Source organism: Croceicoccus gelatinilyticus (assembly GCF_018398395.1).
GTDB lineage: Bacteria > Pseudomonadota > Alphaproteobacteria > Sphingomonadales > Sphingomonadaceae > Croceicoccus > Croceicoccus gelatinilyticus.
Genome location: NZ_JAHCBF010000008.1, coordinates 1 through 91,626 on the forward strand (window position 1 = coordinate 1; position 91,626 = coordinate 91,626).

Annotated in this window: 74 protein-coding genes; 30 read left to right on the forward strand and 44 right to left on the reverse strand. The window is 61.0% G+C overall.

Features of this window, described 5'->3' with window-relative positions:
* Positions 1 to 407 precede the first annotated feature (407 nt).
* The 3 genes from KIH45_RS15605 to KIH45_RS15615 all read left to right on the forward strand — a co-directional run bounded on the left by KIH45_RS15605 (position 408) and on the right by KIH45_RS15615 (position 1,344).
* Positions 408 to 644, forward strand: coding sequence for a hypothetical protein (locus KIH45_RS15605; RefSeq protein ID WP_213176936.1), 237 nt, complete (start codon positions 408 to 410; stop codon positions 642 to 644).
* Positions 645 to 695: 51 nt separating this feature from the next.
* Positions 696 to 983, forward strand: coding sequence for a hypothetical protein (locus tag KIH45_RS15610; protein ID WP_213176937.1), 288 nt, complete (start codon positions 696 to 698; stop codon positions 981 to 983).
* Between the two features lie 151 nt (positions 984 to 1,134).
* A complete protein-coding gene (locus KIH45_RS15615; protein WP_213176938.1) occupies positions 1,135 to 1,344 on the forward strand; it encodes a hypothetical protein in 210 nt (69 codons plus the stop codon).
* Positions 1,345 to 1,572: 228 nt separating this feature from the next.
* On the opposite strand, the gene KIH45_RS15620 is transcribed toward KIH45_RS15615, so the two are convergent.
* The gene (locus KIH45_RS15620) at positions 1,573 to 2,913 is read right to left on the reverse strand and encodes an MFS transporter (protein ID WP_213176939.1); all 1,341 of its coding nucleotides are present in this window, start codon (positions 2,911 to 2,913) and stop codon (positions 1,573 to 1,575) included.
* 176 nt (positions 2,914 to 3,089) lie between these two features.
* Positions 3,090 to 5,261, reverse strand: coding sequence for a beta-glucosidase family protein (locus tag KIH45_RS15625; RefSeq protein ID WP_337925498.1), 2,172 nt, complete (start codon positions 5,259 to 5,261; stop codon positions 3,090 to 3,092).
* A 241-nt stretch (positions 5,262 to 5,502) separates the two neighbouring features.
* Between KIH45_RS15625 and KIH45_RS15630 the strand changes: the two genes are divergently transcribed.
* Positions 5,503 to 6,129 (forward strand): TetR/AcrR family transcriptional regulator, encoded by a 627-nt coding sequence (locus tag KIH45_RS15630; RefSeq protein ID WP_213176941.1) that lies wholly within the window; start codon positions 5,503 to 5,505, stop codon positions 6,127 to 6,129.
* A 453-nt stretch (positions 6,130 to 6,582) separates the two neighbouring features.
* Here the strand turns inward: KIH45_RS15630 and KIH45_RS15635 are convergent, their stop codons facing one another.
* The 5 genes from KIH45_RS15635 to KIH45_RS15655 all read right to left on the reverse strand — a co-directional run bounded on the left by KIH45_RS15635 (position 6,583) and on the right by KIH45_RS15655 (position 13,767).
* Complete coding sequence (locus KIH45_RS15635) at positions 6,583 to 8,691, reverse strand: TonB-dependent receptor (protein WP_213176942.1); 2,109 nt, start codon at positions 8,689 to 8,691, stop codon at positions 6,583 to 6,585.
* Between the two features lie 115 nt (positions 8,692 to 8,806).
* Positions 8,807 to 10,258: a hypothetical protein gene (locus KIH45_RS15640; protein WP_213176943.1), complete on the reverse strand. Its 1,452-nt coding sequence runs from the start codon at positions 10,256 to 10,258 to the stop codon at positions 8,807 to 8,809.
* Between the two features lie 77 nt (positions 10,259 to 10,335).
* Entirely contained in the window at positions 10,336 to 11,595 is a 1,260-nt protein-coding gene (locus KIH45_RS15645) for an FG-GAP repeat domain-containing protein (protein ID WP_213176944.1), read from the reverse strand.
* Positions 11,592 to 12,764 (reverse strand): hypothetical protein, encoded by a 1,173-nt coding sequence (locus KIH45_RS15650; protein WP_213176945.1) that lies wholly within the window; start codon positions 12,762 to 12,764, stop codon positions 11,592 to 11,594. Before KIH45_RS15650 ends, KIH45_RS15645 begins: the two co-directional genes overlap by 4 nt.
* 31 nt (positions 12,765 to 12,795) lie before the next feature.
* On the reverse strand, positions 12,796 to 13,767 hold the full coding sequence (locus KIH45_RS15655) for a sugar phosphate isomerase/epimerase family protein (RefSeq protein WP_213176946.1): 972 nt from the start codon (positions 13,765 to 13,767) through the stop codon (positions 12,796 to 12,798).
* 113 nt (positions 13,768 to 13,880) lie between these two features.
* Between KIH45_RS15655 and KIH45_RS15660 the strand changes: the two genes are divergently transcribed.
* Complete coding sequence (locus KIH45_RS15660) at positions 13,881 to 14,519, forward strand: TetR/AcrR family transcriptional regulator (RefSeq protein WP_213176947.1); 639 nt, start codon at positions 13,881 to 13,883, stop codon at positions 14,517 to 14,519.
* 15 nt (positions 14,520 to 14,534) lie between these two features.
* On the opposite strand, the gene KIH45_RS15665 is transcribed toward KIH45_RS15660, so the two are convergent.
* The gene (locus KIH45_RS15665; protein ID WP_213176948.1) at positions 14,535 to 14,900 is read right to left on the reverse strand and encodes a UrcA family protein; all 366 of its coding nucleotides are present in this window, start codon (positions 14,898 to 14,900) and stop codon (positions 14,535 to 14,537) included.
* A 238-nt stretch (positions 14,901 to 15,138) separates the two neighbouring features.
* Here KIH45_RS15665 and KIH45_RS15670 point away from each other — a divergent pair, with 238 nt between their 5' ends.
* The gene (locus KIH45_RS15670; RefSeq protein ID WP_213176949.1) at positions 15,139 to 16,650 is read left to right on the forward strand and encodes a winged helix-turn-helix domain-containing protein; all 1,512 of its coding nucleotides are present in this window, start codon (positions 15,139 to 15,141) and stop codon (positions 16,648 to 16,650) included.
* Between the two features lie 14 nt (positions 16,651 to 16,664).
* Here the strand turns inward: KIH45_RS15670 and KIH45_RS15675 are convergent, their stop codons facing one another.
* The 5 genes from KIH45_RS15675 to KIH45_RS15695 all read right to left on the reverse strand — a co-directional run bounded on the left by KIH45_RS15675 (position 16,665) and on the right by KIH45_RS15695 (position 23,084).
* Positions 16,665 to 17,879 carry a DUF2279 domain-containing protein gene (locus tag KIH45_RS15675; RefSeq protein ID WP_213176950.1) on the reverse strand — a complete coding sequence of 405 codons (1,215 nt, stop codon included), beginning with the start codon at positions 17,877 to 17,879 and terminating at the stop codon, positions 16,665 to 16,667.
* A 142-nt stretch (positions 17,880 to 18,021) separates the two neighbouring features.
* Positions 18,022 to 19,260, reverse strand: a complete 1,239-nt coding sequence (locus tag KIH45_RS15680; RefSeq protein ID WP_213176951.1) for a DUF6716 putative glycosyltransferase — start codon at positions 19,258 to 19,260, stop codon at positions 18,022 to 18,024.
* Between the two features lie 40 nt (positions 19,261 to 19,300).
* Positions 19,301 to 20,467, reverse strand: coding sequence for a cytidylyltransferase domain-containing protein (locus KIH45_RS15685; RefSeq protein WP_213176952.1), 1,167 nt, complete (start codon positions 20,465 to 20,467; stop codon positions 19,301 to 19,303).
* A 36-nt stretch (positions 20,468 to 20,503) separates the two neighbouring features.
* Positions 20,504 to 21,436, reverse strand: coding sequence for an N-acetylneuraminate synthase family protein (locus KIH45_RS15690; RefSeq protein WP_213176953.1), 933 nt, complete (start codon positions 21,434 to 21,436; stop codon positions 20,504 to 20,506).
* A 187-nt stretch (positions 21,437 to 21,623) separates the two neighbouring features.
* Positions 21,624 to 23,084 (reverse strand): capsular biosynthesis protein, encoded by a 1,461-nt coding sequence (locus tag KIH45_RS15695; protein WP_213176954.1) that lies wholly within the window; start codon positions 23,082 to 23,084, stop codon positions 21,624 to 21,626.
* A gap of 133 nt (positions 23,085 to 23,217) precedes the next feature.
* On the opposite strand from KIH45_RS15695, the gene KIH45_RS15700 reads away from it, so the two are divergent.
* The 5 genes from KIH45_RS15700 (at position 23,218) to KIH45_RS15720 (ending at position 30,898) form a co-directional block, all read left to right on the forward strand.
* The gene (locus KIH45_RS15700; protein WP_225899982.1) at positions 23,218 to 24,402 is read left to right on the forward strand and encodes a glycosyltransferase; all 1,185 of its coding nucleotides are present in this window, start codon (positions 23,218 to 23,220) and stop codon (positions 24,400 to 24,402) included.
* 1 nt (position 24,403) lies between these two features.
* A complete protein-coding gene (locus tag KIH45_RS15705) occupies positions 24,404 to 26,512 on the forward strand; it encodes a hypothetical protein (RefSeq protein ID WP_213176956.1) in 2,109 nt (702 codons plus the stop codon).
* Between the two features lie 105 nt (positions 26,513 to 26,617).
* Complete coding sequence (locus KIH45_RS15710; protein WP_213176957.1) at positions 26,618 to 28,420, forward strand: motility associated factor glycosyltransferase family protein; 1,803 nt, start codon at positions 26,618 to 26,620, stop codon at positions 28,418 to 28,420.
* Positions 28,420 to 29,382: a glycosyltransferase family 8 protein gene (locus KIH45_RS15715; RefSeq protein ID WP_213176958.1), complete on the forward strand. Its 963-nt coding sequence runs from the start codon at positions 28,420 to 28,422 to the stop codon at positions 29,380 to 29,382. The genes KIH45_RS15710 and KIH45_RS15715 overlap by 1 nt, the downstream gene beginning before the upstream one ends.
* 103 nt (positions 29,383 to 29,485) lie before the next feature.
* The gene (locus KIH45_RS15720; RefSeq protein ID WP_213176959.1) at positions 29,486 to 30,898 is read left to right on the forward strand and encodes an FkbM family methyltransferase; all 1,413 of its coding nucleotides are present in this window, start codon (positions 29,486 to 29,488) and stop codon (positions 30,896 to 30,898) included.
* Positions 30,899 to 30,908: 10 nt separating this feature from the next.
* Here KIH45_RS15720 and KIH45_RS15725 read toward each other — a convergent pair whose 3' ends face one another.
* Both KIH45_RS15725 and KIH45_RS15730 read right to left on the reverse strand, forming a co-directional pair.
* Positions 30,909 to 31,976: a hypothetical protein gene (locus KIH45_RS15725; protein ID WP_213176960.1), complete on the reverse strand. Its 1,068-nt coding sequence runs from the start codon at positions 31,974 to 31,976 to the stop codon at positions 30,909 to 30,911.
* A 33-nt stretch (positions 31,977 to 32,009) separates the two neighbouring features.
* Positions 32,010 to 32,720 carry a sulfotransferase domain-containing protein gene (locus KIH45_RS15730; protein WP_213176961.1) on the reverse strand — a complete coding sequence of 237 codons (711 nt, stop codon included), beginning with the start codon at positions 32,718 to 32,720 and terminating at the stop codon, positions 32,010 to 32,012.
* A 238-nt stretch (positions 32,721 to 32,958) separates the two neighbouring features.
* Here KIH45_RS15730 and KIH45_RS15735 point away from each other — a divergent pair, with 238 nt between their 5' ends.
* The gene (locus tag KIH45_RS15735; protein WP_213176962.1) at positions 32,959 to 35,025 is read left to right on the forward strand and encodes a capsular polysaccharide biosynthesis protein; all 2,067 of its coding nucleotides are present in this window, start codon (positions 32,959 to 32,961) and stop codon (positions 35,023 to 35,025) included.
* Positions 35,026 to 35,037: 12 nt separating this feature from the next.
* Here KIH45_RS15735 and KIH45_RS15740 read toward each other — a convergent pair whose 3' ends face one another.
* From KIH45_RS15740 to KIH45_RS15760, 5 genes are read right to left on the reverse strand one after another with little or no spacing between them, the layout of a single operon-like run.
* On the reverse strand, positions 35,038 to 36,825 hold the full coding sequence (locus tag KIH45_RS15740) for a polysaccharide biosynthesis/export family protein (RefSeq protein ID WP_213176963.1): 1,788 nt from the start codon (positions 36,823 to 36,825) through the stop codon (positions 35,038 to 35,040).
* Between the two features lie 4 nt (positions 36,826 to 36,829).
* A complete protein-coding gene (locus tag KIH45_RS15745; RefSeq protein ID WP_213176964.1) occupies positions 36,830 to 38,032 on the reverse strand; it encodes a KpsE/RkpR family capsule polysaccharide export protein in 1,203 nt (400 codons plus the stop codon).
* The gene (locus KIH45_RS15750; RefSeq protein WP_213176965.1) at positions 38,029 to 38,724 is read right to left on the reverse strand and encodes an ABC transporter ATP-binding protein; all 696 of its coding nucleotides are present in this window, start codon (positions 38,722 to 38,724) and stop codon (positions 38,029 to 38,031) included. Before KIH45_RS15750 ends, KIH45_RS15745 begins: the two co-directional genes overlap by 4 nt.
* Positions 38,721 to 39,506 carry an ABC transporter permease gene (locus tag KIH45_RS15755; RefSeq protein ID WP_213176966.1) on the reverse strand — a complete coding sequence of 262 codons (786 nt, stop codon included), beginning with the start codon at positions 39,504 to 39,506 and terminating at the stop codon, positions 38,721 to 38,723. The genes KIH45_RS15750 and KIH45_RS15755 overlap by 4 nt, the downstream gene beginning before the upstream one ends.
* Positions 39,506 to 40,591, reverse strand: coding sequence for a hypothetical protein (locus KIH45_RS15760; RefSeq protein ID WP_213176967.1), 1,086 nt, complete (start codon positions 40,589 to 40,591; stop codon positions 39,506 to 39,508). The genes KIH45_RS15755 and KIH45_RS15760 overlap by 1 nt, the downstream gene beginning before the upstream one ends.
* A 192-nt stretch (positions 40,592 to 40,783) precedes the next feature.
* Here KIH45_RS15760 and KIH45_RS15765 point away from each other — a divergent pair, with 192 nt between their 5' ends.
* Genes KIH45_RS15765 through KIH45_RS15785 form a run of 5 tightly spaced genes read left to right on the forward strand, consistent with a single transcriptional unit; the run spans position 40,784 to position 45,693 of the window.
* Positions 40,784 to 41,758 carry a KpsF/GutQ family sugar-phosphate isomerase gene (locus KIH45_RS15765; RefSeq protein WP_213176968.1) on the forward strand — a complete coding sequence of 325 codons (975 nt, stop codon included), beginning with the start codon at positions 40,784 to 40,786 and terminating at the stop codon, positions 41,756 to 41,758.
* A 13-nt stretch (positions 41,759 to 41,771) separates the two neighbouring features.
* Positions 41,772 to 42,566: a 3-deoxy-manno-octulosonate cytidylyltransferase gene (locus tag KIH45_RS15770; RefSeq protein WP_213176969.1), complete on the forward strand. Its 795-nt coding sequence runs from the start codon at positions 41,772 to 41,774 to the stop codon at positions 42,564 to 42,566.
* Entirely contained in the window at positions 42,566 to 43,408 is an 843-nt protein-coding gene (kdsA, locus tag KIH45_RS15775; RefSeq protein WP_213176970.1) for a 3-deoxy-8-phosphooctulonate synthase, read from the forward strand. The genes KIH45_RS15770 and kdsA overlap by 1 nt, the downstream gene beginning before the upstream one ends.
* On the forward strand, positions 43,389 to 44,681 hold the full coding sequence (locus KIH45_RS15780; protein WP_213176971.1) for a capsule biosynthesis protein: 1,293 nt from the start codon (positions 43,389 to 43,391) through the stop codon (positions 44,679 to 44,681). Before kdsA ends, KIH45_RS15780 begins: the two co-directional genes overlap by 20 nt.
* On the forward strand, positions 44,674 to 45,693 hold the full coding sequence (locus KIH45_RS15785; RefSeq protein WP_213176972.1) for a phytanoyl-CoA dioxygenase family protein: 1,020 nt from the start codon (positions 44,674 to 44,676) through the stop codon (positions 45,691 to 45,693). The genes KIH45_RS15780 and KIH45_RS15785 overlap by 8 nt, the downstream gene beginning before the upstream one ends.
* Before the next feature lie 269 nt (positions 45,694 to 45,962).
* On the opposite strand, the gene rplL is transcribed toward KIH45_RS15785, so the two are convergent.
* The 5 genes from rplL to KIH45_RS15810 all read right to left on the reverse strand — a co-directional run bounded on the left by rplL (position 45,963) and on the right by KIH45_RS15810 (position 48,176).
* Positions 45,963 to 46,340, reverse strand: coding sequence for a 50S ribosomal protein L7/L12 (gene rplL / locus KIH45_RS15790; protein ID WP_213176973.1), 378 nt, complete (start codon positions 46,338 to 46,340; stop codon positions 45,963 to 45,965).
* 72 nt (positions 46,341 to 46,412) lie between these two features.
* Positions 46,413 to 46,928: a 50S ribosomal protein L10 gene (rplJ, locus tag KIH45_RS15795; protein ID WP_213176974.1), complete on the reverse strand. Its 516-nt coding sequence runs from the start codon at positions 46,926 to 46,928 to the stop codon at positions 46,413 to 46,415.
* Positions 46,929 to 47,260: 332 nt separating this feature from the next.
* Positions 47,261 to 47,467 carry a helix-turn-helix domain-containing protein gene (locus KIH45_RS15800; RefSeq protein WP_144096965.1) on the reverse strand — a complete coding sequence of 69 codons (207 nt, stop codon included), beginning with the start codon at positions 47,465 to 47,467 and terminating at the stop codon, positions 47,261 to 47,263.
* Positions 47,467 to 47,991 carry a DUF2975 domain-containing protein gene (locus tag KIH45_RS15805; protein ID WP_213176975.1) on the reverse strand — a complete coding sequence of 175 codons (525 nt, stop codon included), beginning with the start codon at positions 47,989 to 47,991 and terminating at the stop codon, positions 47,467 to 47,469. Before KIH45_RS15805 ends, KIH45_RS15800 begins: the two co-directional genes overlap by 1 nt.
* A gap of 47 nt (positions 47,992 to 48,038) precedes the next feature.
* Entirely contained in the window at positions 48,039 to 48,176 is a 138-nt protein-coding gene (locus KIH45_RS15810; protein ID WP_213176976.1) for a hypothetical protein, read from the reverse strand.
* Between the two features lie 469 nt (positions 48,177 to 48,645).
* On the opposite strand from KIH45_RS15810, the gene rpoB reads away from it, so the two are divergent.
* From rpoB to KIH45_RS15830, 4 genes are all read left to right on the forward strand, one after another.
* The gene (gene rpoB / locus KIH45_RS15815) at positions 48,646 to 52,809 is read left to right on the forward strand and encodes a DNA-directed RNA polymerase subunit beta (RefSeq protein ID WP_213176977.1); all 4,164 of its coding nucleotides are present in this window, start codon (positions 48,646 to 48,648) and stop codon (positions 52,807 to 52,809) included.
* Between the two features lie 185 nt (positions 52,810 to 52,994).
* A complete protein-coding gene (gene rpoC, locus KIH45_RS15820; RefSeq protein WP_213176978.1) occupies positions 52,995 to 57,314 on the forward strand; it encodes a DNA-directed RNA polymerase subunit beta' in 4,320 nt (1,439 codons plus the stop codon).
* Between the two features lie 177 nt (positions 57,315 to 57,491).
* Positions 57,492 to 59,870, forward strand: a complete 2,379-nt coding sequence (locus KIH45_RS15825) for a putative bifunctional diguanylate cyclase/phosphodiesterase (RefSeq protein ID WP_213176979.1) — start codon at positions 57,492 to 57,494, stop codon at positions 59,868 to 59,870.
* A gap of 91 nt (positions 59,871 to 59,961) precedes the next feature.
* Positions 59,962 to 60,129 (forward strand): DUF2964 family protein, encoded by a 168-nt coding sequence (locus KIH45_RS15830; protein ID WP_213176980.1) that lies wholly within the window; start codon positions 59,962 to 59,964, stop codon positions 60,127 to 60,129.
* Here the strand turns inward: KIH45_RS15830 and KIH45_RS15835 are convergent.
* The 10 genes from KIH45_RS15835 to KIH45_RS15880 form a co-directional block, all read right to left on the reverse strand.
* Positions 60,126 to 61,550 carry an efflux transporter outer membrane subunit gene (locus tag KIH45_RS15835; RefSeq protein WP_225899983.1) on the reverse strand — a complete coding sequence of 475 codons (1,425 nt, stop codon included), beginning with the start codon at positions 61,548 to 61,550 and terminating at the stop codon, positions 60,126 to 60,128. The two genes, KIH45_RS15830 and KIH45_RS15835, sit on opposite strands and share 4 nt — an antisense overlap.
* Positions 61,551 to 61,554: 4 nt before the next feature.
* The gene (locus tag KIH45_RS15840; RefSeq protein WP_213176981.1) at positions 61,555 to 62,700 is read right to left on the reverse strand and encodes an ABC transporter permease; all 1,146 of its coding nucleotides are present in this window, start codon (positions 62,698 to 62,700) and stop codon (positions 61,555 to 61,557) included.
* Positions 62,697 to 63,830: an ABC transporter permease gene (locus KIH45_RS15845; RefSeq protein ID WP_213176982.1), complete on the reverse strand. Its 1,134-nt coding sequence runs from the start codon at positions 63,828 to 63,830 to the stop codon at positions 62,697 to 62,699. The genes KIH45_RS15840 and KIH45_RS15845 overlap by 4 nt, the downstream gene beginning before the upstream one ends.
* Positions 63,827 to 65,542, reverse strand: a complete 1,716-nt coding sequence (locus KIH45_RS15850) for an ATP-binding cassette domain-containing protein (RefSeq protein ID WP_213177008.1) — start codon at positions 65,540 to 65,542, stop codon at positions 63,827 to 63,829. Before KIH45_RS15850 ends, KIH45_RS15845 begins: the two co-directional genes overlap by 4 nt.
* Before the next feature lies 1 nt (position 65,543).
* Positions 65,544 to 66,545, reverse strand: coding sequence for an HlyD family secretion protein (locus KIH45_RS15855; protein WP_213176983.1), 1,002 nt, complete (start codon positions 66,543 to 66,545; stop codon positions 65,544 to 65,546).
* A complete protein-coding gene (locus KIH45_RS15860; protein WP_213176984.1) occupies positions 66,542 to 67,201 on the reverse strand; it encodes a CerR family C-terminal domain-containing protein in 660 nt (219 codons plus the stop codon). Before KIH45_RS15860 ends, KIH45_RS15855 begins: the two co-directional genes overlap by 4 nt.
* Positions 67,202 to 67,326: 125 nt before the next feature.
* Positions 67,327 to 69,426, reverse strand: a complete 2,100-nt coding sequence (locus KIH45_RS15865; RefSeq protein WP_213176985.1) for a hypothetical protein — start codon at positions 69,424 to 69,426, stop codon at positions 67,327 to 67,329.
* Positions 69,427 to 69,697: 271 nt separating this feature from the next.
* Positions 69,698 to 70,429, reverse strand: coding sequence for an anti-sigma factor (locus KIH45_RS15870; RefSeq protein WP_213176986.1), 732 nt, complete (start codon positions 70,427 to 70,429; stop codon positions 69,698 to 69,700).
* Positions 70,422 to 70,994 (reverse strand): sigma-70 family RNA polymerase sigma factor, encoded by a 573-nt coding sequence (locus KIH45_RS15875; protein ID WP_213176987.1) that lies wholly within the window; start codon positions 70,992 to 70,994, stop codon positions 70,422 to 70,424. Before KIH45_RS15875 ends, KIH45_RS15870 begins: the two co-directional genes overlap by 8 nt.
* A 158-nt stretch (positions 70,995 to 71,152) precedes the next feature.
* Positions 71,153 to 71,800, reverse strand: a complete 648-nt coding sequence (locus KIH45_RS15880) for a TetR/AcrR family transcriptional regulator (protein WP_213176988.1) — start codon at positions 71,798 to 71,800, stop codon at positions 71,153 to 71,155.
* Between the two features lie 165 nt (positions 71,801 to 71,965).
* Between KIH45_RS15880 and KIH45_RS15885 the strand changes: the two genes are divergently transcribed.
* Genes KIH45_RS15885 through KIH45_RS15895 form a run of 3 tightly spaced genes read left to right on the forward strand, consistent with a single transcriptional unit; the run spans position 71,966 to position 75,716 of the window.
* The gene (locus KIH45_RS15885; RefSeq protein ID WP_213176989.1) at positions 71,966 to 73,879 is read left to right on the forward strand and encodes a DUF3604 domain-containing protein; all 1,914 of its coding nucleotides are present in this window, start codon (positions 71,966 to 71,968) and stop codon (positions 73,877 to 73,879) included.
* A complete protein-coding gene (locus KIH45_RS19495) occupies positions 73,876 to 74,733 on the forward strand; it encodes a peptidyl-prolyl cis-trans isomerase (RefSeq protein ID WP_213176990.1) in 858 nt (285 codons plus the stop codon). Before KIH45_RS15885 ends, KIH45_RS19495 begins: the two co-directional genes overlap by 4 nt.
* Positions 74,733 to 75,716, forward strand: a complete 984-nt coding sequence (locus tag KIH45_RS15895) for a HupE/UreJ family protein (protein ID WP_213176991.1) — start codon at positions 74,733 to 74,735, stop codon at positions 75,714 to 75,716. Before KIH45_RS19495 ends, KIH45_RS15895 begins: the two co-directional genes overlap by 1 nt.
* Positions 75,717 to 75,731: 15 nt before the next feature.
* Here the strand turns inward: KIH45_RS15895 and KIH45_RS15900 are convergent, their stop codons facing one another.
* The 8 genes from KIH45_RS15900 to KIH45_RS15935 all read right to left on the reverse strand — a co-directional run bounded on the left by KIH45_RS15900 (position 75,732) and on the right by KIH45_RS15935 (position 85,456).
* Positions 75,732 to 76,187: a DUF411 domain-containing protein gene (locus KIH45_RS15900; RefSeq protein ID WP_225899984.1), complete on the reverse strand. Its 456-nt coding sequence runs from the start codon at positions 76,185 to 76,187 to the stop codon at positions 75,732 to 75,734.
* Between the two features lie 269 nt (positions 76,188 to 76,456).
* Complete coding sequence (locus tag KIH45_RS15905) at positions 76,457 to 77,692, reverse strand: hypothetical protein (protein ID WP_213176992.1); 1,236 nt, start codon at positions 77,690 to 77,692, stop codon at positions 76,457 to 76,459.
* Positions 77,693 to 77,726: 34 nt separating this feature from the next.
* Positions 77,727 to 78,926, reverse strand: a complete 1,200-nt coding sequence (locus tag KIH45_RS15910; RefSeq protein ID WP_213176993.1) for a GIY-YIG nuclease family protein — start codon at positions 78,924 to 78,926, stop codon at positions 77,727 to 77,729.
* Positions 78,919 to 80,982 carry a DEAD/DEAH box helicase gene (locus KIH45_RS15915; RefSeq protein ID WP_213176994.1) on the reverse strand — a complete coding sequence of 688 codons (2,064 nt, stop codon included), beginning with the start codon at positions 80,980 to 80,982 and terminating at the stop codon, positions 78,919 to 78,921. Before KIH45_RS15915 ends, KIH45_RS15910 begins: the two co-directional genes overlap by 8 nt.
* Complete coding sequence (locus KIH45_RS15920; RefSeq protein WP_225899985.1) at positions 80,979 to 81,305, reverse strand: type II toxin-antitoxin system YafQ family toxin; 327 nt, start codon at positions 81,303 to 81,305, stop codon at positions 80,979 to 80,981. Before KIH45_RS15920 ends, KIH45_RS15915 begins: the two co-directional genes overlap by 4 nt.
* Positions 81,302 to 81,595: a type II toxin-antitoxin system RelB/DinJ family antitoxin gene (locus tag KIH45_RS15925; protein WP_213176995.1), complete on the reverse strand. Its 294-nt coding sequence runs from the start codon at positions 81,593 to 81,595 to the stop codon at positions 81,302 to 81,304. Before KIH45_RS15925 ends, KIH45_RS15920 begins: the two co-directional genes overlap by 4 nt.
* 99 nt (positions 81,596 to 81,694) lie before the next feature.
* Positions 81,695 to 82,678 carry a hypothetical protein gene (locus tag KIH45_RS15930; protein WP_213176996.1) on the reverse strand — a complete coding sequence of 328 codons (984 nt, stop codon included), beginning with the start codon at positions 82,676 to 82,678 and terminating at the stop codon, positions 81,695 to 81,697.
* A 21-nt stretch (positions 82,679 to 82,699) separates the two neighbouring features.
* Positions 82,700 to 85,456: a class I SAM-dependent DNA methyltransferase gene (locus KIH45_RS15935; protein WP_213176997.1), complete on the reverse strand. Its 2,757-nt coding sequence runs from the start codon at positions 85,454 to 85,456 to the stop codon at positions 82,700 to 82,702.
* Positions 85,457 to 85,809: 353 nt separating this feature from the next.
* Between KIH45_RS15935 and KIH45_RS15940 the strand changes: the two genes are divergently transcribed.
* From KIH45_RS15940 to KIH45_RS15965, 6 genes are all read left to right on the forward strand, one after another.
* Positions 85,810 to 86,163 (forward strand): single-stranded DNA-binding protein, encoded by a 354-nt coding sequence (locus KIH45_RS15940; protein WP_213176998.1) that lies wholly within the window; start codon positions 85,810 to 85,812, stop codon positions 86,161 to 86,163.
* A gap of 286 nt (positions 86,164 to 86,449) precedes the next feature.
* Positions 86,450 to 87,706, forward strand: a complete 1,257-nt coding sequence (locus KIH45_RS15945; protein WP_213176999.1) for a tyrosine-type recombinase/integrase — start codon at positions 86,450 to 86,452, stop codon at positions 87,704 to 87,706.
* Complete coding sequence (locus tag KIH45_RS15950) at positions 87,703 to 88,944, forward strand: tyrosine-type recombinase/integrase (RefSeq protein ID WP_213177000.1); 1,242 nt, start codon at positions 87,703 to 87,705, stop codon at positions 88,942 to 88,944. Before KIH45_RS15945 ends, KIH45_RS15950 begins: the two co-directional genes overlap by 4 nt.
* A complete protein-coding gene (locus KIH45_RS15955; protein ID WP_225899987.1) occupies positions 88,937 to 89,335 on the forward strand; it encodes a type II toxin-antitoxin system RelE/ParE family toxin in 399 nt (132 codons plus the stop codon). The genes KIH45_RS15950 and KIH45_RS15955 overlap by 8 nt, the downstream gene beginning before the upstream one ends.
* The gene (locus KIH45_RS15960; protein ID WP_225899988.1) at positions 89,322 to 89,651 is read left to right on the forward strand and encodes a helix-turn-helix domain-containing protein; all 330 of its coding nucleotides are present in this window, start codon (positions 89,322 to 89,324) and stop codon (positions 89,649 to 89,651) included. The genes KIH45_RS15955 and KIH45_RS15960 overlap by 14 nt, the downstream gene beginning before the upstream one ends.
* 54 nt (positions 89,652 to 89,705) lie before the next feature.
* Entirely contained in the window at positions 89,706 to 90,278 is a 573-nt protein-coding gene (locus tag KIH45_RS15965) for a DUF1643 domain-containing protein (protein WP_213177002.1), read from the forward strand.
* Between the two features lie 113 nt (positions 90,279 to 90,391).
* Here KIH45_RS15965 and KIH45_RS15970 read toward each other — a convergent pair whose 3' ends face one another.
* Entirely contained in the window at positions 90,392 to 91,516 is a 1,125-nt protein-coding gene (locus KIH45_RS15970) for a hypothetical protein (RefSeq protein WP_213177003.1), read from the reverse strand.
* Positions 91,517 to 91,626 lie beyond the last annotated feature (110 nt).

Consider the following 91,626-nt stretch of genomic DNA (forward strand, 5'->3'; position numbering starts at 1 on the left):
AAATATCATATTTAAGGGCAAAGCAAGGCCGTTGATTTCGTTGGATTTCTCATCTCACAATTAAGGGCTACGCGACAAGAGGAAAAGTGTCTTGCCCGGATCGCCCAGCTCACGGGCGACAAGCCGAACGGGACCAGCCGTATCGAGGAATCCGAAGCCGCGATCGAAATCTACGTGAATGTCGAAGGGGTCGAAGAGCCGTGGCGGTGCCTTGGCTACAAGGACGGCTCAATTGGCGACGTTTCCTACACGGGTAGTGAAGGCGACCTTTGATCGACATCGCTGACATCGGAATCAACCCGCGCTGCCGTCGATGGACGGACGCAGTCGGCCCTGCATCGGGACCCCATTAACCGGTGCGGGGCCGACCTAAATTTGTGTAGAAGAAGGGGGCAAACAGAACGATCATGAAATGGTTCTTTTTCATATTTCTGGGTCTTTACGGGTTCGCTCTGCTTCTCTTCCTGATCGGCACCTTCGGATGGTTCGGCCAGGAAAAGGATCCGCTTTCTGTTGTCTTTCTCATGCCTCTCGGATTGCCCTGGAATGTTCTGGCGGCTCGTGTCGGTATTTCCGGCTTTGCCTCTGCGGCACTGTCTCCCGCCATCAACGCGGCGATCATCTACTGGTTCTGGAAGAAATAGGGCCGGACGCCTGTGCCGAGATTTCCGACCTGACAAAGTGAAAGAAATACAATGAGTAAGACCTGGACAGGTTTGCTGTGCCTTGTCGCCGGACTGGTCCTCGGATCTGTCGGCGGAACGGTACTGGCCGGAGGCACCTTGGCGGGTGCGGGCGCTGCGGCCGGGATTACTACAGGCGTTTGCGCGACCATCCAGTCGGCTCGCAATGCCGATCTTCTGTCAGAGGCCGAGGCCGATACGCTGCTAGATCAGATGGCAAAGGATTTCTCCAATAACAATATCGATGAAGGGGTGGCCGCAGATTCGGCCAAGGAATGTTCTGACTTCATGGCAAAATAGGCTGGTGATGGGGTTATCAAGCTTCAGATCCACCGGCTCGAAATCAGTCGCCGCCCGCTATTCGCAGTGGCTCTTTCCACACGACCGATATTGAGACGCCACTTCAGTCGAAACGCTCTGCAAACCCGACAGCTTGCACCGGAACATAAACATGAAAGCGGCAAAAACTTTCCGTTTCCAATTCGGTAGCGGCGGCGAAGAAAGTGGCAGTTCGGAGTTCGAGGCCCTGGACTTTGCCATCGGCATCGACCGCTTGTCGCGCGAAACTGCAAGCGAGCATGCTTCGGTCTGGTACGGCAGCGCGTTCTTGGGAAATCTGGTCAAGGACGAGCAAGGGGTTTGGCGCCTTCAGAAGAGGTAGCCTCCATAGAATGGCTGAATGGTCTGTGTACTCATTGTATGGCCAGACATGGTCATGCCGCCTCAGTTGTGCAGCCATTCAACCCAATGGCAGTTTCACAAGCCTCGGCAGGGGGGAGGCAAAGGACTGTGCTGGGGCCATACGGCATACCTCAGCAGGGCGATGGAACCGAAATTATCCACTGATTTGAGTGCCCATTATTGTCCGGTCCGGTGCGCCAACTCTCCTTCAATCCGGCTGAGCGTGCCCTCGGCGGTATGCATCACCTTGACGGCTACGCATCGTGAGCGCTGCGAAACCTGACAGAAGCAGGTAGCAGGCGGCAGGGACCACGAACGCCTGCCCGAAACCCGACAGGTCCGCGACTTTGCCGGTCACTAGCGGCACGATCGCGCCGCCGACGATGGCGGTGCACAAAAGGCCGGATGTCGCTTCTGGATTGGCGGTCGAGCGCTCCAAAGTCAGTGTGAAGATCAGCGGGAACATAACCGCGTTGAACAGGCCGATACCCAGCGCCACGAATCCGGCAGCTACCCCGCCGTTCAGCACGATGAAGGCGCACATTGAAGCGGCTGTCACCGTAACGATGCCCAGCAATCTTGCCGCATCGAACCGCGCCAGCAGGAATGAGCCGATGGCGCGTCCGACCATCGCGCCTCCCCAATAGAATGCGACGGCCTTGCCGGCTTCCTGCAGGCTGACGCCGACAACCCCGTCACTTGCCATCGCGTGGCCCAGCAGGGGAACGGCGAAGGCAGCGTCGGATTGGCCCCAGATGTCCGGCGAATTCAGGAACAGCGCCATTTGCGTGCCGATTGCCACTTCGGCACCGACATAAAGGAAGAGCGCGCCGCTACCGATCAGGGCCCAGCGTGCGGACAACGCGTCTTTCAGCAAGGCTATCATGCACTGCCCGCCCTTTGCAGGAGCAGCGCTGGTCAGAACCTTGCGCGACAGGAAGAAGAACGCGAGCAGGATGATGAGCAACCCGCAGATCCAGAAATAGGCCCGGTCAATTCCTGCGAGTGCTGCATCGCGTGCGGCAGGGGTGACGGCTTGTCCTTCGGTGACTTCGATCCCGTCAAGGAACAGGACCGCGCCAAGGTACGGGCCGATGAAAGTGCCGAAGGAATTGAAGGTCTGCGACAGGGTTAGCCGGAAATGGCTTCGCGACGGGTCGCCCAATGCAGCAGCCAAGGGGTTTGCCGCGACCTGCAGAACCGTGATGCCGCTGGCGAGGAGGAACAGGCCGACCAGAACGAAGGCGTAGCTGGCTACATTGGCTGCGCCCAGCATGACGCCGCAGGCTAGCACCATCGTGACAAGGGCCAGCAGGATCGCCCGGACCGCACCGTTTCGCGAAACGAGTGTCGCCGCAGGCATCGAAATCAGGCCGTAAGCGATGAAGAACGCAAAGGCCGACAACTGCGCTTCAACGTTGGACAGCTTGAAGATCCCCCTCACGGCTGCAACCAGCGGGTCGAGCATCGAGGTGATCAGACCCCAAGCAAAGAACAGGGTTGTCGTCGCGAGAAATGCGGCCCGCACGGTATTGGTCTGCTGTCTCATGGATGCGATCCGGCCTTATTGCCTGCTGTTCGTTTCACGCATCGGCGCGCTGTTCGACAGATGCCGTCTATCCGCCTGCGTCTTGCGCCTGGGCTCCGCATCGCATGCTATCGCTGGGGAGGGGGCGATCCCCCGCCCCAGAACGACTTTGGCGTAAAGGCAGGAAAGCTGGCTGATTACTGGCTCGCTTTCGTACCGACGCGATTGCCGCCTTCATCCAGCTCGATCCCTGCGTAAGAGACTGCGACCTGACGATCGGTGTCCGATGCATCTTGGCCGAGTGCGAAGGCATAGCTGCCCGCTTCTGCCGTCCAGCCATTGCCGTTCCATTCGGACAGGACGCGGGGATCGAACGTGACCCTGACTTCGGCAGATGCGCCTGGTGCCAGTTCGCGCTTGGCAAATCCGACGAGGCGCTGGCGCGTTTCTCCATCGACCGAGACGAGATAGACCTGCGCAACGTCTGCGCCAGCCCGATCGCCCACGTTTTTGATCGTGAAGCGGGCCGACAGGCTGCCGTTTTCGGCCCCCTCGATAGCAAGGTCACCATATTCGAATTCGGTGTAGCTCAGACCGTGGCCGAACGGGAAAAGCGGGGTGGCCCCCTGCTTCGCGAACCAGCGGTAGCCGACGTCGGAGCCTTCGATGTCGTAGTCCACGCTGATCTTCTGGCCCGGCGCACCCTTGCCGAAGAAGCTGGGGGTGATGTCGCCCTGTCCGTCGAGCACGGGGCGCGGTGTCTGATCGATGTCGGCGGGGAAGGTGATGGGAAGATGGCCCGACGGATTGGTACGGCCCAGCAGCACCTCGGCAATGGCTTCGCCGCCACGGGCGCCGGGGTACCATGCCTCCACGATGGCGGCGACATCGTCCTTCCACGGCATCGTGACCGGCCCGCCGGTCTGCAGCACGACGATGGTATTCGGGTTTGCTGCCGCGACAGCCGCGATCAGCGCATCCTGAAAATCGGGGAGCGAGAGATCCGGCGCATCGAAGCCTTCGGTCATGAACTGGTCGGCAAAGACGATCGCAATATCCGCGCGGGATGCCAGCTGCGCCGCTTCGGATGCATAGCGTCCGTCGCGAAAGTCGATCTTTGCGTCAGGTGCCATCTCGCGCAGTGCAGCTAGCGGGGCCGAGCGGTTGAAGGCGGGATCGGTAAAGGAGGCGTAGGTGGCATGTTCTGCCCGCAGGCCCGGCTCTGTGATCGAGGGGCCTTCGTCTCCGAAAACGCGCGAGGAACCGCCGCCGACCATCGTTCCCGCATCGGCATGGCCGCCGATTACAGCGATCGATTCCACATCGGGGCCAAGCGGCAGGATGCCGTTCGGGTTGGAGAGAAGAACGATGCCTTCGCGCGCGACCTGCAGTGCGATCTCTTCGTTCGCAGCAGCGTCGACCGCAGTTTCAACCGGAAGGTTGGTGTCGAGCCCGTGGTCATAGATCGCATAAAGGACGCGGCGGGCCATTTCGCCAAGGCGCGCCGACCAGGCCTCGTCCTGCTGCGCAGCCTCCAGCAGCGGTTCGCCAAGGAACAGACCTTCATCGAATTCCGCACCCGACTGTTGGTCCAGCCCGGCCATCGCGAAATCGAGCGATTCGACCGCGCCCCAGTCCGACATGACGAAGCCCTTGTAGCCCCAGTCATCGCGCAGCACATCGGTCAGCAGGTACTTGCTGTTGCAGCTGAGCGGTCCGTTGGTGGCGTTATAAGCGCACATGACGGCGCCGGGATTGCCGATCTCCATCGCGATTTCGAACGCAAGCAGGTCGCTTTCGCGGATGTTCGCGTCACTGATGCGCGCGTCCATGATCTGGCGGCCCGTTTCCTGCGGGTTGATGGCGAAATGCTTGATGGTCGAGATGATGTTGTTCGACTGAATGCCCCGGATCGCGGCACCGCCGAGCAGGCCCGAATGGAGCGGATCTTCGCCGAGATATTCGAAAGTGCGGCCATTGCGAACTTCGCGCATCAGGTTGATGCCGCCGGCCAGCAGGACGTTGAAGCCCTTGGCATGGGCTTCGGCCCCGATCATGCGGCCGCCTTCTTCCAGAAGATCCGCGTTCCACGTCGCACCTTGCGCGATGGCGGAGGGAAGCTGCGTCGCGCCGCTGCCGCGCGCACCGTCGAGCCAGGTGACGCCCATGGTGGCGTCGGTTTCCCAAAGCGGCGGCACGTTCAGTCGCGGCACGCCGGGCACGAAGCCCGCACCCGTCCGCGCCTCTGCCGGCGGTTCACTACTAAGCAAAGGCATCGTGACATATCCGCGGGTCAGGCCGATCCGCTCTTCGTCGGTCATCTGCGCTTCGACTTGCCTTGCGCGCTCTTCGACTGGGTCGGTCGCCACTGCGTCGTCAGCCTGCGCAAGTGCGGGCGCCGCGCAAACAAGTGAGACCGCAGGTATGGAAATGGCAGCAAGTAACCGATGCGTGGGAAGGCGCATGACTTCTCCAAAAATATAATCAACCAATTGGTTGGTTTTTGGATGGAGCAGCCCTTGGCGTCAACAGGGTATGCCAAATGCCGTTCAGCAAACCCCATGCATGTGACGGCTGGCGCGGTCTGATGCGCCGCGCTATCGCGTCGAAATGCCGAGAAAACCTTCGAAACCCAGCCAGGCGCGGTCCGAGGAGACCAAGGCCCGGATTCTCCAAAAGGCGCGCGAAATCTTCGCAGAGCGGGGATTTAGCGGGGCGATCATCCGCGACATCGCGGCCGAAGCCGGTGCCACGCACTCGATGGTGATCTACCATTTCGGCAGCAAGGAGCAGCTTTGGCGAGAAGCGGTCAGGGACATGTTCCGCGTGCTCGACGAAGAAGTCGTCGTGATGCTGGAAGAAGAAGCCGAGCTGCCCCTGGTGGAACGCTTTCGGCGGGTCACGCGCCGGTACGTGCGATATTGCGCCAAGCATCCCGAACACGCACGGATCACGATTTCCGAAACGATCCGTGGCGGAGAGCGGCTGGCCTGGATGATCGATGAATTCGTCACCAAAAACCATGAAGGCGTTCTGCCGATGCTGGCCCAGTTGATGGACGAAGGGCACCTTCCGCGGATGCCGGTGCCGGCGATGCTCTATGCCTATGTTGGCATGACGCAGATGCCTTTTCTGCTGGCTGCCGAATCGCGGTTAGCTACCGGATATGACCCGATGGATGACGCGGCGATCGATGCATATGCGGAATCGGTCCTCGGACTGACCTTGCGCCCTTAATAATCCTCACGCCTGAGCCTGGGAAAAATGACACCCTGTTATTTCCGCTAGGTCATCGGCTGCGCCATTGACAAAATAAACCAAATGGTCGAATTGGGCGCCGCGCCTGGTCTCACGCCTTACGGGATCAGGGGCGCTATTCGGCGTCCGCGCCGAATAGATTTCTGATGGTCAAACCTCTCTCTCCAAGACTCATCAGATTTCCTGCGCGAACCACGCGACCCTCGCGCGGGATCCAAAGCAGGAGCCCGGCTATCCCCCCATCCCCCCTACCAGCCGGGCTCCTGCGATCGGGATCCGGTTCGCAGCGACAGCGCCAGGCGCAGTTTTTTTCAGCAGACCACTGGCTAGCGGACGCGGGCGGACGGGCCGCGAAACCGCAGCGGGTTCAAGCAATGTTGGCTCATCAGGCTTATGCCCGGCCACCGACCGGACATGCGCCTGTGTTGACCGTCAGAAACGGACCTTCGCGCTAACCGATGCGTTCAGCGGCTTGGCAGGCTGGATGTTGTTGTCGCCGTGCGCGCTGGGATAGTAATCCTCGTCAAACAGGTTCTCGACGTTCACCTGCAGCGCGACGTTCGGGCTGACATCGAAATAGCCAGCAAGATCGACGCGGGTGTAGGACGGCAGCTTCACCGCATTGCTCAGCGAGGCATACTGGCTGGATGCGTGCACGATGCCCCCGCCGATGCCGAAGCGGGGCGAGAAGTCGTAGCGCGTCCACGCGGTGAAGTGATGGTCGGGCACTTGCTCGAGGATGGTTCCAGCCTCGGTGCTGCCGACGCGTGAACGGACCTTGCCGTCGAGATAGCTGTAGCCGATGTTCGCGTTCCAGCCGGGAGCCAGTTCACCAGCCAGCTGCGCCTCGAACCCGCGCGTACGGGTCTTGCCGGTCAGGATGACAAAGCCCGGATTGTCGGGGTCGGTCGTCTGGCGGTTGGACCGTTCAAGCTGAAACACGGCCGCGGTCAGCAGCAGTTCCGGGCGCGGCGACCACTTGATGCCGGCCTCGATGTTCTCAAACTTTTCAGGCGCAAGCTCTGCCGACGTCGGGCTCAGCAGGACGAACTGATCACCGGCTTGCGGCAGGAAGCTTTCCGAATAGCTGGCATAAAGCGAAAGCTCTTCCTGCGGCTTCACCACGACGCCAAGACGCGGGCTCCACTTTTCGTCCTTGCGCGATGCTGGCGTGTCGCTGACGAGGTTCACGGTTTCGAGATCGAAGCTTTCAAACCGTACGCCGCCGATGATCTGGACGAACTCGCCCAGCTCGATCTGGTCCTGCACATAGGCGGACAGGACAGTCAGTTCCGACGCGCGGTCGCGGGCCAGCGGTTCGAGGAAGAACGCCGGAACGTTGATCTCGTCTGCCAGCGGCACGCTTGTCGAGGTGGGCCCGTCGACAGAACCGAAGTGAACGACATCGCGCGGATTGCCGGTTTCCTGACGGATGACTTCGAAACCAGCGAGAAGCGTGTGGCCGATGCCGCCGGTGTCGCCCTGCCAGACCAGGTTGCCCTGGCCAATCCAGTTGCGGCGCGTGGTCGCATCGCGATAGCCGGACAGCGAAACCGTGTCTCCGTCGGTGCCCGAAGGGACGATGTTGGCATAGACCTTGTCGTAGTCAGCGAACTGACCACTGACGTTCACGCTCAGCGCGTCGGAGAAATCATGCTCGACGCGGGCACGCGCGATGTGGACCTGCGCGCTGGCTTCGTTGAAGCCGGGCTGGCCGAAGAACGTCTTGTCATAACCCGTCAGCGGCGCACCGTTCAGCGAGGGTACGCCGCGATCGGTCACACGCTCGTCATCGTCGTAGCTATAGCCGAGGATAACACGCGTATCGTCGCCCGGTTCAAGCGTGACGGTCGGGCTGATGCCGAAGAAGCGCCCTTCGTATTCGTTGCGGTGGCTGTCGAATTCCTCGTACGTCGCGTTGAGACGCGCGGCCGCAATCATCGACAGCGGCTGGTTCACGTCTGCGGACAGCGACCATGCGCCGAACGTATCGACTGCACTCTCCGCCGAAACGAAGGCGGTATCCGCACGGGCGGTCTTGCTGACGCGGTTGATCGCACCGCCGCCCGCTCCGCGACCGAAGATCAGGGCGCTGGCGCCTTTCAGCACTTCGACACGCTCGATATTGTAGAGCGAGCGATAGTACTGCGCATCGTCGCGCAGTCCGTTGAGGTAGAAGTCGGCCGTGCTCTCCTGACCGCGGATGAAAACCTCGTCACGGTGGCCTTCGCCCGATTCCAGAGAGACACCGGCGACGAAGCGAAGTGCGTCGTTCAACTGGCTGACGCCCTGGTCATCGATCTGGTCGCGCGTGATGACCGAAACGGTCTGCGGGACATCGATCATCGGCGTCGGTGTCTTTGTCGCGCTGGACCCGTCTTCAAGGGCGTAGCCATCACGGTCGGCAGAGACGACGATTTCCTGCGGGAGATAAGAGCGGCGATCACCGTCATCCTGCGCAAACGCCGGAAATGCAGCCAGCGCCGACGCAAGCATAAGCGACGTGCGGATGGAGCATGCGGAAAAGCGGCGAACAGACATCAGAACCTCCCGAGGATTGCGATTGATTCGCAATTTCGCCGGGACTGCTAATGCGAGGAGATCGCAAAAGCAACAGCGGCTTTGGCGATCTCCGTCGTCGTATTGCTTTAAGGCGTCATCGGCAGGCCGGGTTGGCGGCGTCAGGTAGCGTGATGAAGCTTATGCTCGCCGCGGCAAGCCTCACCGGCCCTTCGACGCTTTCGCCATGTATTTCAGGCCATTCGTCATCGGGGCCGAGGCTCAAGGCCTGTCCGTTCAGGTACGTCGCTTTGGTATCGTCTTTGCCGGTCAAGCTGTAGACTTGGGCGGGACCATCGATCCGTAGAACCTTCCTATCCGTCCCATCGAGGTTCAGCGCCAGCAAGGTCACACCGCCCGGCACGCCACGCTGGCAGTGCGCGTAGAGGCGCAGACCGTCTTCGGCGCCAAGGATTGCTGCACCGAGAACCCGGCTCCCCATCGTTTGCCGCCACAGATAGGCCGTCCAATAGTTCGGCCGAGGTGCGAACGTATCTTCGTCGAGCAACGCATAGTCGCTGGCCGCCAGAGTGTTGTGCATGACGACTGAAACGCCCTGCTTGGCCGCGCTTGCCAGTTGATCGGCGAAGCGGAAGCTGTCGGCGAAAGTCGCGGCTTGCGGGTTGCCGCCACAGGCTGTCTCCGCCGTTTCGCTGAGCCAGACCGGGGCGCCGGGGGCAAGAGCATCGCGAAGGCGCATGGTATTGGCGATCGCTCCATCGATCCGGGAAAGCCATTCCGGCCCGCGAGGGTCAGGCGTCACGCCGGAACAACGCTTCGAAATCTCACCATAGAAATGGAAAGAGACGACGTCGGGCCGGGTCTCGCCGCCCGGAACCAGATCCTGCGCAGGCAGGGTCCTGATGAAAGCGGGAAGTTCCCTGCCACCGCCGAATTCGAAAGCGCCCGGAGCCATGATGCGCGTGTCGGGAGACCGCGCTTTCATCCACGCATGGAACCTGTCGTAGTCGCGCCGATAGTCGGCGGCCGCATAATCCGCTGGCGGCTGAGTGCCGCTGATGAGGTTCGGTTCATTCGCGAATTCGGTCGCCGCGATAACGCCGCCAAGTTCGTCGGTGGCCTGCATCCAGCGTTCAGCCACACCGCTTTGCCAGACGCCATCAGCGTCGCGGGTGCCCGCGCTCGTCGGCATCGAGACGACGATACCGGCATCGACTTCTTTCGCGAACTCGATCGCGCCGCGCCATTGCGCCTTGGTCAGGACGGCATCGAAACCCTCCGGGGCGGGGCCAGTGTGGGCCTCTTCGTCGAGGTAGACGGTCGCATTGGCCCAAGTCCCGCTGTACCGGACATAGGCGGGGCCAAGCGCGGCAGCCAGTTTCCTGATCCGCGGATGGGACAGATCAATCGGCGGGCGGTATTCGTACTGATCGTCCTTGTCCGCGACACCGCCCCGGTAAGGTTTCCAGAAGCGACCGCCGGTCAGTTCGACCATTTCGACATTGTACGACAGGAAGCGATCGCTGGTCGTGCCTACCAGAGGCAACGTGGCCGTATCGATCACCGCGTCGGCACTCTGCGTATCCACGGGCCGGACGGTGACGCATCCCGCAAGGCCAACACCCAGCAAGCCAGTTAAAAGCAGACCAGAAACCCGCATCGCTGTCACTTGCCCAGCGGGATGAAGCGTGGGCGCTTCACCGTGCTCTTGTTGGTGAGAAGAAGCCGCGCTTGCGTCCCCCATTGACCGATGAACAGGTCGTCCTTGCCGTCGCCGTCAAGATCGCCTTTCCCCATGCTCCAACTGCGGCCGACAGTATCGGAAGGGATCATCGGGAGGGTCACGTCCGTAAAGCGACCCTTGCCGTCGTTCTGCCAGGCGCGAACTTGCAGCGGTACGTGGCCCGGGATCTGGATGGCGCTGACGACGATGTCGGGCGCGCCGTCGTGATTGAAGTCGACGACTTCACCGCCCCAACTGGAAAAGCGATGTTCGGGCAGATTGCCGTCCGTTCTGTCTAGCCAGCGCCCCTTGCCGTCATTGATCAGCAAACGTGTTTGCGGGTCCTTGTCCCACCTGCGGTTGTTGCTGGTCAGGTTGAAGTAAAGAATGTCGGGAAGCCCGTCCGCGTTGGCGTCCAATACGTGAACTTCGCGGGTCATCATCGGAACCGTGATGTCCAGCCTGTCGGATGCGTCACTGAACCGGCCAGTCCCGTCGTTCAGGAACAGCTGGTTCGGCGGATCCTGATTGGCGATCAGCATGTCGAGATCGCCGTCCCCGTCCATGTCGGTAAGGACGATGCCCTGCGTGCCCAGTTCGCTTTGCGGCAAGTGCGTTGCGGACACATCGATGAAATGGCCGGGCCGGTCCGGATCGTTAAGCAAGAGAAAGTTCTGGGCCGAACCGGTTCCTTTCTCGTTGGTATTGCCGATCACGATATCGGGCAGGCCGTCACCGTTCACATCACCTATCGCCAGCGCATTGCCCTCGCTTCCCTTGGGAAGCCGGTCGCTCGCATCGGTGAACCTGCCTTTCCCATCGCCGAGGAAAAGCTGGTGGACGCCGTCGTCCTCTGACACGAAGACGATGTCTTCGAAGCCGTCGCCGTCGAGGTCCGCGCTATCGACGTGTTCGCTGTCGTGCCGCTCATATCCGAACGCGCCTTCGACCCAGGTCAGGGTGCCATGGCCGTCGTTCAGGTAGAGCCGGTTGACCCCGTACTCGACGGCGACCACCACATCGAGATCGCCATCCCCATCGACATCGACGAATACGGCATCCAGCGCATGCAGCCATGGGGCTATGGGCACGTTGATGCGCGTGGCATCGATATATTCAGGCGAAGCCGCGGATTGGGCGTGCGCGCTGCCGGCGGCAAGGGCGCAGAGAGCGGCGAGTGATCTGCCAAATGCCTTGGTCATTGCGCATCCCCGCTTTCACCAAACGTGCCGACGTAAAGTCCGGCCCGGCCCGCAAATCCCACCGCTTCGCGCGTCTTCAGCGCAAAGGCGAAGCGCTTTCCGTCATGCGAGATGACCGATTGGTGCGCCTCTGCGCCCAAGTCGCTGAACCATGTCAGTCGGCGGGGGCTCGACGGGTCTTCGCGGTCGACGACGTAGAGGTCGAAGGGCCGATTAAAGCCAGCGTTCGGCCCTGCCGGCGCATAGCTCCGCAAGGTTTCGGGCACAGGCAGGGGCCAGTCGACCTTCCTTTGCATGAAGGCCATGAAGCCTTCGCCATGACTGCTCAGCCCGCGCCACTGACCCTGCGGGTCAGACGCACGATTGGATTCCTCCAGCCCGAAGCGTTCGTCGGCGAAGAGGTGCGTCTCATTGTGCGAAGGATCGCTATAGAGAGACGTCACTTTGCCGCTGGCGATGTCGACTTCCACCATTTCGCCGTCCAGCGTGTCGCCCCGGTCCATGATCGTGTAAAACGTGACCGCACTGTCCCCGCGCGAAAATCCGTAGGTTTCGGCGACCGTCACACCGGCGAGCGTCGGAGGCTCGGTACTGTCGTATAGAGTGCGAGTGTCCAGCAGGCTGGCCTCGCCATCTTCCACCACCAGTCTGGCCATTCGGACCAGAGATTTGCCGGTGCTGGCATCGCCCCATGCGATCAGGGTTCCGCCAGCGCCTGTGTTGCGCGAGATCGCGATCTCGCCGAAGGCGTTCGCCTCCAGCGGCTGGACCTCGCCGAGCGTTGCCGGCATCCAGTACAGTTCTTGCCCTGAAGGTCGCGTTCCGTCGGCATCGCGCCGACGGGGGGCAAGCAGCAGGAAGCTGTCGTCCTGCAAGTAGTATATACGCGTCACATCGCGATCTTCGCCAAGGTGACAGGTGAGGCAACGCACCTCGCCCGTCGCAAGGTCGATTTCGGAGGCGGGCGTATTGCGCGTATCCGCCTCGGTAAAAGCAAGGCGAGTGCCGTCGAAGGACCAGTCCGGGCGGCTGCCATGATCGAGCACGCGTTCGATCTCGTAAGGCGCGGTCATGTAGTCGATCTGCGCGTCTTCCGCCAAGGCATTGGTCGGGGCAATCGTTGCAAAAAGGGCGATTGCCCAGGCAGCTGGCATGCTCTGACGTGGCATGGTCTCTCCTTTGAAAACGGTGAGGCGGCCCTCAGCGGGCGAGAAAGGCATATCCCTTGGCGAGCGCTTCGAACCTGCCGCCTTCGAAGGGGGGCTCCTGCTCGACGTAGAATTGGCGAACGCCTGCCTGATAAGCGGCTGGCAGCAGCGCGGCCCAGTCGATGATCCCGCTGCCGATGGCGGCCGAGACCTGCTCGAACCCGAAGTTGGGCTGCGTCTGCGCGGAAATGTCCTTCACGTGCATCAGGCGCGTACGCCCCGCCATCGACGTGATGAAATTGACCGGGTCCAGGCCCGCGGCGGCGACCCAGCCGACATCGACTTCGAAGCTGACGAAATCAGGTTCGGTCTCTTGCATGAGGATGCCCCAGCCGGTCGTGTCGCCGACGGGCGCGAATTCGCAGTTGTGGTTATGGTAGCTAAGCGCAACGCCCGCTTCGCGCAGCAATTCGCCGCGTGCGTTCAGCAAGGCCGCCGTGCGCTGCCACAGGCCGGCACCCTGTTCACGCACCGCGCGGTCCAGCCATCCGCGGAAAGGTTCGTCCGGCTTGCGGGCGACGTCGCGCGGGAAAATGAACATGCGCATCACGACTTCGCGCGTGCCCAGAACGGCAAGGTCGTCGGCAAGCCGCATGGCATCGTCGGCACTGCTGCCAAGATCGGTATCGCCGAGGTGAATGCTCGTGATCTTGAGGCCCGACAGATCTGCGGCCTTGCGCAGGTCGCTGACATTGTGACCATGCAGCCCCGAAAGCTGGACCGATCGGAAGCCGATTTCAGCCAACCTGTCGAACGATCCGTGCAGGTCTTTCTCGACGTTATCGCCCAGTGTGTAAAGCTGAGCGCCGATCGGGAGATCGTTGGAGGCGAAGAAGTTCGACGATTTCGCCCACGCCGGCATTCCGGAGGTGACAAGGGCGGTGAAACCGGCTGCAAGTGCGGTCCTGCGGGTGGTGCGAAGTGTCGCCGCGCGGGGGCGGTTCGATATGGGAAACTGAGCCATGCGGAATGGGTAAGGCTGCATTCGCTTCGCGGCCAAACAAATCTTTTACATTGTAAAAAACTATCCGCCTGCCGTTCATTCTCACGCGGCGTTTCGTGCTAGAGGCTAGTGTCATGACGGTTGCAAAGATGGGTTCGGGGCAGACCAAGGTCCGGCGCAAGTCGCTTGCGGAGACGGAGCCCAATTCCGAAAAGGGCAGGGCCCGGCGCGAGCTTATTCTGCGCGGCGTGATCGATATTCTTGCCCGCGAAGGTTATCGGCAGCAATCGCTTCGCGAACTGGCCAAGGGGCTGGGGATGGAGGCGCAGCACGTCCTCTACTACTTCGCAAACAGGGACGACCTGCTGCAGCGCGTGATCGAATTGTGGGACGAGGACACGGTCGAGCGGCCCGAGGATGCCGGTCTGAAATTGCCTAGCCTCGATCTTTATATCGCGGCTGTCCGGCGCGTCGCGAAAGCGCCGGGTATCGGGCATCTCTACCTCTCGCTGATGAACGAGGCGGTGGCGCCGACCCACCCCGCACATGACTTCATGAAAGCGCGGCAGGGCCTGGTGCTTAAGGACCTGACCGACGCGATCATGGCCGAGCAGGAGGCAGGCGCGATCCCGCCCACGTTCGATCCCGCCCGCAGCGCGCGGCAGCTGTCAGCATTGGCCAATGGCCTGCAGCTTCAGGCGCTGATTGATCCGGACTGCGATCCGGCTGCCGACGTCGCGGCAGCCATCGCGCAATTGCGCAGTTCCCGGTAAGCCGAAGTCAGCGGCCTAGCGCGCGACTGCAAGGACGATTTCCCTGCTGGGTGACTGCCCCGTTGCCAAGGCGGGCGGCAGGACCGCCTGCCGCGTGGCGACTTCGATCTGGCCGTCGGCATTGCGCATCACGGCCCTGAGGCAGGTATGCCGCACGACTGACATTTCCAGCGGCCATTCGTTGAAGCCGCAGACTTCCTTCCCGGCCTCCCGCGCTCTTTGCCTCAGCGTTTTCTGTCCATCGTCCGTGTCGAGCCGGAGATCGGCATAGCTGACCCGGACGACTTTCGTCGCTGTCACGGTCACAGGCTCGGCAAAGGCGTTGGCCGCGAAGATGGCCGCGACATAACCAAGAGTTATCAAACTTGCGCGACGCAACATGATCATTCTCCTTCATCGCAATATGATGGGCAGAGAATGCGGGCAGAGATGGCCGTATCGCTAGGATGAAGACCTGATATTTACCTGATGCCTTTCTGACAAAAGCCTGTATTTTTAGGAAAAGATGCGACGTGCACCTTAATCCCGTTCTTTCCGCATCTCGCGATACATTGACTCGCTTCACTGTCGCGCGGTAAATTTATTCAGTCCATTTCAAAGCAAATTCAGGCCATGAACGATGGCTGCAACCAGAATCGATCTCGCACACGAGCCCGACTTTACCGCCGGTCCGTTCACCGTGCTTCCACGCACGCGCGAACTTGTCGGCCCCGAAGGGGATCGCGTCGTGCTGGAGCATCGGGTCATGCAGGTCCTGATCGCGATTGCGCGCGTCGATGGAGAGATCGTCACGCGGGATGATCTCATCGAGACTTGCTGGGACGGCCGGATCGTTGGCGAAGATGCTCTCAACCGCGTGATTTCCCGCTTGCGCAAGGCACTGGCGAAAGTCGGTGACGGCATCGCCCGGATCGAAACGCTGCACAAGGTTGGATACCGGTTGATGCTGGAGGCAGAGCCGGACGCCGCGCCGTCATCTCCGCTGACGACCAGCCGCCGACAGGTGCTTGCCGCATCACTGGCCGCCATTCTGGTCGGCGGGGTCGGCATCTACGCGGGAACGCGCAACCGCGCTGGAATATCACCCGAGATCATGGCGCTGCTTGCGCAGTCGCGGCAACTGCTGGGGCAGGAAACCCGCGATGCGCAGAATCAGGCGATCGGCTTGCTGAAAAACGTCGTCGGGCAAGCCCCGGCTTTTGCGGACGGGTGGGGCCGTCTGGCGCTGGGCTATGGGCTGGTGTCCCACACGCGGCTGCGTGCAGAGGCTGAGGTCATGCGGTCCCGTGCCCTTGCCGCCGCACGAGAGGCGCTGGAGATTGACCAAAACAATGCGTGCGCTGAAATCGCGGTCTCTGTCTCCCTGCCCTGCATCGGCAGTTATATGGAGCGGGACCAATGCCAGCAGCGCGCCTTGAAGGCAGAGGCGCGAAATTATGATGCGATCGTGTGTACGGCCAACACGCTGCAGTTCGTGGGGCGCAATGCTGAAGCGGTCGACCTCTATCGGTCACTCCCAGACGGGCCGGTGACCCCTGCGGATCGCAACAACATGATCCGCGCCTTGTGGAGCGCGGGCCTTGCCGAAGAGACCGACCGTGAACTGGTGCGGGCGACCTCGCTCTACCCGACGCAGATTTCGATCTGGCTGACGCGGCTCTACATCAAGCTGTTCAGCGGCGATGTCGGCGCGGCGGTGGCGCTGGCGCATGACACGCGCAATGCGCCGACAGGGACCTTCCCCGACAGGGTGGCGCGGTTCGAATTGCTGGCCAGTGCGCTTGAAACTCGGCAGGAGGGCCAGGTCGACGCCGCAACCAGCATGTTGCGCGAACGGGCCAAGATCTGCGTTTACGAGGCGGAATTGTCGATGAGGGGGCTTTGCGCGCTAAACCGCGTGGACGAGGCCTTTGTCGTGGCTGACGCCTACTATTTCAACGAAGGCTACAGCATCCCCGACTTTACGCCCGACGGCGGCGTGTCGATCAAATGGCGCAATACGCGCCAGTTGTTCGAGCCGGTCACTGCGCCCATGCGCGCCGATCGGCGTTTCGAGCGCCTAGTGGCGCGACTTGGTCTTGCCGAATACTGGGACGCTGCTGGTTCGCAGCCTGATTACCGCAGAGCCTGACCGGAAAAGCGCGATCAGTACCGTCCGTACTTCACGTCACCATGCGCATCGAGCCGGACCGAGGTGTAGGGTAGCTGAAGGTAATCCAGCACGCGGTCAGCATGCCTGGAAAAGCCGGTCTTGTTCCTGCCGAACAGGATTTCACCCACGTTGAGCCCGACGCCGACGAACAAGTGGCGGCGCGGCTCTTCCCCGGCGTCGATGTCCGACTTCAGGAAGTTCGAGGCGTAATACCCGAGCTGCAGATCGAGGAACCGGAACGGCGTATCCTTCAACCCTTCGAAACCGCGCCCCTTGATCGAGAACATGTAGCGCTGCTGCTCGTAATGCTTGCGCCCGCGATAGGAATAGATGTCGTCGTTGGGCACAATCTCGAGCTTGAAGGCGACCTTGTCACGCAGGCCCGGAACGGTGTTACGCAGGACAGAGAACAGCGCCCCTGCCGTATTCATGGCCACGTCGTTCAAAGAATAGCCGGTGTCAGGCTCGATCCCGTCGGACAGTTCGTTCGCCGCCATCAGTGCCGATGCAAGGGCTGCGGCAACCCAGACATCGCCCTGCGACGCATTCGTCGTCTCGTGCAGGCGCATGTGCAGGATTTCGGCGATCAGGTACGTGTCGAACGCGTGCAGCATCTTGTCGGAGCCGAGGCTGCCGGTGTCCTTCCCGAACCAACCTTCGTCATGGAAGCTGAAGCTGTCGGTTTCGCGAAACAGCTTTTTCCCGCTCTGCGCCGAGAAATAGAGCGCGAACAGCGCCATTTCGGTCGTGATCGTGCTGAACTGCGCGCCGAAGTTCTTGTGCGTCGCGTAAGCGTGCGGCACGTGGTCGGCCCACCGCTTGAGCACAACATCGCCGTCCGCATCGAAATAGGGGTTGATCTCGGGCTGACCGTCGATCCCGACCGGCGTTTCCACGGCGGTGGGTTCCGGTTCTGCCGGCCCGTATGCGTCGCCATCCTGCGCGGCGAAGCGGGCAAGATCGAAACCGCCGTCCGACAGGATCAGCAGAGGGCCGTTGCCGCCACGGCCAGGCATGGCGCCAGCGACCGTCGCAATGTCGGTAAGATCGCTACCCTGCTCCACCGAGGCGAGCGCATCGCCATCGATGCCGGGCATCGCGATTTCGTCCAGATCGAGAGTACGTGCCTGAGCCCCGCCTGCGGGCAGGGCAATGGCAGCGACAAGGCATGCCAGTGAGGAGACGCTCGTCACGAGGTGCTTGCGCAATGTATTCGTCTCCGGGTGCGACCAATTGGATCAGGAGGCCAAACCATACTTTGATGGCGGCTTGAACCCCTAATTGCTTCAACGCGATGATACTCGGCGTAAATTCGGCAGGGTTCGACCTGAAAACGAAACCATGCACATTTCACCGCCGCTTGAAGCGCCCCCGCATCCGGCTGACAACACCGCGAATGCCGGTCTTGGGTTCGTTCTGATAGGATCGGGTCCCGACTTCGTCGACCGACAGGTTCCCGATCAGGGTCTCGTGGCGAAGACGGGAATGGAGCAGTGGGGCAAGCGAGCGCTGCGGACGGGGGTGGTCGCGGTGCTGTTCGATCGCCCGCAACACTTCGTCGACCTTGCGTTCAAGATGAGGGGTCGGATCGAACAGGGCTTGCTCGGCCCATTCCCGGTTTACGACTGGCGGATTGTCGGGGTCGATCTCCTCGAACGATCGCATCAGGTCCGATCCGTAGAAGAACTGGATACCGGTATCGTCGTGCGCGCCGAAATCGCTGATCAGGGCCGTCGGCACGCCTGCGTGCACGGCTTCGAGAGCGACCGTCGAGGTCACCGTCAGGCACAGTGAGGCATCGGCCAGAAGGTCCTCGACCGGTTCGTGCGAGATCGAGAGGTTTGGCGGGCTGGCCCCGACAACCTGTCCTGCGGCCGCCAGCGTCGCTTCGATATGAACGCGCGCGCGGTGCAGGGTGAATTCATCGATCCCGTGCCGCGGTTTGATGACCAGCTCATAATCCGGAAACCGCTGCGCCAGCTGCACTAGTTGTTCGGAAAGAAACAGGCGGTCGTTCCGTGATCGCGGGATCACCGTCTGTTCGAAAAACACGATACGCTTGCGCGGCTCTTCGGACCGCTTGATCGGTGCGAGAAGCGAAGGCAGGCCGAAGACTGAAGCGTTGGACGCATCGGCCCCGAATGCGGCGCACATCCCCTCGTAACGCTGCAGGTCGTCCTGCGCGTTGAGCCACAGGAAGTCTGCGGGCGCACGGCTGGCAAAGCCGTCATAGTGATAACGCAGCACCGCACCGGGGTAGATGCCAAGAACCAGCGGGCGGCTGGCATCCGTCATCTTTTCAAAACGCAGGAAGAAGCGGCGCCATGCCGAACCGTCGACCGCAAGGATCAACAGGTCATAACGCGACAGGACTTCGGGAACGCAAAGCGTGTCCAGTGTCTCGACCGACCCGTCGAACGGGACGTTGAGGCGGTTCAGCTGCGCCTTGGCAATCTGGTCGGCCCGCGTCTGCAGGAGGGCGAATTCGACCTTGGCACCCGCATCGGCAAAGGGACGGCCGACAAGGCAGGCTGATCGAATGAAGGAATCGAAACCTGCGACGAGCAGGATGCGCGCCGGCCGTTTCATGCAGACCTACCTTTCACCAACCAATCCCCGGGCCGGTCCCTTAGCGCGGCGTCGACGAAAGAAAAAGCTCTGCCATCGTGCGCAGGGCCCCGTTTCCCCCGTCCTGAGGGAGAACCATGTCGGCAACTGTCAACGCCGAAGGGTGGGAGTCGGCAGGGCAGAAGGCAAGCCGAGCAGCCTTCATGCAATCCACGTCATTGATGTCGTTACCGACAAAGGCGATTTCATCCCAGGTGAGGTCGTTCTGCGCCAGCCAGCCGGCCAGTACGTCCATTTTCTTCTCGACGCCGTGGATGACTTCCAGTTTCAGCTTTTCCGCACGCCTCGCCACGACCTGGTTGGTTTCTTTCGACAGAATCAGGATGCGAAAGCCGGCCTTGCGCAGAAGCTCTAACCCCATGCCGTCTCTGCGGCTGCACATGACTGCTTCGCGCCCGTCCTGATCGACGAGGACTTTGTCGTCGGTATGCACCCCGTCGAAATCGGTCACGATGGTCCGGATGCCGGAAAGGCCGGTTCGGGCCAGCAACCGGGCGTCCATCTTGTGCGCCATCGCTTCGGCTACATGCCAATCCGATGGATCATCGATTTCAAGCGAGGGCGTTTCCAGCGCAACGGGAACCGCGCGGCCGCAAAAACGAACGCCTCGTTCGCGGAACGGCGCAACCTTCATGACGTAGATCGCACCGGTTTCACGGAACTGGGGCTCCATGTCCTGTCGGCGCTGGCGCGGTGCAGTTTCATCGTGATTGATGCCCGCGCCCGCCCCGTCGCCATCGATGCGCCACAGGAAACCGTGGTCTTCCTTGACCGAAAACGCGCAGTCGCCGCCCTCGGCCAGCGCTGCCGTCACGGCGTCGATGTCCTCGGCCGACGTAAACGGCGACGTGCATTGCAGGAACACAACAACATCAACCGGGGCACCATCGCGTTCGAGCACATCGATCGCATGGAGAAGCGCACTTTCCGAAGAAGCCTGATCGCCGGAGATCTCGGCGGGACGATCGACGACCCCCGCACCCCACAGGCGCGCGGTTTCGACAATACGGGCGTCGTCGGTGGAGACGTACACCTCGTCCACCGACGATGCCGCGATCGCAGCCCGGATCGACCGGGCCACGAGCGGAATTCCGCCAAGCGGTTTGATGTTCTTGCCGGGGATGCCTTTCGAGCCGCCCCGCGCCGGAATAATCGCGACAGTTCGCACTAGTTCGTCACCCTCCTGCCGGAGGGTGATCCCCCGTCATCGCGCCAGATTCACGACCTTGCCATCGTCGGCCGAAGCTTTCCACTTCAGCTTGTCGCGCTGGACCTGTTCGATCGGCAGCACGTCTTCCGACTTGTACGTCAGCGTCTTGGCGATGTTGCGAACGTCGCGGCACAGGCGGCGCAGGCCGTCGGGTTCGAGGCTGGCGGCGTGGTCGGTGCCCTTCCAGGTCCGGTCGAGCGTGAAGTGGCGTTCGATGTAACCGAACTTGCCCTTGCCGTAACGCTCTTCACCGATGATGCCGGTGGTCATCGCGGCGACGTCGGCAGCGATGCCAAGGTGGTGGCCCGAGAAGCCGATGTACTTCACCTTGTCGCCGAACTGTTCCTGCAGGCGATTGATTTCGAGCAGGCAGAGATCTTCGAACGGGACCGGGTAGCCCGAGGTGCAGGCATAGACCACGAGATCCTTGGAACGGCCCTGTTCGGCATAGAAGTCGATCAGTTCTGCAATCTCGTCGCGCGAGGTCATGCCGGTCGAAACGTGAATCTCGCCGCCATAGTTGTCGCACAGGTACCGCTGCAGGTCGTAGTGCTGGTTCGTTGCCGACGGGATCTTGATGAGCGTCGGGTTGAGCTCGGTAACCTCACGGGCCGAAGTCATGTCCCAGACCGAGGTCGAATACTCGATACCCAGTTCGTTGCATTCGTCGCGCAGTTCGCGGTGCTGGTCGAGCGTGAATTCGAGGAATTCGCGGTGGGCACCATAAGTGTCGCCATAGGCGTTGGCTGGCACAGGATGCGGCGTTGCATATTCGACGGGGCTGAGAAGCTCGCGGTTGCAGCGCTTCTGGAACTTCGCGACATGCGCGTTGCAGACCTTCGCCGCCACGCGGATGAGTTCCTTGGCGATCTCCATGTCGCCCTTATGATTGCAGCCGATCTCTGCAATGACCTTCACTTCGCTCATAATTCGACCCGAATCCTTGTTTTCAGTCGCACGCCGCCGTGCGGGCGACGTGCATTGTAACGAGGCCCTGACGCGCCTTAATCAGCTCAGGTTCCTCTCTTATTTATATGGCTATTTTGCTAACCTAGCCCACAACATCTCAATTATGCCCGGGATTGCTGCTTTGCACAATCCCTGCAGCATTGTCCTATATGACTGCGAAATGACCCACAGACCTTAACCGGGGCAGGTATCGCCAAGGCAATCCGGTGGACCAAAGCCGCAGCTTGATGTTCCTGTTCTGGGGCCTGAGCGAGAGCGCGGCAGCAAGATTTCGCCGAGCGGCCACGTGTTTCCCGTCTGCGATCCAAGCCTCGGCCGCATATCTGTGCGCCTTGGCAGATCGTGGGTTAAGCTCCGCCGCCTGTTCGAAAAGTCTTGCCGCCTCCGCGTAATCGGAAGCCGCCCAGGCAAGTTTCCCCTTCGACAAGGCGTGCTGGAATTCAGGTGACTCGCCGACGCGCTGGGCTGCCGATGCGATGTGGCGCGCGGCGTACAACGGTTTGCGGAAGGATTTGGCGTCCTGCGCCTTTCCGACCGCTGCGACCAGTGCGTCGCCACCGGACACTCCATGTCCGACGTCCCTGCTCCAACCGGCATTAGGCTGGGGCAGCACGAGCTGGTCGAGATCGCCTGCCTCGTCCAGTCGCCGCAGGAGTCCGCTGCCGTGAAAAATATGCGTGCCATGAGAATTGCGGATACCGAAATCTGCAACAACGAAGCTTGGCACGCCCCGTTCAAGCGCCTCGAATATCGCTGTCGAGGAAATCGTTGCGAAGATTCCCGCCCTTTCCAGAAGAGAGGGAAGCGGCTCGTAACTTATGGACAGGTTCCCGGGTATTTCGATGCGCTCGAAAATCCGGGCGATATGTTCGCTGCCTTGATGGAACGTCTGTTCATCGGGCTGGACACGCGCCTTGATCAGGATTGTCCAGTCGGGATTGTCATTGGCCAGCCGCGCCAGTTCGATGACCAGCTGTTCGCGCTCCCCGGTCTTTGAAGGAACAATGACCTGCTCTGCAAAGACGAACAGCCTGGGTCCGTGATCGGATCGCGCCTGCTGCGCCGGTGACTTGCCGAAGCCGGTGACGACCGCTTGTTGTTCCGGACCCTGCGCGAAGAACTTTTGCATCGCCGCCCGATCGCGTTCACCGTTGACGGTGATCACGTCGAAGCCGGCGCGCCAGGCAAGACCTTCTTCGAATTTCTCGAACACCAAGCCGTTGAAGCCGGTGAAGATCGTGGGCCGCCGCCCTTCAAAGGACTGACACGACATTTCGAAATCGTGGCGGAACTGGGCGAGGGCGGAGCCGGTCGTGTAGACACCGATTGCATCGAGATCGGCGAAGGCCTCTCTCTGCGCCAGTTCGTCCAGCGTGAGTTGCACGATGTCGTACAGGCCGGCGAGCCTCTCGGCGACCGCCGACGGGATCCGGTCAAGATCCGGCACGGCATATTGCACTTGCCAACCCGCGGCCTTCAGCGTCGCCGCGTGGCGCAGGGTGCCGAATATCTGGCTGTCGCTATCGCCGAAAAACATCGCCCTGTGCGGGAGATGTCGCTCATCATCGCTTTGAGATGTGCCCAGATTGTGGTCATCCGATGCCATGGGGGATGGCCTAGCCATATGGCTGCAAGAAGCAAGAGCTCAAAAATAATGGGGGGCGGGGGGTATCGCAAAGGGAATAAAAACAGTTAGATGGCTCCGCTGCAGCCGCGAATTGCCGGGGACGAACTAATAGATGCGCATTGCGCTGGTGAACTCCCTCTTTCCCGAATTGGGGATCGGGGGTTCTGAGATATCGACCTTTTATCTTGCCCGGGGCCTAATCGGCCTGGGGCACGAAGTTCGCGTGCTCAGCCAGAATGTAGGTGAAGAATCGGTTCTGGAGGAATTCGAGGGTGTGCCGGTTTTCCGCCTTGGATCGGCGCCGGGATACGAACCTAACGTGCTGGCAAGGCCGCGGCTGGAAATCGATGTCCTGCGCGGGCAGCAGGACAAGGTCGAGCATCTGTCAGACCGGATGCGCCCTGCGATCGAGGATTTCGCCCCGGACATCATCAACACCGCGGTGGTCGGAAATCCGGCCGGCTTCTGGAAGCTGGCAAGCGATATGGGCATCCCGCTTGTCCATACGCTGCGATCCTATTCGTTGCTGTGCCACCGCCGGATGCTGCGCGGGATCGACCCGTGCACGCGGCAGTGCTTTGCCTGTGCGACCAAGTCGCGCCGCAGCGCCCGCAATCATTCCAATTTCGCGACCGGGGTCATCGCGATCAGCGATCACGTTCTCGACGTCCATTCACGTTCCGGCTGGTTCTCGAACGTTACCCATCGCGCAGTTATCGCCAACAGCTACGAACCCACGCTGGAGAGCGTGCCGGACAAGTCCGGTGCTTATGATTTCGGTTATCTTGGACGCATTCACGAAACCAAGGGTGTCGAAGAGTTGTTGCAGGCTTTCACTGCGCTTCGAAGTCGCGGGGGCAAGGGTAAGCGCCTTTTGATCGCCGGCGATGGCAATCCCGACTATGTCGAGGACCTGAAGCAGCGGTTCGATCACCCGGACATCGAATTTGCCGGCTACATCGACCAGACCGAGTTCTTCGAAAAAGTGCGGATCTGCGTCGTTCCCTCGATCTGGTTCGAACCGTTTGGCCGCGTGTTCGCCGAATCGCTGCACCACGGCACACCGGTGCTCGGGTCGAGCAGGGGCGGCGGCGCGGAAATTCTGGACAACGACACAGGCTGGCTGTTCGACCCCGGCAACCCGGACGACTTCCTTGCATCGCTGGAGAAGGTGGCGGGGCTCTCGGACGACCGTTATAACGAGATGACCAGCGCCTGCCTTGCCAGTGCGTCATCCTATTCGGTCCCGGCAATCGCCCGGCAATATCAGGACTTCTATCAAGAGTGTCTCGCCTGACATGAAGCTACTGGCAGTCGCGACATCCCCGCTGCAGATCCAGAACGTGCAACAGTACGTGCGTCAGCAGGGACTCGATTTCCGCGCATGCACGTTGGCGCATGTCGGCTCGGTTCGGGAAGAAGACAATCGCAGGGCGATCGCGCAGGCGGCCAAGACACCGTTTGAGCGGATTGCGGCGTTCGCTCCCTATCGCCAGTTGCCGCGCAAGTATTTCCCGACCGAACGGAACTGGGCCCTGGCAGAGAGGCGCAACCGCCAGGAATACATGGACAGGATCAACCGATTCTTCGGTGATGTCGGGACGGATTACGACGTCGTTCTGCTTGGCGATTATCGCCCCATGTCGTTCCGGCAATTCCTGCAGCCACTGGCCGAAAAACGACCCGAAGTCGTGCTTGTCGATGACGGTGCGGTATCGCGTTATGTCATGAGCTACCGCGCCTCTGGCGCTGATGCCGACGAAGTGACGCGCGGGATTCTGCCCGATCTTGGCGAAGGCGATCCGTTCCTGCCGATGGAACCTGCGGCGCTGACCTATTTCACGATCTACGGCAACGGCACCGAGATCGCGCAGACCGATGCGGTCATTCACAACCAGCATTTCGACAAGGTCGATGCCAGCCGGTTCAAGCCGGTCGAGGATGTCTGGGTCTGCGGCACCAACCATGTCGAGGCGAAGCTTGCCCGCATGGAATACTACCTCTCGCTTTGCGAGCGCATTCGCGAATGGTTTCCCGACAGGCGCATCGTCTATTTCCCGCACCGCCGCGAAGAGCCCGCGAAGCTGGAGCGTTTGCAGAACCGCCTTGGCTTTGTCGTCAATCGCAATGCCGACGGACTGGAACGCCACGTGCTCCGCCGCAAGGTCGTGCCGCACAAGGTTTTCGTGTTCGGGTCGACCGTGGCGGATACCCTCAGCCGCATTTATGGTGAGCGGTCGCCGGTTGTGCTGGTCATCCCCAAGGATCGGTATTTTACCGGTGCGACGCGTTTCAATCACGTGACCAGCGTGATGGTCGACAACCTGCGGCGCAATTCGGGTGTGGTTGCCGTCTCGCAGGAACTGGCAGAACTTGAACCATGGGCCTCGTCGAAGGTGGTGAAGCGTGAAGGTTCGCTCCCGTCCGTCAAGGCGGCAACCGCGCCGCTTTACGATGATCTGCAAGGGCTAGTACCGGGCGAGGCTAACGACGGTTGGACGCGGCTTGTGGAAACGGGGGGCAAGAACGTTCACCGGGCTACGATCCTCAAGGCCCGCCGCGATCTATTCGGTGCGGCTTACTGCCATGTCTTCCGGCTGCGTGCGGAAGAGCGGTTTGCCTTCAAGCTTCGCCTTGCTCCCACCGGCGGTGGTGATTTCGTCGAAGTCTCGTTCGAGGCCGATACCCCCGGCTTCTATGGCGAGACCAATCAGGCGGGCGTTCTTTTCGCCGAAGTGCATGTCGACGAAAACCGCGATTCCACGATTACGGTGTTCTTCAAGCCAAAGACATGGCGCACCGTCGAACTGCAACTGTTCACTCTGTCAAAGCGTGGGACCGAATCTGCAAAGCACCAAGGCATGACGACGGCGGGCTTCGGCCTTGCCCCGTTCGTTCCGCAGGGGGGTGATGCAACGCCACTTTCGGTTGGTCGGGACCGGACGAGCATGCAGGTCGCGATCGGCAGGGACAGCACTTTCCTGACTCATGTCGCCGGCCCCGAGGGCGCTACGGTCGTTTGCATGCACACCGGATGTTTGAAGCCGCTACGCACTTCGCGGTTGAAGGCGCCATGGCTCGGCATCGATGAAGTCGGTCTGCTGAACTGTTCGATCAATTTCAACGGAGAGACAGCCCAGCCGTTGAGCGCGCGTGCGCCTAGCGACAAGATCGGCAAGGGGCTTTTGCGCATCCTTGCGCCGACTTCGCCGGTCCGCTTCGATACAAGCGCACTCGACCGCCGCGTTCTTGCCGCGACCCACGACAAGGTCCGGCTCGCGGGGGAAGGTCCTTTCGAGATTGCGAACGTCGACATGCGTTCGGGCCGCGACGGCGTGCAGGCCGCGTACGTCAATTCCGGAAAGCCGCCAAAGGGCGCGACCAGACCCTTCTACATGCTCTTTTGAGAGAGCAAGACGCGATAAAGCGACAAGGTGCGACTACCAATTCGCTCCTTGCACCGCCCAGAGGATATACGCATGAATGTTGAGCGAAAACTTGATGAGGCAAATATGAACAAGGTTTCCGACGGGTCCGACGATTCGTCGATCATGCGCGACATCGTCGATTACGAGATCGAGATCGGTCGCCTGCTTGCCGATCGGGAAAAGCTCGCCGGAAAGCTCGCCAAGGCCGACGAGGAGCGTGAGGCATGGCGTGAAAACCAGCTCGACCTGTTCCGTTCGGACCTCTCCGCGCTCAGCACGGCGGTCCTGCGCCTGACCGAAGGGCAGACCCAGCAGTTCGAAAACATCTATCGCCTGCTTTCGCAGGTCATCCTTGCCGACAAGGCCGGTCGTCGCGAGATCGAGGGACTGAACCAGTCGCTTGCCTCCAGCGATGCGATCGCGGCTGCCATCAACCAGATGGTGAGCGGCAAGCAGGTCGAGCGGATTGCCGAGGCCGGCATCAAGCTGAAGTCGGGGATGAGCATGAATGTCGTGCGCGGCAAGGCCGTGTTCGACAAGGCCATGGACGCCAGCAATTCCGAAGCCGTTATTTTGCACGAGAACAAGGATACCGGCGTTCACTCGTTCGTCTTCCCGCTGGAGAAGATCACGGCAACGGGTCTGCGCGGTGTCGCGCTTGAAGTGAAGCCGTTGGACCTGCGTGCCTTGCGCATCCGTCTTCAGGATGAGGACGGGATCGAAAACCGGGCAGAGGTCAGTGTCGATCTCAAGAACCTGCGCCATTCGCAAGTCGAGACAACCCATGGTGCGGGCCGGCGGTTCGTCACGCTGCGACCCATGGAAGACGGCTGGATCGAGGTCGTGCTCGAAGCTTCGCTTGGCGCCAACGACGCATCTACCCGCTGTGAACTGATCGCGATCGCCGACGTCGACAAGAAGTCGTCGCAGCGGGCCGGTACGGGCAAGCAGGCATTCGCTTTGCGCAAGATCGCCGCACTCAAGTCGGACGGCCTGCTTCCGGCCGAAGAACTGCAAAAGGTCGATACCGCGGTGGCCAGACCTGCCGTTGCCCTGCACGAAGTGCGGATGCCCAAGCAGGAAACGGCGCGCCAGAAAAAGCGCGAGGAGTTTCTCGCCTCGGGCGCCTACCACAAGCTCGCCCGCCTGCGGAACATTCACGAGGGCAAGCGTGCCTTCATCATCGGCAACGGGCCGTCCATCAACAAGCAGGATCTCACCCTGCTGAAGGACGAGGTCACGTTCGTCACCAACTGGTTCGTGAACCACCCGAACTATGACGAGATCGACCCGACTTATTACGCCGTGTCGTCACACGAGATGTTCGGCGGCTGGTCGCATGTGGATCCCAAGCCCAATCCCGATTGGCTTAGCGTCATGCTCGCCAAGGCGGGCAACTCGCACAAGTTCTTCTCGTTCGCGTTTCGCGAGATGCTGATCAACAACGGCATCTTCTCCAGCGAGGAGTGCGATTTCCTGCTGTTCGACCGGCCCAAGTACCAGGTCGACCAGATCGGCGGGATCAACCTCGATCTCACCCAGCCGATGGATGACGGCTATACCGGCATCGTCACCTTCTGCCTGCCGCTGGCGCATTACATGGGCATCAAGGAAATCTATCTCGTCGGCTGCGACTGCGACTATGGCATTACCAGCCCGGATTCCCCCAAGTCGTATTTCTACGATTACTCGCAGCACAAGACCCGCACGACCAGCCACGAAGGCCTGATGCGTGCGTGGGCCGATGACGGTCCGGTGTTCAAGACCTATGAAATCGTGCGCGATCGTTTTGCGCTCGACGGTATCCGCATCGTCAATGCGACAGAGGGTGGGCGGCTCGAGGTATTCCCCCGTCAGAAGTTCGAAGACGTGGTCGGCGCCAAGTAATGAGCGGCGGGACCGTCCTCTGCTCGGTCGTGAACGACGGGTTCACGCCCGGCTTCGTGGTGATGGAGCGATCGCTTCGCGAAACCAACCCCGATTGGGATTTCCCGATCCGGGTGATTCATTCCAGCCTGAACCCCCTGTCCGAACAATCGATCGCCGTGATCGAGGATCACTGCGACAACGTTGAATTCGTGCTGGCGGACGACCGGATGCTCCGACCCATCCACACTTATGCCCGCGAAGTGATCAAGACACCGGAACGCCTGTTCCCGGCTTTCTCGATCCTCGAGGCGTTCCAATGGTCCGATGCCGATCAGGTGATCGCGCTCGATTCCGACATGATCATTCTTGGCTCACTCGAACCGCTGCGCCATGCGGTCCGCCCGTTCAATGCATGCCGTGCGCGCATGACGATCGGCAACGAGCCTGCCGGGTTCTTCAACACGGGCGTGATGGTGCTGAACCGTTCGCTTTTGCAGGGTTTCCACCTCTGGGATATTCCCACGATGCTGGGTGGCCGCAAACCGAAGCGCGGGACCGGCAAGGCCGATCAGGCGATCCTCAACATCCTGTTCCGCAACGAATTCGTCGGTTACCTGCCGCAACGCTTCAACTACACCAAGCGTTCGCTGCAGTTCGATCTCGAACGTAGCGATATTCAGTTACCTGCCACGACTGACGAGATCCGGGACTTCATGGCAGCGCGCGATACCCGCGTCTTCCACTTCGTCGGCGAAAAGCCGTGGAACCCGAAGATCAAGTACAGCGAGCTGGAACACGAAGCGGCCGAACAGATCTGGCACGATGCCGTCTACCGCTATGGCAAGCCTTCCCTGTTCGCCTTGCTGGAACAGTTGCGCCGCCAGTGGCAAAAACGCCTTGTCGCCGCCGTGCGTCAGTCGCGCGCGGAAAAGCCGGGCCTGGTCGATGAGGCCAAGCTAAATGTCGGCATGGGAATGTAATCGCGACTGGGTAAATCTCTTGGGTCGCGGTCCTTGTAATGTCTAGGCAATTGGTGTGCCTTCTGTGCTGAATTGCAGATGTCGACGATCCGAGGTGATTTAAGTGGTCAATTTTGCGAAGCGTTTTGGCGTAACTGATGCACTTCTGGCAGCGAGCGATGATCGCCCAACTGCGAGTGAGACGAGTCCCGTATTACCGGCGATGACGGTTGCTGAGGCGGTTTCCTTCATGGTGGCGAAACCTTGTGGCCGGAAGCTTATCCGCATTGGCCGTGAGGGCGATGGCGGATACTTGGTGCCGGATGATCTCGACGGGATCGAGGCTTGTTTTTCTCCGGGTACGAACAACTACAAGTATTTTGAGGACACGCTTGCCCAGGAATACGGCATCCGTTCTTACATGTGCGATTATTCGTCATCCATCGACAAGTTCCATACCCCGCTGATTCCCGAGATGCAGTTCTTCGAGAAGAAATGGCTCGACCTGGCTGCAGATGACGACAATCTCGACATCAACGAATGGGTTTCCGCGAACAGTTCGGCGAAATCGGACCTGATGCTTCAGATCGACATCGAAGGGGCGGAATTCCGAAATATCCTTCATGCAAGCGATGAAACGCTGTCACGCTTCCGGATCGTCGTGATTGAAATTCATGGCCTGCACTACTTGTCAGATCCCGGGTTTCTGAACCGGGTTTTCGCACCTTTCGTTCGAAAGCTGGAGAGACGCTTTGTTTGCGTACACGCCCACCCCAATAACTGCTGCGGGGTAAATGTGCATTCAGGCATGGCAGTGCCCAATGTCATCGAACTAACGTTGTTGCGGAAGGACCGGGTCCTTCCATCCGACGAACCGCTGCAGATTCCGCACGATCTGGACATTGTGAATATAGACCGGCGCCCGCCAATCGAACTGAACGGCGTATGGCTGGAGCACGCCGATCGCGAAGCGAGTGCGGATCATATGCTGATGATGCGATTGAAGTGGTTGGAAGAGCGGGTCACTGATCTGATCGCCGAAAACGCAACGCACAAGCAGACATCTGCCCTACACGGCTTCATGCTGCAGAACGTGGCGGCCTGCGCCAATCTGGCCATCGGACAGCCCACGACGCAAAGCGGTGAAAGTGACGGCGAGGTCACGAAAGGTGAATACCGGGGGTGCAGGCAGGGTGGGGCAGGGATTACAACGCCCAAGCAGAAGAACCCATGGTGGGTTGTCGACCTTCAGGAACTCAAGGCGCTGGAAGGATTGGTGATCTACAATCGGTGTGACGATACGCCGGCAGCTGCACGGGGCCTGCGCGCGCTAGGCTCGATCGATGGTTTGAAGTGGCAGCCCTTGGGTCGGCACAAGGGCAAGACTGCCTTTGGCGGGTCGCGCGTTTTCAAGGGCAACGGCCCACTGCTCCTCCAGACCGGCGGTAAACTTGCGCGCTACGTCAAGCTGGTGGGCGAGGGGGACACGCGCCTGGACCTCGAGGACGTTGAAATCTTCGGAGCCGCGCCTGTTTGACCGCTCCGGGTCAGCCCGAAAGTTCGGGCGGGGCCAGCTTTTGTGCCCGCTTCGTAATTCTGATCGAGGACTTGAGATAGGCTTCGTCGCTTCGGAGCGCCTCGATCAGACCTGTCGAATACTTTTCGCGATTTTCGTAGAATTCTGCATCCTGTTCTGGGGACAGGCATTCGTCCCAGATCATGTCGACATAGTCGCGCCAGTGCGTGATGGCGCGTAGATCGCGCTGTTCCGAACCCTGTGTTCTTGCCGCAAAACGTGCGTAGACGCTTCCGCCGCCCACGACTTCCTTGCAGCGCCCCATCACCAGCATGGACACGAAATCCCGCTCAATCGGATAGAGGTGACCTTTCGGTGTCCGGTATACGCGACTGCCCGGTGCACCGGCTTCTGAGCACAGGGACTGCGCAACCGTTTCGTCATCAGAGAAGAAGAGGGCGGGTTTGCGAACTTCCTTCAGGTATTCTCGATAGGCCGTAAGGGGCACTGTCTTGGCCATGAGCATACGGAACTTGGCGCGCATGCGCGGCCAATCCTGCTTGGTGTAGGCCCGCAGAATCTCGCGTCCATATGGGACCAGGTCGCCACGTCGAATGTGAATGGCCGTAAATTCGGCGGGGTCTTCTTTTTCGACGAGGTTCAGCATCCGTTGCCGGATGGGCAGTTCTGCAAACAACCGCGCCGAAGCGTCCAGCACTTGCGTTGCGTCCTCGTCCGGTGTCCGGAACGCCAGAAGCGCCCCATTGACGTGGAAGTGCCCCATCCTGAAGGCATCCAGAGACTCGACAACCGGGTTCTTGCCGATCTGGCTGCCGTGCTTCTTCCAAAGCCGCTGGAACTGCTTGGGTATTGGCCCGTCGGCGACCCTTAGGTCCGGAGATTGCGCATAGAGCTGCGGCAAATCGAAGATGCGGCTGAATTCGTAATGTTCGGTATCGTCCGCAATGTATTCGGCGCGCGGTTTTGGCCAAATAAACGTGCAGCGTGCATTGAACTTGCGGGCATAACGCCAAGAAAACAGCAGTGCCTGTAACCGGCTTGTCAATCGGTCGGTACGAAAACTGAAAAGCTCTTCCACTAAAGTTCCCTCAAACAAAGCGGGCCGACGGGGTCAGGCGTAATTCAACTTCTTCATCATTGCATCGCAAGCCTTCTCGATCCGGCTGATCTGATCTGCGCTAAGCGAATCCGTATACGAGCCAGCCTTGCCGCTACGCATCAGTTTACGGTTGGTCTCTCCCTTACCGCCGGAATGCCGCTTCTTCGCGACGGCAAACGACTGGTTCTCGATTGCTTCGTCGATCGCTTCCTGAGACCGCGAGGCGCCTAGATAGTCGAGCGTCTTGCGGAGCTCGTCGGCAGGAGAGGATAACAGGTCCTCGTATCGGAGCATAAGGATATCGTTGTCGAGGATGTCGGCCACGGCGACAGGCCATGATCGCGTACAGTGCGAATATACACCGCCATCGCATATCGTCCTGGCCATGGCCTCGAACTTGTCGAGGCCAGGTTCAGCGCCGCACGCTTCGATATACTTGCTCAGGGAAAAATAATGAGCGCCGGACACGGTTACATCGCGTGGATCGCGGACGATACCAACGATTTTGGCATCTTTCGAAATCGAACGGATGCGTTGGATTGGATGATGCGATTTAAAAACTTGATAGGGGGACTCTCGGTCCGCCCCTTCACTTGCGACTTCTTTCTGTTTCGGTGCGCCGAAAAAGCCGACCGAAGGTGCACCGAGGACTTCTGCAACCAAGCGCGTCGCCCACGTGTTTCCGCTTTTCGGATAACCGACGACGACGACATCTTGTTTCATGATAATGGCTGATCCGATGGTTGGACACGCGGGCTCTGCAAGGAGATAATTGCGTAAGAATAACGCGATATTTGGCGTATATTTCTGCCCGCTTGCAGCTTGTCTATGAAGCTCTCCTTTGGCATCGCGCCGTTTGCCGTGTCAATGGCGCGACCGGCAGGGCAGCGACCTGTGGGAAGGTCTTCAAATTACCGCGCCAAGGATGGCGTCGGGGATACAAATGCAGGCACGGTAAGGAATGGCACAAAGATTACGCTTCTGCTCGAAACGGATCGCGGAAATTCCCTACATCGAGACGTTCATTGCAGACGCGATCGAGGGCCATCGTGAACCTGTCTGGATCGGCTGGGGTCGCAAACCGTCGGGACAACGCGCTGCAGGTTTAGCCCGGAAAACAGGCGGAACAGCCCTTTTTCTTGAAGACGGTTTCCTCAGATCATGGGGCGCAGGGCATGCCTATCCACCGGTCTCGATAGTTTCTGACCGCACGGGCATCTATTATGACGGAACGTGTCCAAGTGATCTGGAAACGCTTTTGCAATCCGAAGCTGACCTGATCGCTCCGTTCGGCGACAAGATAGAGCGCGCGCGCGCGGCCATCGTCGCAAACCGGCTAAGCAAATACAATCATGCGCCGCCGATGTCTGAGGAGCTCTTGGCCCGCAGCGATGGGCAGCGCGTTCTTGTCGTAGACCAGACGGCAGGCGATCTCAGTATCAAGCTCGGCTGCGCGAGCGCGCAAACCTTCGCTCTCATGCTCGATAAAGCCAAAGCTGAGAACCCGGACGCGACGATTTACGTCAAGACGCATCCCGTCACTGCCGCTGGGGAAAAGGAGGGGCATTTCTCGCCCGCCGATACGGACGAGCGGACGATTCTACTGACCGAACCGGTTTCCCCGATCGAGTTGCTCGAGGCAATGGACAAGGTTTATGTCGTCACGTCCACGCTCGGCTTCGAGGCGTTAATTTGCGGCAGGCCGGTCACCTGTTTCGGTCTCCCCTGGTACGCAGGTTGGGGCGTTACCGATGACCGTCTGACGTGCTCTCGCCGAAGCCGGGAGCGCACGGCGAGTGAACTTTTTGCGGCCGCTTATTTCCATTACGCATCGTATATCGATCCGCAGACCGGCGGTGTTGGCGACATATTTGATGCGATCGACTGGCTGATCAGGCAGCGAGAAACCGAAATGAGGCTGCACGGACCACAAGGCGAGAGACCGTTTGCCATGCTCGGCTTGAGGCGCTGGAAGCAGGCCAACCTCACTCCGCTCCTTGGCTTGCGACGTGGAGATGTCATGCCCGTCGACACGGTCGAGCAGGCCCGGACGGTCGCGGTTCGGGATGACGCTATCGTCTTAACGTGGGGCGTCGACCGCGCCGGCCAGCTTAGGGACGCGTCCGATGGCGATGAGGTCGAAGTCTGGCAGATGGAAGACGGTTTCGTCCGGTCGCTCGGTCTGGGGTCCGACCTGATCGCGCCCCTGTCCATCGTGCTGGACCGAAAGGGTCTGTATTTCGATCCCCGATGCATATCCGATCTGGAGGACATCCTGTCGCACGGGGTGTTCGAGCCAGGGGAGCTTGCCGAAGCAGCACGGGTTCGCGCGGCGATCGTGGACAATGGTCTTACCAAGTACAACGTCGATCAAAGGGCGCGACCGGATTGGGCTACGGGCGGGAAAAAGGTGATCCTCGTTCCGGGGCAGGTCGAGAATGACGCATCGATACTGTTCGGCACAAGCGAGGTTGCGACCAACCTCGAATTGCTAGCGCGCGCACGTGCCGCGCATCCGGATGGCTTCATCGTGTACAAGCCGCATCCTGATGTGCTCGCCCACAACCGCAAGGGAAGGGTGCACGGGGCGGAGGCGCGCAAGTTGGCGGATCACATCGAAACTGAGATTTCGATCGTTGATTGTATCGAAGCCTGCGATTGCCTGCACACGATGACCTCGCTGAGCGGGTTCGATGCCTTGCTGCGCGGAAAACGTGTCGTGACGTACGGCCAGCCGTTCTACGCAGGCTGGGGTCTGACGACCGACATGGCGCAAAATGGCGGCGCGCTATTGCGCCGGACACGCCGCCTAGCTCTCGACGAACTCGTCGCAGGGACGTTGCTGCGCTACCCCATTTACTGGGATCCCGACTTGCGGGGCTACACGACCTGCATCGCTACGATCGAACGCATTGTAAGGGATCGCGCGCGCCTCGAAGCGCAGGGCGCCTTGGCCTCGTTGAAGCCGGGCTATTTGCGAAGACAGTTCCGGAAGCTGCGCATACTTATCAGCGCCGCGCAGCGTTGAGGCGCCGGCCCGTCAGAAACGGAGCACGACGCCTGCGCTGACCGCGATCTGGTAGAGGATCTGGGTAATTTCCTTGAAGATCTGGCGATTGGCGGAGTTGACGCGCGGCATGACAAGGATCTCGTCACCTTCTTCAAGCGGAGCCTTGTGCGTGCCGAAATCGAGCATGTTCGAATTGTCGTCACCTTCGGCAAAGCTGCCATCCTGACGGACTACGATAATGCGGTTCTTGTCGGCATTCGGCGCAAAGCCGCCGGAGAGGGCTGCGTAGTCGTCGATCGCCATGTCGGGGTTGAAGGCCACGGCATTGGGGAACTGGACGGCGCCCGAAACTACGACGATACCGTCCTTCGTCGGCACGGTAAGAATATCGCCGTTCTCCAAAACAAGATCGTTGCGGTCAGAACTGTTCGAGATGACAACCTGACCGCGCGGTTCGATGAGGCGGGCCCGTTCGACCCACTGCAGAATTCGTTCGGCTTCCTGTGAGCGCAGTGCGCTTTCGTCACGCGTTCCGGAACGTGCGGTAAGCGCCGCTTGCTCAAGCGCATCAAGGGACGTGTTAAGGAGCCGCTGCTGACGCTCTTTCACGCTTTCACGCGACAAGGAGATATTGGACGGTGCCGAAAGCGGTGTGAACTGAAGCTGCGACAGCACTTCGCCAAGGCGCGCGCCATAGGGCAGCACGTATTCCTGCGGGCTGTCATGCTCGCCCTCTACCCGCACGGTGATCGTGCCGGGGCGCTTGTCAGCTGTAAAGCTAACCACATCGCCGTCATAGATCTCGATGTTCGGGGCATCGAGCACCGAATAGTACTCCACGCTCAGCTTTTCGCCTTGGGAGCGGGTGACCCGGACGTTGGTAACGAATGGACGCGGTTTCGCCATGCGGCCGAGTTCGAGGAGAGAAATCGATTCTCCTTCAAATTCGAAGATGTTCGCATTGTCGGCATTGCCCTGCACTTCGACTGTTGCCCGGCGCGGTTCCACGAAGATCACGTCACCATCGTTGAACTGCACTTGCGGCATGTTTCCGCGCAGCAGAAAATCGTAAAGGTTCAAGCGGCTTCTGACTTCGCCACCCCGCTTCACGACAATATTGATGAACGAACCCCGTTCAGGATCAACGCCGCCCGCCATGTCGAGGTAATGAAGCACCGAATCCATGCTTGTCCCGGCATATGCGCCGGGCCGGTTGACGAAACCGCCTACATAGACGCGTACCGGCTGCGCAGCGTCCAGACGAGCATAGACGAACACGTTGGAGCGGAAAGTGGTGGCAACAGCGCGTTCAACAAGCGTCTGCAGCGACGAGTTCGTTACACCCAGGACGTTTACCGGACCAACGTTAGGCAGAAAGATGTTGCCGTTTTCGTCGACGGTCAGCACCGACTGGAAAGTGTAGGCGCCCCACAGACGAATCTGGATCCGGTCTCCCACATTGATCGCGTAGTCGGGATTGAAGGCCGCCGGCGACTGAGCGGCGAATGCGCCGGTAAACAGTTGGGCGCCGAAAACGTCGCTTTCTTCGTTCGCGGCATAATCGCGTGCCTGCGCAACGGTGACCCTGACCGTTTCTCCTTCCTGCGAACGCTGGTCGACGACAGCTTCGTCTTCATCACCCTCTTCGGCCGAGCCCAAGGCTGCGGCGGCGGGGCCTGCAAGATTTTCCGACTGACTGCTTTCGTCATCGTCGCGCGTGCTCTGGGCGAAGGTAGGTGTGGCTGACAAAGCTATGGCCAGCAGACAGGCTGCCAATGTTCCCAGAAAAGCCTGGTTGAGCAGACGGTGCAATGACATCGGATCAGTCCTTGTGGTCACGGATCACCGCGACAATCAGATGGGCGAGGCCCGCAAGAAGAAACGCGACCAGCGCGACGAGAAAGGTATTGTAGAGCCGGGCAGGACGGATCGCCTCTCCGGGCATTGTCGGCGGTTGTATCACCGACATCGCTTTGATGGTTCGGCCGCCCTCGACACGTCCTTGTTCAAGGGCTGTGAGCGCGGTACGATACAGGTTCTGAGCGAATTCGGCCTTCAACTGAAGTTGCTGAAATTCTTCCACCTGGCTGTTGAGACGTTCGCCGCCGGTCAGGCGCTGACGCTCTTGGATGATCTGCCGGTCGACGGCTGCAATCTGCTGGCGGATTTCCACCAGCGAGGGGTGGTCAGCGACAAGATAGGCACCCATTGAGGATAGTTCGATCTTCAACTCGGAACGTTGCCGCTCAAGGTCGGCAATGATCGCGGTCAGGGCTTGGGCTGACTGTTCAGGAGAAACCAGACCATTGCGGTTCTGGTAATTGGTCACGGCCTGGCGTTCGGCCATTGCGCGATCGCCCAGTCGCTGGACCTGTGTTTCGAGAAACGCGACCTGCTCAAGCGCGAGGCCCTGCGCCATCTCGTTCATGAACGCTCCGCCATCACGCACCATGTGCGATGTGATGGCCTGCGCCGTTTCGGGGTCAAAGGCCTCGGACGAGATGACGAGCACGCCGTTGTACTCGTCGTATTCAACGGTGATCCGCTTCAGATAATACTCGTGCAGGTCCTCGTCGGTATATCCGAACCAGAGCTTCGAAAACGGGTCGATCCAGCTCTGTGACCAATGGGTCCGCAGATCGAGTTCTTCGTCCAGCTTTTGCATCATGCCGACCGACAGGAGATAGTCGCGAAGCAGCAACTGGTCATCGCTGTTGCCGGCGCCATCGATTAGCGCACTGGCAAGATCGGTTGGAGCCGAAGCGCCGAGATCGGTGTTCTGGACGATCACGTGCGCCTGGGAAACATAACGCGGGGTCGCGATCAGCAGCCAGTAAATGGCAGCAAGCAGTGTGACGACAATGGCCCCTGAAAGAAGCGGGCTTGCCTTCGCCTTGCTGCGGACAACAGCCATCCGCTCGTGGAAACCTGCTCGCAGCATCTCACGCCTGTCTGATGTGTTCCCGGTTGCGGGTGCCGCGCTGTTCTCGTCGGCTCCCAACGCTTCGTCCCTCATAATTTTCATGCTCGTTTGGCCCTACGCTGCTTTGCAGCCATGCCGATCTCTTTGTTGTATTCCCTGAGAGCGTCTTTCAGATCGTCGAACCAGTAAGCCTTTCCGCCCGACAAGAGAATGCCCGCCTCACAGAAATCCTTTAACGTCTTTTCGCCGTGGCTGACCATGATCAGGCTGGCTCGGTCGACCATTTTCTTGAATTCCGCTTTAGCTTTCTGGCGGAACTGCTTGTCGCCCACCGACGTCATCTCATCGGAGATATAGACATCGAACCTGAACGCGAGTGAAAGACCGAACTGTAGACGCGCCTTCATTCCTGAAGAGTAGGTCTTGACCGGCTGGTCGAGTTTGCTGCCAAGCTCGCTGAAATCCTCCAGAAATTCTGATATTTCCTCGATGTCATCGGAACGGTCATAGATGCGCGCTACGAACTTCATGTTCTGCCGGCCGGTAAGCGAGCCCTGAAGGCCGCTGCCAAGGCCCATTGGCCATGACACCGAACAATCGCGCGTTATCGATCCGCGCGTCGGTTCGTCGACGCCCGCGATCAGTCGCAGCAATGTTGTCTTGCCGGCACCATTCTGGCCGATCAGCGCGACGCTCTTTCCCTTCGGAATGGTGAAGTTCGCGTCTTTTAGGATCCAGTCTCCTACGCCGTGGTCGGTGCGAAAGCGCTTGTAGACGTTCTCGGCGATGATCATTTCGAGATCAGCTCCTTACGGAAACGCCTGTGCGCCAGAAAGCCCGTGACAAGCAGGCAGAGGGAGCAGAGATGCAGATAGCTTACGCTTGTCGACGGCACTTCGTGGTAGAAGGGCGAGAACCCGCTTCGCATGCCTTCGAGGCCGTTGGCGATGGGGTTGTACATCAGGTACGACTGGTACGGTTCTGGAATGATCGAGATCGGGATAAGCACGCCCGACATCAGGTAGAGCGGTCGCATCAACAGTTTCAGGATGGACCCGATTTCGGGCAGCAGTTCGTTGAACACCGAAAGCACGAGGCCGAAACCAACCCCGAACAACCAGACCCCGCTCCACGCGGAAAGTACCAGCAGCGGGTCGTGTGGAATTATGTCCAGCCCGTACATACCGATGCCGATAAAAGCGATGATTGCGACGATCACCATCAGCAGGATTTCAATGAGCGAGCGCACGAGGATCGCGTCGACAGGCGTGATCTGCCGATAGACGAAAAGGGACCGGTTGGACGCGATGCCTGCACCGCCCTGACCTGCGGTTCTGCGGAACGAGAAAAAACCGACCAGACCGAGTACGAGCCACAGTTCACTTTCCATGTTCGCGATCGTCCGTTGCCGGATGACTGTGAAAAGGAAGCTGAGGATGGCGATATGCGCGAGCGGTTCGGCCACCAGCCAGAACCATGATGCACGTCCCTTGAACAGGCGGGTCAAGGCTTCGCGAAGCAGCAGGGCCTTCCAGACCGAGAGCGTAACCTGAAGGGGGGGGCGCCGCGTCGCCATCAGATCAAGACAAGCCTATTCGATTTCATGGCGCGAATGTTTTCGAGGCTTGCCTCGCTTTGCTTTTGCAGCGCAGACTTTAATACCGGTGACAGCAATTCAGGAGCGCTCTCACCTTTCTTCAGAGAGAAATTCTCTTGGATGAAGGCGCGCATTTTGCGGCGATCGCGCATATCTTCGAGAGCCGCATTAGCTGCGCGGGCAAGGTTGATGCCTTTGAGGTTGTAGCCGGGATTGGAAACGCCTTCCTGCTCCTTCGGCAATGGAAATGATCCAAAGAAGTCCTTAAGCAATACGTGGATCTTCTGGTTGGTGCGAAAGCCGTCATAAAAACAGACGGCGACACGATCGCTTTTAGGTGTCGCCTCGAGGAGTTTCGAAATGACGTCGGCCCAGTCGAGTGCGACCGGGTTGAATTTGCCCAAATAATGCTCGATCGATTGCGAGCCGCCCATCTTCAGCTGCTGCACGTAAGAGCTCTGGATGAACGAGGCGAGGTCCCGGACCGTGAAAAGCCAGAGCCTTTCCTGTGCAGGGATGGATGCAACCAAAGCCTGCGCGACCTGTCCGACCTTCGGGTAGATCGTCTTCGTGCGGCCGAGATTCGGCAGGCCCAGAAGATCCTCGTCGCTCAATACCAGATTGGGATTGGCGCCAATTTTGGGATCGGTTTCAAGAACCATCGTTTCGAATAATTGGGGGACCTGCGCGCTCTTACCTTGTGCGATGCGCTTGTAGGCAGCCTTGCTGAAAGGCTGAATCGTGGTGCGGGCCGGCACGCTTATGCCAAGGGAGTTCAATCCCTTCTGGTTGATGCGAAGCCAGCTTTGAAGATGTGTGGTACCCGTCTTGTGTGCGCCGAGGTGAATGACGGCTTTGTCAAACAATGAGAATTTCCTCTTCGCGATCAGATCATTGCCGTTTGTTTCTGGCCCTTTGGAGTATTTCTTAGAAGCAGGGAAGGGGCGTGGCCACAGCGAACCGCAATCTCGGGCCCGATTGTGAAATGAAAGGCAGGCGAAATTCGACCAAGCCTTCGGCCTGACGCGCACAGAAAACGTCCCGTCGCTGATTTGGCTTGTCACCGTTGCTGCGATGCAGCACTCGCGCGGGAAACTTTCCGGATCACAGGCGTTGTGCCTTGCAATAACCGGAAGTGTTTTCGTAGACTTCCGGTTCGAGCTTTCGGACGAAGTTCGAGGTATAACAAATGTTTATCCGGCCCCCACCGGGTTTGCGTTGCAGAACAAAAGTGCTGGGAAGTGCAGAAACCGGTTATGAAGACGTCCGTCACCGCAGGTCGTAAAGCGCGGCAAGATGCGCTGGATATCATAAGGCAGGAACGCGATGCTCTCGCCGCTCTTGCAGATACGCTGCCCGACGAGATCGAGGACGCGATCGATTGTATCCTGAACACTTCCGGTCACCTCGTGATCGCCGGTATCGGCAAGTCTGGTCATGTCGGAAGAAAGCTGGCGGCGACGTTTTCTGCGACAGGCACGCCCTCGTTCTTCGTTCATGCTGCAGAGGCGGGGCATGGCGATCTCGGCATGATCAAGGCCGATGACACCATCCTGATCCTGTCGAATTCAGGCGCCAGCCCCGAATTGCGCTCCATCCTTGATCACGCACATGCACTTGGCGTGGCAGTGATCGGCATTGCCGGCAGGCTCGATTCCCCGTTGATGCGCGAATGCAAGATTCCGCTGCTTCTCCCCGACGTGCCTGAGGCCTGTCCGGAGGGGATTGCACCCACTACGTCGACAACGATGATGATTGCGATGGGTGACGCTCTGGCCATTGCGGTAATGAAGGCGCGCGGCGTGTCGCGCAATCTTCTGGTCCTGCTCCATCCGGGCGGTGCAATCGGGTTTGGCAACCTGCCCGTGGCAAGCTTGCTGCGCGATGCGGGGCCGCCGCCACTCGTGCGCAAGTCCAGTTCCATGCGCGATGTGGTGCTTGAAATTTCCAGCGGGCGGAAAGGCCTTGCTGGCGTGACCGATGATGAAGGTAACCTTCTGGGCGTGATCAGCGACGGCGACGTCCGCCGCTCGCTCGATCGCTTTCTTATCGCGCGTGCCGACGAGATCATGACCAGCGATCCCAAGACGGTAAGTGCGGATACCAAGATTTCGGATGCGTTGCGCCTGATGCTCGCCAACGAGATCACGGCCATTTTCGTGATGAAGGACGGCGAAACGCGCCGACCGCTCGGCGTGCTCAACATTCACGATCTCGGCCGTCCGGCCTGATACTGCGGCAAGCGTGACGACTATTGTCATACCGGCCCGTTGGGCCTCGTCCCGTTATCCCGGAAAACCCCTGGCCAGGATTCGCGGCGCAGACGGCGTCGCTCGCTCGCTTATCGAACGAAGCTGGCAGGGCGCGCGATCGGTGCCCGGTGATCATGAGGTCGTCGTCGCCACCGATAATGATCGCATTGTAGAAGCGGTCGAGGAAATCGGCGGCCGTGCGGTGATGACGCCAGAGTCCTGCCGCAACGGCACGGAACGGGTTGCCGCTCTCGCGGGCGATGGTTCGCCGGACGAAGTCTTCGTCAATTTCCAGGGTGATGCCCTGCTGACGCCGCCGGACTTCGTGGCGGCCCTGATCGCTCACATGGAGAAACATCCCGATTGCGAAGTGGCCACTGTTGCGGTGCGCTGTTCGCCGGGGACGTATCGCCACATCGTGATCGACCAGGCCGAAGGCAGGGTCGGTGGCACGACCGCGATCGTGAATGCTGCGGGCAATGCGCAGTATTTCTCCAAGCGGGTTCTGCCGCATATCAGTCCCGGCGATGCTCTGGAAAACGATCCTCCGGTACTTCTCCATCTGGGTCTCTACGCCTATCGCCGCAGCGCATTGTTGCGCTATGCTGCATTGCCGCCGTGCCGGGTCGAAGAGATTGAGGGGCTCGAACAGCTCCGCTTCCTTCATCACGAAATACCGATGGCGGTACTGGCACTCGAACCGCCTGACTGGGACATGATTGAATTGAACAACCCGCAAGACCTGGAACCGATCGAACGCATCCTGGCGGAGCGGGGGATCGCGTGATGGCTTCGGGGGGAGTGGAGTTTCTTGGCGGTGATCGGCTTTTCCTGATCTCCGGCCCTTGCGTGATTGAATCGCGCGATCTTGTCCTGAGCATCGCGAATACCCTTGCCGGCATGGGCGAGAAGCTCGGTCTGCCTGTCGTCTTCAAGGCCAGCTACGACAAGGCGAACCGCAGTTCCGGGCGGTCGTTCCGCGGCCCTGGGATCGAAGAAGGGCTCAAGATCCTGTCTGATGTGCGGGACGCAACCGGCCTTCCCGTGTTGACCGATGTCCATTTGCCCGAACAGGCGGCGGTGGCGGGCGAGGTCGTCGATATCCTGCAGATACCGGCGTTTCTTTCCCGGCAGACCGACCTTGTCGCGGCCGCTGCGGCTACGGGGAAGGCGGTCAACATCAAGAAGGCGCAGTTCATGGCGCCGCGCGACACCTTTCAGGTCGTTGCCAAGGCGCGCGATGCCGCTGCCGAAGCTGGGGTTGAAGATCCTGCGATCTGTTTGACCGAACGGGGCAGCTGCTTCGGCTACAACAATCTGGTCGTCGACATGCGCAGCCTGCCGATCATGGCGGAGACGGGCTGTCCGGTCATTTTCGATGCGACGCATTCGGTCCAGCTGCCGGGCGGACAGGGCGACCGTTCGGGGGGAGAGCGGCAACATGTCCCGACACTCGCCCGTGCAGCCGTTGCTGCCGGGGTCAGCGGGCTCTTCATGGAAACCCATCCGGATCCGGACAAGGCGCTTTCGGATGGCCCGAACAGCTGGCCGCTCGACAGGCTCGAACCTTTGATCGCCCAACTCCTGCGCATCCGCGAGGCTTGTGAAGATGGTTGCCCGGCCACCTGAACTCAAAATCGTCGGCCAGGCGGGGGACGCGCTCGACACCGTTCGCCGGATATTGTTTTTGCAGGGACCGCCCGGACCGCTGTTCCGGGAGCTGGGCAAGACATTGGCGGATCGCGGCTTCGAAGTCTTTCGCATCAACCTGAGCGGCGGCGACCGGTACGACTGGCCGCGCGGGGGAATCGATTACACCGGCACGCTGGACGACTGGCCGATCTGGCTGGACCGGTTTCTGGACAAGCACCAGATCACCGAACTGATGCTGTTCGGCGATTGCCGTGCCCATCACGAATCCGCGCGCCGCATCGCGGTCGATCGCGGCGTCGATGTGCACGTTCTGGAAGAGGGGTATATCCGACCCCACTGGATGACCTTGGAGGAATACGGCGTAAACGGATATTCGCGCCTGCCCAAGGATCCGGACTGGTATCTCGAGAAGGCCCGCCACCTGCCTGACGAGGGTGAGCCAAAGGTGATCACCGCCAGCTTCAATAGGCGCGCGCGCGACAGTTATTGGTATTATCACCACAACGTCACGGGCCGCGTCCGCTTTCCCCATTATCGCAGCCACCGGCCCGGTTCGGTTGTCGTCGAGGGATTGAACTGGGTCGTTCGTTTTGCCGGCCGCACTTCGCGTGAAAAGCGCACTGTCGAAACGATCGAGAGACTGGCCGACGCCAAGTTCTTCCTGTTTCCGCTACAGCTCAGTTCCGACTACCAGATCCGCCGTCACTCTGCCTTCAACGACATGGAATCGGCCGCCCGCTTCGTGGTCGAGAGTTTTATTCGGAACGCACCTTCCGATACGCATTTGCTGGTAAAGGCTCACCCGCTGGATCCTGCGGCGCGGCGTTGGCCCAAGCTGATCGCGAGCATGTTGTCTGACGATGAACAACGCGCACGGGTGCATTACATCGATGGTGGGAATCTGGAGAAACAGGCGGCGCGTTCGCTTGGCTTGGTCTGCGTGAACAGCACGTCGGGTACGCTGGCTCTTGCCCATGACATTCCGGTAAACGTGCTGGGTGATGCGGTTTATGACATCGCCGGGATCACCGATCAGAAGCATCTCGACGACTTCTGGAGCGATCCGACACCGCCCGACAGACGCATCTGGACCGCGTTCCGCAAGGTGCTGTTCGATCGCTGCCTGATATCGGGCGGCATCGCCAGCAAGAGCGCGGTCGAAACCCTGATCAAGTCGATCCTCAAGCGACTGGGCGTCGAGCCCGTGCACAAGGACAACCCGGTGAAGCAGGCTGCTCGCCGTGCCTGATAAAAGCGTGCTGCGTTGGGCGAAGGCACCGTTGTGGCTGCTGCAGATCGCGACCGGTGCCAAGAATTTCGAAAAGAACGGGCTTATCGGTTCGAAGGCGCTGAACAGGGCCGGCCTGCACCGCGCGCGTGTTCGTCTGGCCGCCAGGCTTGCGGCTCGTCGGCGCAGGCGTCTGGCCTGTGCCCTGCCGCGCGATCTGGTTGCCGACTTCGCCCGCGATGGCTTCATCGTTATCGAAAACGCGGTGCCGACGGGCGAATTTCCTACGTTGCGCGATGCAATCCTGTCTTACGAGGCGGAAGTGCGTGAAATGGTGCAGGGCGACACGGTTACCCGGCGAATGGCTATCGACCGCGACATGAGAGCGGCGATCCCCGCCCTCGACAGATTCCTGTCATCACCGCTCTGGAAGGCAGCGACGCGCTATGTCGCCAGCTTTGACCGAGAGCCGTTGAATTACATTCAGGCGATCGTGCGTTCGGGAAAGGGGGCACCCGACCCGCAGACGAACCTGCATTCCGATACATTCCATTCCAGCATGAAGGCCTGGCTGTTCCTGAAGGACGTCGCCGAAGACGAGGGGCCTTTCACGTATGTACCGGGTTCCAATCGGCCGACAAACAGGCGGATCGCATGGGATGACGCGACAGCACAGCGTCTTCCGGATGGCGGCGACAGGCTGACTCGCCGCGGATCGTTCCGGATCGAGGAAAGCGAACTGGAAGACCTTGGCCTGCCAGCGCCCCGGCGGCTTGCGGTCAAGGCCAACACGCTGGTGATAGCGGACACATACGGTTTTCACGCCCGCGGCCCCTCCGCGCCGGGCATGGAGCGGGTGGAGATCTGGGCTTACAGCCGTTCAAACCCGTTCCTCCCCTTCACCGGCTTCGACCTGACCGGCGGTGACGGCATTGCTGACAGACGGATAGGCTGGTTGTGGGCATCACGAGATCGGCTGAAACGCTGGGTCGGCCAGCCATGGAAGCACGTTGGACGCCGGAAAATACTCTGAAGCCGCTGGCTTGCGCGGGCTTTTAGGTAATTTGCGACAAGACGGCCCCTCGCATCCATGCGGGAACGCTTCGTACTCCTGCAAAGGTCGAGAAAGAAGCGCGGTGCGGGCAGCGTGGAGCACGCCATGGCGTCGGCACACGGCTAAATTGCGCCGAACGCCGTCCACGCCATGCAAAGAGTGGAAGGCGCAAAAGAAAAGGGCAGCCCGTGAAGGCTGCCCTTTCCCGTATGATCTCGCGAAACGAGATCGAAGGTAAGCGGTAAGGCTTACTTGAGCTCGACGGTACCGCCAGCTGCTTCGATCTTGCTCTTGATCTCTTCGGCTTCTGCCTTGTTGACGCCTTCCTTGACGGGCTTGGGCGCACCTTCGACGAGAGCCTTGGCATCTGCGAGGCCCAGGCCGGTGATGGCGCGGACTTCCTTGATGACCTGGATCTTCTTGCCACCGTCGCCGGTGAGAACGACGTCGAATTCGTCCTTTTCTTCAGCGGCGCCACCGGCGTCGCCACCACCAGCAGGTGCAGCAACGGCAACAGCAGCAGCGGCCGAAACGCCCCATGCTTCTTCAAGGGCAGTTGCAAGTTCAGCGGCTTCGAGAACGGTCAGCTGCGACATTTCTTCGACGATCTTCTGGATATCAGCCATTTGTATTCACTCCTAAGTTCATGCCCGGCGCGGCCATAAGTGCCTGTCCGCCGGAAAATCGCTTGAAACGTCTTATGCAGCGTCCTTGGCGGCGTATGCGCCGAAGACACGGGCAAGCTTTGCAGCCGGGGCAGTCGACAGCTGGGCGATCTTCGTCGCCGGTGCGTTGACAAGACCAACCAGCTTGGCGCGCAGTTCGTCGAGCGACGGCATCGAGGCGAGCGCCTTCACACCATCGGCATCGAGCACCTGCGAACCCATCGAACCGCCAACGACCTCGAGCTTGTCGGTGGTCTTGGCGAAGTCGATGATGACCTTTGCCGCCGCAACCGGGTCGACCGAAGTCGCCAGCGCGGTGGGGCCGGTCAGGAAATCGCCGATACCGACATAGTCGGTGTCTTCGATTGCCCGCTTGGCAAGACGGTTCTTCGCAACCTTGTAGGTCGCGCCGGCTTCACGCATCTTCGAGCGCAGCTCGGTCGACTGGGCGACCGAGAGGCCGAGGTTGCGGGTGACAACCACCACGCCGACCTCGTTGAAGGTTGCGTTGAGCTCTGCGACCGAATCGGCTTTTTGCGAACGATCCATGTTTGCTCCTTCACGTTTGATCACCTGCCGAAGCAGGCGATCGGCTCATTGTGTCCACGCGCCATTGCCCGAAGGCTCCGGCGTGCGGGCGAGTCCGTTCGATCAGGGAAGGAGGAGCGCTTGCCCTTTCGCAAAAGGATGGGCGCGGATGGCAGACCCGAAAGTCGCCTGAAATCTCTTTTCCCCGTCTAGGCTGGAAATTAAGACCGGCAAATTCCGGTCACCAACTGTCTCGGACGGATGACGACGGCAAACCAAAAGGCCCACCGACATCGCGGCGGGCCTCTAAAGGTTTCGGCGTGAGAGTCAAGCCGGGAAGGGTTTCTCAGGCCTTACTCGCCCTCATATCCCAGAAGGTCGCCCGGCTGGCAGTCTAGTTCCCGGCAGATCGCCTCCAGCGTGGAGAAGCGGATGGCCTTGGCCTTGCCGGTCTTCAGGATCGAGAGGTTGGCAAGCGTGAGGCCGACGCGGTCTGCCAATTCGGTCAGCGTCATGCGGCGTTCGTGGAGCAGGTCGTCCAGTTTCACGGTAACGGGCATCAGACGGTTCCTTCCAGGTCGGCGCGCATTTCGGTTCCCTTGCGGAAGACGCGGGCGAGGACGAACAAGATGATGACCAGCAGGATCGCGCTGAGCGAGATGCCGTCGCCTTCGATGGTGTTACCCTCGGTCATCTGTTCCAGCATGACGGCCCCTGCGGAAAGCGGTAGGCTGAAGAACTGGATGGCGAGCATGAGCCAGGCCATCCGCGAAAGGCGCGTGGCGTTTTCGGGGACGAAGGGGTCGCCTTCACCCACGGTGTTGACGATGCGGCGGCAAAGCAGGGTGACGACGAAGACCATACCCAGCACGATTGCGCCCATGGCAGCCATGCCGGCAAGGACCGGCAGCGCGTCGGGCACGACGCCTTCTGCCTGAAGCTCTGCGATGATCTGGGCGCGGAACAGGAGGATCGCCGGGACCGCGATGGTGCAGAAGAAGGCCGCGACGCCCGCAATGACCTGAATGATGATGAGGATGACCCGCGCGATGGCAAGCAGGGGGTCGATGCGCTTGAGCGACATGGCGATGCTCCGTCGATTGGAAGGTAAGGGCCGGGAAGGACCGGTCGTCAGGCGACGACCGGTGCAACCGCAACCGCTGCCGAGGCGTAGGTCGTGGCAGGGGTGGTGACGGTGGATGCCCACATTCCGGCAGTCAGCAGGAAGGCGGCGAAGGTGGCGGTGATGTTGGTCTGATTGAATGTCATTTTTCGAACTCCGATATGCTTGATATCGATATTCAATAATCTGGAGGAGACTTATCGTCAATCAATAAATATCGAAAAACGATATGGATCTGATTGTTTTACGAAAAATATTGCTGTCGGCGTCCCCGTCTGGACCGCGCATGCCCGCAAAAGCCGAATCGAAACGGCGCTCCGCCCCCTTTGACAGGGGCGGGGGCGGCTCCTATATGCGGCCTCGTTCGAAGGCTTCGAGCAAGGCGGCCCTGGCGCGGGGGCCGGCCCGGGATGGAGGCCTCGGATCCAGCAAAGCGACGCGACGGCTGTGGGCCGGGAATGCCTCGAAAGGGGCGGATTCCCGTTTGTCCTGCGGCCTTTTGTCGTTTCTGCACCATCGCACGCGTGCGACGAAATCCCCTGCCGGGGCGGCAGACCGACTCGCAAGTCGGCAGGTCCGAATCGGCACAACACGAAGCAGAGGCTCCATACCTTTATGGCAACCCAGCTGAACGAGGCGGGCGTCCGCCCGACTGCCAAGAAGCGCATCCGCAAGATCTTCGGCGACATCCACGAAGTCGTCGAAATGCCGAACCTGATCGAGGTTCAGCGCGAGAGCTACGAACAGTTCCTGCGCTCCGATCCGGCGACCGGCTATGTTTCGGGCCTGGAAAAGACCCTGCGTTCGGTCTTCCCGATCCGCGACTTCGCGGGCACCAGCGAACTGGACTTCGTTCACTACGAACTGGAAGAGCCCAAGTACGACACGACCGAATGCCGCCAGCGCGGCATCACGTATGCGGCCCCGATGAAGGTCACGCTGCGCCTGATCGTGTTCGAAATCGATCCTGACACCGAGGCCCGTTCGGTTCTCGATATCAAGGAGCAGGACGTCTACATGGGCGACATGCCGCTCATGACCGAGAACGGCACGTTCATCATCAACGGCACCGAGCGCGTCATCGTCTCGCAGATGCACCGTTCGCCGGGCGTCCTGTTCGACCATGACCGCGGCAAGACGCACTCGTCGGGCAAGTACCTGTTCGCCGCTCGCGTCATTCCTTACCGCGGTTCGTGGCTCGACTTCGAATTCGACGCCAAGGACATCGTCAACGTCCGTATCGACCGCAAGCGCAAGCTGCCGGTCACCGCGCTGCTCTATGCCCTGGGCCTCGACAGCGAAGGCATCCTCGACCACTTCTACGACACCGTTGTCTGGGAACGCGGCGAAGGCGGCTGGAAGATCCCGTTCACGGCAGAAGGCTGGCGCGGCCAAAAGCCGGCGTTCGACATCGTCGATGCGGCCTCGGGCGAAGTCGTTTTCCCCGCCGGCACCAAGATCAGCCCGCGCGCTGCCAACAAGGCGGCCAAGGACGGTCTTGCCGAACTGCTGATCCCGACCGAGGAAATCTTTGGCCGCTATGCCGCCAAGGACATGATTGACGAGTCGACCGGCCGCATCTGGATCGAAGCCGGTGAGGAAGTCTCGCCGGAAAATCTCGAAGCTCTGGACAATGCCGGCGTCGACAAGCTCGAACTGCTCGACATCGACCACGTGAACACGGGTCCGTGGATCCGCAACACGATGCAGGCCGACAAGGCCGAGAACCGCGACATGGGCCTTGAGGCGATCTACAAGGTCATGCGCCCGGGCGAACCGCCGACGAAGGAAACCGCAGAAGCCCTGTTCGAAGGCCTGTTCTTCGACGGCGAACGCTATGACCTGTCGGCTGTTGGCCGCGTGAAGCTGAACATGCGTCTCGGCCTCGACGCCGAAGACACGATCACGACCCTGCGCAACGAGGACATCCTCGCTGTCGTCAAGGAACTGGTCGACCTCAAGGACGGCAAGGGCGAAGTCGACGACATCGACAACCTCGCCAACCGCCGCGTCCGTTCGGTGGGCGAGCTGCTGGAAAACCAGTACCGCGTCGGCCTGCTGCGCATGGAACGCGCGGTGAAGGAACGCATGAGCAGCGTCGACGTGTCGACGGTGATGCCGAACGACCTCATCAACGCGAAACCGGCCGTTGCCGCTGTCCGTGAATTCTTCGGCTCCTCGCAGCTCTCGCAGTTCATGGACCAGACCAACCCGCTGTCGGAAGTCACCCACAAGCGCCGCGTTTCGGCGCTTGGCCCGGGCGGTCTTACGCGTGAGCGTGCAGGCTTCGAAGTCCGCGACGTTCACCCGACGCACTATGGCCGCATATGCCCGATCGAAACGCCGGAAGGCCCGAACATCGGTCTGATCAACTCGCTCTCGACCTTCGCTCGCGTCAACAAGTACGGTTTCATCGAAACCCCGTACCGCAAGGTGATCGACGGCAAGGTGACCGGCGAGGTCCAGTACCTCTCGGCCATGGAAGAGCAGAAGAACACGGTGGCGCAGGCTTCGGCCGACCTCACCGGCGAAGGCACGTTCGTCGAAGATCTCGTCTCGGCCCGCCAGAACGGCGAATTCGTGATGAGCCCGTCCGAGCAGGTCACCCTGATGGACGTTTCGCCCAAGCAGCTCGTCTCGGTCGCGGCATCGCTCATTCCGTTCCTGGAAAACGATGACGCCAACCGCGCACTCATGGGATCGAACATGCAGCGTCAGGCCGTGCCGCTGGTCAAGGCCGAAGCGCCTTGGGTCGGCACCGGCATGGAAGAAACGGTTGCCCGCGATTCCGGTGCTGCCATCTCGGCACGCCGCGGCGGTATCGTCGACCAGGTCGACGCGACCCGTATCGTGATCCGCGCCATTGGCGATGTCGAACCCGGCCAGTCGGGCGTCGACATCTACCGCCTGCAGAAGTTCGAACGTTCGAACCAGTCGACCTGCATCAACCAGCGTCCGCTGGTGAAGGTGGGCGAAGTGGTGCAGTCGGGCGACATCATCGCCGACGGCCCCTCGACCGACATGGGCGAACTGGCGCTGGGCCGTAACAGCCTCGTCGCGTTCATGCCGTGGAACGGCTACAACTACGAAGACTCGATCCTGATCAGTGAACGCATCGTCAAGGACGACGTGTTCACCTCGATCCACATCGACGACTTCGAAGTCATGGCCCGCGATACGAAGCTTGGCCCCGAAGACATCACCCGCGACATCCCGAACGTCGGCGAGGAAGCCCTGCGCAACCTCGACGAGGCGGGCATCGTTTATGTCGGCGCCGAAGTGCACCCGGGCGACATCCTGGTCGGCAAGATCACGCCGAAGGGCGAAAGCCCGATGACGCCGGAAGAAAAGCTCCTGCGCGCCATCTTCGGTGAAAAGGCCAGCGACGTGCGCGACACTTCGCTCCGCCTGCCGCCGGGCGTGTCGGGCACGATTGTCGACGTCCGCGTCTTCAACCGTCACGGCATCGAGGTCGACGACCGTACCCGCGCCATCCAGAACGAGGAAATCGAACGCCTCGCCAAGGACCGCGAGGACGAACGCGCCATCCTCAACCGTGCGACCTACAACCGCCTTCGCGACATGCTCGTCGGCCAGACCGCTTCGGCGGCTCCGAAGGGCGTGAAGAAGGGCGGCGAGATCACCGAAGAGGTGCTGAACGAGGTTGAACGCCACGAATGGTTCAAGTTCGCGGTTGCCGACGATGGTCGCCAGGCGCAGCTCGAAGCCGTCAAGGAACAGTACGACGAGGCCGTGAAGGCCATCAACGCCAAGTTCGAGGACCGCAAGGAAAAGCTCGAACGCGGTGACGAACTGGCCCCGGGCGTGCTGAAGATGGTCAAGGTCTTCGTCGCGGTGAAGCGCAAGCTGCAGCCGGGCGACAAGATGGCCGGCCGTCACGGCAACAAGGGCGTCATCTCGCGCATCCTGCCGGCCGAAGACATGCCGTTCCTTGAAGATGGTACTCCGGTCGACCTGGTTCTGAACCCGCTGGGCGTGCCTTCGCGCATGAACGTCGGTCAGATCTTCGAGACCCACCTCGGCTTTGCTGCGCGTGGTCTCGGCATGCAGATTGCAGAGCAGCTCGACGAGTGGCGCGCCAACAACCCCGACGCGATGGCCGGCCCTCCGCCTGCCGCGCTGATCGACAAGTTGAAGGACGTCTACGGCGAGAACTACTACGACGACATCGAGAACCGCACCAGCGAGGAGGTCGCCGAACTGGCGAACAACCTGCGTCGCGGCGTGCCGATGGGCACCCCGGTCTTCGACGGCGCGCGCGAAGGCGACGTGACGACGATGCTGGAAAAGGCAGGCTACGAAAGCTCGGGCCAGTCGGTGCTCTATGACGGTCGTACCGGTGAAGCCTTCGACCGCAAGGTCACCGTGGGCATCATCTACATGCTCAAGCTGCACCACCTCGTCGACGACAAGATCCACGCGCGTTCGATCGGCCCCTACTCGCTCGTCACCCAGCAGCCGCTGGGCGGTAAGGCGCAGTTCGGTGGCCAGCGCTTCGGTGAAATGGAGGTCTGGGCACTCCAGGCCTACGGCGCGGCCTACACGCTGCAGGAAATGCTGACCGTGAAGTCGGACGACGTTGTCGGCCGTACCAAGGTCTACGAAGCGATCGTCAAGGGCGACGACACCTTCGAGGCCGGCATTCCGGAAAGCTTCAACGTGCTCGTGAAGGAAATGCGCTCGCTGGGTCTGAACGTCGAACTCTCCTCGCTCACCGACGGCGACGAGGACGACGACATGGCAGAGGCGGCGGAATAAGGAGTGTCGGGGAGGTATTGGATTAGCTGGCTGGCATTTGTTGCTGGGGGCGCTCTCATCTCATGGTGGCTCTCGGACGGAAATGTACTGGCGACGCTGGTTTGCTTTATCTTTCTGACGCTTCCGGTTTTGCTTTGGGTTCGAGCCCAAAGTCGCAAGATTGACCCTTCTAAGGGAACGCAAAAATGAACGAACTGACGAAATTCGCGAACCCGGTCTCCAAGCCCGAGACCTTCGACCAGATCCAGATCGGCCTTGCCTCGCCCGAGCGCATCCGTTCGTGGTCGTTCGGCGAGATCAAGAAGCCGGAAACGATCAACTACCGTACGTTCAAGCCCGAACGTGACGGCCTGTTCTGCGCGCGCATCTTCGGCCCCGTAAAGGACTACGAGTGCCTGTGCGGCAAGTACAAGCGCATGAAGTACAAGGGCGTCGTCTGCGAAAAGTGCGGCGTCGAAGTCACCGTGACCAAGGTCCGCCGTGAGCGCATGGGTCACATCGAACTGGCCGCTCCGGTTGCGCACATCTGGTTCCTGAAGTCGCTGCCCTCGCGCATCGGCCTCTTGCTCGACATGCAGCTCAAGCAGCTGGAGCGCGTGCTCTACTTCGAAAGCTACGTCGTCATCGAACCGGGCCTGACCCCGATGGAGAAGTTCCAGCTTCTCACCGAAGACGAACTGCTCGACGCGCAGGACGAGTATGGCGAAGACGCCTTCTCGGCCGGCATCGGTGCAGAAGCGGTCAAGATCATGCTCATGGATCTCGATCTCGAGCAGGAACGCGATGACCTGATGGAAGAGCTGGCGACGACCAAGTCGACGCTGAAGCCCGCCAAGATCATCAAGCGCCTGAAGGTCGTTGAAAGCTTCATCGATTCGGGCAACCGTCCCGAGTGGATGATCCTCGACGTCGTTCCGGTCATTCCGCCTGAACTGCGCCCGCTGGTTCCGCTGGACGGCGGCCGTTTCGCGACGTCGGATCTCAACGATCTCTATCGCCGCGTCATCAACCGTAACAACCGCCTGAAGCGCCTGATGGAGCTGCGCGCGCCGGATATCATCGTCCGCAACGAAAAGCGCATGCTGCAGGAAGCCGTCGACGCCCTCTTCGACAATGGCCGCCGCGGCCGTGTCATTACGGGTGCCAACAAGCGTCCGCTGAAGTCGCTGTCCGACATGCTGAAGGGCAAGCAGGGCCGCTTCCGTCAGAACCTGCTCGGCAAGCGCGTCGACTACTCGGGCCGTTCGGTCATCGTGACTGGTCCGGAGCTCAAGCTGCACCAGTGCGGCCTGCCCAAGAAGATGGCGCTCGAGCTGTTCAAGCCGTTCATCTACGCCCGCCTCGATGCCAAGGGTCTTTCCATGACCCTCAAGCAGGCCAAGAAGTGGGTCGAGAAGGAGCGCAAGGAAGTCTGGGACATCCTGGATGAAGTCATCCGCGAACACCCCGTCCTCCTGAACCGCGCACCGACGCTGCACCGTCTCGGCATCCAGGCTTTCGAGCCCGTGCTGATCGAGGGCAAGGCGATCCAGCTGCACCCGCTCGTCTGCTCGGCCTTCAACGCCGACTTCGACGGTGACCAGATGGCCGTCCACGTGCCGCTTTCGCTGGAAGCCCAGCTTGAAGCGCGCGTGCTGATGATGTCGACCAACAACATCCTCTCGCCCGCAAACGGCAAGCCGATCATCGTGCCTTCGCAGGACATGGTGCTGGGTCTCTATTACCTCTCGATGGAGCTGGAGAACGAGCCGGGCCAGGGCATGGCGTTCGCCGACATGGCCGAAGTGCACCAGGCGCTTCAGGTCGGTGCCGTCACGCTGCACTCGAAGATCACCGCCCGCGTTCCGCAGACGGACGAGGACGGCAACGAATATGCTGCGCGCGTTGAAACGACGCCGGGCCGCATGCTCATCGCAGAGTGCCTGCCCAAGAGCCACAAGGTGCCCTTCGAAGTCGTCAACCGCCTTCTCACCAAGAAGGACATCGGTGACGTCATCGACGAGGTCTATCGTCACACCGGCCAGAAGGACACGGTCCTGTTCGCCGACGCGATCATGGTCCTTGGCTTCCGTCACGCCTGCCGCGCCGGCATTTCGTTCGGCAAGGACGACATGATCATCCCCGAAACCAAGGAAGCGATGATCGCGGAGACCAAGGCGCTGGTTGCCGACTACGAGCAGCAGTACCAGGACGGCCTCATCACGTGGCAGGAAAAGTACAACAAGGCGATCGACGCCTGGAGCCGTTGCGGTGACCAGGTTGCGGCCGAAATGATGGACCGCATTAAGTCCCAGCCCGTGGACGAAGAGACCGGCCGCATGAAGCCGATCAACTCGATCTACATGATGAGCCACTCGGGCGCGCGTGGTAGCCCGGCCCAGATGAAGCAGCTGGCCGGTATGCGCGGCCTCATGGCCAAGCCGTCGGGCGAGATCATCGAAACGCCGATCATCTCGAACTTCAAGGAAGGTCTGACCGTTCTTGAATACTTCAACTCGACCCACGGCGCTCGTAAGGGCCTGGCCGATACCGCACTGAAGACCGCGAACTCGGGTTACCTGACCCGTCGTCTGGTCGACGTGTCGCAGGACTGCGTCATCGTCGAAGAGGATTGCGGCACCGAGAACGCGCTGGAAATGCGCGCGATCGTTCAGGGTGGTTCGACCATCGCTTCGCTTGGTGAACGCATCCTTGGCCGTACGCTGGCCGAGGACCTCGTCCACGCCAAGACGGGCGAAGTGCTGGCCAAGGCTGGCGACCTGCTCGACGAAGCGGCGATCAAGAAGATCGACGAAGCCGAATCGCAGGTGGCGAAGATCCGTTCGCCGCTGGTCTGCGAAGCGCAGCAGGGCGTTTGCGGCACGTGCTACGGCCGTGACCTTGCCCGCGGTACCCCGGTGAACATCGGCGAAGCCGTCGGCGTCATCGCGGCCCAGTCGATCGGTGAACCCGGCACGCAGCTGACGATGCGTACGTTCCACATCGGTGGCGCGGCGCAGCTCAACGAAACCTCGCACCTCGAGGCGGTTTCGGACGGCAAGGTCGTCTATCGCGACATGCCGACCATCGTCGACAAGCGCGGTCGCCGTCTGTCGATGGCCCGCAGCGGCGAGCTGCTGGTGATCGACGCCGAAGGCCGTGAGCGCGAAATGCACCGCGTCCCCTATGGTACGGTTCTCATGTTCGAGGACGGTGCCGAGGTGAAGCAGGGCGATCGCATGGCCGAATGGGATCCGTTCACCCTGCCGATCATCACCGAGCAGTCGGGCGTCGTGAAGTACCAGGACCTGGTCGATACCAAGACCCTGGAAGAGCGCGTCGACGAAGCCACCGGCATCGCCCAGCGCGTCGTGATCGAGTATCGCGCCGCGGGCCGTTCCAAGAAGGAAGACCTGCGTCCGCGCATCACCCTTCTCGGTCAGGCTGGCGACGAGACCGAGGCCGCCCGCTACATGCTGGCACCCGGTACGACCCTGTCGGTCGAAGACGGTCAGGAAGTGCAGGCCGGTGACATTCTGGCACGTGCTTCGCGCGAAGCTGCCAAGACCCGCGACATCACCGGCGGTCTGCCGCGTGTTGCCGAGCTGTTCGAGGCCCGCAAGCCGAAGGACAACGCGGTCATCGCCAAGGTCTCGGGCCGTGTCGAATTCGTTCGCGACTACAAGGCCAAGCGCAAGATCGCGATCATCCCGGAAGAGGGTGATCCGGTCGAGTACCTGATCCCGAAGTCGAAGGTGATCGACGTCCAGGAAGGCGACTTCGTCAAGAAGGGCGACAACCTGATCTCCGGTTCGCCCGATCCGCACGACATTCTGGAAGTGCTCGGCGTCGAGGCGCTGGCCGAATATCTCGTCAACGAGATCCAGGAAGTCTATCGTTTGCAGGGCGTTAAGATCAACGACAAACACATCGAGGTGATCGTTCGCCAGATGCTGCAGAAGGTCGAGATCACCAACGGCGGCGACACCACGCTGCTTCCCGGTGAACAGGTCGATTACGAGGAAATGCTCGAGTACAACGCGAAGCTCGACAAGGGTAAGCAGCCGGCAGAGGGCAAGCCTGTCCTCCTCGGCATTACCAAGGCTTCGCTGCAGACCCGTTCGTTCATCTCGGCAGCGTCCTTCCAGGAAACCACGCGCGTGCTCACGCAGGCCGCGGTCGAAGGCAAGAAGGACTCGCTGATCGGTCTGAAGGAAAACGTCATCGTCGGCCGTCTCATCCCTGCCGGTACCGGCGCGGGCATGAACCGCGTCCGCGTTGCCGCTTCCAGCCGCGACGCAGCCCTGCGCGCCCAGTATCGCAAGATGCAGGAAGCGCTGATCGCTGCCGACACGGCCGAGGAAGAGCACGCTGCCGAACTGGCACAGGGCCCCGAAGCGGCAATCGGTGACGATCCGCTGGCCGCAGTCGAAGGCGAGACCCACGGTCTTGACGCCGATGCAGGCGATTACCTGAACGAGGCAGCCGCCGATCACGACGGCAGCGAAGAGAAGAGCGAAGACTGACAAGTCTTCGCGGCTTTTCGAGGCCAACAAAGTAACGAACCCCCGTCGGAGCGATCCGGCGGGGGTTTCGTTTTGGAACAACCCCGGTTCCGTTACAGTCGTTTACTGCCAATTTACCTTCCCGCTTTACGCTCGCGCCCTTGAACGGTTGCACTGACGTGGGGGAATGAACCGGTTATGGGAGGCAGACAGGCCGCCCTTTTTGGTCGCGCAGACTACCTGATGGTCCGCCGTCTGCAGGACTATGCCGATCGCGGTCAACTTGCGGCGGCAACGTCGGCTTTCGGCGCCTTCATCACGTGTGTCATCCGCCTTGGCGGGCAGGGCGTGCTTATCCAGTTCGCCTGGCTCGGCTTCATGCTGGCGATCAGCCTCGCGCGCGTCGAACTGATCCGCCGCTTCGTGCCCGAATCGATCGACCTCGCCTATTTCCAGAAACAGCGCCGTTATGTCTTCGCACTTGGCGTCGCGGATTCGATCGGTTGGGGCGTGGGCATCGCGATGTTCGCCACCTTCGCGCAGGATGCCGAACTCTACCTTCTTTCAGTGCTGGTCGCGGGCGTCATCACGGCCTCGATGATCTACTACCGCGCGCTGCCCCGCATTTGCGCTGTGTTCGTCGGTGCGATGACGATCACCGGCTATGGCATCAGCTACGCGACGTTCGGCCGCGTCGAGATCGTCTCATTCGCGCTGATCACCGCGCTCGCCATGATCCTGTTCCGCGGGATCTACGACGACGCCAAGCTCTACAAGCGCAAGTTCGAGGGTGAGGCGGAACTGGCCGAAAGCGCGGAAACCATTCAGCTGCTGCTCCACGACTACGAAGCGCAGAGCGCCGACTGGCTGTGGCAGGTCGACAAGGGCGCCTGCCTCGTCGCGGTCTGCGACCGTTTCGGCGAGGCGGCAGGATGCGAATCGTGGAACCTCGAAGGGCGGGAAATGGTCTCGCTGTTCGATCACGGGCCTCAGCGCGAATTGCTGGCCCATCGCCTGCTGGTGCGCCAGCCGTTCCGCGACCTGACGATCAGCCTGACGGTCGATGGCGAAACGCGCTGGTGGACGATGTCGGCCAATGTCTGGGACGACGGCACGATGCACGGCGTGGCGCGCGATACCACCGATACGCGGCAAGCCGTCGAACGCGTCAACTTCATGGCGCACCACGACATGCTGACCGGCATCGCCAACCGCTTCCTGTTCGGCGAGACACTGGCCGAAGTGCTGGCGCGCAAGCAGAACGCAGGCGGGCTTGCGCTGCTCTACCTCGATCTCGACCACTTCAAGCAGATCAACGACACCTTCGGCCACTCGACCGGTGACCGGCTGCTGACAGAGGCTTCGAAGCGGATCAGCGGCGCGGTGAAATCGCACGACCTTGTCGCACGTCTGGGCGGCGACGAATTCGCGGTCCTGCTGACGCGCCTGTCGGACCAGGAAACCGCCAAAGTCGTCGCGCAGCGCATCGTCGAGGAGATGGAAAAGCCCTTCGTCCTCGGCGATCAGAAACTGTCGACCAGCACTTCGATCGGCATTGCGCATGTCGATCGGTCAATGGAAGGAACTGCGCGCAGCCCCGATACACTGCTGCGTCAGGCCGATCTTGCGCTCTATGCCGCCAAGGCGCTGGGCCGCGGCACATTTGCCGAATTCGAGCCGTGGCTGGAAGAACGCGACCGCGAGCGCGCCCAGCTTGAGGCCGATCTCAAGACCGCGATCCAGAACGACGAGTTCACGCTGCACTATCAGCCGCTCTACGACATCGCCCAGCGCAAGACTGTCGGGTTTGAAACGCTCGTACGCTGGCAAAGCCCGATCTGGGGCGTCGTCATGCCGGGTGAATTCATCCCGCTGGCCGAAGACAGCGGCCTTATCGTCTCTCTCGGCGAATGGATCATTCGCAATGCGATCGAGGAAGCGGCGAGCTGGGAAGAGAAGGAAACGGTGGCGATCAACCTATCGCCGCTGCAGATGCGCTCTCCCCGCCTGATCCCGACTTTGGCCGAGGCGATCCGCAAGACCGGCATCGACCCGGCGCGGATCGAGCTCGAAATCACAGAGAACATGCTGATGCACGATAGCGAGCGGAACGTGGCCATGCTCCACGAACTGCGCGACATGGGCATGCGCATTTCGCTGGACGATTTCGGGACGGGTTATTCCTCTCTGAACTACTTGCGCTCGTTCCCGTTCGACAAGATCAAGATCGACAAGTGCTTCGTCGAGGACATCGAGGACCGCGAGGATTGCCAGGCGATCGTGCGCGCCGTCATGCACCTGGCCGGAGCGCTGGGCATGTCGACCGTGGCCGAAGGGGTGGAACGCAAGAGCCAGCTGGAATGGCTACGCGCCGAAGGCATCACGCAGATACAGGGCTACCTGATCTCCTACCCCGTCAATGCCGAGGAACTGAGCGACGGCCGCCCTTTCAACGAAGACCGTGCGCAGTGGTTCAAGCCGCCTGAATTGCGCGGCAAGTCCGGCGACGGGGACGGAGAGGCCGCACCCCGGTTCGGCAAAGCGGCTGGCGGGGACCCGCTCGAAGACGCGGCCTGACCGGCCCACGGGCATGACAATTGCCGTCATGGCCGTGCAATGCGTTCTTTTCCGGATTGCCGACGGGCCTGACCGTTTTTAGCCTCGCCCCATGTTCACGCCTCAACTCCTGCTCGGCATCGTCTTTGCAACGATCGGCATTTTCGTGGCGCTCATGGGCGCGGACCAGATGCGCAAGGGCGGGGAAGGCGACAACAAGAAGCTGATCGCTGCCGGCGTCGTGCTTGCCGTGATCGGCATCGTCCTCGCCGTAATCTAGCTAGCTGCGTCCTCTTCGGGATAAGTCCACCCGCCGCCCAGCGCCTTGATCGCGGCGGCATGGGCGTCGACCGCCTCTGCCTTTGCCGATAGCGCTGCCCGCTCCGCCTCGTCATAGGCAAGCTGCGCCTGATTGAAGGCGATGAGCGAATCCTCGCCCGCCTCGTACCGCTGGCGCGCCATCTCAAGGCTCGTCGCCGCATCGGCCCGTGCCGCTTCGAGCGCGGCCCATGCCGCCCGCGCCGCATTGTAGCGGTTGAGCGCGGTCTCGCTGTCAGCCAGCGCGGACAGCACCGCTTGCTCGTATGCCGCTGCCGCCTCGTCCGCCTTCGCGTCCGCTGCCCTGATCTGCGCACGGATGCGACCGCCTGCGAAGATCGGCCACGACAGCGTCGGCCCGACGGTGAAGCGCAGTGAATCCCCTGACGCCAGATCGCCGACAGAGCGCGCCTGCTGTCCGATCGAACCCAATAGCGAGATCTTCGGGAAAAGCTGCGCGGTCTGCACGCCCACGTCGGCAGTCGCGGCGGCAAGCTGGTATTCCGCCGCAATCACGTCGGGGCGGCGGCGCAGGACATCGGCGCGAAGCCCTGCGCGGATAGCCTTGGGAGGGGCAGGGACGGGGGCGGGCTGGGCCAGCAGGTCTGCAGTGCCTTCGGGCGGCTGGCCGGTCAGCACCGCAAGGGCATTGGCGGCGGCGACGGCCTTGGCCTCGGCAGCAGGAACGCGGGCGCGGGCTGCGGAGAGCGCCGCGTCGGCATCGGCGGCGGGGCCGCGTGCGATCTCGCCTGCCTCAAAGCTCTGGCGCGCTAGCCTTGCGATGGTCTCGCGAGCAGATACGTCGCGCGTTGCAAGCTCGCCTTCGGCCTGCGCCTCGCGAAGCTGGACATAGGCGCGCACGGTCTCGGCCACGACGCGAAGCCGCGCTTCCCGCGCCAGTGCTTCTGCCGCGCCGAGACGGTAGCCAGCCGCCTCGATCCCGCGCTTGGTGCCGCCCCACAGGTCGATCTCCCACGAGGCGTCGAACCCTGCATCGAACAGAGAGTATTCGGGGGCAAAACCGGGGAGCGAGCCGACGGGAAGCTGGCCGTTTTCCGACAGGCGTTGGCGCGTCGCAGATGCGTTCGCCGCGACTTCGGGCACACGCCCGCCTGCTGCCGCGTCGAGACCTGCGCGGGCCTGCCGCAGACGCGCCTCTGCCTGCGCGATGTCGAGATTGGCCGCGACCGCTTGCTCGACAAGGCGGGCCAGCACCGGATCGCCCAGAGCGCGCCATGCCTCGACATCGGGGGCGGCGCCGTCGATGCCACCTTGCGACCATTCGCCGACTTCGCCGGTTACTTCGGGACGCTCGTAATCGGGCCCGACCGTGCAGGCCGAAAGGGCGATAAGCGGCAGGGCAAGGACGAGGAGCTTGCGCAACGTATTACTCCATCCGCGAACGGAACAGCGCCGATGCCGCCCATAGCGACACGGCCGCCTGCACCGCCAGCGGCCAGGTGTTGGAAAGGATATCGGATGCCGGCATGGCCTTCAGGAACGTGCCTTCGGACACGACGAGGAACCACGTCGGCGGATTGAACCAGGTGATCGCCTGAAGCCAGCCGGGCATGTTGTCGACCGGACTGGCATAGCCCGACAGGATGATCATCGGCACGGTCAGCGCGAACATGCCCAGAAACGCCTGCTGCTGCGTGGCCGAGACGACCGAGATCAGCATCCCGATGCCGGTCAGCGCCAGCAGGTAGAAGAACAGCGACAGGTAGAACAACGGCACCGATCCGGTCAGCGGAACGCCGAAGACCAGCGGGGTCAGGATCACGAACATCGTTACGTTGAACAGGCCGACGACGATGGGCGGAAACATCTTGCCGATCAGGATCTCGTGCGTCCGCAAGGGCGAGACGAGCAACTGGTCAAGCGTCCCCAGCTCGCGTTCGCGCGCCACAGATTGCGAGACGACCGCAATTGAGGACACCGCCGCGATGATCGCGATAAGCGCGGGCATGACGAACCAGATGTAGTCGAGGTTCGGGTTGAACCAGTGCCGCACCGCCGTGCCCGATCCGCGCCCCTCCAGCCGCGCCGCGATGGCCGACCCGCGCGGCGTTTCCGCCGACACGTCGCCAACAATGCGCTGCATGTAGCTCGACACGATCTGCGAGGCGTTGGAGCGCCGCCCGTCATAGACCGCGCCGACCGAAGCCGGACGGCCCGCCGCGACATCGGCGGAAAATTCGGGGCCGAAACGCAGGACCGCGATGACGTCCTGCCGGTCTATCGCGGTTTCCAGCGCCGCGTCCGAGCGCAGCACGCGGACTTCGCGCACATTGGGGCTGCCTTCAATCCGCTCCACGATTTCGCGGCTCCACTGCCCGCCATCAAGGTCGAGCACGCCGACGCGAATATTGGTGACTTCCATCGTCGAAGCGAAAGAGAACAGGAAGAACTGGATCAGCGGCGGGGTAACGAGGATCAGCCGCGCCCGCGGATCGCGCAGGACCGCCAGCATTTCCTTGACGAAAATGGCGCGCAGGCGCGGGCCGATCCACTTGGGCCACCCGAAGCTCATGCGATCCTCCGCCGCGTGAAACGCACGCAAAGGCCGAACAGCACCGCGCCGAAGCCCAGCAGGATCGCCATGTCGGGCAGGAACAGGCCCCAGTCGTCGCCCGCGATGAAAACGGTCTGGATCTGCGGGATGAGATATCGTGCAGGCACGATGTAGGTCAGCGCCTGAATAGGTTTTGGCATCGAGGCGATCTCGAACACGAAGCCCGACAGCAGCATCGTTGGCAGGAAAGCGGTGAGCAACGCGACCTGGCTCGCCACGAACTGGTTCTTCAGTGCCGAGGAGATCAGCAAGCCCTGACCGAGCGCGGGGACGAGATAGACCGACGCGATCAGGAACAGCGCGAAGACCGACCCGCGAAACGGCACGCCGAAAACGAAGATGGCAAGCAGGGTGCACAGCGTCATCGAGACGATGCCGAGCGCGAAATAGGGGACGATCTTGGTCAGCAGGAATTCGCCCATGCCGATCGGCGTCGCCATCAGCGCCTCCAGCGTTCCGCGCTCCCATTCGCGCGCGACGACAAGCGCGGTGAGCAGCGATCCGATCATCGTCATGACCAGCGCGATCGAACCGGGGACAAGGAAGTTGCGGCTGGCGAGTTCGGGATTGAACCAGAAGCGCGAGAGCAGGTCGATCGGCGGCTCTGCGGCCACGCCGCTGTCGCTTGCCCTCTGCGCCGCCCATGTCGCGCGCACGCCTTCGGCCTGCCCTGCGACGAAGCTGGCGGTGTTGGGCAGCGAGCCGTCGGTGATGACCCGCACCTCGCCGCCGCCAGCGGCCACGTCGCGGCCGAAGTCCTGCGGGATGACGATGATCGCGCGGATGTCGTCGGAGACGAGCGATGCCTCCAGCCTTTGCAGCGGGCCGGTTTCCACCACGTCGAAATAGCGCGACGAGGCATAGGCCCCGGCGAGCGAGCTTGCCGCGCCGCTGTCGTCCTCCACCGCCATGCCGACCCGCGTGCTGGTCGCGTCGAGGTTCACGCCGTAGCCCATCAGGAACAGCAGCATGACCGGCAGCAGGAAGGCGATCAGGAACGTCGAGGGATCGCGCAGGATCTGGCGCGTTTCCTTGCCCATCATCGCGGTAAAGCGGGCAAGGCGCGGGTGGCTGGCGGGATCGATCATGCCGCCTCCATCTCCTCGCGCCGCGCGTCCGACTGTTCGATCAGGGTGATGAAGGCATCTTCCATCGGCGCATCGCCGGTGCCTGCGGCTTCTTTCAGGTGATCGGGGCTGCCGGTGGCGATCTGTTCGCCGCGATAGATCAGCGCGATTGCGTCGCAGTATTCGGCCTCATCCATGAAGTGCGTCGTGACGAGGACCGAGACGCCGCGTTCGACAAGCCCGTTGATGTGGCTCCAGAACTCGCGCCGCACGATCGGGTCGACGCCCGAAGTCGGTTCGTCGAGGAACAGGACCGGCGGGCGGTGCAAGACTGCGCAGGCAAGAGCCAGACGCTGCTTGTAACCCAGCGGCAGAACGCCGGAATCGCTGGCGAGATAGGGGCCGAGGTGGAAAGTCTCGATCGCGCTCTCCACTGCCTCGCGCGCGGCGGAATTTTCCAGCCCGTAGGCGCCCGCGAAGAAGGCGAGGTTCTGCCGCACCGAAAGATCGGCGTAGAGCGAGAACTTCTGCGCCATGTAGCCCAGCGACTGCCGCGCATCGGCGCGCGCGGTGCGAAGGTCGAAGCCGTTGACGGTGCCGGTCCCTTCGCTGGGTGTCAGCAAGCCGCAGAGCATCTTGAACGTCGTAGATTTACCCGCGCCATTGGGGCCGAGCAGACCGAAGACCTGTCCGCGCCCGACCGAGAACCGGATATCGTTGGCGGCAGTGAAATCACCGAACCGGCGCGTCAGGCCGTGCGCCTCGATCGCGGGCTTGTCACTTGCCGGAACCTCGGGATAGCGCGCGGCCAGAGCCGAAGTGCCGCCGGGCCCGCCGCCGAGCAGGTCGACGAAAGCATCCTCGTACCGCGGGCGGGCGGCTCGCGGCTCTCCCGATGCGTCGATGGCGGATGCGGGCGGGGCGTCGGCTCCGTCCTTCAAGAGGAGGCGGATCGAATCGCCCTGCACCATGCCGTCGATCACGCTGTCCTCGTCCAACGCCTCGCGCAGGACGCGGCGGCGTTCGCTCGCCACCGGATAGCGCACGACGCGGCCCTCCATCTGGCCGGTCAGCTCGTCCGGCTTGCCCGAGGCGAGGATCTGGCCCTCGTTCAGCAGGAAGACAGTATCGCACTTCTCCGCCTCGTCCAGATAGGCGGTGGACCACAGGATGCCGATGCCTTCGCCCGCAAGCTGGCTGACCATCGCCCAAAGCTCGCGCCGCGAGACCGGATCGACGCCCACGCCCGGTTCGTCGAGCAGGAGCAGGCGGGGTTCGCGGATCAATGCGCAGGCAAGCCCCAGCTTCTGCTTCATCCCGCCCGACAGCTTGCCCGCAAGGCGCGACTGGAACCGGTCGAGATCGGTAAAATCGAGCAGGGTCGCGAACCGGTCGGGCCGTTCGTCGTGCGGCAGGGCACGCAAGTCGGCGTAAAGGTCGAGGTTCTCGCGAACCGTCAGATCCTCGTAGAGCCCGAAACGCTGCGGCATATAGCCCAGCGCATTGCGGTCCTGCACCGTCGCGGGTCTGCCGCCCACGGTTGCTTCGCCTGCATCGGGATCGATCAGCCCTGCAAGAATGCGGATCAGCGTCGTCTTGCCGGCCCCGTCGGGACCGACCAGCCCCGTCATCTCGCCCGGCGCGATGGCGATCGCGACGTCGTCGAGCGCAGGATGGTCCAGCCCGTCGAAGCGCTTTGTCAGACCTTGTGCAAGAGCGACAGGCTCGGCCACGTCAGTCGGCGGCCGGACGTGCTGCGGGAATGGCGACGGTGACCGGCTGGCCCTGTCGCAAACCGTCGTCGGGATCGGAGACGAGGATGCGGACGCGATAGACGAGGTCCGCGCGCAAGTCCTCTGTCTGGACGGTCTTTGGCGTGAACTCGGCCTTGGGCGCGATTTGGGCGATCTTGGCCTTGTATTCCTTCGCATTGCCGCTGGCCGTGACGATGGCGTCCATGCCGGGGGAAATGCGCGACAGATCCTCTGCCCCGACATAGGCGCGGATGCGCATGGGGCGGTCGATGGTGAGCGTCAGGACGGTTTCGCCCGGACCGACGATGGCACCCGGTTCGCGGGCGCGGGTCAGGACGCGGCCTGCATTGGGTGCGCGCAGGATGCCGTCTTCAAGGTCGGTGCGCGCGGCATCGCGGTGGGCGCGGGCGGCATCGACCTGGGCTGCGGCAGCCTGTTTGTCCTCTACCCGAGCGCCTTCGCGGGCGATCGAGAGTGCGGCGGACGCGGCGCGGGCGTCGGCCTGTGCGCTTTCATACTGCGCCTTGGTCGCCTCGAAGACCTGGCGGCTGACCGCGCCGGTTTCGACCAGCGCGGCGCGGCGTTCGTAATCTTCCCGCGCGGTGGCAAGCGCGGCCTGCGCCTGATTGAGTCGCGCCTGTGCCTGCGCGATTTCCTGCGGGCGGCTTCCGGCGCGGGCCTTGGCGAGTTCGGCGCGGGCGACGCCCCACTGCGCGTCGGCAGCGGCAAGGGCATCGCGCATCGGCGCCATGTCGAGCCGCGCGATGGCCTGACCCGCCTCGACCGCCTGTCCTTCTTCGGGCGCGATCGCCTCGATCCGGCCGCCGGTGCGGAAGGCCAGATCGACCTGCCGCACGTCGACATTGCCGTAGAGAGTGAGGCCGGTCTCGCTGCCTGCGAAAAGGCCGAAGCCGCGCGTGGCGAACAGGACCACGCCGAGCACGACGATGACCGCCGCGATGATGATGTTGCGACGGTTCACGCGTGTTCTCCCGAACTCAGGCTGTGCAGGATGGCGGAAAGGTGGACGCGGGCCGCGCCGACCAGCTGGCGTTTCTGCTCCGCGCCGATCTCCTCCCACTCGCTGAAGCGCAGGGCAGTGGCGCGGCATGTGCGGAACATCAGGATCTGGCCCATCAGCATGATCGCCAGCACGCGGGCGCGCTCAGGCTCGATCGCAGGGTTGGCGGCTGCTGCCAGAAGGCCGGCAATGCTGGTCAGCAGCGGGTGCATGACGCCGCTGTAAAGGATGTCGAACGCCTCGGTAGGGGCGGCCTGTTCGCGCAGCATGAACATCGCCACAGTGTCGAGCCGGGGGTCGGTAACGATTGCGACACCCGCTTCGAGCAGCGGGACGAGGGCGGTTTCGATCTCTTGACGCGTCGCTGACAGGGCATCGAGCGCGTCGATACCTTCCAGAACCGGCTGGATACGCTCGCCCAGAATTTCGGAGATATGCCGCGCGCAGGCGAGGTAGAGGCCCTGCTTGCCGCCGAAGTGGTAGGTAATCGCCGACATCGGCTTGTCGCAGGCCGATGCGATGGCGCGGGTGCTGGCCCCTTCAAAACCGGACCGTCCGAACAGGTCGATCGCGGCATTCAGAAGATCGGCATTGGGGGCTTCACGAATCTCGTTCATTCGAACGAATTACTCTTTACCTCCCGTTCAGGCAAGGGCAATGTCGCAGGCACGCCGCGCACACGGAAACGGCCGGGGCACGAATGCCCCGGCCGCCCTTCCTCGTCCCAAGGAAGCTCGAAAGCTTACCAGGAGGCCTGGAAACCAGCGCGCGCGCCGACCTCGCCGCTATCGAAGCCGATACCCATCCCTGCGGAGAACGCGGTATTGGTCCCGACCCTGGCTGCGAAAGAGGCGGAGCCGGCGACACGCTCCTGGAAGTAACCGAACCCGCCCGACACGCCGAAGCTGGTGCCCGGCATCAGGACCGGCGATTCCATCGCCAGCGCCATGGCCACGCCTTCCTGCGCCTTGCGGACCTCGCGGCGGTTCTGATCGGCAAGATCGAACAGCATCGAGGTTTGGCCCTGCAGGTCCATGATCGCTGCCGAGTTCGAGCTGATCGAGGCCGAGTTCGCCGCGATCGACGCGGTGTTCATGGCGATCAGCGTCGAGTTGGCCTGCACGTCGTTGTAGCTGGCCAGCCCGTTGAGGCCCGACGTGGTGCTGAGCCCCAGCGTGCCGTTGGCGTCGGCGGTCACGACCGCGATCGGGCCCATCTGCGATGCCGTGCTGGCGTCGAGCGAGGCGATCACGACCTGTCCGTCATTGGTGGCCGTGGCCCCGTTGCCGATGGCGACCGAGTTGGTGCCCGAGGCGACCGCCTGGTTGCCCAGCGCGACCGAGGTATCACCAGAGGCGACAGCCGCCTCGCCGACGGAGACGGATCGGACTCCCGACGCCGTGGCGAGGTGGCCCAGCGCGGTTGCCCGTTCGGCCGAAGCAGAGGACTTCCAGCCATAGGCAGTCGCGCCGGGGCCCATGGCCTGGGCCTGCCCGCCGACGGCGGTGGTCGACGGACCGGTGGCGATTGTCTGAAGGCCCGTGTCCCCATCGCGATTGCCGCCGATAGCGATCGAGTCCCCACCCTCAGCATAGGCGGTGTTACCGATCGCGATGGAGTTTGTGCCCGAAGCCACCGAGTCCTCGCCGCCGGCGAAGCTCTGGTCACCCGAAGCCGTAGACTGGTGGCCCACGGCGGTTGCCATCATGCCCGTCGCTTCGGCCTGCCAGCCGAATGCGGACGAACCCGGGTTCATGGCAACGCTTTCCCCGCCGATGGCCGTGGTCGAATTGCCCATGGCCATGGCGCTGTCACCTACCGCCAGCGCATCGATGCCGTTGGCGATCGATTCGTTGCCGATGGCGGTAGCAAAATCGGTCTGCGCATCTGCGTTCTCGCCTACGGCGACCGAACGAACGCCCGTCGCGGTGGCGAGATGGCCCAGCGCAGTCGCACGCTCTGCCGTGGCCTGGGCGCGCCAGCCGAAGGCGGTTGCGCCCGGCCCCATGGCCTGCGCCTGACCGCCGACGACGGTGGTCGAAGGGCCGCTGGCGATGGTCATCATGCCATCTGCGCCGTCGCGGTTGCCGCCGATGGCGATCGCATCGCCGCCGTCCGCAGTCGCGGTATTGCCGATGGCGATGGAGTTGGAGCCCGACGCGACCGAATCTTCGCCGCCCGCAAAGCTCTGGTCACCCGACGCGACGGCCTGATGCCCGACGGCGGTCGCCATCATGCCGGTCGCCTCGGCTTGCCAGCCGAATGCGGAAGACCCCGGATTCATGGCAACGGATTCACCGCCGATGGCCGTGGTCGAATTGCCCATAGCCATGGCCGTGTCGCCAACTGCCAGTGCATCGATGCCGTTGGCGATGGATTCGTTGCCGATGGCCGTGGTGAAATCGGTCTGCGCATCGGCATTCTCACCCACGGCGAGCGAGCGTTCGCCCGTCGCGGTGGCAAGGTGGCCAAGCGCCGTCGCGCGGGTTCCGGTGGCCTGCGACTGCCAGCCGATCGCGGTCGCGCCCGGCATCGTCGCATCGGATTCCCCGCCAACGGCGACGGTCGAGGGGGCCGTCGCCGTGGCGGGGTCGGTGCCGGCATTGTCGCCACCGATGGCGACAGCGTCCGTGCCGGTCGCCGATGCTCCGTTGCCGACAGCGGTCGCGCCGGCAGCGGTACCGGTGCTGGCGTCAGTGCCGCACTCGGTGGATTCGGTTAGCGGGTCGTCGTTCTGGTCATTGCACTGTGGGGTGTCGTCGGCATGCGCAGCAGCCGCAAGGCCGAGAGTAGCGGTCGAGGCCATGAGGGCCATCGCAATCCGTGTCGTATGGGTATTCATGTCGGTTTCCTTCCTGCTTGGACGAGAAACCGCAGACGGCATCGTGCGCGAGCGAGGCGGGAAACAGACGCATCACAATTCTTACAGCCATGTCATTCCCCCGTATTCCTCGCGCCCGATTGTCGCCGGCCGCGGGACGCCCGTTTCCGGGCGACGCGGGCAGTTACGAAGGCAGGGGGCGATCGGATGCACGGCGGACGCGAAAAAATCGCTTTCCACCCGAAAAATCTGGATTCAGGACTGTTTTACAGGGGCTTGGCAGACGAAAAAATTATACGGCGTCCAGCGGTCCGGCGACGATGATCGGCAAAGTCGGGGCCTCATGCGGCGCACCAATGCTGCTTTCATACGTCACCGCGATCAGCGCACCGGCTTGCAGCAGACCAGCCTCGTCGCCGGTCAGTTCACGCTCGAACCGGCCATCCTCGGGGATCAGACCCAGTGAGACCGGAGCGCCGCCATCGGGGATCACCCAAAGTTCGGGCGACTGGCCTTCTGCCGGCGTTAGGCCTGCGGCCGTCAGCGTCAGGCGGCGGCCATCCGGATCAATCAGGCTGGCAAGGCGAATGGCGGCATCTTCGGAGGCGAGCTGCGCGACGAGTTGGCCCTCACTCGATGCGACCTGCGTTTCGGTCGGCACCGGAACAGGCACAGTGGTTGGCGTTGCGACGGATAGCGCGATGGCCGCCGCCGCCGCGCCAAGCCCTGCGAGCGCGAGCCCGATGCTCCACGGAGCAGGGCCGCGTTTGATCGGGACGACGTTGTTGCCGGTATCCTCGGCGCCTTCGAGGCGTGCGCTGATCGCAGGCCAGACGGCTTCGGTCGGCTGGACGGGCGCGACTTCCTCGGCCCATGTGCCGATGCGGTCTTCCCACCACTGGACCTCGCGCACGAATTCCGGGTCGGACAGCAGGCGGCGGCGCGCTTCGGCCAGTTCCTCGCCTTCCAGCACGCGCAGGGCATATTCCCCTGCCAGCATGGGTTCTTCGGGAGTGTCAGCCACCCAAGCACCCCTTCAGGCTTTCCAGCCCGCGCCGGATCCAGCTTTTCATCGTGCCCAGCGGCACGCCGATGCGTTCGGCAAGTTCGGAATGGGTCAGCCCGTCGAAGAACGCCATGCGGATTGAGCGGCGGTGATTGCCCTGCAGTCCCTCAAGGCAGTCCTGCACGCGGGCAGCATCTTCCTTGTCGCAGAGCATCTCGTCGGCCAGCGCGCAGCCGTCCGCGATCTCCGGCAGGTCGTCGTCCGCCACTTCGGTTTTGCGGCCCGCGCTGCGTTTCGCGTCGATCGCGGTATTGCGGGCGATGGCGCACAGCCAGGTGATCGGGCTCGCCCTGTCGGGGTTGAAGCGTCCGGCGCGGCGCCAGACTTTCAGGTAGACGTCCTGCAGCACGTCCTCTGCCGCCTCGCGGTCCCGCTCGATACGGATGATCACGCCCAGCAGCTTTGCCGATGTCATGGAATAGACGGTTTCGAGAGCGACACGGTCCCCGCGCCCGACAAGGCTTAGCGCCCTGACCAGTTCCTGCCGCTTTTCCTGCGGTCCGGAAGTGCTCGCAGTATTCATCTCCGAATCGGAAGGTAACCCAGATGGCTTAACAAGACGATAGCCTGCCGCGCACGGTCCAGATCGAATTGACGAAGCGCTTCCGATCTCTCCCGATCAAGCGCCATTCCTGCCGGGGCAGCTCTTGCCGAGCTGTCCCGGTCTTTATCCTCGAAGCTTCAGCCGCGAAGCGAGAAGGTGGCGGCCATGAGGTCCAGCGACCAGTCCGCCAGTTCACGTATATCGCCGACTTCCATGCCTGCCGCGCGGCGAACGTCATGTTCACACAGAAGCGACAGGAAGCCCGTTGTCATCATCAGCGTACGGGCATCGGCCTTGCCAGTTTCATGCCCCTCTAACCGGCGACGCACTTCGGCAAGGATATGCGGTATCACGAATTCGTCCGAAGTCTCGTCCTCGGCCGGGTGCGGGACTGCGTGGCGGCCGAAGCGCGTAAGGTACGTGAGCAGCAGGCGGGCATAGCAGTGGTCGCCTGCCTCGTTCGTGAGATCGAGATAAGGTTCGTAGACAAGGCCCAGCAGGTCGCGATCGGCGATCGCGTCAAGCGAACCAAGTTGTTCAAGCCGCGCCCTTCTGGTCACTTCCATCTCGCGGACGCGCTGATCGAAGATTGCGCGCAGCAAACCGTCGCGTCCGCCGAAATGGTACTGCACCGCGGCCACGTTCGACTGGCCCGCTGCCGATGCGATGGAGCGTAGCGAAACCTCGTTGATGCCTTCGCGGGCGAACAGCTCTTCGGCGACGAGGATCATCTTCAGACGCGATCGCGCGCCGCGTTCGTTCTCGCCGCTGGTCTGTGTCGTCATGCTGGCCATCGATCCCGCTTTAGTCCGCGTGGCCCGGCAATGTAAGTAGGGGGCAAGCAGGCAAACCTGCACCTTGTTATAGCTCGGCCCCGGGCCGCTTGACCGCTGGCCTTTTGCCAGTTCTAATGCATACGTTTTAAAAATAGAAAAACATCGGAGTGAGGTATGCGAGCGAAAGCCTGGCCGTGGCTGGCCATCGGGACGACGGCGATCGTATCGTCGGCATTCGGATTCCTGGCACCTCAAGGCGAAGCGGCCCTGACGGACAGCGAAAGTGCTGCGGTCGCCACGACCGACGGGCAAGCGGTGAACAGGCCCTATTCGCCGCCGCTACGCAAACCGGCAGAGAACAACCTATACTTCGGCGATCTGCACCTTCACACAAGCTACTCGCCCGACGCCTTCCTGAACGGCACGCGGTCGGTCACACCGGACGAGGCCTATCGCTTTGCCATGGGGCAGGGAGTCGGGGCCGACAACGGCGTTCCGGCCAAGCTGCGCCGCCCGCTCGATTTCATCGCGATTACCGATCACGCCGAATATCTCGGCGTCTTCCCGCGCTTGCTGAACGAGGACGAGGAACTGACTCGTTGGCCGCTTGGCCTCGAATGGCTGGGCTATCTCCAGCGTAACGAGCGCGCCAAGATCGGCGTGGCCTTTGCAGATGCCATCCAGTCAACCGACAGCGCCTTGCGCACCCCCGATGCCGTGAACCGCAGTGTCTGGGGCGAGGTTGCCGACAACGCCGACCGCTATAACCGGCCAGGCCAGTTCACTGCGCTCGTCGGGTACGAATGGACTTCGATGATCAACGGCGACAACCTGCACCGCGTCGTGCTGTTCCGCGGCGACGGGACCGAGGCGAAGAAGGTCCTGCCCTATACCGCACAGGATTCGACCGACCCCGAAGACCTCTGGAACGCGTTGGAGCAGTACGAGAAAGCGGGCGTTCGCACTTTGGCCATCGCGCATAACGGCAACGTGTCGAACGGGCGCATGTTTGCCCCCGTCACGATCAGCGGCCAGCCCTTGAACGCCGCTTATGCCCGCAAGCGCAGCCGGTGGGAGCCGGTCTACGAAGTCACGCAGGTCAAGGGTGACGGTGAAGCCCACCCCGCTCTTTCACCCGATGACGAGTTCGCGGATTTCGAAACCTGGGATCAGGGCAACATTACGCTTTCGCAGCCCAAGACCAAGGACATGCTGCCTTACGAATATGCGCGCTCTGCGCTGAAGGAAGGCCTGCGCCACGAACGCAAGCTGGGAGCGAACCCGTTCGAATTCGGCATGATCGGTAGCACCGACCAGCATACCGGACTGTCCACCGCGAACGAGGATAACTTCTTCGGCAAGTTTCCTGAATCTGAACCGTCCGACCACCGTTGGCGCGAAAAAATGTCAGCCGTGCTGCAGCAAAGCTGGGAACTGACCGCATCGGGCCTAGCCGCCGTATGGGCGCCCGAAAACACGCGCGAGGCGATCTTCGATGCGCTGAAACGGCGCGAGACTTACGGCACGACGGGATCGCGGATCCGGTTGCGGTTCTTCGGCGGCTACGGCTTTGCCAAGGGCGATATCAACCGGCCTGACTATGCCCGCGTCGGCTATCGCCATGGCGTGCCGATGGGCGGCGATCTGGGCCGGGCCACCAACGATGGCGCCCCGTCGTTCATGGTCCATGCGGTCCGCGATCCCGATGGGCCGAACCTCGACCGGGTTCAGGTCGTGAAGGGCTGGCTCGATGCCAAGGGCAAAACCCACGAAAAGGTCTATGACGTCGCGCTGTCCGATGGCCGCAAGGTCGGCCCCGATGGCAAGGCGCCGCCGGTGGGCAGCACGGTCGATGTTGCCAAGGCTACTTACGACAATTCGATCGGCGAACCGGAACTGGCGGCATGGTGGCGCGACCCCGATTTCGATGCCGGCCAGCCCGCGTTCTACTATGTCCGCGTGATCGAGATCCCGCGCCCGCGCTGGACGACATACGACATGGCCTATTTCGGTATCGAGATGCCCGCCGAAGTCCCCCGCACCGTGCAGGATCGCGCCTATAGCTCGCCGATCTGGTACCACCCGTGACGCGCCGCCGGATCGATCCGCTCTGGTGGTTCCTCGGCGCGGGGACGGCGATCTTTGTGCTGGCCGCGTTCATCGATCCAGATGGTGCGGACGATGCCTCTGTCATTCGCGTCGACCGGCCCGTTCTGGAGGCATACCTTGCCTCTGGCGGAGGTAACGGTCTGTCCGAAACGCTGTCATCCGGTCCGCTGAAGTTGGACGACATGTCTGCTGAAACGCGCGAGGCACTGGTCGCGCGGTATATCGAGGAAGAGGCCCTGTTCCGCGAGGCGCAGTCATGGGGTCTCGATCAGGATGACCCTGCCATCCGGCGCCGGTTGGGGCAGTCGATGCGCTTTGCCCTGCGCCCTGATGCCGTGACCGATCCGGGCGATGCGGAACTGCGCAAGTACTTCGAGGCTAACAAAGCCGACTATGCGGAGAGCGATCTCGTCACCTTCGAACACGTCTTCTTCGATGCTGCGCGTGGCGGGGCCGAAAACGCGGCGCAGAGGGCCAGTGCCTTCAAGCCCGGCAACGACTGGCAGGCCGCAGGCGACCGGTTCGCCTATCAGCGCACTTATGTCGGCGTACGGGCCGAACAAGTCTCCGCCCAACTTGGCGAGGGTTTCGCAGAACAGGTCTTCGCGCTCGAACCCACACCGGCATGGCAGGGTCCGATCCAGTCTGACCTTGGCGCGCACCTTGTACGGGTCGTGCGGCATGACAAGTCTGGCGAACCGGAGTTCGCCGATTTGCGTCCGGTAGTGTTGGACGACTGGCTGCGCGAACGGCAATCGAGCGATCTTGAAAAGCGGGTCGATGCCATTGTCTCATCCTACGATTCCCAAATCGATCCGGCCCTGACGCAGTGATGCGGCTACTCATCGCCCTGCTGCTTGCGTTCGGAGTGGTCGACCCCGCTGCCGCGCACGAAAGCCTGCCGGTCATTGTCGAACTGACCCAGCAGGACGCGACCCGCTATTCGGTGGTGACCCGCGCACCGGGCAATTTGCGCCGGCAGGATATGCCGTCCGTCTCGCTTGTCGGGTCGTGCGAGGAACTTACCCCTTCGGGCCGTGCGCGGCAGTTCGATTGCGCGCAGCGCCCGACCGAACTCGCCATCGGCAAGTCCACGGCCGCAAGCGCACCCGCCGTCCTGCTGAAAGCCAGCTTCGCCAACGGCGAACGCCTAAGCGCCACGGCCCCGCCGGGCAGCCGCAGCCTGCTCCTCCCGCGTGAGGAAACGGCGAGCAGCGTGTTGTTCGGATACGTCAATATCGGCGTGGTCCATATCCTTACCGGGTTCGACCACTTGCTGTTCCTCGCCTGTCTCGTCCTCATCGCGCGGACGTGGCGGCGCACGGCGATCACGGTAACCGGCTTTACCATCGGCCACGCGGTCACGATCACGCTGGCGACGCTAGGTCTCGTGCGCGTCAATTCCGGCGCGGTCGAAGCGATCATCGCGCTGTCCATCGTATTCCTGGCCGCCGAACTGGTGCGAGGGGATCGCAGCGGACTGGTGTTCCGCAAGCCCGCCATCATCGCCACGGCCTTCGGCCTGCTGCACGGGCTGGGCTTTGCCGGCGCGCTGATGGGGATCGGCACGGCGCAGACGCAGCCTGTCCTCTCGCTCGTCGGATTCAATCTCGGCGTTGAGGCGGGGCAGCTGGCCTTCGTGGCGGCGGCGATGCTGCTCGGTCAGGCGCTCGTCCGTCTGCGCGAACGGATCGCAGCGCCGAAAACCGGCGAATACGCGATGCTCGCGTTTCTTAGCCTCGTCGGCACGGTCGGCGGTTACTGGTTCGTCGAACGCAGCGTCGGCATCGTCCTGGATGGCAGCCGCATATCCTGAGGCCTGGTGCTAGCCTCAGTTGTAGCTGGCGTAGACCCGCTGTCCGAAATCACCGAAGGCAATGACCTGATAGGGCTGCGTCTGGCCGCCCATTTCCATGCCGGGCGAACCGATCGGCATTCGGGCCACGGCCAGCCCCTTCACGTCGGCAGGCTTTTCGCGCAGCAGCCGTTCGACTTCGGCAGCGGGCACATGGCCTTCGATGACGTAGCCTTCGACTTTCATCGTGTGGCACGAAACCAGATCGGCCGGCACGCCGAGCGCGGCCTTAACTTCCGGCATCGGTACGTCTTCGCGCATCACGACTTCGGCCTCCATGTCGGCGCGAATGTGCTCGGCCCACTTGTGGCAGCACCCGCAATTGGGATCGCGATACATGACATAAGGCGCCGCCTGCGCGGCCACGGTGCAAGCCGAGAGGACGAAAGCCGCGGCGATCGTCGCCATGCGGGTCAACTTTGCGGTCTTCATGCAGTCACTTTCGTATCGGGGTGCTAACAGGTGCTGACCTACTGTCTAGCGCCGGCTTCCCAGCCGCTCAACGTCGATGGCTCTGAAAAGAAAGTGGCGGAGACGGAGTCCGACCTATATCTGAAATAACGATTTGATATCAGATCGATATGGATATTTCACAGTTCAGCAGACCCACACTCAGACCCACACTTTTGAGTGGATGCAAGCGGACATCCTGAGATCGTGGGGGCTGGCTATTAGCTGCGTCACATGTCGCTTGATGTTAGTTACCAACCATAGCGCGAAGGGTAAAATCCCTTATCATCGTCTGGTCCAAACACATGTTCAGCCTCGAACAAGACCTCGAAACCTTCGACACTTGAAGCGCGCTCGGCTCGCTCGACAATTGCATTGAGCCAGTCAAGAAACTCGGCGGAACGCGGCGAGGACGTGGCTTTGAGTTCCTCAGTTAGTTGGCTGGCTAGACGGCGCAGCCGATCGCGTTTCTCAACCCGCTCGAATACGAGTTCAAGCACCTTGAGGCGCCGGTCTTTGATATAGGCTAGCCGTCGAGCCTCGTTGCGCCGACGTGCCTCTTCTTCCGCACGGATTCGGTCTTCTTCGGCCCTTCTGTCATCCTCGCGCTTGGCAGCGGCCAGAACGGCAAGACCAACGGCGATATCGTTCGCCATGTTTTCCACGCGCTGGATCTTGGCATCCTTGAAGGAGCGGCGAAGAGCTGACGAATATCGCAGATAGAGATCGAACTCGAACGATACTTTGCCGGTCGGTGCATAATCCCATTCTGGCCAATGGCTTAATAAGGAAAAGCTCGGGGCGTAATCCCAATCGTTCCGTGCCCAGCGCCGCTCCCGCCGTTTTCGTTCCTTCTCTTCCTTCGCCAATTCCTCGGGCGTGGGCTCGTGCTGCGATCGCTTAACTGCTTCCTTTAAATTGAAGGGGACAATCACGCTTCCGTCCGTGAATGCGGAGCGTTCAGCCTTGCCGCTGAGTTCAAAGCCTTGAACCCGTGCGGCCATGACTATTCGGTTGAGCGATAGCTCGATCCGATCGATTGAAGCCGGCGCGATCTCCACGTCGATCAAGCCGGACTTAGCGAGCCTCACCAATCCCCGTTCGTCGGGCTTTGCCTTGCGCAACTTGGCCATCGATCGCGTTACGATGGAATGTTCCTGATCGACCTTTTTGGGATCGAATGCCGAGGCCCGAACGCGGGCCTCTTCGCGGATTTGTGCGACGGAATCGGGTTCGTTGCGTAGCTCTCCGCCAGCGATGTTGATCGTGTCGGAAATGCCCGGCTTCAGCTTGGGTAGCGGTGTTCGTTTGACCTTCTGGCCCGCTGCATGTTTTGCCCACCATCCCAGCGGAGGGTTGGGCACATCGTGCTTGCGGCAAATCTTGTGCAAGGCGACGTCAGAAAGACCGAATTCCTTTGCCAAGTGCGTCATCGGCTTGGACCAGACTAGCTCATAGAACTCGGAGCGGGTGAACTGACGTGCCATGAGCTAACTTCGCCTGATTGCGTCCAAACGTTTGTTAGGCGTCATCTTGGGCAACGAACTCCGCCCGTGCGGGATCGTAAACGTGCTGCGTGACAGTACCGTCACTGATCCGCAACACCAATTCGTTGATGATCGAAAGCGGGACAAGGAACCACTCGCGCGGCTGGACAGTCTTGCCAAATCGATCGCCTGCAGAAAGATCAAGGCGGGCAGGCCCGAGCGCACGATGGATCAGCCGTTCGAGCTTGGTTCGATTGATGTTGAAGAGCTTGTACTCAGCCACGACTTCGACATCCGCGAGCAGGAAAGTCGGATCGTTACGCGCGTTGGCAATCCGGCTGAGGACCGGCTGCCCTGTAACGCCGATCTTATGGATCAGCTCGCGATGCTCGTCGACGTAGGGATGCGACGATTTGCTGCGGAGTACATAGATCGTGCCGCTCTCAAGATCGTCGGGCTCAGCGGTGTCTCCAAAAAGCGGTCCTGCGCTTTGCTCGCTCACGCGCCTGGCGGACTCGTCCCGATAGAGCGACTTCTGGAATGAGCGTGAAAGGACCGTCGCCTCGGTTGCGTTGTCATAAATGACTCGGACACGGCGATCAGCCCGCTCATACTGAGTCGTAAAGGCGTCGGTCGAAGCGGCGATGTATGCGAGTTGCCCGCCGACGATGAAGAAATTCCCCGGCTGGATTTCGGCCAGCGTGACCTCAGAATTGCCGAGCGCCTTGGCCTGTCTGCTACCGGCCTTCAGATCGACCTGCACTGCCTCGAACAGCGGCTTGAACTCTTCGAAATCCTCGCACCTCTCACGGTTGGCGATTTCTTCAGCCGCTCTCTTCTCGGCCCGAGAACTCACATGCCGCAGCTTTGTAATATCATCTTCCGACCCCGGTTGGATGCCAAGTTCTGCCAGAAGTGCAGTGTCGTCTAGTTCGTCCCATGGTTTCCCTAACGGCTCGACTGCATCCAGAATTCCGTCCGGGTCCATGCTCGCCAACAGTTCTTGCGCTTCGGGAAGAGCGCGAAGCTTCTCAAGGCGGACGGCATAGAGTCGCTCAAAAATGTCATGATCCTCCCCATGCCTGGGGAGGCGTCCATGCTCTTTGACGAAACGCTGTATGTCCTCGAATCCTGCTATGATGCGTTCCTGTAGCGGGGTCAGCTTTCGAACCGGCTCGGGTGCTGTTTCGACACCAAGCTCGGCCAGCAGTTCGAGGTCACTCAATTCAGCCATTGCTGGCCTCTTTGGTGGCGTGGCGTTGGAGGAAAGCGATGCCCTCAGCCATCTTGCGTTCCCACGCATCTTGAGAAGTCAGCGACGGCAGCCGTCCGCGCTCCCGCTTGAATTCCAATGCACGCTCAGCAAGTGCGCGCGCATCTTCGTAGGTCAGCTTGTCCTTCTTTGCGTTGATGACCGCCTGAACCTGCAACAGGGTCTTTGCATCCATGGACTTGGCCAAGACCGCAATCGTTGCCTCGAACGGATTGACCCGGTCGATGAGATCGATGTCGAGCTCCGTCACGCTGAGCGCGAACCTGCGCACACCTTCGATGAAGGCGGTATTTGCCTTGATTTCGCCATCACCATCGCTTGTCAGCACAGCCTTGGCTTGCTGGGTCAAAGTCATCGCAGCAACCGCCTGTTGGCGGACCGCTTCCTGATCGTGTTCGCTCAATTCGGGGTACTTTTCCCGAATGATCTTGCCCATCTTGAGCTGGGTTAGCTCTTCTGGAACAACGTCGGGATCGAATACGCCGCGTTCGACGACTGCCTTGTCCTGCACAAAGGTCGCAATGACCTCGTTGAGATCCTCACGGCAGATACGCGTCGCCTCGACGCTCTTTGGCAGTTTGAGACCCTTGATCTCGAAATGCATCTGGCCGTGATCGTTCACGCCAAAATTCGTCTCACCTTCCTTGTATCCACCCGGCCCGTAGTCGAAGTCCGGTTTCGGCCCTGCGTCCTTTGGCGTGAAGTCGAAGCGGGGCGCGAGCACTTGCTCCATGAGCAAGCTCGCCGCAATCGCCTTGAGGTAATCGTTGATCGCGTCGACTACGAGCGGGCTGTCCGCCGCTGGTTCGGCGATCAGATTGGTAAAGCGAGCGCGGGTCTTACCCGGCGCATCTCGGGTTGCCCGGCCAATGATCTGGATGATTTCAGTTAGGCTGGAGCGATAGCCGACCGTCAACGCGTGTTCGCACCAGATCCAGTCGAAGCCTTCCTTCGCCATCCCCAGCGCGATGATGATGTCGACAAAGTCGCGATCCGATCGCGCATCGGGTGATTTCAGGGCTGCGGCGACGCGGTCGCGCTTGGCGGAATCGTCGTCGACGAGGTCGGCCACCTTGATAACGTTTCCGGCAGCCGTCTTGATAAGGTGGAACCCTGTCTCGGGATCGATGCCCTGCCAATCACCGAGGTGGTTCATGATGTCCTCGGCCTCGCGATGCTTGTCTTTCAGGCTCTCGCGCGAATTGACCGATGGGATGTGGACGATGGTCTTCACTGTCGGATCGAGCAGCGCCGAAATCTTCTCGGTGTAAGGCCCGGTGTAGAAGCTGTAGCCGATATCGAGGGTCTTCAGATACTCGTAGCCATTGAGCTGCTGGTAGTAGGTGTAGGTAACCGTCTCGAACTTGGCTTCGTCTTCCGGCGCAAGGACGGGAATGGCATCGCCACGGAAATAACTGCCCGTCATTGCCACGACATGCGCCTTGTCGCGCCCGATCAACTGCGCGAGCTGCGCGCCGAGACGGTTGCCCGCATCTGCTGAGACGTGGTGGAATTCGTCGATTGCGACCAAGCGGTTATCGAACGCTTCCGGCCCAAGCTCGTCGAAAGCGAAGCGGAATGTCGCATGAGTGCACACGAGCACCTTTTCGTCGCTCGCAAGGAATTCTCCGACCGCCTTCACCTTGGACTTCGCGACCTTGGGATCATCGGCACCCGGCGTGTTGCACAGGTTCCATTGCGGGGCGATGTTCCAGTCGGTGAAGAACCCGTACTTGCTCAGTGGTTCGCTGTTAAAACTCGCGCCGATCGAGCGTTCGGGCACGCAGATGATGGCTTGCCGCACATTCTGGTTCGCCAGCTTGTCGAGGGCGATGAACATGAGCGCACGCGATTTGCCCGAGGCGGGCGGGGACTTGATCAGCAGATATTGCTCGCCGCGCTTCTCATAGGCTTGCGCCTGCATCGGGCGCATGCCCAACTCGTCAGACTTGGCCGACGCGCCGGTCTGAGCGGTCGTGAACGATACGGCGGGAATGATCTGATCCTTGGCGCTCATTTGAAAAGCTCACTGTGTGTTCCGGCGCGGGTGAAGAATATGCCGCCAGCGGGTGCCGGAATGTCTTCCACGCGGTAGATCAGCAGGAAATCGCCACCGACATGGCATTCGCGGTGGCCCTGCCATTCACCCTTGAGCGCGTGGTCCTTCCATTCGGGGCCGAGCGGCGCGTCATTGGCGATAAGCAGCAGCATGACCTGTTTGAGCTTTTTCATATCGTATCGGCCCGAACGCGACAGCCGCTCGTAGTCCTTCAGGAATGACTTCGCATAGCCAATCGTCCGGGGCAGCGCGGCGCGCTTGCTCGCAACCGGTTTTTTCAAGATTTCGGTTTTCCGGCCTCGCGCAGGGCTTTGCTCTCTTCCTCGAGCTCGGTGAACATGTCTTCTGCCTTGTCGAAGCGCGGCGTGCTGCCGTTCTTGAAGAACTCGTCAGCCTCTTCCATCGCCGCGCGAGTTTCCGCATTGGGAACCTTGAGCTCGAGTGGAAAGGCCTGATCGGTGGCGATGCGATGGAACAGCAGACGCACGGCATCGGCGGTCGACAGACCCATCGCCGCCAGCGCCTCGGTCGCGCGGTCTTTCAGGTCATTGTCCATCCGGACATGAATCATCGAGCTATGAGCGTTCATACCATCTCCTGTATCTCAAATGAGATATAGGGACCATTGGACCTAAAAGTCAATCGTATGATGGGGCGGATCACTGCGAACCTAGCTGGATAGGTCAGCCCACCGTTTTGCGTCGCGCATCCCAACTTCCCACGCTTCATCGACCAAATCACTGCTTGCGCGGAAGAATTCACCACCAAGCCATTTGCCATTCCGGGCCAGTAGCTTTTTCATTCCGTTTTCGCCTTCAATGGCGATCCGCGAATTCGGGAAATGTGGCTCGCCTGCAGTCTCGTTCGACCTGAGCAAGCGCCATCTGAAGGCTCCATTCGGCAAGGCGCGATTGTGGTCTTCGCAGCGCGTCGGTGGACTGCAAGACATCCCGACCTTAACGACTATGTCATCGCCAGCATCTTCGCCAAGAAAGGCGCTCATATCGCCATCAAGCTTCAGCAGATAGAGGCTCTTCGGTCCCTCTGACTCACGCACCATGTGCGGGTTCTGCGATACCGGTCCGGCCTTGTTGAAGCCGAACAAGTCCGAACCCTTTGCCAAGCGGGCATCGCCGACAGGAATTTCGCCAAAGACGGAGACCTCCTGAAGATGGAGATCGAGCAGCTTTCGCGCCTCTCCGGCGGATAGTGGCATGCCCTGAGATCCGATCGTCTGTGCCCAGCCTGTTGAATAGGCTTCATTGGCGAAATCGGTGATAAGGGGCCGCGCATCGGCCGCCACCCGCCAAGCCCGAATGGCCTTCACACCAAGATCCCAGCGATCCTCGCGATCCGGATCGTTCTTTTTCGCCTCCCACGCCATCGGTGACATGAAGGCTTGTGCGTGGTTCACGCGGTGGGAACATTGCAGCACACCCACAACCCGGCCAAGCATGTCCGATGGCGCATTGCCCACCGCGTAGATTACGACCAATGCACCCGGCTCACTACGACGGATGAAACTGCGTCTCTGGCTGTCGGTGCTGAAGCCTAGAAAACCCCAATTGCCGGGATCGAAGCCATAGAAGCTCGTGAGCCAGACGTTCGGCGGCTCGCGCATGATCGCGTCGATGGGAGCCATAATCTGGCTCATGTGACTATCCCGTCCACGTTACTAAGCCGCCTTTGCGCCAGATTTTTCAGTGGCCATTTTGGTGTAGAGTTCGAACAGCTTTTCGAGGCGTTCGGTGTCGTTTTTGAAGCGGCGGCCGATGTAGATGCGTTCGAGGATTTCGTCGTTGCGATCGTGCGCGTGGCGGAGGTTTTCGGGCATCTTTTCCGGATCGTAGAGCTCGGCGATGGTCTTGGGGAAATGCGCCTCGCGGGCGAGGAGGATGTCCTCGGCGCAGCGGGTCAGGTCAGCTTTGTGTTGTTCGGTAAGCTTGGGGACGGGAAAGGTATTATACACAACCGTATTCCCATAGCGGATGCCGTTACCCAACTTTCCCGACACGGTCTCTGCCCACACGCGGTGAAGTGTCGAGACGATCAACGAAAATTCGACGAGCTTCGTACCGTAAACAGCGAATGCCGCATGACTAATGACGGTTCCGGCTGGGCTTATTGTGGCTGGGACGAATGGTACGTCGCTACCAATCGTGTTCCCGACATAGATAAACGCTTCGTCCTGAAATGTTCGGTAGCAAAAGGCGTGCGGCCTCTTGGCTGCCTTTTGAGCATCCCTGCCTGCTCCTTCTCGGTAGATGCGGCAGGCTTCGATTATGCGCTGCAACGGAGCAATGTCGCGAACGTGGTCCGCCTCGCTATCTTCCACCCACAGGCAAGTGCGTAAGGCATTGGTCAATAGTTCTTTGGTTCCTCCGTATGGTCGGAAATATTGCCTCGCCTCGGGGTGTCGCTGAATAATCTCTTCGGCATCAGGCTTCTCAAAAATCAAACGTTTGCCATCCACTGGGTTGCTACCCATGGTCATGCCTGCGATCGAAGAAATTGTCCGCTCACGCGGTTTGACAATCACTCTTTGTCCCGGAACCAGGTATGGGCTTATCTCGCCGCATTCCCGCACTGAATCATCTTCAAATAGAAGCTTCGTAGCGCGATTTTCTCGGCACAAACCGAGAATTGTGCACCAAACGCCCGCATTCCGTGCAGCTGCGTTGGCCCACTTAAAGGGGACGTAAGCGAATTTGACGTTGGCATTCTTAAATATCCGTGGCCAAAGAAGTGCCACTTGCTCGCCCTGGCAAATTGAACTGGTCGAGACCAAAGCCATTTCTGCCCTGGTCTCATTCATATATTCCAAACCTTTCACGATGAAGGCTGCAACATAATCAAGTAGTTTAGCTTTCCCTAGGCCGACCCGATCCATATCTGCGACCTGCTCATCAGTCTTCTTCTTCGCTCCTAGATATGGCGGATTGCCGCAGATGTAGGTCTCACCTCCCTCATTCTCAAAATCGATTTCAGCCTGATCGAGTGGCGTGTTGAAGAGATCATCGCCAGAGACCTTCACTGCGTTTCCTGTTGATGGACACAATTTTAGCCAATCCATACGGAGTGCATTCCCGCAGGTAATCCAGTTCTGACTATCGAGCGGCAGGAAGTCGGCGAGCGCCTCCTTCTGGCCGCGATAGAGCACGTCACACTGGAACTCGGCGATGATCAGTGCGAGCCTTGCAATCTCTGCCGGGAAGTCGCGCAATTCGATGCCGCGAAAGTTGGTGAGCGGGATGTCGCTGTCGCGCTCGCTCTCGCCGCGCCGCTTGTTTATCTCGGCCTCGATCTCGCGCATCTGCTTGTAGGCGATGACGAGGAAATTGCCCGATCCACAGGCCGGATCGAACACCCTTATCTTCGACATCCGGTTGCGCAGGTTTACCAGCTTACGACCGTTGTCGCCCGCCTCATCCAGTTGCTGGCGCAGGTCGTCGAGAAACAGCGGGTTGAGCACCTTCAGGATGTTCGGCACGCTGGTGTAATGCATGCCGAGCGCCCCGCGCTCCTCGTCATCGGCGACCGCCTGTATCATGCTGCCGAAGATATCGGGGTTGATCTGCTTCCAGTTCAGGCCGCCGATATGCAGCAGGTAGCTTCGCGCCATGCGGCTGAAGCGTGGCACCTCGACACTACCTGAAAACAGCGCACCGTTTACGTAGGGAAAGGCGTCGGCGTGGGGCGGGATGTTCGCCGCCTTGCGATAGCGATCGTCCAGCCTGCCTTCGTGCCGCGTGGGTGTGTCCATCGCGCGGAAAATGTTGGAGATGATCTCGTGCGTGTTGGAGCTTTCGCGGTCGCTGAACCGCTCGACGGTGGATGTGAAGAGGCCCTCCCCGTTGAAGATATCGGTATCCTCCGCGAAGAAGCAGAAGATCAGCCGCGCCATGAAATGGTTCATGTCTGGCCGGCGCTCCGCCGTGGCCCAGTCTGGGTTTTCTTTCAGCAACTCGACATAGAGCTTGTTGAGCTTGCTGGTGGCGCGGATGTCAAAGCTGTTCTCGCGGATTTGCTTGACGGTGGTGATGCCCGCGAGCGGCAGGAACGCGCCGAAGTGGTTCGGGAAGTCGGGGTAGGCGCAGGCAACGGATTCGCCGTTGACCAGATCCTCCGCCTGCAAGTCGGTGCCGTCCGTGGCGAGGATGAACTTGGCCTTCGCCGCGCCCGTCTTGGGGCTTTCACGCAGGGCCTTCAGCGTCTCGTCGACCGTGCCCGGATCGCACGTGGCGATATGAATATTGTTACGCTGGAGGACGCCGCCGGGAAGGTCGGAGGCATTGGTTGTCCCGGCCCGCAATTGCTTCAGCGTGTTCGCCTTGCGCCCGAACGCTTCGAGAAACGCGAATGGAAACTCCGCCCGGTCAAATGGCTGGGCGGCCAGTTCTGAAATTGCTTCTTCGATCTCAACAGCATTCATGGCGCGATACTTGGCCGAGAGGCGGCTGATTCACAAGACAGGACAGGGATTTGCCCGAGGGAAACGGGCAGTGGATGCGGTGCCTCGTGTTCGGCTCCCAGAGTTCTTCCGACCCTCTAGAACCACCCCCTTTTCATGACCTGATCACGCCCCTGACCGAACCCGGACAGGCGCTGCAACCCGCGCCCATTCGGACCGTGTTGCCACGCTTCGCGCGGCTGCCCGCACCACTCCGATCGGCGGGGTTCCCCTCGCATACGCTCGGTGCAGTCCTGCCCGTGCCCGGCCTCATCGGGGCTCAGTCAAAGGGATGGTCCCTTGGACGGATCGAATGCCTCGAAAGGACACGAACAATGAAGAACACCGTCACACTGGTCGGCTTTGTCGGCAACACTCCCGAAGTCCGCGAAACTTCCGGCAGCGCCACGATAACCAGCCTATCGCTCGCTACCACGCGCAGCTTCAAGGACAGCGAAGGCAACCGCCAGACCGAGACCGAATGGCACCGGATCACCTGTTTCAACGGCATCGGGAAAAGCGTCGCCGAGCATGTCGCAAAGGGCGCCATTATCATGGTGACGGGCCGCATCCACTATAGCCGCTGGACCGACGCCGAGGGGCAAACACGCTACGGCTGCGAGATCATCGCAGAACAGGTCGATTTTCTTGTCAGGGCGAAGGAAGCCGGAGCCGCCAAGGCCGCCTGATCGCAACCGCAATCTGACGCTCCCAAAGGGCCTCGCTGGCACGATCCAGCGGGGCCTTTTGCCGTGCTTGGGCTTGGTCTTGATTTGGTACGCTCCTGCGCCGCACGGGCGCGGCGATCCTTTTGGAAGTGGCTGGAAAATCCTTTAAGAACGAACCGGCGAAATGACTGGTTACGTGGGGGAATATGGGAAATTGGAGGGCACACCCTACGCCGCCATGCGGCAGAAAGAGATTGTTAAGCAATAGGTTACGCGAATTTGTTCCTCTACAAAAAGGAGCAAGTCAATGCAAGCAAATGGCTATCTGCTACCAGCAAATGGAGCCACGAATCATGGTCAAGCCCGATCCGGTGATGGGCGTGGGAGTGGTGAAAAGGCAAAGCCGTCCAACCGGGTAAGGCTCAACGGGAACATAGTCCGCCGCAAACCGGGTAAACTCATCCGCGAGTATTGGGATATCGACCTGCCGGGCTTTGGCCTGCGGGTAAATCCCGGCGGCAGGCGGACTTGGTTCGTGCTGTTCCGCCAGCGCGGCAAGCTGCGGCGGGTGTCGCTCGGTACCTCCCGCGACATCTCGCCCGCCACGGCCCGCCGCCTCGCGCGGGCGAAGCTGGCAGAGGTCACTCTCGATGGGTTGCCGACGCGCAAGAAGGCCCGAGCTGCGCAGAAGAACGATGCACCTTTGCTGCGCAAATTTGCTGAGCGCTTCTGGGCTGACTATTCGCGACACTGGAAACCATCGACCCGCAAGCGCAACGAGAGCGCGATCTTCAAGGAAATCCTCGGTGCGTTCGGTGACCGGCGGATCGACGACCTGGCGAAGGGAGACATTCTGTTCTGGCGCGACAGCTTCGTAGAACGGCCGGGTGTTTTCAACCGCACCTTGCCAGTGTTTTCGGTGATGATGGGATACGCTGAACGCCTTGGTCTGCGACCTCGCGGATCCAATCCCTGTAAGGGCACACCGCGATACAAGCGCAAGCCGATGGAGCGGTTTCTGTCGTCTCACGAATATGCGCGGCTTGCCACGGCTCTGCGGGATTACGAGGCGGAGCAGCCACTCTATGTCGCAGCGATCCGCCTCTTGATCTTCACCGGAGCGCGTTGCGGAGAGATCGAACAACTGCGCTGGGAATGGGTGCAGGAGCCGCGCCTGATGTTGCCGGACAGCAAGACCGGGGCGAAAATCGTCTATCTCAACCGGCAGGCTGTGAGTGTGATTGCATCGCTGCCAGGGCGGAAAGCAACCGGCCTGCTGTTTCCCTCATTCCGCAATCCCGACAAGCCGATCTCGCTTGGCATTCACTGGTCGAAAATCCGTAACCGCGCAGCTTTGCCAGATGTGCGGCTCCATGATTTGCGCCACAGCTTCGCCTCGGTCGCAATCCGAGACAACATCTCGCTGATGGTGATCGGCAAGCTGTTGGGCCACGCGCTGGCAGAAACGACGACCCGATACGCGCACCTGTCCGACGAGATCGTCGCCGATGCAGCGGAACGCGTTTCCGGCTCCATCGCGCGCCTGATCGGAGTCGGGCAATGAACGCGCTGACCCTGCGGGGGATCGTTGCAGAGGAACTGGGCAGCCTCCGGCTCCATGTTGTCGGCAAGTGCGGCGGCCTGGGCGAACTGCGCAAGACCTGCTGGACGCGCGAGCTACCGGGATTTGGCACCCGGCATTATGCCAGTGGTCGCAAGGTCTATATCGTGCAGGCACGCATGGAAGGGCGCACCCGCACGGTGACGATTGGCAACGCTAGGGTGCTGAGTCGTGCGCAGGCAATGGATGTCGCGCGCCGTGTGTTGCTCCGCGCCCAGACCGGCGAAAACCCGGCGGAGGAGCGCAAGCGGCTGCGCAAGGTTCCATCCTACCGGGACTTTCTCAAAACCTATTGGGACCGGGTATCGCCGAAGTGGAAACCGTCCACGCTCTACACCCATCGCTATTACAGGCGGAAATATCTCGACCACGCATTTGCAGGTCTGTTCCTCGATGAGATCGAGGAACGCCATGTGCAGGAATGGTTCAATCGGATTACCAACACCGGCGGTCCCGGTGCTGCCAATCGTTGCGGTGAAATCCTGCGCGCCATGTTCAACAAGGCCGAGCAATGGGGCGTTCGGCCCGAAGGTTCGAACCCCTGCCTCTACATCCGCAAGAACAAGGGGCGGAAGTGCGAGCGCTTCCTGTCCGATCAGGAGTTCCGGCGCATCGGCGAAGTGCTCGACCGGCATGGCAAAACCTTCCCGCTGCACTGCGCGGCGATCAGCTTGCTGATCCTGACAGGTTGCCGCAAATCGGAGATTACCTGCCTCCAATGGAGCGAAGTGCGGGGAAGGCGCTTGCTGCTGACCGACAGCAAGACCGGCCCGCGCACGGTCTGGCTGGCCGAAGCGGCTGCAACGATCCTTCACGCCATGCCGCGCCGGGAGAAGCAACGCTATGTCTTCTGGAACCCGGCCACCCAGCGCCCGATTACCGACATCGGCAACTTGTGGAGCAAGCTGCGCGACGAAGCAGGCCTACCCGGCGTTCGCATCCACGATCTGCGGCACAGCTTTGCCAGCCACGCCGCCGCCCATTCGGAAACGCTGCCGATGATCGGCAAGCTGCTTGGCCATGCCGATGTGCGGACCACGACCCGCTATGCCCACCTTGACGATGGCCATGTCATTCAGGCAGCGCAGCGCATCGGCGACCTGATCGAGCAAAACATGAGCGGCTCATATTCATTGAGCCGTAACACTAGGTATGATAGTGGGCCATTGCTGCATGACTAAGAGCCCGCGCATCCGCATCTACGCCAACCGCTGGTTCGCCAAGTTCGCGGCAAAGGAAAAGATCAGCGATGCCACGCTTGCTGATGCCGTGCATCGGGCCGAATCCGGCCTGATCGATGCCGATCTTGGCAGCGGCCTCATCAAGCAACGCATTGCGCGCCAGGGCGGAGGCAAATCGGGCGGGTATCGCTCGATCCTGATCTTCCGCTCGGGCGAACGGGCCATATTCGTGTTTGCCTTCGCCAAGAGCGACAAGGCGAACCTGAATGCGGCGGAACTGAAGGTCTATCGCAAGGCGGCCAGCATCATGCTGGAGCTTGGCGAGGACCAGATCGAAACGGAAGTTGAAGCAGGCCGATTGGTCGAGGTGAAAGACGATGAGCAAGGCTAAGGCAAAGACCTACAAGAGCGAGGCGATGGCCTCCGTCCACGAGATGATGGAAGGCCTCCACGACGCGGGTAGCATCGATAAGCGCACCATGCGCGAGTTTGACGAGGCGTGCCTTGCGCCTGCGCCGATTCTGTCGCCTGACGAGATCAAGGCCATCCGCGAGGCCGAACATGTCTCGCAGCCAGTGTTCGCGCGCTATCTCAACGTGTCGAAGAACCTTGTGTCAGACTGGGAGCGAGGTGCGAAGAAGCCGGGAGGTCCGGCATTGCGATTGCTGTCGATCATCCAGCGAAGCGGGCTGGATGCGGTGGCGTAACAGGTTTATCCCCATTTGAAAGCATTGGCGTCCCACAAGAAGGGAACTTTATAGATGCCTCCTGAAGCTGATCTCTTTGGTGATCCGCTGATAAGTCGATCGGCGGTCTTTAATGGACCGCGTGTCCGGCATGTTCTTACCCGCGAATGGGACACCAACCTGCCCCGGGCATTGGTGATCGGAAATAACCCCTCTACCGCTGGTAAGGATAGCGAGGACAACACATCGCATTGGTGGAACCGCTGGTTCATGCATTGGGGCTACGGCGCCTATGATGCGATGAACCTCAATCCGTTCATCACGTCCGATCCTGCGGAAGCTCATCGCATCGCCGAAAACGCATGGACGGGGCCTAATTGGGATGATCGAGACGAGCTTCATCGCAATATCAGCGCTGTAGGCCGAGCAGCGAAAAAGGCTCACAAGGTCTTTGTGTGTTGGGGCGCAATTGCGCGCGACGATAAACTGATTGAGGCGGTTGTCGAAGCAATCCAGTGCGAAGAAGGGCCTGGGCCAGACTTATGGTGCTGGGGAAAAACTATGCACGGAGCCCCCATACACCCGATGGCTCGCGGCAAGCATCGTATAGACCCTTTCACTCCCGCAATCCTTTGGAGGGCGGCGTGAAATGGACTCGAGTATATTGCCCCCTTTAGGAGGGCATGAAATGCCTGCTTGTGGGACGCTCGATTGTAGTTTTCCTTGTGGTTTGACGAGCCATTGATGCCCACCTGAATTACTCAATAGCCAAAGTATGATTCTGGCGATGTCACAGATATGTCATTATCGCTATCGTCATCCAATGGTTTGTATCCATAAGAATTTGGATCAATATCGGGATTATTGGGGTGGCATAGATTCATATACAGATTGATATGATCCGCTTGAACGCCGAGACCAGTCGCAACATCCAACTCTTCGCCCACCCACTTATTTCCTTCGGTTTGGAAAATGAGTGTTGGCCTTGATGTCGAACAAACGGCATAAACTATCTTTGAGTCATTCCACACGATATTTTTCAAGTCTTTTTCATTTTCAACAGCTTGAGGCTCACTGAATTGATCCAAAGACTTAACAAGTTTTTCAGATCCATTAGATTTTACAACATTAAATTCGATGATCTTCACTAAACCACAGATGTCAGAATGATAGCACATGGAAACAGTTTTATTTACTTTTTGTTGTGATTCATCTGATTGGCTGCCCGCTGATTCAAAAGAGTTTTGTTTTTCGGCTGCGTCAATTAAGGTAAGACTCTCTATCATTTGCTGCATCAAGAACAGAAGGGTTCTGCCAGTGGCTTCCTCGGGCCCTGCGGTCAGGCGAGTGGCCAATGCACCCTCCTTCGCGTCCTTACAGTCACTCAATGGGGTGGCGTTCGCGGTGCGGCTAAGCTCTAACCTCATGTCGCGATCTTCTCCGTTCTCTGTGGAACGCGCCCGAAAAATAATTCCTTTGTCCTCCTTCTCCCAAGAGGTTTTTGCTCCGTGATCCTGCATTGAATTTACGAGGAATGAGACGCGATGACCTAGACTTGTGGGATTTTTCGGGTCGCCGGCAAGTAGGCAGAGCTCAGAAAAGCCGTCATCATCGGTCCCAGAGGTATTAAATAGTGAATTTTTTAAGTTTTCTTTAAAGTACATAACTGATGGTATGCATATAATCATCAAAACTATAAATAACGCATAACTTTTTAACTTATTTACGCTTGCTGGATGTTTAATTTTTTTACTCGTAATTACTTGATGGACCGTGGTAGTTTTATTTCTAATAGATGCGATTTTGGAGGACAACTCTTCGTCTGTGAGGATGCCCTTTCGGTGCATTTCCACCAACTGTGCGATAAGGTCTTCGCTCTCGTCCATCCTGTGCCCTCTTGGTTGATAATCGCCGGTCTATGCTAGGCTCAGGACCCATTGATCCGAGAGGCATGATCTGATTCAGGCTCCGCAAGGAGACTGAACATGAGCGACCT

Coding starts and splice junctions, on each gene's coding strand:
- KIH45_RS15810 (WP_213176976.1), bottom strand. CDS start 48,176: ATGACATTCAATCAGACCAACATCACCGCCACCTTCGCCGCCTTCCTG.
- KIH45_RS15915 (WP_213176994.1), bottom strand. CDS start 80,982: ATGAGCGCCAAGGATCAGATCATTCCCGCCGTATCGTTCACGACCGCT.
- KIH45_RS15670 (WP_213176949.1), top strand. CDS start 15,139: ATGGCTGCAACCAGAATCGATCTCGCACACGAGCCCGACTTTACCGCC.
- KIH45_RS15970 (WP_213177003.1), bottom strand. CDS start 91,516: ATGGACGAGAGCGAAGACCTTATCGCACAGTTGGTGGAAATGCACCGA.
- KIH45_RS15735 (WP_213176962.1), top strand. CDS start 32,959: ATGGCACAAAGATTACGCTTCTGCTCGAAACGGATCGCGGAAATTCCC.
- KIH45_RS15650 (WP_213176945.1), bottom strand. CDS start 12,764: ATGCCACGTCAGAGCATGCCAGCTGCCTGGGCAATCGCCCTTTTTGCA.
- KIH45_RS15880 (WP_213176988.1), bottom strand. CDS start 71,800: ATGACGACACAGACCAGCGGCGAGAACGAACGCGGCGCGCGATCGCGT.
- KIH45_RS15715 (WP_213176958.1), top strand. CDS start 28,420: ATGAGCGGCGGGACCGTCCTCTGCTCGGTCGTGAACGACGGGTTCACG.
- KIH45_RS15700 (WP_225899982.1), top strand. CDS start 23,218: ATGCGCATTGCGCTGGTGAACTCCCTCTTTCCCGAATTGGGGATCGGG.
- KIH45_RS15710 (WP_213176957.1), top strand. CDS start 26,618: ATGAACAAGGTTTCCGACGGGTCCGACGATTCGTCGATCATGCGCGAC.
- KIH45_RS15925 (WP_213176995.1), bottom strand. CDS start 81,595: ATGATTCATGTCCGGATGGACAATGACCTGAAAGACCGCGCGACCGAG.
- KIH45_RS15645 (WP_213176944.1), bottom strand. CDS start 11,595: ATGACCAAGGCATTTGGCAGATCACTCGCCGCTCTCTGCGCCCTTGCC.
- KIH45_RS15780 (WP_213176971.1), top strand. CDS start 43,389: ATGGTTGCCCGGCCACCTGAACTCAAAATCGTCGGCCAGGCGGGGGAC.
- KIH45_RS15825 (WP_213176979.1), top strand. CDS start 57,492: ATGGGAGGCAGACAGGCCGCCCTTTTTGGTCGCGCAGACTACCTGATG.
- KIH45_RS15610 (WP_213176937.1), top strand. CDS start 696: ATGAGTAAGACCTGGACAGGTTTGCTGTGCCTTGTCGCCGGACTGGTC.
- KIH45_RS15845 (WP_213176982.1), bottom strand. CDS start 63,830: ATGATCGATCCCGCCAGCCACCCGCGCCTTGCCCGCTTTACCGCGATG.
- KIH45_RS15935 (WP_213176997.1), bottom strand. CDS start 85,456: ATGAATGCTGTTGAGATCGAAGAAGCAATTTCAGAACTGGCCGCCCAG.
- KIH45_RS15930 (WP_213176996.1), bottom strand. CDS start 82,678: ATGAGCCAGATTATGGCTCCCATCGACGCGATCATGCGCGAGCCGCCG.
- KIH45_RS15895 (WP_213176991.1), top strand. CDS start 74,733: ATGCGGCTACTCATCGCCCTGCTGCTTGCGTTCGGAGTGGTCGACCCC.
- KIH45_RS15765 (WP_213176968.1), top strand. CDS start 40,784: ATGAAGACGTCCGTCACCGCAGGTCGTAAAGCGCGGCAAGATGCGCTG.
- KIH45_RS15740 (WP_213176963.1), bottom strand. CDS start 36,825: ATGTCATTGCACCGTCTGCTCAACCAGGCTTTTCTGGGAACATTGGCA.
- KIH45_RS15660 (WP_213176947.1), top strand. CDS start 13,881: ATGACGGTTGCAAAGATGGGTTCGGGGCAGACCAAGGTCCGGCGCAAG.
- KIH45_RS15950 (WP_213177000.1), top strand. CDS start 87,703: ATGAACGCGCTGACCCTGCGGGGGATCGTTGCAGAGGAACTGGGCAGC.
- rplJ (WP_213176974.1), bottom strand. CDS start 46,928: ATGGATCGTTCGCAAAAAGCCGATTCGGTCGCAGAGCTCAACGCAACC.
- rpoC (WP_213176978.1), top strand. CDS start 52,995: ATGAACGAACTGACGAAATTCGCGAACCCGGTCTCCAAGCCCGAGACC.
- KIH45_RS15665 (WP_213176948.1), bottom strand. CDS start 14,900: ATGTTGCGTCGCGCAAGTTTGATAACTCTTGGTTATGTCGCGGCCATC.
- KIH45_RS15750 (WP_213176965.1), bottom strand. CDS start 38,724: ATGATCATCGCCGAGAACGTCTACAAGCGCTTTCGCACCGACCACGGC.
- KIH45_RS15860 (WP_213176984.1), bottom strand. CDS start 67,201: ATGAACGAGATTCGTGAAGCCCCCAATGCCGATCTTCTGAATGCCGCG.
- KIH45_RS15705 (WP_213176956.1), top strand. CDS start 24,404: ATGAAGCTACTGGCAGTCGCGACATCCCCGCTGCAGATCCAGAACGTG.
- KIH45_RS15840 (WP_213176981.1), bottom strand. CDS start 62,700: ATGAGCTTCGGGTGGCCCAAGTGGATCGGCCCGCGCCTGCGCGCCATT.
- KIH45_RS15690 (WP_213176953.1), bottom strand. CDS start 21,436: ATGAGCGAAGTGAAGGTCATTGCAGAGATCGGCTGCAATCATAAGGGC.
- KIH45_RS15875 (WP_213176987.1), bottom strand. CDS start 70,994: ATGAATACTGCGAGCACTTCCGGACCGCAGGAAAAGCGGCAGGAACTG.
- KIH45_RS15620 (WP_213176939.1), bottom strand. CDS start 2,913: ATGAGACAGCAGACCAATACCGTGCGGGCCGCATTTCTCGCGACGACA.
- KIH45_RS15900 (WP_225899984.1), bottom strand. CDS start 76,187: ATGAAGACCGCAAAGTTGACCCGCATGGCGACGATCGCCGCGGCTTTC.
- rpoB (WP_213176977.1), top strand. CDS start 48,646: ATGGCAACCCAGCTGAACGAGGCGGGCGTCCGCCCGACTGCCAAGAAG.
- rplL (WP_213176973.1), bottom strand. CDS start 46,340: ATGGCTGATATCCAGAAGATCGTCGAAGAAATGTCGCAGCTGACCGTT.
- KIH45_RS15730 (WP_213176961.1), bottom strand. CDS start 32,720: ATGAAACAAGATGTCGTCGTCGTCGGTTATCCGAAAAGCGGAAACACG.
- KIH45_RS15695 (WP_213176954.1), bottom strand. CDS start 23,084: ATGGCATCGGATGACCACAATCTGGGCACATCTCAAAGCGATGATGAG.
- KIH45_RS15630 (WP_213176941.1), top strand. CDS start 5,503: ATGCCGAGAAAACCTTCGAAACCCAGCCAGGCGCGGTCCGAGGAGACC.
- kdsA (WP_213176970.1), top strand. CDS start 42,566: ATGGCTTCGGGGGGAGTGGAGTTTCTTGGCGGTGATCGGCTTTTCCTG.
- KIH45_RS15605 (WP_213176936.1), top strand. CDS start 408: ATGAAATGGTTCTTTTTCATATTTCTGGGTCTTTACGGGTTCGCTCTG.
- KIH45_RS15800 (WP_144096965.1), bottom strand. CDS start 47,467: ATGCCCGTTACCGTGAAACTGGACGACCTGCTCCACGAACGCCGCATG.
- KIH45_RS15755 (WP_213176966.1), bottom strand. CDS start 39,506: ATGGCGACGCGGCGCCCCCCCCTTCAGGTTACGCTCTCGGTCTGGAAG.
- KIH45_RS15635 (WP_213176942.1), bottom strand. CDS start 8,691: ATGTCTGTTCGCCGCTTTTCCGCATGCTCCATCCGCACGTCGCTTATG.
- KIH45_RS15960 (WP_225899988.1), top strand. CDS start 89,322: ATGAGCAAGGCTAAGGCAAAGACCTACAAGAGCGAGGCGATGGCCTCC.
- KIH45_RS15830 (WP_213176980.1), top strand. CDS start 59,962: ATGTTCACGCCTCAACTCCTGCTCGGCATCGTCTTTGCAACGATCGGC.
- KIH45_RS15955 (WP_225899987.1), top strand. CDS start 88,937: ATGACTAAGAGCCCGCGCATCCGCATCTACGCCAACCGCTGGTTCGCC.
- KIH45_RS15965 (WP_213177002.1), top strand. CDS start 89,706: ATGCCTCCTGAAGCTGATCTCTTTGGTGATCCGCTGATAAGTCGATCG.
- KIH45_RS15945 (WP_213176999.1), top strand. CDS start 86,450: ATGCAAGCAAATGGCTATCTGCTACCAGCAAATGGAGCCACGAATCAT.
- KIH45_RS15680 (WP_213176951.1), bottom strand. CDS start 19,260: ATGAAACGGCCGGCGCGCATCCTGCTCGTCGCAGGTTTCGATTCCTTC.
- KIH45_RS15655 (WP_213176946.1), bottom strand. CDS start 13,767: ATGGCTCAGTTTCCCATATCGAACCGCCCCCGCGCGGCGACACTTCGC.
- KIH45_RS15885 (WP_213176989.1), top strand. CDS start 71,966: ATGCGAGCGAAAGCCTGGCCGTGGCTGGCCATCGGGACGACGGCGATC.
- KIH45_RS15745 (WP_213176964.1), bottom strand. CDS start 38,032: ATGAAAATTATGAGGGACGAAGCGTTGGGAGCCGACGAGAACAGCGCG.
- KIH45_RS15615 (WP_213176938.1), top strand. CDS start 1,135: ATGAAAGCGGCAAAAACTTTCCGTTTCCAATTCGGTAGCGGCGGCGAA.
- KIH45_RS15865 (WP_213176985.1), bottom strand. CDS start 69,426: ATGAATACCCATACGACACGGATTGCGATGGCCCTCATGGCCTCGACC.
- KIH45_RS15910 (WP_213176993.1), bottom strand. CDS start 78,926: ATGGCTGAATTGAGTGACCTCGAACTGCTGGCCGAGCTTGGTGTCGAA.
- KIH45_RS15940 (WP_213176998.1), top strand. CDS start 85,810: ATGAAGAACACCGTCACACTGGTCGGCTTTGTCGGCAACACTCCCGAA.
- KIH45_RS15905 (WP_213176992.1), bottom strand. CDS start 77,692: ATGGCACGTCAGTTCACCCGCTCCGAGTTCTATGAGCTAGTCTGGTCC.
- KIH45_RS15805 (WP_213176975.1), bottom strand. CDS start 47,991: ATGTCGCTCAAGCGCATCGACCCCCTGCTTGCCATCGCGCGGGTCATC.